We start from the raw sequence: 114,395 nt of genomic DNA on the forward strand, positions 1-114,395 counted from the left end.
GGCGCGCCGGGTGGTCCCATGACTGGCAACCCAGGTGGTCCCATGAACCTGGCAGAAAACCGGTCAGCCCGGTCCCATGCTCATGGCAGGCGACATGCGGGGTCCCGAAAGGGTGTCTGAGGTCCCGGGGGTTGTCGTTGGGGGTCGGCAGCGGGGGGCTGCTGGGGAGGTGGGCGGGTTAGGTCAGGTAGGTATCCCGGGCCAGGTTGTAGGCCAGGTCCTTGGCGACCTGGAAGGCGTCGTCTTCGTCGAGGCGGTGCTGGACGACCAGGTTGGCCAGGTAGCCGGCGTCGATCCGGCGGGCCAGGTCGTGCCGGGCTGGAATGGACAGGAACGCCCGGGTGTCGTCGACGAAGCCGGAGGTGTTGTAGAAGCCGGCGGTCTCGGTGACGAGTTCGCGGAACCGGCGCATCCCGTCCGGGCTGTCCAGGAACCACCACGGCGCCCCGAGCCGCACCGCCGGATACACACCGGCCAGTGGCGCGAGCTCCCGTGAGTACACCGTCTCGTCGACGGTGAACAACACCATCCGGAAGCCGGAAGCGTGACCGAACCGCTCGAGCAACGGCCGCAGCGACCGGGTGAACTCGGTCGGCACCGGGATGTCGTGCCCCTGGTCCGGCCCGTACGTCGCATGGATCGCCGGATCGTGATCCCGCAGCACACCGGGGTGCAGCTGCATGACCAGCCCGTCCTCGGCCGACATCACCGCCGACTGGTAGAGCATGTGGCCGGCGAACGCCGCCGCGTCGTCGGCCTGCACGTCACCCTTCAACGCACCCGCGTAGATCCGTGCCGCCTCGGCATCCGACAGCGGCACGGCGGCCGCACTCAGGTGCCCGTGGTCGGTCGCCCGCGCGCCCGCCGCGACGAACGCCTGCCGCCGCTGCCGGATCGCCCGCAGATACCCGTCGTACGTCGAGGTGTCGACGTCGGCCAACGCGCCCAGCTGCTGGGCCAGGTCGGGCCAGCCGGCCCGGTCGAGGTGGACGACGGCGTCCGGACGGAAGGTCGGGACCACCCGGCCGGGCAGATCCGCCGCGACCTTCGCGTGCTGGGCGAGGTCGTCGGTCGCCGCGTCCGTGGTGGAGATCAGCTCGATCCCGAACCGGTCGAGCAGCGCCCGCGGCCGGAACTCCGGCTCGGCGATCCGCGCGGAGATCTGGTCGTACAGCTCGTCCGCGGTCTCGGCCGACGGGTGCTCGGTCAGGCCGAGGATCTCGGCGAACTCGTGCTCCATCCAGTACCGGCTCGGCGTACCGAGGAAGAGGTGCCAGTTCGAGCAGAACTCCCGCCAGATCTCCCGCGGGTCGGCGTTCGTCGTGCCGTCGCGGCGCGGGAGTCCGAGGCGGTCGGGGGAGATGCCCTGGGAGATCAGCATCCGGGTGACGTAGTGGTCCGGGACGACCAGCAACTCGGCCGGGTCACCGAACGGCGCGTCGGTCGCGAACAGCCCGATGTCGACGTGACCGTGCAGGCACAGCAGCGGCAGGTCCTTGGTCGAGGCGTGGATCCGGCGGGCGACGTCGCGGGCCTCGCCGGCCGGCAGGGCGCGGTCCGGATGAGGCTGCAGGGCCTTCGGCATGGGTCCTCCGGGGAGAGTATCGACTGCAACGAACTCTGCAAAGGATTGCAGTGGTGTTCTGACCGCACAAGTGCTTGTCCACAAGGAGGATATGGCGCGCTGTTCCGTGAGCTTGACACTAGACTGCAACCGATTGCAGACTCAGGGCCCGAGGAGGTGACCATGCCTGCGACGATTCGTGATGTGGCGCGGCTTGCGGGCGTGTCGCCGTCCACCGTGTCCCGGGCGCTCTCGCTGCCGGAGATGGTCAACGCCGCCACCCGCGCCCGGGTGGCCGCCGCGGTCGAGCAGCTCGGCTACCAGCCGAACCGCGCCGCTCGCGGCCTGATCACCGGCCGGACCGGCACCATCGGCCTGGTCGTGCCCGACCTGGCCAACCCGTTCTTCGCCAGCGTCACCAAAGGCGTGCAGGCCCGCGCCCGCCGGTCCGACGTCGCCGTCTTCGTCGCCGACACCGACGAGGACGCGGTGGCCGAGGTCGGGCTGGTCCGCGCGCTGTCCAAGCAGGTCGACGGAATCATCCTGTGTTCACCCCGCGCCAGTGACGCCGACCTGACCGCGATCGCCCAGGACACGAACGTCGTCCTGGTCAACCGCGCGGCAGAGAACATCCCCGGCGTCACCTTCGACAACGAGGAGGGCATGCGGCGCGCCGTCGCCCACCTCGTCGCGCTCGGCCATCGCCGGATCGCCTGGGTCGGCGGACCGGTCACCTCCTGGTCGACCCAGCACCGCGGCCTCGGCCTGCGCAACGCTGTCGAGAAACACGGCGCCACCTTGCGTCCGGTCGGCAACTTCGCGCCGACCTACGAAGGTGGCATGGCGGCGGCGGACCAGGTCGTCGCGACCGGTGCGACCGCCGTGGTCACCTACAACGACCTGGTCGCGATCGGGCTGCTGGCCCGGTTGCACGCCCGTGGCATCTCGGTGCCCGGTGACCTCAGCGTGGTCGGTGTCGACGACATCGCCATGTCCCGGATGGCCCGGCCGGCCCTGACCACTGTCCGGCTGCCGAAACAGGAGGCCGGCCGGATCGCGGTCGAGCTCCTGCTGGCCCTGCTCGACGATCCCGACAGCTCGGTCGACACCCATGGCACCCTGCACGGCGAGCTGATCGTCCGCGACTCCACCGGCCCCGCACCCGACCTTCGCCCAGCACGAACCCGGTGATACAGCACGAACCTGGTGACACAGGACGAAGCACGAACCAGGTGACCCAGACGAACCAAGTGACCCAGAACGAACCAAGTGAAAGGTGTCCGAGCTTGAGCAGGCTGAGTCTCACCAACCTCCCCGTCGCCCCCGAGGTCGACCCGCGCGCGTTGTCGGTCGGCATCGTCCACCTCGGGCTCGGTGCGTTCCACCGTGCCCACCAGGCCGTGGTCACCGAGCGGGCCGCGGTCGTCAGCGGCGAGACACGGTGGGGGATCACCGGCGTGAGCCAGCGCTCCGCAACGGTCCGGGACCAGCTCGCACCCCAGGACGGTCTGTACTCCGTTCTGGAGCGCGGACTGGGAGATCCGTCGGTCCAGGTGATCGGGAGCATCCGTGAGGTCCTGACCGCACCGGAGGACCCGGAAGTGGTGGTCGCCCGGATCGCGGACCCGGCGGTGTCCGTGGTCACGCTGACGGTGACGGAGAAGGGCTACCGTGCGACCGGGACCGGGCTCGATCTGAACGATCCCGAGATCCAGGCGGATCTGACCGGTCGGCCGCCGCGGACCGTTGTCGGTCAGCTGGCCGCCGGCCTGGCCCGGCGGGTGGAGCCGCTGACGATCGTGTCCTGCGACAACCTGGTTGCCAATGGCCCCTTCTTGCGCAAGCTGGTGACCGACTACTTCGAGGCCCTGGGCAAGGTCCCCGAGGTGTTCGAGGCGACCCGGTTCCCGGCCAGCATGGTGGACCGGATCGTGCCGGCGACGACCGAAGCCGACCGCGAGGAGGCTTCTCGGCTGCTCGGCGTACGCGACGAGGCCGTGGTGGTCGCGGAGCCGTTCCTGCAATGGGTCATCGAGGACGACTTCGCCGGTGACCGTCCGGCGTGGGAGAGCGCGGGTGCGGTGCTCACCGCGGACGTGGCGCCGTGGGAGCAGGCCAAGCTGCGGATGCTCAATGCCACGCACTCGATGCTCGCGTACCTCGGTGCGCTGCGTGGCTACGAGACCATCGCCGAGGCGGTCCGCGACGAGGAGTTGTCGGCCCTGGCCCGCGAACTGATGACCCAGGACGTCGTACCGACTCTGACGCCGCCGGACGGCCTCGACCTGGCCGCGTACGGCGCGACCGTGCTGGAGCGGTTCGCCAACCCGGCGTTGAAGCATCGGACCACGCAGGTCGCGATGGACGGCTCGGTCAAGCTGCCGGTCCGAATGCTCGGAACCGTCCGCGACCGCCTCGCGGCCGGCGCCGAGCCGCGGGTCATCTCGCTCGCCGTCGCCGCGTGGATGGTCTACGTGCTCGAGACCCCGACCGTGGACGATCCCCAGGCGGACCGGCTCAAGGCCGCCCTCGCGGGGGCGACAGAGCCGGCCGCCGTGGTCGACGCGCTGCTGGCCGTGGATTCCGTCTTCACGCCGGAGCTGCGCGACTCAGCGGTCTTCCGCGACCTGCTGATCGAGCACGTCAGCGCACTGTCGTCAGCACGCCGGTAGCGTCGTCCAGGATCGCCTTCCCGATCGTGAACGCGCTCGAGGTGTCCTGACCCGCCTGGCGCCACTGCTGGGCGGTGTACCACTGGCCGGTCTTCTGGAACCGCTCGGCGGCCAGGCTGTCCAGGATGTAGGTGTTGCTGTTCAGCGTGACCTCACCGGCGGGGATGACGGCGCCGGCGTTCTGCACCATGCCGGTCGCGGTGGTGCCGCCGCGCATCGTCACCTTGTTGCCGGAGACAACGATGTCGCGGAGTACGTTCGTCCCCCACGGGCCGGACCCGCGGGTGCGGGACTGGATCGAGATGCCGTTCACGTTGTTCGCGACCACGTTGTCACGGACCTGCACGTTCGACGACGTGTTGACGTTGATCCCGCCGCCGTCCCACAGCGACGTCCCCGAGCCGCGGCCGGTGCCGAAGCCGTTGTCGCTGATCACGTTGTCCTCGATCACGCCGTTGCGGCCGATCTCGAAGCGGATCCCGTCCGCCGCGTTGTCGAGGATCTGGTTGCTGTTGAACGTGCGGCCGTCGTCGTACGCATCGCTCCACAGCCCGACACCGCGGTTGTACTGGATCAGGTTGCCGGTCACCCAGCCACCGCTCGACCACGTGGTCTTGATCCCGCCCGACTCCCAGTCCGCGATCCAGAAGCCGTCGGTGTTGTTGTAGCTGACCTCGTTGGCGGAGATGGTCCCCTTGAGCGTGCTGTACTGCCCGACTCCGAGTTGGCCATTGGAGTGGATGTGATTCCTCTCGAGGACGGCGCCGTCCGCGTTCACGAGCATCGCGCCGACCGCGTGGTTCCAGCGGATGTCGTTGGCAATCACCTTCCAGCCCAGGCCGAGCACCACCGCACCGCCTTGCGGCGGGGTGGCGAAGTGCTCGATCGTGAGCCCGCGCACGGTCACGCCGGTGGCGCTGGACTCGATCGCGGTCGGCGTCTTCGACATCTCCACCCCGTGCCCGGCCGGGTTGCTGCCCAGGTAGATCGCGTTCGCCGCGTAGTCGGCGTAGAAGGTGCCGGGGGCAACCTTGTCGCGCGTTGCCACCCGGGTCAGGTGCTTGCTGTCCAGGAAGAGCTGCTCGGCCAGGTAGCAGATGTTCGCCGTGTTGTCCTCGCACTGCCCGGTCTTCGCGTACGCCGGGGGCAGGGCTCCCGTGGTCACCCAGTCACCGTTGTTCGCCGACCACTTGGTCAGCCTGACCGATCCCGTGAGTACGGCGCCCTTGTCGCTGGCGAGCACCTGGTTCGCCTTCGGGCGGATGGTCTCGCTGATCCGGTGCCAGCCGCCGGTGAAGCAGAACGTCGTCCCGGCCGGCGCGTCCTCGACGACGTGGGCGGCGTCCTGGGCGGTCGTGATGGTGACGCCCGAGCAGGCCGGCGCCTGCGACGGACCGGACCGGAAGGTGCCGTCGGCCGGGGGAGGAGTGGTGGCGGCGGGTGGCGTCGTCGCCGGATCGTCGGCCAGGATGCCGGGGATCACGTCGTCGGCGGAGATCGGCGAGCCGTTCGCGGGTAAGGAGCTGACGGCAACGGTCAAGGTGCCGGTCGCAACGATCGCCAGAAACGCAGTAGCTGTCTTCATAGAGCGGAGCCTCCGGTGGCACAGGTGAGCCCTGAGCGCACCCCCCATGGCGCGGCTTTGCTCCGCAGACTACTACTACCTCACGTAGTCAAGGCAATACCTTCCGCACAATTATGTTGCGTTCGGCAAGCGATCAGTTCGCGAGGAAACTGCCGATCGTGTCGAGCCCGGCCTCGCGCCAGCCGGCCGCGGTCAGCTTCGTGCCGGCCTTGGCGAAGCGCTGCGCGCCGAGCGCGTCGAGCACGTACTTGTTGCCGCTGAACACGACTTCACCGGCCGGGATCGGGGAGCCCGAGTTCTGCACCATGCCGGTCGCCTGGGTACCGCCGGTCATCTCGATCGTGTTCCCGGTGACGCTGATGTCGCGCAGCAGGTAGGTACCCCACGGGCCGGTGCCGCGGGTGCGGGACTGGATCGTGACGCCGTTGACGTTGCCGGACACCTTGTTCCCGCGGACGGTGACCGCGGACGAGGTGTTGATATTGATCCCGCCGCCGTCCCACAGCGACGTACCGGAGCCGCGGCCGGTGCCGAAGCCGTTGCCGCTGATCGTGTTGTTCTCGATCGTGCCGTTGCGGCTGATCTCGTAGCGGATCCCGTCCGCGGCGTTGTCGACGATCTGGTTGGAGCTGATCACCCGGGCGTCGTCGGCGACGTCGGCCCACATCCCGATGCCCTTGTTGGCCTTGATCACGTTGCCGCTGACCGTGCCCGACGACCGGGTCGACTTGATGCCGCCGGACTCCCAGTCGGCGATCCAGAAGCCGTCGGTGTTGTTGGAGCTGATCACGTTGCGGGTCACGGCCGCCGCGGCCGAGCTGTACTGGCCGAGGCCGAGCTGGCCGTTGTGGTGGATCAGGTTCTTGTCCACCTTGGTGTTGTTCGCCTGGACCAGCATCACGCCGACGGCGTGGTTCCAGCGGACGTCGTTCGCGGTCACCTTCCAGCCGGGACCGGACACGAGGGCGCCGGCCTGCGGTGCACTGGCGAAGTGCTCGATGGTGAGGCCGCGCACGACCACGCCGGTCGCGCCGGACTCGATCGCGGTCGCCGTCTTCGACATCTCCACCGCGTGCCCGGCCGGGTTGCTGCCCAGGTAGATCGCGTTCGCCGCGTAGTCGGCGTAGAAGGTGCCGGTCTTGACCGCGGAGGCGCTCCCGACCCGAGTCAGGTGCGCGCCGTCGAGGAAGACCTGCTCGCGCAGGTAGCAGATGTTCGCCTTGTTGTCCTCGCACTGCCCGCTCATCCCGTACGCCGCCGGCAGCGCGCCGCGCGTCACCCAGGACGCACCGGATGCGGTCCAATCGGTCAGCGGAACCGATCCGGTCAGGACGGCGCGGTCCGCGCTGGCCAGGACCTGGTTCGCCTTCGGGCGGATGGTCTGGCCGATCCGGTGCACTCCGGTGGCGAAGCAGAACGTCGTACCCGCGGGCTTGGCGTTGACGATCGACTGGGCGTTGTCACCGGGCTTGATCACCACGCCGCTGCACGGACCAGCGACGGCCGGACCGGCCTCGTCGGAGTCGACGGTGGGGATGGTCGGTCCGGTCGTCGTGGGGGTGGTGGTCGGCGTCGGCTTCGGGGTGCTCGGCCGCGTCGTGGTGGGTTGCTTCGACGGGGCCGTGCGGGTGGCCTTCGGAGCTGTGGTCACCGGCGGGGCGCCGGTCGTCCTGGGGACACGGTGTGAGGGGAGCACACCGGACACGTCCCGATCGCTGACGGCGCGCGACCTGGCCGCGGTGGTCGCGTTGTTCTCATTCGCGATGACCGGGAGTGCGACCGTAACGACAGCGAGCGCAGCGGCGATAAGCGCTGCGAACCACAACTTCCTCAATGCACTGCTCTCCCTGAAACCAGGTGTAGCCGCCGCGAGACTTAAGGTAGTGCCATGCGGGTCGCCATGTTGCACAACCGTTACCGGACCGGTCAACCCAGCGGCGAGAACACCGTCGTCGCGCAAACGGTTGATTTACTGCGTAACTCAGGACATGAGATCGACCTGTACGCGCGAGACAGCGACGATATCGCCGCGATGAGCCGAAAAGATCGCGCACTGTTACCGTTCCGCTCCGTCTGGTCATTTTCGGCGGAACGCGATTTAACACTTCTATTGCAGGAACAGCGGCCCGATGTGGTGCACATCCACAACACGTTCCCGCTGTTCAGCGCCTCGGTGCTGCGGGCGGCGCACCGGCTGGACCTGCCGGTGGTGGCGACGCTGCACAACTTCCGGCTGCTCTGTGCCAACGCTGTCCTGCAACGTGACGGCGGGCCGTGCGAGTCCTGTGTCGGCAAGCTTCCGTGGGCCGCGGTCCGGCACGGCTGCTACCGCGAGTCCCGCGCGCAGACGTTGCCGCTGGCCACCAGCATCGGCGTCCACAACACCCTGCACACCTGGCAGCGGTACGTCACCACGCTGGTCGTGCCGTCCGAGTTCGTCAAAGAGCGGTACGTCGCGGCCGGCTACGACCCGGAGTTGTTCGTGGTGAAGCCGCACGCGGTGCCGCACTCCGGCGCGGTGCGGACTGGCGCGGGGGAGGCTGTGGTCTTCCTCGGGCGACTGGAGGAGGACAAGGGGTTCGCCGATCTGTTGCAGGCTTGGGATTCGTCGCTCGGGAAGCTGGTCGTCGTCGGCGACGGCCCGCTGCGGGCGGAGGCCGAGGAACGAGCCAGGAACGACTCGTCGATTCAGGTGCTTGGTCAACTACCGTGGGCCGCCGGTATGGACGTGGTGCGGTCCGCGCGCGCCGTCGTCGTACCCGCGCGTTCTTATGAGACCTTCGGTCTCGTGGTGGTGGAGGCGTTCGCGCACGGCGTCCCGGTGATCGCGTCCCGGCTCGGTGCGCTCGCGGAACTGGTGGACGACGGGGAAACCGGTGCCCTGACCCAGCCTGGCGATCCGGAAGGATTGCGGAAGGCAATCGGGTTGGTGGCTGATCCCCAGACTTCGATAACCTTCGGCGAGCGAGCCCGACAGGTCTATCTCGACCGCTTCACCCCGGAGCGTGACCTCGCGGCCACGGAGAGGATTTACACCGATGCGATCGCCCGGCACGCGGACAGCGGCCGGACTCGGCGGGGACGGTGGGTGGGTCGTGCGCGAACGGTATAAAGTCGCCGCTGACGTGGGGGGCCGCGTCACCTCGGGCACATCGACACAGAGCTCTCCAAGAGGGCCGCAGGGGGCTGAGTTGTTTCTGGGGGATGGAAGCTTGTCGCGGATCGGATGTCTGGCCGGGGTCTTCGACCTGTTCCACGTCGGCCACGTCGACGTGCTGGAGCGGGCCCGCCGGGTCTGCGACCGGCTGGTGGTGGGTGTGCTGACCGACGAGTGGGCGATCGACGCCTGGGGTCAGCGGCCGTTCGTGCCACTTGTCGAGCGGGTCCAGATCATCGAGCACCTGCGGTGTGTCGACGAGGTGGTCATGGTGGACGGCGTGCGACCGGAGTGGCTGACCGGCGTACTCGGGGCTCGGACGATGTTCGCTGCGAGTCGCCTGGACGGCGTGCTGGGTTTGGAGGAGCTCGACGGGATTCCGGCCGAGCTGATCACCGTCCTGCCGCTCGGCCGCGACTCCCGCAGCCCGATCCTGCGCGCCGCCATTGACCAGCGCCAGTCCCGTAGCTCCGTCGCATGAGTAGGTTGGGGGAGACGGTCGGGCAGCTGTCCCGGGCCCAGAAGCCGTCGGCGGGAACGCCGGCGTACTCGCGGTTCATCAACCGGCGGATCGGCCGGGTGTTCGCCGCGGCCGCGTTCCTCGGGCACCGGACGCCGAACCAGGTCAGCGTGGCTTCCGGCCTCTGTTCGTTGGCCGCTATCGTCCTGGTCGCTCTGGTCCGTCCGTCGCTGACGCTCGCGCTGGCGGTGACGGCGCTGCTGGTGCTCGGGTACGGCCTCGACTCCGCGGACGGGCAGCTGGCCCGGTTGCGCGGCGGTGGGTCACCGCTCGGCGAGTGGCTGGACCACATGATCGACTCGATCAAGATCGTCCTGCTGCACAGCGCGGTACTGATCTCGTTCTTCCGCTTCGATGCCTTCAGCAACGAGGCGCTGCTGCTGGTCCCGCTCGCCTACGTCTGCCTGTCGTCGGTGCTGTTCTTCGGGCTGATCCTGATCGACCAGCTGCGCCGGCGGCACGGCGGTACCCAGAAGCCCAACGAGCGCGGGGATTCCGTCGCCAAGTCGTTGCTCATCGCACCGACCGACTACGGTGTGCTGTGCCTGGTCTTCCTGACCTTCGGTACGCCGTCGCTGTTCGTCGTCCTGTACGGCGCTCTGCTCGTCGCCAACCTGCTGTTCCTGGCCGCGGCGATCGCGAAGTGGTACCGGGAGATGTCGGCTCTGGGGGTGGCGGCCTGATGGGGACCGTCGGTTACGCGCCCGGGGTCTACGACATGTTCCACATCGGTCATCTGAACATCCTGCGCCGGGCCCGGGAGCACTGCGACCACCTGATCGCCGGCGTCGTCGAGGACGACGTGGTGGCCCGGATCAAGGGCCGGCCGCCGGTGGTCCCGCACGACGAGCGGATGGACGTCGTCCGCGCGCTCGGCCTGGTCGACGAGGTGGTCAGCGACTGGTCCAGCGACAAATTCGAGATGTGGAAACAGCTCCGCTACGACATTCTCTTCAAAGGTGATGACTGGAAGGGCACCGAGAAGGGGATGAGACTGGAGAGGCTGCTCGGTGAGGTCGGTGCGCAGGTGCACTACTTCCCGTACACCGCCTCGACGTCCAGCACCGATCTGCGCAGGCTCCTGGAGGGAATGAGCTGATGTCGGCCCGGCCGAAGGTCTTGCTCAGCGCGTACGCCTGCCGGCCGCAGGGTGGCTCCGAGCCGGGGGCCGGCTGGGCCTGGGCGAAAGCTGCCGCGCGGGACCACGACGTGTGGCTGCTGACCCGCGGCAAGTTCGCGCACGAGATCGCCGAGGAGCTGGCGATCCGGCCGGTTCCGGCGCTGACGGTCGTACCGCTCGAGCTGCCGCGGTGGATTCTGCGCTTGCGTCGGCGGCCGTCGGACGTCTATTGGTACTACCCGCTCTGGCAGGGGCTGGCGCGTCGTACCGCCCGGCAGCTCCATGCGCAGCATTCGTTCGACGTCATCCACCACCTGACGTTCGCGGTCGACTGGATGGCGGCCGGCGTGGTCGAGGAGTCGTCGGCGAAGGTGATCTGGGGACCGGTCGGCGGGTCGACCACGGCGCCGTTGTCGATGGCGCACTGGCTCGGGCCGCGCGGGGTGGTGGCCGAGCTGGTACGGCGTACGTACACCGGGCTCCGGCGTCGCGTCACGGGCCGGAAGCTGGCTCGCGGCGCCGATCTGATGGTTGCTCAGAACAACGATGTGGCCGAGGCGTTCCGCCCGTACGCGCGCGAGATCGTGGTGCAGCCGAACGTGGCGATCCGGCGGTTCACGGCGTCCGGGCCGTACGAGCCGTTCGGTGCCCCGGGCATCAAGACGGCGTTGTTCGTCGGCCGGCTGATCCCGTGGAAGGGCGTGCTGCTCGGGATCAGCGCGCTCGCCCGCCCGGAAGCCTCGCACTGGGAGCTCCGCATCATCGGCGACGGCCCCGACTGGCGCCGCGCGGAGCGGCTGGCCGAGGAGCTCGGTGTCCGCGACCGCGTCGAGTTCATGGGCCAGCTACCTCGCGAGGACGTCCTCGCAGCCATGTTCCGCGCCGACGCCCTCCTGGCACCCGCCCTCCGCGAAGCCGCCGGCTGGGCTGTCACCGAAGCGTTGGCCTCCGGCTGCCCCGTGGTCTGCGTAGACCGCGGCGGCCCCGCCGTCATCGTCGGCCCCGGCGAAGGCGTCACCGTCCCCTGGCGAGGCGACGTAGTCGGCGAACTGGCCAAGGGCCTGGCCTCCCTCCAAGGCCGCATCACCCCCGTAGACCGCTGGGGCCCCGACCGCCTCCCCGACATCCTGGCGGCCTGGTACGCCCCAGCCCGCGTCTCCCAGTAGCCCCTAGTCGCGGGCGGTTTTGCCGGGAAGGGCGAGCATGCGGTCCAGGGCTAGTTTGGCGTACTTCTCGGTGTCGGGGTCGACCTTGATGGGGTTGACGACGTGGCCGGCGACCAGGTTTTCGAGGGCCCAGACGAAGTGCGGGAGGTCGATGCGGTTCATGGTGGCGCAGTAGCAGACGGCCTTGTCGAGGAACACGATGTTCTTGTCGGGATGCTGCTTGGCGAGGCGCTGGACCAGGTTGAGTTCGGTGCCGACGGCCCACGACGTGCCGGGTTCGGCCGTCTCGAGGGTCTGGATGATGTACTCGGTCGAGCCGACCAGGTCCGCCTTCGTGACGACGTCGTGCCGGCACTCGGGGTGCACGATCACGTTGACGCCGGGGATGCGCGCGCGTACGTCGTCCACCGAGGCGGCCGTGAAGCGGCCGTGCACCGAGCAGTGCCCGCGCCACAGGATCATCTTCGCCGCGGCCAACTGCTCACGGGTCAGACCGCCACCCGGCTTGTGCGGGTCGTACACGACGCATTCGTCGAGCGAGATGCCCATCTTCAGTACGGCGGTGTTGCGCCCGAGGTGCTGGTCCGGCAGGAAGAGCACCTTCTCGCCCTGCTCGAAGGCCCATTCCAACGCGGTGTCCGCGTTGCTCGACGTACACACCGCGCCGCCGTTGCGCCCGCAGAACGCCTTGATGTCGGCGCTGGAGTTCATGTACGTGACGGGCACGGTGACGTCCGCGACACCGGCGTCGGCGAGCGCGTCCCAGGCCGCCTCGACCTGCTGGATCCGCGCCATGTCCGCCATCGAGCACCCGGCCGCGAGGTCCGGCAGGATCACGGTCTGCTGGTCGTTGGTGAGGATGTCGGCGGACTCGGCCATGAAGTGCACACCGCAGAACACGATGTACGGCGCGTCCGGCCGGGCGGCCGCGTCCCGGGCGAGCTTGAACGAGTCACCGGTGACGTCCGCGAACTGGATCACCTCGTCGCGCTGGTAGTGGTGCCCGAGCACGAACACCTGGTCACCCAGCGCCGCCTTCGCCTTCAGCGCCCGCTCGACCAGATCGGGGTCGGAGGCCGGCGGGAGCGCTCCCGGGCACTCGACACCGCGCTCGGAGTGCGGGTCGGTATTCTGCCCCAGGAACAGCAGCGGGAGGGACTTCGCGCCATCTGCGATCGTCGTCACGTCAGATATCGTGCCACGCCGAGCGTCCGCGACCGCGTGGTACACGTCACTGCCCAGACTGTGAAATCGGTACCCTCCGAGAGTGAAGATCGCAGGACTGGTGCTCGCCGCCGGGGCCGGCCGCCGGATGGGCGGCCCGAAAGCGCTCGTCCGCGACCCGGCCGGCGTCGCGTGGGTCGTCCGTGTCGTCCGCCTGCTCGCCGCCGCCGAATGCTCGCCGATCCTGGTCGTCGTTGGAGCCGCCGCCGACCAGGTCCGAGCCGAGCTCGCCGACGAGCCGGTCGAGGTTGTCGACGCAACCAACTGGGCGGAAGGCATGGGAGCCTCGCTCCGCGCCGGGCTGACGACCCTGCGGTCCGCCGCCGGGCCGGAGGCAGCGGGTGTGGCCGGCGCCGACGCCGTACTGGTCGTCCCTGTCGATGTTCCTGGGCTGACAATCAAGGCCGTACGCCGGGTCGCGGCGGACGACTCCGGGTTGGCGCGAGCGGTGTACGACGGGCTCCCGGGACATCCGGTGCTGTTGGCAAAACAGCACTGGGACGGGGTGATCGCGACGGCTGAGGGGGATGCGGGGGCACGCGTGTACCTGCGGGAGCATCCAGTCGTGGAGATCGAGTGTGGGGATCTCGCGGAGGGGGCTGATGTGGATACGGTCGACCAGTTGCCGGACGGGCATCGCGCGGGCTGACCTTGGCAACGTCGGGCGCGCGGGTGATTCTGGTCAGATGAACGCCGTCGGTTCCGCGGGTGAGCTTGCCGCGCGTCTTCGTGGGACCGGGTATCTGGCCGACGAAGGCTTGGCCACGGTCGGCTATCTGGCGCTCGCCCTGCACCGGCCGCTGCTGCTGGAAGGCGAGCCCGGCACCGGCAAGACCTCGCTGGCCGGCGCGCTCGCGGAGGCGCTCGGCGTACAGCTGATCCGGCTGCAGTGTTACGAGGGCATCGACGCGTCCCAAGCCCTCTACGACTGGGACTTCCCGCGCCAGATCCTGCACCTGCGCACCGTGGAGGCGACCAGTTCCGACGCGGTCGTCGAAGAGGTGGAGAAGAGCCTGTTCGACGAGCGGTTCCTGCTCGCCCGCCCGGTCCTGCGGGCCCTTCGCGAGAGTCCCGCCGTACTGCTCGTGGACGAGATCGACCGCGCCGATGACGAGTTCGAGGCGTTCCTGCTCGAGGTGCTCTCGACCAACGAGGTGACGATCCCGGAACTCGGCACGATCACCGCCGACGTGCCGCCGATCGTCGTCCTCACGTCCAACCGCACCCGGGAGATCCATGACGCGCTGAAACGGCGCTGCCTCTATCACTGGATCGACCACCCCGGTCTGGCCCGCGAGGTCGAGATCGTCCGGACCCGGCTGCCGGACGTGTCGCACCGGCTCGCCGAACAGGTCGCCCGGTCGGTGCAGCGGATGCGCGAGCTCGATCTGCTCAAGCCGCCCGGTGTTGCCGAGACCCTCGACTGGGCCCGCGCGCTCGACGCGCTCGGGACGGACATCCTCGACGTGGAGACCGCGGCCGCCACGCTCGGCGCGGTGCTCAAGTACCGCGAGGACACGGACCGGGTCCGCGAGTCGCTCGACCGGCTGCTGGGGAGCTGACGCAACGATGACCGCACCGGACCTCGCGTTGGCCGGCTTCGCGTCGGCCCTCCGGCACGCGGGTCTGCACGTGACCGCCGACCGCGTCCACCTCTTCCTCCAAGCGGTCGCCACCCTCGACGCAGCGGTCACCGCGGACGTCTACTGGGCCGGCCGGGCCGCGCTGTGCGGTGGACCCGACGACCAGGCCCGGTACGACGAGGTGTTCGCGGCCTGGTTCTCCGGCGAGCGGACCGGCGGGACAGTCCGCCGTACGCCGCAAGCCTCTGTGCAGGCCGCGCTCGACGCCGACGACACCGCCGCGGGGGAGGATGGCGACCAGTCGATCAACGTGTTCGCGAGTACGACGGAAGTCCTCCGGCACCGCGACGTGGCTGAGTTGTCGCCGAGCGATCGGGCCGAGTTGGCGCGACTGTTCGGCACACTCCGGCCCCGGGTCCCGGTACGACGGGCTGTCCGCCGGCGTCCGTCCCATCGCGGCGACATCGATCCCCGGCGGACGCTCCGCGCCCAGCTGCGACAGGTCGGCGAGCCGGCCCGCGTCCACTACCGCCGGCGCGGCTCGCGCCCGCGGCGGGTTGTCCTGCTGATCGACGTCTCCGGCTCGATGCGCCCGTACGCCGACAGCCTGCTGCGGCTCGCGCACACGATGGTCCAGCAAGCCCCGCGATCGGTGGAGGTCTTCACCATCGGCACCCGGCTGACGCGGGTGACCCCGGCGCTGCGTCGCCGCGATGCGGAGGTCGCGCTGCGGTCCGCGGGGGATGTCGTACCTGATTGGTCGGGTGGCACTCGGCTTGGCGAGGTGCTGAAGGTGTTCCTGGATCGGTGGGGGCAGCGGGGGATGGCGCGACGTGCTGTCGTGGTGGTGTGCAGTGACGGATGGGAGCGCGGTGACGCCGCGTTGCTCGGTGCGCAGTTGGGGCGGCTGTCCAGCCTGGCGCATCGGGTGGTCTGGCTGAATCCGCATCGGGGCAAGCCCGGGTACCTGCCGGTGCAGGCCGGGATCGTTGCCGTCCTGCCGCATGTCGACGAACTCGTCGCCGGGCACAGCCTGGCCAGCTTCGCGGACCTTCTGGAGGTGGTCGCCGATGCGTGAGGTGCTCGAGCGGTTGATGACGTGGTGGACCGCGGGGGAGTCGGTTGCCGTAGGCACCGTCGTGGCGACCTTCGAGTCCGCGCCGCGACCGCCGGGAGCGGTGATGCTGGTCGGTCCCGGCCTCGAGGCGGTCGGCAGTGTGTCGGGCGGCTGCGTCGAGGGCGCGGTGTACCAACTCGGCGAGGAGATCCTCGAGTCCGGCGAGCCGGTCCTGCAGCGGTACGGCGTGAGCGACGAGTCGGCGTTCGCGGTCGGACTGACCTGTGGCGGCATCATCGACGTGTTCGTGGAGCGCGTCGACAGGACGTCGTACCCAGAGCTCGCCGAGGTGGCGGCGGACATCGACGCGGGACGTCCGGTTGCGGTGGCGACCGTGGTCGCGCATCCGGATCCGGAGCGGGTCGGGCGACGGCTCGTGGTCAGACCGGAGGGCCGGCCGGCCGCCGGGAGTCTTGGCTCGGAGCGGGCCGACGACGCGGTGGTCGACGATGCTCGCGGGTTGCTGGCGAACGGGCGGACGGAGACGTTGGAGTACGGGCCGGACGGGCAGCGGCGGGGCGAGGGGATGCGGGTCTTCGTGTCGTCGTACGCGCCGGTGCCGCGGATGCTGGTGTTCGGCGCGATCGACTTCGCGGCGGCGGTGGCGCGGCTCGGATCCTTCCTGGGATATCGCGTGACGGTCTGCGACGCGCGCGCCGTCTTCGCGACCGCTTCGCGCTTCCCGTCGGCCGACGAGGTGATCGTCGACTGGCCGCATCGCTACCTGGGCGCCGAGGCCGCGGCGGGCCGGCTCGACGAGCGGACCGTCATCTGTGTGCTCACCCATGACCCGAAGTTCGACGTACCGCTGCTGGAGGTCGCACTCCGGTTGCCGGCCGTCGCGTACATCGGCGCGATGGGCTCGCGGCGTACGCACGACGACCGCTTGAAGCGCCTCCGCGAGGCCGGTCTCACCGATGCGGAACTGACCCGTCTCTCCAGCCCGATCGGCCTCGACCTCGGCGCCCGTACGCCGGAGGAGACCGCCGTCAGCATCGCCGCCGAGATCATCGCTCACCATTGGTCCGGCTCCGGCCACCCGCTGTCGGCGAACTCCGGACCGATCCACCACTGACCCGCGCCGGCGTTGACGGAAGCAACAGCCATCTCTTGTGGTCGACATCACACCGGAGCACGATCGGGGTACGGCGGTTGCTGACCATCTGGAGGCGGGGCATGACCCGGATCACGGTGAAGGTCGATGGAAGCAGCTTCACGGACGACGTGGAGCCGCGCACGCTGCTCGTGCATTACCTGCGCGAGCAACTGGGAAAGACGGGAACCGTGGTCGGCTGCGATACCGGCAACTGCGGCGCCTGCACGGTCCACCTGGACGGGCGGAGCGTGAAGTCCTGTTCACTGTTCGCGGTCCAGGCCGACGGCCATGAGGTGACCACGATCGAGGGTCTCGCGACGAACGGGCAGCTGCACCCGATGCAGCAGGCCTTCCACGAGAACCACGCTCTGCAGTGCGGATACTGCACACCGGGCATGATCATGCAATCCCTCGACCTGCTGGCCGACAATCCGAATCCGAGTGAGGACGAGGTCCGGCTCGGGCTCGAAGGCAACCTCTGCCGCTGCACCGGCTACCAGAACATCGTCAAGGCCGTCCGTGCCGCGGCGGCTGCTGGAGGTGCCTCATGACCACCACCGAGGACCGCCCGGCCACCGAGGTCGGCGCGCCGCGCCGGCGCAAGGAGGACGCCCGGCTGATCACCGGCCGGACCCGCTGGACCGACAACATCGTCCTGCCCGGCATGTTGCACGTCGCGATGGTCCGCAGCCCGTTCGCGCACGCCCGGATCACCGCCATCGACACCGAGGCAGCCCGCGCTGCTACCGGAGTGGTCGCCGTAGTGACCGGCGCGGACATCGCCGACGAGCAGGGCGCGCTGCCGAACGCATGGGCCGTCGTCCCCGATCAGAAGGCCCCGGTGCACCCGTCGATGGCGGTCGACCATGTCGCGTTCGCCGGTGAGATCGTTGCCATGGTGGTCGCCCGGAACGCGGCCGAGGCGAACGACGCCGCCGACCTGGTCGACGTGGACTACGAGGAGCTCACACCCGCGCTCGACCTGCGGTCCGCGGCCGCGGACGAGGTGATCGCCCACCCGGACCTCGGGACGAACGTGTCGGCGGTCTGGTCCTACGACTCGGCCGAGGCCGGTACCGGTAGCGACGTGGACGCGGCGATCGCGGCGGCCCGCGACGGCGGGATCGTGATCGAGAAGGAGATCCGCCAGCAGCGGCTCATCCCGGCGTTCATGGAACCGCGCTCGATCGTCGTCGATCCGACCACCGAACAGATGACGGTCTGGTCGTCGACCCAGGTGCCGCACTTCGTGAAGATCTTCATCGCGCTGGTGCTGGGCATCCCGGAGAACAAGATCCGGGTGATCGCGCCGGACGTCGGCGGTGGTTTCGGCGGCAAGCTCCAGTTCACGCCGGAGGAAGTACTCACGGTCATCGCGGCCCGCCGGACCGGAAAGCCCTGTAAATACACCGAAACCAGATCCGAGTCGCTGATGGCCGCGCACCACGGCCGGGACCAGTGGCAGAAGCTCACGCTGGCTGCGAACGCCGACGGCACGGTGACCGGGCTCAAGGTCGACCTGATCGCGAACATGGGCGCCTACCTCGGTCTCGTCACGTCGGCGATCCCGTTGCTCGGGGCGTTCATGTACAACGGCATCTACAAGTTCCCGTCGTACCGTCTCGGCATCACCAACGTCTTCACCAACAAGACCTGGACCGACGCCTACCGCGGCGCCGGCCGGCCGGAGGCGACGTACGCGATCGAGCGGCTGATGGACGAGCTCGCGGTCCGGGTCGGCGTGGACCCGCTGGAGATCCGCGAGCGGAACTGGATCAAGCACGAGGAGTTCCCGTTCGCGACGGTGTCCGGGCTGCGCTACGACTCCGGCAACTACGAGGCCGCGACCGCGAAGGCCAAGGAACTGTTCGGGTACGACGCTCTGCGCGCCGAGCAACTGAAGCGGCGCGAGTCCAGCGACCCGGTCCAGCTCGGAATCGGGATCTCGACGTACACCGAGATGTGCGGGCTGGCGCCGTCGCGCTGGCTCGGCTCGATGGGGTACGTCGGCGGCGGCTGGGAGCACGCGGCGGTCCGGATGCTGCCGACCGGCAAGGTCGAGGTGATCACCGGAACGAGCCCGCACGGCCAGGGGCACGAGACGGCGTGGAGCCAGTTGGTCGCCGACCGGCTGGGCGTCGCCTTCGAGGACGTCGAGGTTCTGCACGGTGACACGCAGATCGCCGCCCGCGGCCTGGACACCTACGGCTCCCGATCGCTGTCGGTCGGTGGCATGGCGGTGCTCGCCGCGGCCGATAAAGTGATCGAGCGGGCGAAGCCGATCGCGGCCCAGCTGCTCGAGGCGAATGTCGATGACCTGGAGTTCTCGGGCGGCCGGTACGGCGTTCGCGGCACGGAGTCGGGGATGACGATGGCCGAGCTCGCTTTCGCGGTGTTCCAGGGGCACAAGCTGGACGGTTCCGCGGAAGGCTGCCTGGACGCCGACGCGACGCTCGACCCGGACGACTTCTCGTTCCCGCACGGGACGCATCTGTGTGCGACCGAGGTCGACACCGAGACCGGTGCGGTGACGATCCGGTCCTATGTGAGCGTCGACGATGTCGGAGTGGTCGTCAATCCGCTGATCGTCGAGGGGCAGGTGCACGGCGGTCTGGCGCAGGGCATCGCGCAGGCGCTGTTCGAGGAGGCAGTCCACGACGATTCCGGGACCCTGGTCACCGGATCGTTCGACCAGTACCTGCTGCCGGGCGCGCCTGATCTGCCAAGCTTCGAGACGGCAAGGACCGAGACTCCGGCGACGACGAACCAGCTGGGGGTGAAGGGCGTCGGCGAGGCCGGCACGATCGCGTCCACGCCGGCGGTCGTCAACGCGATCATCGACGCGGTCCGGCACCTCGGTGTGACGGACGTGCCGATGCCCTGTACGCCGTACCGCGTGTGGAAGGCGTTGCAGGAAGGAGCGCAGTCATGATTCCCGCGGCGTTCGAGTACTTCAGCCCGTCATCGGTGGACGAGGCGGTCGGGTTGCTGCGCGAGCACTCCGACGCGAAGGTGCTGGCGGGTGGCCAGAGCCTGATGCCGGTGCTGCGGTTGCGGCTGGCTGCGCCCGAGACGATCGTCGACCTCGGGAAGATCGGCGAACTGCAAGGCGTCCGTGACGACGGGGACGCGATCGTCATCGGCGCGATGACGTCCCACAGCGCGGTGCAGTCCGATCCGCTGGTCGGCGAGCATGCCCGGCTGATTTCGTTGGCAACGGCAACGGTCGGGGATCCGCAGATCCGGCACCGCGGCACGTTCGGCGGCTCGCTGGCGCACGCCGATCCAGCCGGTGATCTCCCCGCGGTGGCGGTCGCGCTCGACGCGTCGTTCGTGATCGCCGGGCCCGGCGGTCGTCGTACCGTCGCCGCGCCGGACTTCTTCCAGGGGGTGTTCAGTACGGCGCTCGCCGACGACGAGCTGCTGGTCGAGGTCCGGGTGCCGAAGTACACCGGCTGGGGAGCGCACTACGAGAAGTTCAACCGGGTCGCCCAGGCGTGGTCGATCGTCTCCGTCGCGGCGGCCGTCCGGCTGGACGGTGACTCGATCGCGGAGGCACGCGTCGGGCTCGGCAACATGGGGTCGACGCCGATCCGGGCGACCGCGGTCGAGGAGGCGCTGATCGGCCGGCCGGCGACCGCCGAGGCGGTGCGGGAGGCCGCGGCCCGGGCGGCGGACGGGACGTCTCCGGTGACCGACCTCAACGGTGATGCGGACTACCGCCGGCACCTGGCGACGGTGCTCACCCGGCGGGCGGTCCTGGCCGCGGCAGGTACCGGATGAGGCTGGAGCACAAGTTCGTCGTACCGGCTCCGATCGAGCAGACGTGGGCCGCGTTCAACGACCTCGAACGGGTGGTGCCGTGTTTTCCCGGCGCCACCCTGACGACGTACGACGGTGACGAGTTCACCGGCTCGTGCACGGTGAAGCTCGGGCCGGTGGCGTTGCAGTACACCGGGAACGGCAGCTTCGTCGAACGCGACCAGGACAAGCACCATGCGGTGATCGAGGCCAAGGGCAAGGACCGCCGCGGCAACGGCACCGCGACCGCGCGGGTCACCGCCCAGCTGACCGCATCCGGGACGGACGCCACCGAGGTCACTGTTGACACCGACCTCGTCATCACCGGTCGGCCCGCCCAGTTCGGCCGCGGTCTGATCCAGGATGTCTCCAACCAACTCCTGGACAAGTTCACCGCCTGCCTCGCCACCAAACTGGAAGAACCAGCCTCGGTCAGTGAGCCGGCCACCGCATCCACCACACCTCCGGAGCCGTCTACTGAAGCAGCATCTTCCAGTGCTGGGGCGCTCAACCTCGCGGCGACAATGCTGCCCGTCCTGGCTCGACGCGCCCGCCCGTACCTGATCGGTGCGGTCGTCGCCCTCGTCCTCCGTCGACTACTCCGCCGCTGACCGCACCGCCCGAGAATCCGGTGGTCACTTCGTCGACGGGGGTCGAGAATCGGCGGAATGAGCCAGAGTCCGCTGCTGCCCCGCTCCACACCAGCCGGCGAAGGCGTCGATTCGGCCGGACTGATGGCGTTGCTGGACCGGTGGGACGAGCAGGCGCTCGAATGTCATTCGGTGGTCGTGCTCCGGCACGGGCAGGTGATCGCCGAAGGCTGGTGGACGCCGTACTCGGCCGACCGACCACACCTGCTCTACTCGTTGACCAAGTCGTTCACGGCGATCGCGGTGGGACTCGTTGTCGACGACGGCCTGCTGGCGCTCGACGATCGTGTGGTCGACGTTCTGCCCGAGCACGTACCCGAGCCGGTGCCGCCACGGTCCGCAGAGCTCACCGTTCACCACCTGCTGAGCATGTCGACCGGTCACACGCACGATCTCCTCGAGGATGCCTGGGACCTCGAACCGACCGATCTGGTCCGCGGCTTCCTCCGGATCGAGCCGAACGACCCGGTCGGCTCGCTGCACCAGTACAACAACGCGACCACCTTCCTCCTGGCCCGGATGGTCGAACGGGTCGCCGGCCGTACCCTGCCCGACCTTGTACACGAGCGGCTGTTCGCACCGATGGGAGTGACCGTCGCGGAGTGGGAGCGCGTCGCCGGCGGTGCCACCTTCGGCTTCCACGGGCTGCACCTCACCACCGAGGCAGTGGCTGCGTTCGGCGAACTGCTGCTGCGCGGCGGACGATGGCGCGATCGGCAACTGGTGTCGCGGCGGTGGATCGACCTGGCCACCCGCAAACACGTCGAGACCGTGCTGTCCGACGACGACTCCCGTACGGCGGACTGGCTGCAGGGCTACGGGTATCAGTTCTGGATGTCGCGCCACGGCTTCCGCGGCGACGGCGCGATGGGGCAGTTGTGCCTCGTCGTACCGAGCGCGGACCTGGTCGTCGCGATCACGGCTGCCGTGACGGACGCGCAGGCCGTACTCGATGGCGTCTGGGACTGTCTGCTCCCGGCCATCGACCAGCCGGTGGACCACGGGCTGGACTCGAAGCTCGGCGATCGAATGCGCGGCCTCGCGCTGCCTCTGGTCATCGGTGATCATCGGCCGCAGCACAGCGCCATCGCGGTCGTCGACGGACCGACAGAGGATGCTGCGCTACCCCTTGGATCGCGACTGTCGCTCGAAGCCGTGCCGGACGGTTGGTCGGTGCGGCTGGAAGCGGACGGCACGACGTTCGCGGTGGAAGTCGGGCACGGTGAATGGCGGGAGAGCCGCCCGTTCGGCCGACCGGTCGTCGCGTCCGGCGGCTGGCAGGGTGAGGTCTTCGTTGCCGACCTCTACGTCATCACCACTCCCAGCCGGGTGCGGATCACCGTCGCCGACGGTCGCGCGACCGCAACGTGGAACCTCGTGCCGCTGGTCGGCGCCAGCTTGCTCTGGCAGCTGTCGCCCGACCTGATCACCCGCCCGAACAGGTCGTGATGTCTAGGGCGTCGGCGCTCCGCCAGGAGGCCATTCGACCAGTTCGAACCGGTAGCCGTCGGGGTCGGTGAGCCACGAGGTCTTCGGGCCGTCGGGTCCTCCGGGGAGTTCGGGCGGCGCGGGCTCGAGGCCGGCCGCGGCCAGGCGCTCGATGGTGGCGCTGAGCGAGGCGACCTCGATGGCGAAGTGTTCGAAGCCGCGGACCTCGACCGGTCCGTCGGCCGGCCGATGCACCAGTTCGAGCGAGACCGCGGGTTCGTCGTCGAGCTTCAGCCACACCAGGCTGGAGCCGTCCTCGAGCGGCACGGTGCCGAGTTCGGTGTAGCCCACCGCCCGGTAGAACACGAGCGAACGGTCGAGGTCGCTGACCCGGAGCGCGAACAGGATCGTCTTCATCTGCCGATCCAACTGGTGGCACCGGCGTACGTCAACGCAGGCCGTGCGGGAGGATGTCGGCATGCGAATCCTGATTGCGCCGGACAAGTTCGCGGGGACGCTGACCGCCGTCGAGGCGGCCGCGGCGATCGAGGAAGGGTGGCGGCGGCGCGATCCGCAGGCCGAGGTGCTGGTGGCGCCGATGGCCGATGGGGGTCCCGGTTTCATCGACGTACTGTCCGCGGTCGTCGACGGGACGCTGCTGTCGGTGACCGTCCGCGGGCCACTCGGCGGCGACACCCCGGCGACCGTGCTGCTCGCGGGCGAGACGGCGTACGTCGAGACCGCGCAGGCGTGTGGGTTGCACCTGGTGGAACCGAAGGACCGCCGGCCCGAGGACGCGACGACGTACGGCGTGGGTCAGCTGATCGCGGCCGCGGTGGACGCCGGGGCGAAGCGGATCATCCTCGGCCTCGGCGGATCCGGTACGAACGACGCCGGCGCAGGCCTGCTCGCCGCCCTCGGCGCGACCGCGACTGGTGGACAGGCGGTGGATGGTGGCCAGGCGGGCGGTGCGAGCGGCGGCCGGTTGGACGGCGGTGCTGCGGGGCTCGCCGGGCTGGCCTCGGTGGATCTCGAGCCGGCTCGGACGCGGATGGCGGGGATCGAGTTCGTCGCGGCGAGTGACGTGGAGAACCCGATGCTCGGGCTGCGCGGCGCGACCAACGTGTTCGGCACCCAGAAGGGGATCACCGACGACCGCAAACCCGCGGTCGACGGCTGGCTGACGCACTTTGCCGAACTGGCGGACCGCAAGACCGCGGACAAGAAGGGCGCCGGTGCTGCGGGCGGCCTCGGCTACGCTCTGTTGCTGCTCGGCGCCGAACGGGTGTCCGGCATCGACCTGGTCGCGGAGCTGACCGGGCTGAAGGAGAAGGCCTCCCGCGTCGATCTGGTGCTCAGCGGCGAGGGCGCGTTCGACTTCCAGTCCCGCGACGGCAAGGTGATCGCGGGTGTGGCGAAGGTCGCGAACGACGCGATGCGGCCGTGCGTCGTACTGGCCGGGAAGGTCCAGATCGGCTCCCGCGAGATGCGGACGATGGGCGTCGAGTCGGCGTACTCGCTGGTCGACGCGGTGGGGGAGGAGCGGGCCTTCGCGGATCCGCACGGCTCGCTGGCGGCGGTTGCGGAGCGTGTCGCCCGGACCTGGGCCCGCTGACCAGCCTGCGACCGGGGTAGTTGATCCTGGAAATTGGTGTGCGACCATGGGAATGATCACGAGTTCGGAGCTGTTGGCTCGTGATGTCAGCGGATTTTCCGTGCCCGCCTGCGGTGCGAGTAGGCACTTGAGAGATGACTGGAGTCAGGAATGACTGAAGCGCAGACCGAGCAGACCGTCGCCACGGGTGTGATCCTCACCGACGGAGCCGCCGCGAAGGTGAAGGCGCTGCTCGACCAGGAAGGTCGCGACGACCTCGCGCTGCGGGTCGCCGTGCAGCCGGGTGGTTGCTCCGGACTGCGGTACCAGCTGTTCTTCGACGAGCGTCAGCTCGACGGCGACGTGGTGGCCGACTTCGACGGCGTGAACGTCGTGACGGACCGGATGAGCGCGCCGTACCTGAAGGGCGCCTCGATCGACTTCGTCGACACGATCGAGAAGCAGGGCTTCACGATCGACAACCCGAACGCCACCGGCTCCTGCGCCTGCGGCGACTCGTTCAACTGAGCTGTCCCGAAGCCCCCGGCACCGCATGGTGCCGGGGGCTTCGTCATGCCCGGATCAGTGCGCCTGGACGCCTTCGCGGGCCCGCTTCGGCAGCAGCCAGGTGACGGCGAGGCTGACCACGAACATCGCGATCGCGACCAGGACAGTCGTCTTGGTGGCGCCGAGGAAGGCGTGCATCGGCAGCAGCTGGAAGAAGATCGTGCCGATCACCGCGACCCCGATCGCTCCGCCGAACTGCTGCATCGCGGTCAGTACGCCGGACGCCGAGCCCGCGGCCTGGTCGTCGATCGACGCGAGGATGATGTCGAACAGTGGCGCGAACACCAGGCCGGCACCGATCCCCGTGGCCAGGGTCGCCGGGACCAGGTTCCAGATCGTCGTCGCGTCGCCGTAAGTGTGCAGGGTGAACCAGACACCGCCCATCGCCAGCGTCATCACCGCGATGCCGAGCTGCAGTGCCTTCCGCCCGAGCTTCGGAGCGAGCAGTCCGCCGGACAGTGGCGCGCCGATCGCGATCCCGAGTGAGAACGGCACCATCGCGAGGCCGGCCTTCAGCGGGCTGTAGTGCAGACCCAGCTGGGTGAACAGGTTGAAGACCAGCATGAAGCCTGACATCGCCAGGAAGAAGGTGGTGATCACCGCGAGGCCGGCGACGTACCCGCGGCTACGGAACAGGGACGGGTCGATCACCGGGTTGCCGGAGCGGCGCTCACGCCGGCCGAACAGTACGAACGTCGGCACCGACGCGATCATCATCACGATCGTCCAGGCCGGCCAGCCGAGCTCGCGGCCCTGGACGAGCGGGTAGATCAGCAGACCGGACGCGAGGCTGACCAGGATCACACCGGCGGCGTCCAGCCTCGAGGCGCCGGGGGTCTTCAGTTCGGGCATGAACCGGAGTGCACCAATCAGGGCCGCGATGCCGATCGGCACGTTGATGAAGAAGATCATCCGCCAGCCGGCGTCGAACCAGTTCGCGTCGATCAGTACGCCGGCCAGGATCGGGCCGGCCACGGCCGACAGGCCCATCACCGGGCCGAACAGCGCGAATGCCTTGCCGATCTCGTCCGCCGGGAAGACCGCCTTCAGGATCGCGAAGCCCTGCGGGATCATCACCGCGCCGAGCAGACCCTGCGCGACCCGGCTGCCGATCAGCAGCTCCGGGCTTGTCGACAATCCGCAGATCGCCGAGGCGACGGTGAACCCGATCGCACCGATCAGGAACATCCGCCGGCGTCCGACGAGGTCGCCGAGGCGGCCGAAGCTGATCAGGCCGATCGCGAACGCGAGCGTGTAGCCGGCCAGCATCCACTGCATCGCCGACTCCGATCCGCCGAGCTCGGCCCGGATCGAGGGTGCCGCGATGTTGACGATCGTCGCGTCGACAAGGTCCATGATCTCGGCGATCAGCACGGTCGCCAGCACGATCCAGCGCCACCGGTACGGCGTACTGGTGTCGGTGCGCGGCCCGGCGTGTGGGGTGGTCTGGGGTTCCGGTGGAGTGGTGGTGGAGGTGCTCATCGGTGGCTCCTGAAGCGACGAGGGCGAACGGTGTTCGTTAACGAACACTGTTCTACGCGCGAACACTGTTCCTGTCAAGTACGGTGTTCGCTACAGTGGTGCCATGACCCAGTCGCCCTGGCAGCCGATCAGCCCCGCGAAACCCGCGCGTACGCCGAAGGAGCCGCTCACCCGCGAGCGGATCGTCGACGCGGCGATGCGGCTGATCGTCAAGGACGGGTACGAGGCGGTCTCGATGCGCAAGGTCGCCCAGGAGCTCGGCACCGGGCCGGCCTCCCTCTACGCGCACGTCGCGAACAAGCGGGAGCTCGACCAGTTGCTGGTCGAGCGGGCCGCCGAGCAGATGAAGCTCCCGGAGCAGGCCGACCCGGATCGCTGGCAGGAGCAGCTCAAGGACGCCATGCGCGAGATGCTCCGGGTGATGCGGGCGAATCCGGGCGTCGCGCGCGCCGCGATCGGTCAGGTGCCGCTGGGGGAGCGGGCTCTGCTCAGTACCGAGCGGATGCTCGGGATCCTCAAGGCCGGCAATCTTCCCGACCAGGCGGCTGCCTGGGCGGTCGACCTGATCCCGCTGTACGTCACCGCGATCGCCTTCGAGGAAAGCGTTCAAGGTGCGTGGGCCTGGACCGAGGAGGACGTCGAGGGTTTCGTCTCCGAACTGCGTGCCTTCTTCGGATCACTCCCCGCCGACCGCTTCCCGATCACGGCCGCTCTGGCCCCTGCCCTGACCTCGGGCGCCAGCGGTGACGAGCGCTTCGAGTTCGGCATCGCCGTCATCACCGCCGGCCTCGCCTCACTCGCAGTCAAGCCCTGATCGCCGCCCGGCACCGATAGCCGCCGCAGTCAAGCCCTGATCGCCGGCCTCGGCGTCGCTCGCAGTGAACGCCTGATGAGGGTCCCCGAAACCGGCCGCTGCCCGCTCAACGGCACCGAGATCCCCGGCACCGAGGAGGCGCCGCCTCCGGTTGCCTTGGAGCCGGAACCGGTCAGGGCCTGACTACTCGATCGGCTCCTGCAGTTCGGTCACCCAGTCGGCTGGGTCGTCCGGGCAGTCGAGGTAGAGCTCACGCGCCGGCTCGCTGGATCGATAACCGTTGTCGTCGATCCAGCGGGCTAGTGCTTGCCACGCGGGCAGCACTTGATCGATCGGCCCGCGATACACCAACGTCGCCGCCCGTACCGCCGGCAAATCGATCACCTCAAGCCCGTTGAGGTTGCCTACAGCCCCATTCACGTTGCCGTCGGCCTTAGCCAGGTTGCCGTCGGACTCATTGGGGTTGTCGCCGGCGTTAGCCAGGTTGCCGTCAGCCCCACCCGCGTTGCCGTCAGCCCCACGCGTGTTGCCGTCCGCGTCATCCGGATTGCCGCCGGTATGACTCGGGTTGCCTTCGGCATCGACAGCTGCCGGGACGGTCGCGCGTACGACGACTTCGTCCTCATCCGCGCTCGCCTGTGGGGCGCGCTCGTACAGACAGGTCAGGTGGCCGGACGGGCGGACCGCTGCGTGGGGGAGCCGGCGGCCGAGCTCGGCGCACAGCGGACGAACGACCGGGGTGATGTCCTCCGGCGTGAAACTCGCGGCCGTGGTGGTCAGCCCGACCAGCCGAACGGCGGGCAGTTCCTTGATCACCACGTCGGCGGCGGGGAAGTCGTCCTCGATACCGCGCAGCCGTGACTCGACCTGAGCGAGCCGGGCATAGCTCTCCGCAACGGTCGATTCCAATTCCGCACGTCGGATTGTCAACAATGCACGCAGCTCGGCCGGACTGATGTCGTCCATGATCATCGTCCGCACCTGCTCGAGCGAGAACCCGAGATCCTTCAGCGCGACGATCCGGTTGAGGTCGGCCAGTTGCCCCGCGGTGTAGCTGCGATAACCGGTCGCCGGATCGACGTACGCCGGGCGCAGCAGCCCGATCGCGTCGTAGTGCCGCAACATCCGCACCGACACTCGCCCATGCCTCGCGAATTCCCCGATTGCGAACAATCCGCACTCCCTTCCGAGATGAAGTCAACCAGCCAGGAGCTCCGCGAACGTGATGGCGGTGTCGTCTTCTTGCCACGGACCGATCACCTGACCGCCGACGGGCAGCCCGCTCGGCGTCTGTCCGATCGGCATACTGAGCGCTGGGTGGCCGGTCAGTGATGCGTGGGCGATCCAGAACACCTGAGCGTCGTACCGCTGCTCGCCGTACGACGTCGTGATCGTCCGCTCCTCGAAGGGCCGGTCATCGTGGGGGAACGCGGTGGTGAAGCTGGTCGGGCACAGGAAGACGTCGACATCCTCGAAGTACTGCTGCCACTGCATCCGCGCAGCCATCCGCCGACGCTCCTGCTCGATCACCTCGACGAGACTCGCGGACGCCGGCGCGTCGCCGTGCAGCGTGAAGAACAGCCCGACCTGGAATCCGAACGCCTCGGCCTGTTCTGCCGGATCGACTCCCTCCGGCCAGCCTTCGACGATCTTCGCGCCGCTCCGCCCGATCCGATCGATCGTGTCGGACAGCACGTCGCCCACCTCGCTCGACACCGGTGCGGCCGCATCGTCGGTGACGACGCCTACCCGGAAGTCGGCGAGCCGTTCGCGCCGCGCCGGCCGAAGATTCCAGGAGTACGGCGCCTCCGGCCCGCCGGTGAGCCGCAACGCCGTACGCAGGTCGGCGGCCGATCGCGCGAGTGGTCCGATTGTCGACAGGTTCGGGAAGTCGTTCGGCACCGCAGGTGGTCCCGGCACCTGGAATCCGTCCAGCGGGACCAGTCCCGTGGTCGGTTTCAGTCCGTAGACACCGCAGTACGCCGCCGGCAGCCGGATGGACCCGACGAGATCCGAGCCGTACTCGAGGTAGCTCAACCCCGCGGCCAGCGCGGCCGCCCCACCTCCGCTCGATCCCCCCGGCGTGCGGGTCAGGTCCGCGGGATTGTTCGTCCGGCCGTAGATCTCGTTCGCGGTCTGCCCGAAATCCGCCAGCATCGTGTGGACATTACTTTTGCCGACAATGATCGCGCCCGCCTGGCCGAGCCGGTCGACCACAGTCGCGTCCCGCTCCGCGACGTACTCCGCAAACGCCGGAACACCCCACGTCGTACGCATCCCCGCGACGTTGAAACACTCCTTGACCGTCATCGGCACCCCATGCAGCGGCCCAACCTCCCGCCCCTCCGCAACCGCAGCATCAGCTGCATCAGCAGCCCGCAACGCAAACTCCCCCCGCGTCTCCACCACCGCGTTCACGCGGGCGCCGGACTCTGCCCGGGCGTCGACGCTGATCCGGTCGAGCAGCTCCTCCGTCACCTCACGCGACGTCACCGCACCACCCCGAATCCGCCCCGCAACCTCAGTAGCCGTTCTCATCATGCCGCCGGTCTACCCCCTAACACAGTGTCAGAGTCAACCGCGCCCCCCACCCACCCAGCGCCGACCGCGACCCGCCCGCTTGGCGTCAGCTGGCCGGGCGGCTTACTGGGCGGCCGTTGTGGAAGACCTGGCGGATGCGTTGCTCCAGGGATGTGCAGTCCAGGTCGGTGCCGTCGAGGAGTACCAGGTCAGCGCGCTTACCCACGCTGACCTCGCCACGGTCGTCTGCCAGACCGAGCAACCGAGCAGCATCGATCGTTGCCGCGCGCAACGCCCCGGCATCACCCAGCCCAGCCGCGGCCAGATGCCTGAGCTCCCACAGCACCTCGGAATGCGGCCGCACCGGATTGTCGGTACCCATCGCAATCCGCACCCCCGCGTCGTTCGCGAGCCGCACCGACTCCCGATGCGCCTCGGCAGCCCCCGCCGGCACACTCTCCGGATCCGACTGACTAACGGACAGCGTCGGCACGAGCCAGGTCCCGGCCTCAACCATCGCCCCGACCGCGGCTTCGTCGAGATAGGTCCCGTGCTCGATACTCCCCGCCCCGGCCCGCGCCGCGAGCTCAACCGCCCGTGCCCCGTGTGCATGCACCATCAACCGACGACCACCCTGCCGCCGAGCCTCGTCCACCAGCGCTTCCATCTCGTCGATTGTCAACTGCAGATCATGGACACCGGTCCCGATCGCCATCGACCCGGTCGCCGCCACCTTGATCCAATCCGCCCCGGCCCGAACCATCCGCCGTACGACGGCTCGCGCCTCATCCGCACCGTTGAACACCGGATCCGGCAGCGACGGATCCTCGAAGAAGTCGACCGGCCCGGTCCGTGGTGCCCACAGGTCCCCGATGCCTCCCGTCGTACAGACCTGCCGGAGGCTGATCAGCACCTCCGGCCCGTCGATCCAGCCCTTCTCCACCGCCATCCGTACGCCGGCATCCGCGCCCCACGCGTCGCGCACGGTCGTGATCCCAAGACTCAGCAACGTGCGCAACACGGGTACGGCGGACAACGGCCGCACCGACCGCGGCAACCCGAACGGATCGCGCCGCGTCTCCGCCGTACATACATGCGTGTGACAGTCGATCAGCCCCGGCAGCAGCAACCCACCAGAACAGTCGACCGCCTCGTCGCCGTCGAGCCCTGTCCCAATGTCAACAATCCGATCGTCCACGAGTACGACGTCCGCCGTACTCACCTCTCCGGACACGACATCAAGAACAGAACCTGAATGCAGCAGCAGCCGACGAGTCATCCCGGCATCCTCGCAACCCCGGGGTCCTCACCGCGGCCGACGACCGTACTCGTCCCGACCGCTCAGCAGACAGATCTTCGGCCCCGTCGCGCCCATCACCTCCTTCACCACCGAGGAGGAGGTGATCGCGGCCGCCAACAGACCATGCCGTTGTCGATGGGCTCGGCGACGCGGGGGGCGCGGCGGAGGTCGTTGGTGAAGACGTACGCGACCAGGCCGTACTCAGTGCCTGGCCTCAACCAGGGCGTCGTCTCCAACCCCGCCGCCCCCTTCGGGCGGCACCAAACAATCGGGCCTCGGCCGAGAAGGCGGCCACACGGGCATCGAAGAGTTCCTCGAAACCAAATACATCGGCATCGCCCTCAGCTGACCGCAGCAGGTCTACCCTCAGACGACCTCGACGCGCAACTTCACAGGTCATCTCCAAGGACGGACTCGCCCTCGGATGCCCGGCTACCGGGAGGTGAGGCGGGTTATGGCGTCTTCCATGTGGGCTACGAGGAGGTCGTCGGCGAGGAGGTGGTCGCCGGCGGCGATGGCTTCGGCTATGTGTTGGTGTTCGCGTACGCGGGCTTCGGCGCCGGAGTAGGTGGCTTCGAGGGCCTGGATGCACATCCGGGTCTCGGTGATGAGGGTTTTGTGGATGCGGCTGAGGCGGGGGCTGGCGGCGAGCTGGACCAGGAGCTCGTGGAAGGCGATGTCGATCTCGCCGACGGCCGACGGGTCGCCCTCGGCGTCGCTCATCTTGCGGACCAGCGTGAGGAGTTCCTTGCCGGCCGCCTCGTGATCGCCGTCGGCGACGATCTTGCTCGCCGCGGCGCGCTCGATCGCGGCGCGCGCCAGGTACATGTCGCGGATCTCGCCCAGCGTCATGTCGATGACGAACAGCCCGCGGTTGCGGATCGAGACCAGCAGGCCTTCCTGCGTGAGGCGTTGCATGCCCTCCCGGAGCGGCCCGCGGCTCACACCGAGCTGGCGAGCGAGCTCCGCCTCGGCCAGCTGAGCGCCCGGTTTGAGCTCACCGTGTGCGATCGCCCTGCGCAGCTTGTCGGCGATGATGCTCGGCGTCGACTCCTGCGCCAACGGCTCGATGTAACTGGTCACGCGTAGGTCCCCCTTGCTGAAAACAGACTGCCCAAGCTTGGCAGAGAAGGTACCGGGCCGAGCAAATCGAGCCCTTTCCACACGGTCACCTGGTTCGCGGTCAGCACCGGCTTGCCGACTGTCGCCTCGAGATCGTCGACAATCTCCAACGTGTGCATGGCCGTGTCCGGCACCAGGACCGCCTCGGCGTCCGGGTGGTCCGCCGCCTTCACCATCGCGATCAGCTGGTCCGCCGCGAGCGTGCCGACCTCGGCCGCGGTGAAGATCCCGTGGCTGCCCATCGCGACCACCTCGGTCCCGCCGTCGGTGAGAACCCGGACGAAGTGCTGCGCGACCTCGTCCGGGTACGACGCCGCCACCGCGACCCGCCGTACCCCGAGCGCGCGGCACGCGTCCACGAACGCGAGCGACGTCGACGACGCCGGTACGCCGAGCGCCTGAGCGACACCAGATGCCTGATTGTGGGCGCCCTCGGGTCCGAACACGAAACTGCCCGACGTACAGGCCCACATCACCGCATCCGGCTGGGCCGCCGCGAGCTCGGAGGCGCCCTCGGCGAGCCGCTCGGCCCGGCCGAGGTCCAGCAGACCATCTACCCGGTGCGCGCCCTCGCCGAGCGAGGTGATCACAACCGGCAGGCGGATGGAGCCGTCGAGCCGCGCCTCGAGTGCGGGATCGTCGTCCTCCGCGCTGTGTCGGGGGTAGAGCAGCCCTACTGTGACCATGCGACCTCCTGGCTGACCGGCGCGCAAATCGGTAGATTGTTGACAATGCTAACCTCAGACAATCCTGCTGCTGGAAGCGTCGTTGCGGCGCCAGGCCGCGGTCTCGGGTACGACGTCGCGCGGTTGGCGACCCGCCTGCGCCGGGAACTGCGGGGTGTCGTGGCGGACGATCGACGGACCCGAGCGCTCTATGCGGCCGACGGTTCGAACTACCGCGCCGTACCGGAGCTGGTCGTCGTACCGGCCGATGCGGAGGAACTGGCGAACGCGGTCACGTTGATCGCGGCTGCCGGGGCGCCGGTGGTGTTGCGCGGTGGGGGTACGTCGATGGCCGGCAATGCGATCGGTGGGGTGGTGATCGACGCGTCGCGGCACGTCAATCGGATCCTGGAGATCGACCCGGTGGCACGGACGGCGGTCGTTGAGCCGGGGGTGGTGTTGACGGATCTGCTGGCCGCGGCGAGGCCGTACGGGCTGGCGTTCGGGGCGGATCCGTCGTCGGCGAGCCGGGCGACGCTGGGCGGGATGATTGCCAACAATGCGTGCGGGGCGCATTCGGTGGCGTGGGGGACGACTGCCGACAATCTGCAATCGCTCGACGTGGTCCTTGCCGACGGCACCCGAATGACACTCGATGCGGGGAACGACCAGGGCGGTAAGGGAAGCGGGCGTGGCGGTGAGGTCGGCGGGCGGGCCGGTGGGGGAGGTGGGCCTGGCGGTCGGGTCAGCGGGCGGGCCGGTGGGGGAAGCGGGCGTGGCCGTGTGGGAGGCGCGCGTGGCGGTGCGGGCTTCCTTGAGAGTTATCGGGCGGGGCTCGCTGCTCGGGTCGGTCGGGAGGGGGAGTTGCATCGAGCGCTGCAGGGGTTCGTGGATCGCAACGAACTGCTGATCAGGCGGAGGTTCGGCCAGTTCAGTCGGCAGATCTCGGGGTATGCGCTGCATCGGCTGCTGCCGGAGTACGGGTACAACGTGGCCGCGCTGCTGTCCGGGAGCGAAGGCGGTCTGGCGGCGACTCTGCGGGCGACGATGCGGTTGAGCGAGTTGCCCAAGGCAAAGGTCTTGTGTGTGCTCGGGTTCGGCGACTCGATTAGCTCAGCGGACTGTGTGCCAGTCGTGCTGCGGCACCATCCGCTGACGATGGAGTCGATCAACAGCGACCTGGTCGAACGCCTCCCGGCCGAGGTGCGCGACGCCGCCGTACACGCCGGGTTGCCGGAGGGCCAGGCGTGGCTACTCGTGGAGATGGGCGGCGATGACGAAGTGCTGGCTGCCAGGGCCGCACAGTTGATGCTGGACGAACTGCGCGACTCCGGTTCCGCTGCGTCGGCTTCGCTGGTGACGGAGGCGAAGGCTCAGGGCGTGTTGTGGCGGTGTCGGACGGATGCCGCCGGGCTGGCGACTCGCCGGGCGGACGGGGCCGAGGCGTGGGGCGGTTGGGAGGACGCCGCCGTACCGCCCGAGCGTCTGGGGGACTACCTCCGCGGACTCGACGAGCTGCTCGGCCGGCACGGGGTGTCCGGTGCGTCGTACGGGCATTTCGGTGAGGGCTGCATGCACATGCGGATCGACTTCGACCTGTTCAGTACGCGCGGGATCGCGACGTACCGGGAGTTTGTCGAGCAGTCGACGGATCTCGTGGTCGAGTTGGGCGGTTCGGTCTCGGGTGAGCACGGCGACGGGCGGGCGCGGTCGGAGTTGCTCAGCCGGATGTACGGCGCCGACGGGGTGCGGCTGTTTGCGGAACTGAAGGAGATCTGGGACCCGGGGCGGGTGATGAACCCCGGGATGATCGTCGACCCGCCGCCGCTCGATCTGGCGATCCGGCACGACGGACCGGCGAAGGACCGTCGATTGTTGACAATCTTCACGTATCCGGACGACGCGGACGACTTCGCCCAGGCGCAGCGCCGGTGTGTGGGGATCGGGAAGTGCCGGCAGAGTTCGGGCGGCGTGATGTGCCCGAGCTATCAGGTCACGCGCGAGGAACTTCATTCGACCCGCGGACGTGCGCATCTGCTGTGGGAAATGCTGCAGGGCGACGTGATCACGGATGGCTGGCGGTCGACCGAAGTGCGCGATGGGCTGGATCTTTGCCTGTCCTGCAAGGGATGTCTGTCCGATTGCCCGGTCAACGTGGACATGGCGACCTACAAGGCCGAGTTCACCTATCACCATTACGCCCGCCGCCCGTGGGCACGACCGATGTCCCACTGGTCGATGGGGTGGTTGCCTCTGTGGTCCAGGCTGGCGTCGCGGGCGCCCGGCGTTGCGAATCGATTTGCACGCCTGCAGCTGACCAAGCGTTTAGGCGGGATCGCGGCCGAGCGGGAGGTCCCGGCCTTCGCGTCCGAGAGCTTCACCCACTGGTTCAACAACCGCGCCTCCGCCGGCCGACCGGGCGCCGAACCGGTGGGTTCCATCGGCCTCGCCGGTTCCAGGGACCGTGCTGTGGGGTCGGGTGGATTGTCGACGGGTGGTCGGAAGGTTGTGTTGTGGCCGGATACGTTCACCAACTATTTGGCGCCTGAGGTTGGGCGGGCGGCGGTTGCGGTGTTGGAGGCGGCTGGGTTCGAGGTGGTGGTGCCGGACAAGCCGGTCTGTTGTGGTCTGACCTGGATCTCGACCGGGCAGTTGAAGACTGCTCGACGCGTTCTCAACCGGTCGCTTGGGACGCTCGCGCCGCATCTCGCCGCCGGTACGCCGATCGTCGGGCTCGAACCGAGTTGTACGGCAGCCCTCCGGCACGACGCACCTGATCTGATTGCCGACAATCCGATGGTTGACCAGGCCGCGCGGACGACGCGGACCTTCGCCGAGCTCGTCAGCGAGTCGGGGTGGGAACCACCGCACGTCGGGGGAGCGGCGTTGGTCCAGGCCCATTGCCACCAGCACGCCGTACTGGGCTTCGACGCCGACCGCCGGTTGATGTCCGCGGCCGGCATCGACGCAACCGTGCCCGACTCGGGTTGCTGCGGTCTGGCCGGCAACTTCGGCTTCGAACGCGACCACTACGAGGTCTCGAAGGCGATCGGTGAGCGCGTCCTCCTCCCCGCCGTACGATCGTTGCCCGAAGCAACCGCCGTACTGGCCGACGGCTTCAGCTGTCGCACCCAGATCACCCACGGCACCTCACGCCGCCCGCACCATCTCGCCGAACTCCTCGCTGCGGCACTGCCGTCACACGACGGCGGCACCGGGAGGTAGAGCAGCGGGTCGCCGCGCCGGGTCTGGTTGAAGTGCCGCTGGGCGCCCGCGGGAAACTCGTCAGCCGGGGAGGTCGCGGTCGAGGTGGTCGGCGTGGAAGAGCGCCTGGTCGAGGGAGTTTGCGGACGTGATGGTCGGCGGCCGAGTAATAGACGAAGGTGCCTTCGCGGCGGCCGCGGACGAGGCCGGCCAGGCGGAGTTTGGCCAGGTGCTGGCTGACGGCTGCCGGCGCGGCGCCGGTGAGCTCGGCCAGGCAGGCGACCGACGACTCGCCTTGCAGCAGCGCCCAGAGGACGCGGATCCGCGTCGGGTCGGCGAGCAGACGGAACGATTCGGCGGCGAGATGCACCTGCTCCTCGTTCGGCATCTCGAAGTCCTCGATCGACGAGTGCATGGTCGACACTGTACCCAGAACCTGCCTACTTGCGTATATGCATGGTTGCGCAGATAACATGTGTCCATGAACGTACGGCGTGAGCCCGCGGCGGGTCATGGTCATGGTCACCCTGCCGAACACGGGCATGGTCACGAACACGGAGACGGCGCAGGACCCGGAGGCGGTGTCGGACCCGGAGACCGCGCTGGGCAGGGGCACGGCGCTGGACACGGACACGAGGCTGGACACGGACACGAGGCTGGACACGGACACGGACACGGCGCTGGGCAGGGGCGAGAGGCTGAACCCGGAGACGGCGCCGGACACGGGCACGGCGCCGGACACGGGCACGGGCACGGGGAGGGGCGCGGGCACGGGGAGGGGCGCGCGGGCCGGGGTGGATGGCGTGGGCCGGTCGGTTGGGTGGTGCGGGTGTTCCGGCCGCATCGGCACGATGCGGCGGAGTCGGTGGACGCGGCGCTGGAAGGGAGTGCGGAGGGGATCCGTGCGGTCAAGATCAGCCTGGCGGGGCCGGGACTGACGGCGATCGTGCAGGCTCTGCTCGTCGCGCTCACCGGCTCGGTCGCGTTGCTCGCCGATACCGTGCACAACTTCTCCGATGCGCTGACCGCGGTTCCGCTGTGGGCTGCGTTCGTACTGGCGCGCCGGCCGGCGACCCGGCGCTACACCTATGGGTACGGGCGGGCCGAGGACCTCGCCGGGATCTTCATCGTCGGGATGATCGCGTTGTCCGCGGTGGTCGCCGGGTACGAGTCGATCCGGCGGCTGATCGATCCGCAGCCGCCGGGGCACCTGGTCGCCCTGATCACCGCCGGTTTGGCCGGATTCGCCGGCAACGAACTGGTCGCGGCGTACCGGATCCGAGTCGGCCGCCGGATCGGTTCAGCCGCCCTGGTCGCGGACGGACTGCATGCGCGCGCCGACGGGTTCACCTCACTCGCGGTGGTACTCGGCGCGATCGGCGTACTGGCCGGCTTCCCGCTGGCCGATCCGCTGGTCGGGCTGGGGATCACGGTCGCGATCCTCGTCGTACTGAAGAGTGCGTGGACCGATGTCTACCGGCGGCTGATGGACGCGATCGATCCGGAATTACTCGCCGCTGCGGAGACCACCCTGCGTGGTACGCCGGGCGTCACCGCAATCGAAGACCTCCGCCTCCGCTGGACCGGGCACCGCATTCGGGCTGAGACGAGTGTCCTCGTCGACCCGGCTCTGACCCTCGCGGACGCCCATGCGATCGCGCACGACGCCCACCACCGCCTGTCGCACTCGCTGCCCAAACTCCACAGCGTCACGGTCCACGTAAGCCCCGCCAACCACTAGCTCCGATCCAGCCCAGAAGACGGGGGGAGGGCACGTGAGCTGCCAACCACTCGCTGCCTCACATCCGAGTAGCCGGATGGCGGTGAGGGCGCACGTGCCACGGTGCACGTGCGACCGGCCAATAACTAGCTCACGCTCAGCCGAGAAGTCGGAGGGCGGTGAGGGCGCACGTGAGCCTTGCCAAGCACTGACTCCCTTTCAGGCGAGGAGGCGGAGGGCGGTGAGGGCGTACGCGCGGGCCGCGGTGAGGAGCTCGGAGATCGCGACGGATTCGTCGGCGCGGTGGGCCTGGGTGGTGACGGAGCCGGGGCCGAGTACAACGACGGGTACGCCGAGGTCGCGGGCGACGTACCCGCCATCGCAAGCCGCGGTCCAACCACCCAACGGAAGATCGGGGCCACCGGCATCGACCCGGGCTGCCTCGGTGACGCGCACCAGGTCGGCGTCGGCTGAGGTTTCGAAGGCCGGCATCTCCATCGGCATCTCGAGGTCGACGGTCAAGCCGCGGTCCTCCAGCTTGAGATCCGCGACTCGCCGGCGGAGATCGTCGAGTACGGCGGCCGGTGACTCGCCAGGCAGTAGTCGGCGATCGGCGACGATGACGCATTCGGCCGGGACGATCGAGCCGCCCGTACCGCCGTTGATCTGGCCGACGCTCCAGGTCGCCGGGCCGAGCAGGGGATGGGGGTCGGCGGCAAGCATCGCGTGCAGACGTTCGATCTCCGCGACCACCGCGGCGGCGCCGTAGATCGCGTTCGCGCCGTCGGCCGGGTTGCCCGCGTGGCAGGCCCGCCCGTGGATGGCGAGGCGCAGATATGAGTCGCCCCGCGCCGCGATGATTGTCTGCAAGTCGGTCGGCTCCGCGGTGATGCAGCCGACGAAGGGTCGCTCGGTCCCGGCGACGTACGCACGGATGCCTTTGCCCGTCTCCTCCTCATCCACCACCGCGGCCAGCTCGACCGGGCCGCTCAACCTGCTCCCGCGCAACGCGGCGAGAGCGACCAGCGCCGCCGCGAGCCCACCCTTCATGTCGGACGCGCCACGACCGTAGATCCGCCCGTCACGAATCTCTCCACCGAACGGATCCGTCGTCCACCCATCACCAACCGGCACGACATCCGTATGCCCAAGCAGCAACAGCCCGGGCCCGCGACCAACAGAACCGTTGCCCTCGACACCGTCACCCCCGAACCCACTGCCGCCGACGCTGTTGCCTGCGGACCCGTTGTGCTCGACGCCGTTGTCGCTGGCAAGGGTGATGGTGACGTTGTCGCGTCCTGGTTCGACTGGTGTTGTGACCACGGCGAGGCCGAGTGCCCAGGCCGCCGCGGCGAGGACTGCGACGGTTGCGGCTTCGTCGCCGGGTGGGTTTTGGCCGCGGGCCTGCAGTAGCTCTACGGTGACCCGGACCAGTAGGTCTTCGTCGATCCGGTCCAGTACAGCCTGCTCGGTGGGCGTCACGTTCATGCCGCCCTAGCCTAGGCGGACCTCGCCGGCGGGAGACGGCCTACGTCGAGTCGCCGGCAAGGTATGCGCGCCAGCTGCCGTATGACGTGATGTCCTGCGCCGGATCCGCGCCGTCGGCTGTGCACACGAAGCCGAGGACCTGCTGTCCGTCGGACAACTCCACTGGACCGATTGCCAGCGGTGGCGCGACCGTGGTCAGGAACCCGCCGAGTTCGGCTGCCGGCAAGCTCCAGAGCTCCACCTCGATGCCGGGGCCGTCCTGATCGGACACGGTTCGGGTCAGGCCGGGCCGTGGTCCGTCGACCAGATACATGCGGTACGACGGAGCCGTCCGGGCGACCCGGTCGAGCTGGGCGCCCCGTCGGACGAGCTCGCCATTCAGCGGCTGGCCGGTCAGATGTGCTCCGGCGACCGCCAGCAGAATCTCGCCGTCCGCCGACACGTCACCTGCAAGTCCACCTACGACGGCACCCGGAACGCCGTCTGCGACGGCTCCCGGAACGGCACCTGCGACGGGACCGCCGACATCCAGCGGCGTGGATGCCTCGTTGCACCACAGGGCGGCGAGGTCGATTATCGCGTGGTCGTGGCCCGCGGGTGCAAGTAGTTGGACGCCGAACGGCAGGCCGTCGGCCCGGTCTGGGCCCGGGAAGGCGACCGCGCACAGGTCCAGCAGGTTGACCATGTTCGTGAAGCGGCCAAGCCGGCTGTTCACGCCGATCGGGTCCGCCGCCACCTCGGCCAGCGTCGGATGCTCGGGCGTTACCGGTAGGAGGAGCGCGTCCAGTTGCGTCCACAGGTGTTCGCTCGCACGCGCAAGCGTCGCGAGCCGATCGAATCCGGCGAAGGCATCTGCAGCGGTGAGGCTTGCGCCCTGCCGGACGATCGAACGAACGGTCGGGTCGACATCAGGATTGTCGACAAGCTTCTCGCCGAACGCGAGCCAGCGCTCGGCCAGCCACGGCCCGGAGTACAGCAACTCGGCCGCCTCGAGCAGCGGTCGTATGTCGACCTTCACCACCTCACCGAGCCGGTGTGCCTGATCGAGCGTCGCCTGCCACGCCTGTTCATGCAGTGGATCCAGGTCCAGCCCCACATCCGGTACGCCGATCACCGCCGCGGCCCCGGTCACGCGGCCCGGCCGGGACCGTGGGAGCGATGAGGCTCGCCGCGACCAGGCGTCGTCCGGGTCGAACGCAACCATCACGTCGAAGACGCGGCGCGCCGTACCGACCGATCGGGCCATCACCGTCACACAGTCGAGCGACCGGCACGCCGGTACGACGCCACGCGCAGACACGATCCCGCGACTCGGTTTGATGCCGACAATCCGATTGAAGGCAGCCGGCACCCGGCCACTGCCGGCGGTGTCCGTACCGAGCGCGAAGTCGACCTGCCCGCTCGCGACGGCGACCGCGCTGCCCGAACTCGATCCACCCGACACATGCTCCGATGAGTAGACCGAGTGACAGGCGCCGTACGGCGATCGTGTGCCGACCAGCCCGGTCGCGTACTGATCGAGATTCGTCTTCCCCAGTGGTACGGCGCCGGCCGCCAACAACTGGTCGACCACGAAGGCGTTGTGCGTCGCCGGCTCGCTGTTGCGTGGATCGCCGGCGGTCGTCGGCACACCGGCCAGGTCGATGTTGTCCTTCAAAGCCATCGTGAGTCCGTGCAGCGGCCCGGGCTGCGGTTGGATTGGATCCACCCGGCTGATCCACACCGGGTTGTCGTCCACCTGATGGATCTCGGCGGCAGCTTCGTCGTCTGCACGGGTGATGCCTACGGCTGCGTCGCTCATGCTCCCCACCTCGCGCGTTCGGCCTCGAAGGCTGCTCGTCGTTTCGCTCGTACGGTCGCGATGTCCACGGGTGCCTCCTGCTCGATGCGGCGTACGTCGGCGATCGAGAACGTGGCCGGGGAGACCCGCAGGTCCGCCCGTCCGGCCGCGATCTCGGCCCGCTCGTGGGCGAGTTGTTCAGCGCTCACCGGGGTGAATCGGATCAGGTCGAACTGCCGCAACAACCAAGGACGCTCGTCGGTTGCAGACAATCGCCAGACCGGGACGGTCCGTCCGACCAACTGGTAGCCGCCGGGTCCCTCCATCCCGTACACGCACAGGTAGATCCCGCCGATCCCGACCGCGTTCTGCGGCGTCCACGTGCGCGCCGGGTTGTACTTCGTCGTCACCAGCCGATGCCGCGGATCGATCGGTACGGCGACCGGCGCGCCGAGGTACACGTCGCCCAGCCCGACGACCAGGTACGTCGCCTGCTGCATGATCTCGAACACCTCGTCACGCTGCCGCAGATCGTTGACCCGCCGGATGAACTCGACGTTGTCCGGGCACCAGGGCGCGTCCGGACGAACCGAGGTCGCGTACCGGCGCATCGCCTCATGGGCCTCCGGGTGATCGAATGCGATCGGCAATGTCACCTCGCGCGCCGGCAGCACCACGGTCTCGGGATCGTCCAGCCCGGCGGCGAGGAACGCGAGTCGCTGGGCGAGTTCGGTCAGCGTCAGCCGTGACGAGTCGACCGCCACCAGCATCGACCGAACACCCTCGACGATCTCCGTGACGCCGTCGGGCAGATCGGCACGCAACGACTGGGCGAGCAGGTGGATCCACACCCGGACGGTGAGATCGAGCTCGGCCGGTCCCGCTTCGACGAGCAGGTGCCGCTCGCCCGCACATCTGATCGTGTACGGCGGAGCCGTGGTCGTGCGCTCGGCTTGATGCAGAGCCGTCGGACGGTCCGGGGTACTGACCGGGGAGGTGATCTCCGCCGGGTCCTGCCGGAGATCACTCAGCCAGTGACGTCGTACCCGGATCGCCTCGGTTGCGGCCGCCGGCGTCACCGGGACCAACTGAACGCTGTCGCCGGCGCGGAACTGCCCGAGCATCCACCGATCGGCTTCGATCACCACGGCCGGTACGACGAAGCCGCCGAGCGACGGGCCGTCCTTGCCGACGATGACCGGGGTGTCGCCGGACAGCATGATGCCGCCGACCGGGTACGCGGAGTCGTGCACGTTGGACGGGTGCAGGCCGGCCTCTCCGCCGTCGGTCCTGGCCCAGCCCGGGGTCGGACCAACGAGCCTGATCCCGGTGCGGTCGGAGCGATGGTCGACAATCCAACTGTTGGCAAAGAATTCGTCGACACCCTCAGGGGTGAGATGGTCCGGGGCGCCGTGCGGGCCGGCGATCACCCGGACACGCCAGCTGTCGGAAAGCTTCGGAAGGTCGACAGACAGCGGGGTGAGCAGGTTCTCTCGCCGGCCCAAGGGGAGTTGGTCGGCCGCCGTGAGAGCGCGGCCGTCATGACCGCCGAAGCCGCCGAGCACGAAGGTCGATCGGCTGCCGAGGACGCGTGGGACGTCCAGCCCGCCTTCGATCGCGAGATAACCGCGCAAGCCCGGGCCATCGATCGGGCCGAGGTCGAGGACGGAACCCGCCGGCAGGCGGACGACCAGGCCGGGACGGACACGGAGCCCGTCGATCGTCGCATTGTTGACCGCGCCGCCGACGCAGACCAACCGGTCCTCGTCGCTGGTCAGCGTCGGTCCGGTGACCACACATTCCAGTCCGGCCGCGCCATCTGGATTGCCGACCGCAGAGTTGACGAGTGCGAAGGTGAGTTCGTCGGCCGCGCCGGAGGGCGGTACGCCGACATCCCACAGACCCGGCCGGCCGGCGAGGTCCTGGATCGTGGTCTGGGTTCCCGGCGTGATGATCGTGATGGCGGCCATCGTCACCACCAGCCCAGGAGCTGGATCGGCGTCGGATTCCAGCCGTTGCAGGGATTGTTGACCTGCGGACAATTGCTGATCAGCACCAGGACGTCCCGCGTCGCGGTGATTTCGACGTACCGGCCGGGGGCCGACAGACCGTCGTCGAACTGGAGGTCTCCGCCCGAGGTGACGGGGACGTTCATGAAGAAGTTGATGTTGTGGGTGAGGTGACGCTGCCCGATGCCGGCGGGTGCGCCGTACGAGAGGAAGGTCTGGCGGCAGGCGTGCTGGTGCCGGGTGTGCTCGCCGTACCGGATGACGTTGCTCTCCTGGGAACACGCGCCGCCGACGGTGTCGTGGCGGCCGCAGGTGTCGTCGGTGATCACCGCGAGTTCGTCGAGTCTGGTCGACAACAGGCGCGATCCGGTGGTGAGGAAGACGGCACCTTGTTCGCGGATCGTATCGAAGGCCGAGTATCGGTTGTCGATGTCGTGCGCGTCGTAGAGCAAGGTGTCGACCGCCTGATTGCCGTGCAGGTCGACAATCTGCAATCGACCACCCGCCGGCACGGTGAGCAGTGCGCCGTCGCCGGGTTCCACGACGGTGTCCAGGGCGGTGCTCGTGGCGATGACGGTCATGCGATCAGCTCCCGGGTCAGCTCGAGCGCACGGATCGCTTCCTCGCGCAGCTTGAGCCCACGGGTCGCTTCCTCGCGCTCGAGCTCTTCCGTCCCGTCGGCGGTCGCGATCTGTACGGCGACTCCCGCGGCCGGGCCGTCGGAGAGTGGATGCGGCGCGGTGGAGATGAAGACCAGCAGGTCCTGCTCGGCTCGCAGCGTCACCTTGTCGCCCGAGTGAGCGTGGCCGGGAACGAACGCGAGCGAGGCGCGGGCGTCATCCGCGATGCCGACCTTCGAGAAGAAGTTGATGCAGCCGTGCAAGTCCACTGGTCCGAAACCGTGCTTGGCCAGTTCGAGCAGCAGCAGTTGTTCAGGGCGTCCACCGGTGAGGCAGTCGTGCCAGTCGAGGGTGGATGCTACGACGGTCGCCAGGGCCAGACCGCGGTCGGACATGAGGACCATGCCGGTGCGGATTCGCGCGGACATCTGCGACTTCAGCGTGTCCGGGATGTTCAGCCGATCGAGCCGGTCGGCGCCGATGATCAGGACCGATGCGTTCGCACCGTCGGCCAGTGCGGTCAGGGTGATGCTGCGCCCCGCGCGGACCGGTGCTGACCAGGCCGCGGCGGCTGGGATGTCGTGATTCATGCCCCGGCCCCCTCCGCCTCGGCGATGGAAGGTGCGGCGGTCGGCACGACGAGGCCGATCGAGGCGTGGTACGCAGTGCGCTGACTACGGTAGGCGAGCAGTCCGCCGGCGGCCACGATGGTGAGCGTGATCAGCGGCAGATAGTGCAGGTACCAGCCCGCACCGGCCGGGTCGTAAACCTCAGCGCGCGGCCACCCGAGGTTGATCGCCATCGCTAGTCCGTACGAGACAGCGACGATGTTGACAATCAGACCGAACCGTCCGAGCGAGAACAGCGGCCGGCCGTCCTCGTCCGTGCCAGCGGACGGTCCGCGGCCGGTCAAGCGGCGTACCAGCAAAGGTGCGGTCACCATCAGATAGGCGACGTAGAGCAGCATGATGCAGACGCTCGCCAGACCGAGGAACAGTCCGGCGTTGCCGACATTCACCACCAGGCACACGGCGGCGAGGATCCCGGGCACGATGGTCGCCGCGACCGGCGTACCGGTACGGCGGGACACCTGACGCAACTGCCGCGACCCCGGCAGGACGTTGTCGCGCGCCATCGAGAAGATCATCCGCGCGGCCGCGGTCTGGATCGCGAGCGTGCACACGCAGACAGCGAGCGCGACGTCGAGGAGCAGCAGCTTGCCGGGCGTCGTGCCGAGCCGGCTGGTCAGCACGTAGGGGAGACCCTGCGTGGCGAGATCGCCGTCGGTCAGGGACGGCGCGGCCATCAGCGCGGCGATGATGAGGAACGCGCCGCCGATACCGGACGCGACGACGGCCCGGATGATCGTGCGAGGCGTGGTCGCGCGCGGCTTGTGCGTCTCCTCCGAGAGTTCACCCGCGCTGTCGAACCCGACCAGCACGTACGCCGCCATCAACGCCGAGATCAGCAGCGGTACGACGTACCCGGTGGTGCTGTCGAGGTTCGTCGTGTGCAGTACGACGGACGGACCGCGCTCGGCTCGGGTTGTCAACAATACGATGATCAACACGACGCCGATCAGCTCGCAGGTGACACCGACCGAGTTGACGACCGCGGTGATGCGCACACTGGTCGCGTTGAGGAGCGTGGTGGCTGCGAGGAGGATGCAGCCCAGGACGACGGCGTTCGCCGCGCCATCCTTCGACGAGAGCGCCGAGTCGGTCCCGACCAGCTGGAAACCGGACCAGACTGCCGGCAACACGACCTGCAGCGCGATCGCCGCGGTCGCCAGCGTGATGATCTGCGCGATCACCATCGTCCAGCCCGCGAACCAGCCGACGACAGCGCCGCCGAGTCGCCTGGCCCACTGATAGATCGCTCCGGACAGCGGGTAGCGCGCGGCGAGCTCGGCGAAGCACAACGCCACCATCAGCTGCCCGGCCAGGACGGCGGGCCAGGTCCAGAAGAACGCCGTACCGCCGAAGCCGAATCCCAGTCCGAACAGCTGGAAGACAGTGGTGAGGATGGACACGAACGAGAAGCCGGCAGCAAACGACGCGTAGCTGCCGACCCGGCGCGAGAGCTGCTGGGTGTAGCCGAACCGGCCCAGATCTTCAGCGCTTGGCGAGGTCAGTGTTTCAGGGGTGGCTGACATTCCGGCCTCCGTCGGTTCGGCCCGGAATGCACACGGCACCCGGGGCCCTCAAGGCCTCCCGGGCTTTTGTCCCGCCGTGGAACGGCCCCGTCGAAGCGGCGCCGTCTCCCCTCTCGGACCAGTCCTGCCGATACCGGCAGCGGAACCCTAGGGGCGCCCCGCCGTGGCGGCGGGTCTCGACCAGTTCAGGGCGCGCCGGTTTCGTCGGCCGTCCTCACGTGTAACAGGTCGATTAACGAATTCTCTCACCAAGGCTGGAGTCAGTGAGAGAACAGAGAGCCCAGGCCGAGTTGTTGCCTAGGGCACCAGTTTGTCGGTGGCGCGGCGCAGGCGGGCGATGCCTTCGTGGATGCGGTCCGGCGGGGTCGACGCGAAGCAGAGCCGCAGCGCGTCGGTGAAGCGGCCGGTGGGGGAGAAGGCCGGGCCGGGGATGAACGCGACGCCCTCGGCCAGCGCGATCTCGAACAGCTCGCCGGTGTCGACGCCGTTCTCCAGGGTGACCCAGAGGAAGAAGCCGCCCTCAGGATCGGTCCAGCGGGCGATGTCGCCGAAGTTCTCCTGCAGGGCTGTGTGCATCGCGTCCTTGCGGCGCTTGTACTCGAGCCGCTGCGTGACCAAGTGTTCCTCGAGGTGACCGCCGCTCAGGAACCCGGCGAGCAACCGCTGGGCCGGCAGGTTCGTGCAGGTATCCATCGCCTGCTTCGCGTTGATCAACAGCGGCTGCAGTTCGGGATCGGTGTCGACCCAGCCGACCCGCAGTCCCGGCGCGACGATCTTCGAGAACGTCCGTACGGCGAACACCAGCGGATCGCCCGCGCCGAGCTCACGCAACGTCGGCACCGGATCCCCGGCGAACCGCAGCAGCCCGTACGGATCGTCGTCGATCACCATCGATCCCCAGGAGCGCGCGAGTTCGAGCAGCCGGTTCCGTCGTTCCAGCGAGAGCGTCGCTCCGGACGGGTTCTGGAACGTCGGGATCGTGTAGATCGCCTTCGGTCGTCGTCCGTCGAGGAGTCGCGGTAGATCGTCGACAATCATCCCGTCGACATCGACCGGGACCTCCAGGAGTTCGGCGCCGTACGACAGGGCCGTCGCGCTGCCGTTCGTGTACGTCGGTGACTCGACGACGACCAGGTCGCCCGGGTCGACGAAGAGCTTGCAGAACAGGTCGAGTCCCTGCATCCCGCCGGCCGTGATGGTGAGCCGGTCGGCCGTGGTCTCGTCGCTGGTGCCGCGCAGCATCTCGAGCAGGGCGTCGTGCAGCGGCGGGTCTCCCTCGGTGGCTGCGTAGTCGTACGCGTCGGGGCGACTGAGTTGCTCGGCGGCGATCGCGGCGAGGACTGCCGACGGTACGGCTTCCGCTGCGGGTGACCCCATCGCGAACCGGACGATGTCGTGCGTCTGCTTGTGCAGCAACGATGTACTCGAGTCGATCACCGACCCCACCAGTCCGGCCACACGTCCGGCGTACGGGAGAGTTCGCAAGGGACTACCTCCTGATGGTGAGTTCGTGGGGGAGGTCGGTCAGGCGGTCGACGCCGTTGCCGGTGACCACGATCGGCTCGGACAGTTCGTGGCCCCTCGCGGCGAGTGGGGCGTACGGCGTTCGGGTCGTGTGCAGGGTGACGTCGTCGGGGACCCAGCGCCACAGTTCGCGGTCGAGCGCGAAGTCGTACGGCGCGACGATGCCGATGCCGGTCTGCAGAAGCGGTGGAACCGGAACCGGCGAGGGGTAGGTGGGCGGACGCACGGTCATGCGAGTCAGTGTGCGGCTGCGAGAGGATTGTTGACAATCCTACGGACGCCTTCCTAGCCTCGACGCATGCCACGCCCCGCCGAGCGCCCCATCATCGCGGTGCTCTGCGAACGCACCCCCACCTTGCCGGAACCCGACGGTCAGCTGGACGGCCCAGGGCCGGACGCAGGTGAACCGGGAGCTGCGGTGCCTGGCTCGGATGGGCCTGGTCGTGCGGCGGCAGGTGCGGGAGGGTTGTTGGTGCCGCCCGGGCTGGAGGGGTTGGGGGTTGAGTTCCGGTTTTGCGATGCGTCTGGGCTGGCAGAGGCGGTGCGGGGGGCTCGGGCGGTGATGTTGTGGGACTACTTCTCCAGGGCGGTTCGGACTGTTTGGGGTGAGGCGGAGTCGGTGGAGTGGATTCATGTGACGGCGGCGGGGGTGGACACGCTGCTGTTCGATGAGCTTCGGGACTCGGACGTCGTGGTGACGAATGCTCATGGGGTGTTCGATCGGCCGATCGCGGAGTACGTGCTGGGTGCGGTGATCGCGCACGCGAAAGACAGCCGGGGGAGTCTGGAGTCGCAGCGGCGGCACGAGTGGTACCACCGGGAGACTCGCAGCGTGCTCGGGACGAACGCGCTGGTTGTCGGCACGGGTGCGATCGGGCGCGAGACGGCTCGGCTCCTCCGGGCGGCCGGTCTACAGGTTCGTGGAGCCGGGCGCGTCGCGCGGTCGGACGATCCGGACTTCGGTAAGGTCGTTGCTAGTGGCAATCTTTCGGCTGCGGTGGGCTGGGCCGATCACGTCGTACTCGCGGCGCCGTTGACGGACGCGACCCGGGGTTTGGTCGATGCCGAGGTACTCGCGGCGATGCGGCCCGGCGCGCATCTGATCAACATCGCACGTGGTCCGATTGTCGACGGAGCCGCGCTCCTGACGGCCTTGTCCGACGGGCGGATCGCGGCGACCCTCGACGTCTTCGACCGCGAACCGCTGCCGCCTGACCACCCGCTCTGGGATGCGCCGAACGTCACGATCACCGCGCACATGTCCGGTGACGTGATTGGCTGGCGGGCCACGCTCTCGGCGCAGTTCGCCGCCAACGTTCGGCGCTGGCTGGCCGGCGAACCCTTGCTCAACGTGGTGGACAAGAAGCTCGGCTACGTCCCGACTGGAGCCCGATGACTCAACCAACTCCGGCATCCCCGACACCCCGAGAGACTCAGTCCCTGGGACCTCGGGAGAGCGCCGCACCTCGGGAGAGCGCCGCACCTCGGGCGAGCGCCGCACCTCGGGCGAGCGAGGGGTCGGCACCGAGCGCCGCATCTCGGGCGGGTGCGGGACCGGCTCAGACCGCGGGATCCGCGTCGGCACTGGCCGCGGGGCTGGAGTTCATGACGGCTAGTGAGTTGGTTGAGGGGTACCGGGCGGGGACGATCTCGCCGGTGCAGGCGACGCGGGCGGCGTTGGAGGCGATCGAGCGGTACGACGGGCAGGTGAACGCGTTCGTACTGGTGGATGCCGAAGGGGCACTCGCGGCCGCGAAGGAGTCGGAGGCCCGGTGGCAGACAGGGGAGCCACTGGGGCCTGGCGACGGCGTACCGACATCGATCAAGGACGCCTTGTGGACAAAGGGATGGCCGACGCTGCGTGGCAGCACGTTGATCGACGAGGCCGGGCCGTGGGATGAGGATGCACCGGCCGTCGCTCGGCTACGCGAGACCGGCGCAGTGATCCTCGGCAAGACGACCACCCCGGAGTACTCGTGGAAGGGCGTTACGGATTCCTCCAAGTACGGCGTGACCCGCAACCCGTGGGATCCGGCCACGACACCCGGCGGTTCGAGCGGCGGATCGGCCACTGCGGTCGCGCTCGGGATGGGGGCGTGGTCGGTCGGCACCGATGGGGGAGGGTCGGTCCGGATCCCGGCCGCGTTCACGGGGACTGTTGCACTCAAGCCGACGTACGGGCTGATTCCGTTGTATCCGCCGAGTGCGTTCGGCACGTTGTCGCATGCCGGGCCGATGACGCGGACGGTCCGGGATGCGGCCGCGCTGATGGATGTGATCACCGGGTACGACGCTCGCGACTGGTCCGCGATGCCGACGCCGGCAACGTCGTTCCTGAGTGGACTCGATGACGGCATTGTCGGCATGAGGATTGCCTTCTCGTCCGATCTTGGGATTGTTGACAATGATCCCGAGGTCGAGGAGTTGGTCCGCGCGGCGGTCGGAGTACTCGCGGAGGCCGGGGCCGAGGTGACCGAGGTCGGTCCGGGGTTCGCGGATCCGATCGACGCGTTCCACGTGCTGTGGTGGTCGGGTGCCGCGAAGGTGCTGTCGGCGTACGAGGTCGATGATCGCGTCGATCCGGGACTGCGCCGGGTTGCCGCGCTCGGGGCGTCGTACTCGGCGTCCGACATCCTGGATGCGACCAACACGAGGATGGAGCTCGGGCAGCTGATGGGTCGGTTCCATCAGCGGTACGACGTACTCGTGACGCCCACGCTGCCGATCGCGGCGTTCCCGGTCGGGCAGGACGTGCCGGATGGGTCCGCCTCGCCGGACTGGACGAGTTGGACGCCGTACACGTATCCGTTCAACCTCACCCAGCAGCCGGCGCTGAGTGTGCCGTGTGGGTTCACCCGGGCGGGCCTTCCGGTTGGGCTGCAGGTGGTTGCGGCTCGGCATGCCGATGCGCTCACCCTGCGCGTCGGCCAGGCGTATCAAGCGGCGACCGACTGGCACCTCCGCACCCCGACGCTCACGACGAAATGACGACGCCGATCGCGTACGGGTACGGGAACCTCGAAGAGTTCGCCGCGGCGTGCCAGAACCACTGGAGATTGGCCCCGCGGCGAAACTCTCTCGTCCGATCGGCTCTAGAGACCGATCGACTCTAGAGACTGTGAGGCTTTAGAGACCGTGAGGCTTTAGAGACCGTTGCGGAAGCCGTCGCGCCAGGAGGCGTAGCCGGGCTGCCACCCGAACGTCGCCTTGGCCAGGCTGTTGTCCGCGCCGCGGATCTCGGTGAACGCGGCGACCCCGACGTCGCCGGCCGCGAGCCGGCCCAGCCACGCCGGCACGTGTCGCGGCGGCTTGGCCCCGAGAATGCGGGCGAACTCGGGCAACCACACCGCCGCCTGCGCCGGGTCGTCATCGGCGATCTGGAAGACGCCGGTCGCGTCGCTCTCGATCGCCTTCACCGTCGCGTCGGCCGCGTCGTCGTAGTGGACGAACGACCACACCCCGGTCCCGTCGCCGATCACCGGCAGCTTGCGCTTCTGGATCAGCTCGACCATCGAACCGCCCTTGCCGATGTCGCCGGTCGGCCCGTAGAAGCTCGCGTACCGCAGCGCGATGCCCTCGATCCCCTCGGCGTTCGTGACCACCGATTCGAGGTGCTTGATCCCGGCCATCGTCTGCCGGGTCGCCGGCACCGGGTCGGGGTCGAGCGGATCCGCCTCGGTCTTCGTCGCGGATCCGCCGTGTTGCAAGTTCCAGCCGGCGTACGACTGGACGACGAACCGTCGTACGCCGGCAGCCTGGGATGCGACGAGCAGGTTGTCGGTGCCTTCGGTGCGGAGCCGGTTCGTCAGCGCGAAGCTGTCGTCGAAGTGCTTGAAGTCGATCCCGCTCTTGAGTGCCGTCATTTGGTGGACGACGACCTCCGGGCGGACCGACTCCACCGCGGTCGCGACCGCGCCGGCGTCGAGCCCGTCCGCGAGTACGACGTCCGCCCCGAACGCCCGCACCCCGGCCGCGCCGGACTCGGACCGGATCATCCCGGTCACCTCGTGTCCGGCCGCGACCAGTTGCGGTACCAACGACCGGCCGAGTCCGCCGGTCGCACCTGCCACCAAGACCTTCATGTCATTCCTCCGTCGTCTGTTGTTACGACCCGGAGGACACGCGCCGGCCCCAGCCTGTGACAGTGACGCCGATCACATCTCCGAGATGATCGTGAAGGCGGTCGGGCCGAAGGACACGTTCTGGGTGACGTCGATGGTCAGCTGGTCCGTCGGTGCATGGCAGGAGAGCGTCAGCACGAACGGCGTCTCGAGGAAGCGGATCGTCGCCACGTACTTGTCGCCGTCGGCGTACGCGCTGGAGACCACCCGCTGCCGCACCTGGGGATCGGCCTCCTTGAGCACGCCGACAGTGTCGAGCGCGCGCCAGTCACCCGGAGCGCAGACGATGTCGACCGGGTCGGTGGCGCCAGGCTCGAGCCCGGCGAACGTGAACGTGCCGGTCCCGTCCGGATCCAGCCGGACCGCGGTCAGCCCGGTCGCGTTGTCGTTGGCGAATGGGTAGGTCCGACCGTTCCCAGCCGTCGATGCAGGACCGCTCGGCGGCGCAAGCTCCAGCCGCTCGGGCCGCGCGACCGGGGTGACCTCCTTGCCTTCGAGGGCCGGGAGCAGGTGATCCCAGACGGTGTTGAGGATCGCCTGCATGTCCTCGGTCGCGCTGGTGACGATGAGCACCGCGTCGTACGACGGGAAGACCAGGCAGAACTGACCGAACGCACCGTCACCGCGGTAGGTGTTGTGGCGACCGCGCCAGAACTGGAAGCCATAGCCCTGCTTCCAGTCTGGATTCTGCTCGCTGTCGTTCGGCACCTGCTTCGAGGTGGCCGCCTCGTACCACTCGGCCGGGACGAGCTGCTTGCCCTCCCACACACCGCGCTGCAGCACGAGCTGCCCGAAGCAGGCGAGCGACTCGGTGTTGATGCTCAGACCCCAGCCTCCGACCGTGATGCCTTCGGTCGAGACCTGCCAACTCGCCTCGGTCGCGCCGAGCGGCTCGAACAGGCGCGGCCGCAGGTAGTCCAGCAGCTGCTCACCGGTCAGCCGCTGCACGATCGCGGACAACATGTACGTCGCGCCGCTGTTGTAGACGAACACCGTGCCAGGCTCGTGCTCGACGTCGAGCCCGAGGAACACCTTGATCATCCGGCGGTCGCGCGAGAGCGCCTCGACCGTGTCCTGCGAGTGACCGGTCGTCATCGTCAGCAGGTGCCGGATCTTCATCGCGGCCAGGTTGTCGCTGATCGTCTCGGGCAGTTCGTCGGCGTCGAAGAACGAGATCACCTGATCGTCCAGCGACAGCAGTCCGGCGTCGATCGCCAGGCCGACTCCGGTCGAGGTGAAGCTCTTCGACACGGAGAACAGCAGGTGCGGGTCGGTCAGCCGGTACGGCGACCACTCCTCCTCGAGAACGACCTGACCGTGACGCAGCAGCATCACGGTCTGGATCTCCGGCTTGGACGCGTCGAGCGCGGCGACAAACGAGTCGAGCGCTGCGGCGGACAACCCCTGGGCTTCTGGTGTACTCCGTGGAAGTCTGCTCACCCCAGGCACGCTATCTTCCCGAACGGACAAATTCAGGTGAGTTCCGCCAGACGAGCAGCTGTGATTGTCAACCCGATCAAGGTGCCCGACGAGTTTCACAAAACCGTCGAGACCACCTTGACCGAGCGCGGCGTCGACATCGCGCTGTGGCTCGAGACGACCAAGGACGACCCGGGTGTGGCGATGGCCCGGCAGGCGATCGAGGAGGCCGTCGACCTGGTCGTGGTCGCCGGCGGTGACGGCACAGTGCGCGTCGTCTGCGCCGAGCTCGCCGGGACGGACATCCCGGTCGCCGTCCTGCCGGCCGGGACGGGGAACCTGCTGGCCCGCAACCTCGGGATCACACTCGACCTGGACATCGCGCTGGCCGAGCTGCTCGACGGTTCCGAGCAGCGGATCGACAGCGTGCTGATCGAAGGTGACGAGCTGACCACCGACCGGTTCGTCGTGATGGCGGGGCTCGGGCTCGACGCCGCGATCATCGCGGACGCACCGGACGAGCTGAAGAAGCGGGTCGGCTGGGCGGCGTACGTCGTGTCCACGGTCAAGAACCTGAACCACCCGTTCGTGCGGGTCGAGATCGTCGTCGACGACCAGCCGCCGGTACGCCGGCGCGCGCGGACCGTGGTGATCGGCAACGTCGGCACGCTGCAGGCGAACATCCCGTTGCTGCCCGACGCGGTCCCGGACGACGGACTGATCGATGCGGTGGTGCTGTCGCCCCGACGGGTCAGCCAATGGCCGCGGTTGGCGCTGAGCTTGGTAGTGAAGTCGTGGCGCGAGCAGCACGTCGAGCGGTTCACCGGGAAGCGGATCCAGGTCACGGCGGCGAAGACGGTACGACGGCAACTGGACGGGGACACCATCTCGGACGGGCGCTCGCTGAGTGCGTCGGTCGATCCGTCAGCCCTGGTCGTCCGAGTGCCCTGACGGCTGCAAGTGGGTGAGTTTGTCGGGGTTCACCATGCCGTGAATGGTCGTGATGACGCCGTCGGCGATGGCGAAGGACCAGACCGCGACAGTGCGGTTCGCGGCGTCGTGCATGCGCAGCGCCGGCTGCCCGCCGACGTGGACCGGGACGACGCCTAGACCCGCGGAGGCCAGCCGGGACAAGACTCCGATTGCCATCCGGGCGACCTTGTCGCCGCCATGGATCGGCCGCGGGAACGCCTGGCCCTTTCCACCACCGTCGCCGGTGAACGTGACGTCGGATGCGAGCAGCTCGATCAACCCGTCGAGCTCGCCGTCCTCGGCGGCCGCGACGAAGCGCCGTACCAACTCGTCCCGCTCGTGGGGGGACGGGTCGAAGCGCGGTCGATTGTCGGCAATCCGACGACGGGCGCGGACGGCGAGCTGCCGGCAGGCGGCCGGGGTCTTGCCGATCATCCCGGCGACGTCGTCGTAGGGGTACCCGAAGATGTCGCAGAGCAGGAAGACCGCGCGCTGGTCGGGTGAGAGGCGCTCGAGGACGACGAGGAACGCGGTGGACAGGGAGTCCGAGAGGGCGGCCCGGTCGGCGAGGTCGACGTACTCGTCGACGGCTGGTTCCGGCAGCCACGGGCCGAGGTAGGTCTCCCGCTGCCGGCGCGCGGACCGCAGCTGGTCGATCGCCAGCCGGGTCGTCACGGTGGTCAGGAACGCCTTCGGCGCGTCCACCCGATCCTCCCGGTGCAGCCGCAGGTACGCCTCCTGTACGACGTCCTCCGCGTCGCCGAAGCTCCCCAGCATCCGGTACGCGATCGACAGCAGCAGTGGCCTGAATTCCTCCATCACATCCTTCACAGACGATCGAGGCCGGTCCCCAGTGACAGTGTCACAGGATCGGATTGTCGATCGTCTGCAATCGACATGAACACGATCACCTGGATCCTCACCGCCGTACTGGCCGTGGTCTTCACGATCTCCGGTGTCGCGAAGTCGACGATGTCCCGCGACCGCCTGATCGCCAGCGGCCAAACCGGCATCGCGCCGTTCCCGATGCCTGTCGTACGAGCGGTCGCGGTCGCCGAGCTGTGCGCGGTCGTCGCGCTGTTCGTCCCGTGGCTGACCGACACCGCCCGCGTCCTCACACCGCTGGCCGCACTAGGCCTGACCGGCGTGATGATCGGCGCAGCCACCTCGCATGCCTCGCTCCGAGAGCCCAGATCAGTAGCCGCCAACACCACCCTCCTAGCCCTCGCCGCCTTCGTCGCAGCCGCCAGGTTCGCGACCCTCACGTGAAGGCCGAGGAGACCGGCCGGGTAGTGGCCGGTCTCCTCAGGTGATGCGCTAGCGGCGCAGGCCGGACTTGGTCCGGCCGAGGAGGCTCAGCGCCGCGTCCGGTGTGCTGGCGGTGAGCTTGGTGGCGGTGGTGAGTACCGGCTTTGTGGTGGTGAAGAGCCAGGTCTGGAACAGGGTGTCGAGTTGCTGTCCCGAGATCTTCTCGGCCAATGCGATGAACTGGTCGGTGGTGACGTTGCCGCCGCGGTTGGTCTTCGCCCAGGTCCGCAGGATGGAGAAGAAGTCGGCGTCACCGACGGCCAGTCGCAGTTGGTGCAGCGTCATCGCGCCGCGGGCGTAGACGGGGAACTCGAACAGGAAGTCCGGCCCGGGGTCGCCGATCGGCAACGTCCAGAACGGGTGGTCCGCCGGGAACAGGTTGTAGAAGAAGTCGAACGTCTCCTGCGCCGTCCCCGTGCCCTCGCGTTCGCCCCACAACCACTCGGCGTACGTCGCGAAGCCCTCGTTCAGCCAGATGTGCTGCCAGCGGGCCACCGCGAGGCTGTCGCCGAACCACTGGTGGGCGAGTTCGTGCACGATCACGCCCTGGCCGTTGGCCGTGTCGGTGAAGAAGTCCCGCGCGTAGATCGGGCGGGTCTGGTTCTCCAGGGCGAACCCGAGGCCGTCGGCGTCGTCGACGATGCCGCCCGAGGCCGTGAAGGGATACGGCCCGAACGTGTCGGACAGGAAGCCGACGATCTCGGTCTGCCGGGCGAACGACGCGTTGACGACCTCACCGGTGGTCGGTGGTGCGTCCGCGGCCGTGCCCACGATCCAGTCGTTCGGGTTGGGTGTGCTGCCGGCCGGCGGGCCCGGCACCGTCCAGCCGTCGAACGGATCGGCGTCGGCCTCGAAGGACGTCGTACCGGCTCCGGTGGAGACGACGATGTCGTCCACGACGAGGCCCGGAAGCTGGACCGCGTCGTCACTGGCATAGGTGATCGAGAGCTCGACGTTCTTGCCGCTGTAGGCCGCCAGGTCGACCTTCCACTGCTCGTACCCGTCACTGCGGCCGCTCGCCGCCCACCAGGCGCCGCTGGTCCCGGACGGCGTACAGGTGTCGTCGGGCTGCGCGGTCTGGTAGTGCTCGAGGAACGGGTGCAGAGAAAGCCAGAAGGGGCAGACCAGGCCGGTGTCCTGGCCGGTGTGGCCGTTGAGGTCGCGCAGCGTGGTCCAGTCGTCCTGGCCCACGGTGTGGGCCTCGACGAACACGTAGTCCCAGCCCGGCTCGGTGTCCCGGGTGATCCAGAACGACAGGTTCGCGCCGGTGGCCGGCACGCTGATCGTCCGGGCCAGACGCTTGTACGACGCCTCGTCGGTCGCGACCCGCTGCGAGATGGCGTACTGCTGACCGGTCCGCGGCACGGCTTCGTCGAACAGGTCCGGATCGAAGGCGTCCCAGTACCGAATGCCCTGCCGCTGGTAAGCGCGCAGATCGAACTGGCCGATCGTCGCGGTGGTCAGGTAGGACGCCATCGGCTCGCGAGCCTCCCAGGTCCACGTGCTCCAGCCGCCCTTGGTGCGCTTGTCCTTCAGGACGCCATTGGCGATCGCCTCGAGCCCGGCCGGTACGGCGATCTTGAACGTGTACGCCGCCTTGTCCGTCGGATGGTCGTTGACCGGGTACCAGGTGTCGGCGACGTGTGGTTCACCGATCACCACCGTGCCGTCGTCGGTGTGGACGAACCCGCTGCCGTCCTCGAGGGTCTGCGGTACGCCGTCGTACCGGATCACCGTGGTGAAGTCCTTCGACTTGGGCAGCCCGGACCGTGGTTTGACGGTGAGTTCGTCGGCCGCGCGGGACCAGTCGGCCGGTCGGCCGTTGACGGTGATCGAACGAACGGTGAGGCCCTGCAGATCCAGGTTGAACCGCGACAGGTTCTGGGTCGCGCGGGCGCTGATCGTCGCGACCCCGGTGAGCCGGTCGGTCGCCGGCGCGTACTTCACGTCGAGCAGGTAGTGCTTGACGTCGTAGCCACCGTTCCCGTCGGTGCTGAAGTACGGATCGCCGGCTCCCACCGCCCCCGGCGTGAATGGTGGTGTGTGGTCGGACGCTGGTGCGGTCCCCGTCCCCAGGCCGAGGCTCAGCGTTGTGACCAGTGCTCCTGACAACAGCAAACTCGCACGTCGGAACATCGTTCCCCCTCGGATGCGCTGTGCAATTTGTCAGCATTCGACGCTACGGAGCACAGCGCATCCTGGGAAGGGTTCAGTATGTTCAGGTCTGGATCAGTACCGCGACTGTCCGCGCCGGGACCGTCACGGTGCCGGACGACGCGGTCCAGCTGGTCTGCTTGACCACCGAATCCGAGCCGGCGGCCTGGACGGGGGACAGCGCCAGATTGGCGCCGGCCAGGCCCGGGACCTGCTGGGTCACGGTGGAGTTGGTGGAGTTGAAGACGACCAGCACGCCCTTGAGCGCCGGGTCGACATTCGGGCCGACGGTGTCGTCGATCCGCATCGTGATCACCCCGGGCGTCGTGCCGCTCAACGGGAAGGTGAGCTTCGCGTTGATCAGGTCGGCCGAGCCCAAGCGGAACAGCGGCGTCGAGAACCGCAGCTTCAGCACATCGGCTGCCGCGGCGGAGGCCGTGGTCACGTCGGCCGCGGTCGGCTTCAGCGCCGGGTTGCCCAGCAGCGGTTTCATGAACGACCACTTGGCCTCGTTGTCGGCCTTGGGTGGCAGACCGTGGCCGAAGCCGTTGTCGGCCCCGGTCCAGTCGAGGGTGTTGAACCAGTCGCCGGAGTCGTAGGAGTTGCGGTCCAGGGACTTGCTCCGGAGCAGGTCGGCCCCGGCATGCCAGAACGACGGGGTCTGGGCCAGCGCGGTCGTTGCCAACGACACCGTGTTCATCCGGATCCGGTCCGGCATGGTCATGGTGGTCGGCAACTTGTACGTCAGCGTGTCCCACAACGTCTCGTTGTCATGGGCATCGACGTACGTGATGACCTCGTCCGGCTGGTCGGCGTACCCGGCCGGTGAACCGTTGTAGTCGACCTGATCACCACGGACGACCGTGCCGGACGACGCCGACGGGAAGCTGAACGACCGCAGATTGCCCGCCAGCCCGAGCTGGATCAGATCCGTGTCATGGGCGAGTCGCTTCGCGCGCTCGTCCGGCGTGCCGTTGATCGGGTCGCCGTTCGGGTCGCTCGCCTCGCCCGAGCCGAAGCCCTGGATCCGCGGGTTGTCGTCGAACGGACCACCGCCGCGGACCCCGTCGCGGAGCCGGTCGGAGAAGGTGCCGATCCCGGTGCCGCCGAGGTTGCCCTGCCGGGCCTGGACGAAGAGCGCGTCGTCGGCGACCTCGCCGAAGTTCCAGCCCTCGCCGTACACGTAGATGCTCTTCCCGTCCACGCCGTCCTTGGCGAGCGTGAGCTTGTCGAGCGCGGCCCGGACCTTGAGCAGGTTCGCCTTGCTGTGGTGGCCCATCAGGTCGAAGCGGAAGCCGTCGACGTGGTAGTTGCGCGCCCAGCTGACGGTGCTGTCGACCATGATCTTCTCGGCCATCGCGTACTCGGTCGCGATGTTGCTGCAGCAGGTCGACGTCTCGACCTTCCCGGTCGCGTTCAGCCGCTGGTAGTACCCGGGAACGACCTTGTCCAGCACGGAGGTCGGCGCCTGACCGGCGGCCGGCGTGTGGTTGTAGACCTGGTCCAGGACGACCCGCAGGCCGGACTTGTGCAGTCCGCCGACCATCGTGCGGAACTCGGCGACGCGCGCGATCCCGTCCTTCTGGGTCGCGTACGAACCCTCCGGCGCGAGCCAGTGGTACGGGTCGTAACCCCAGTTGAACCCGTCCTTGGCCGCGACCGCCGTCACGCAGGCCTGCTGCTGATCGGAATCCGCCGGGAACGACGCCAGATCACAGGCCGGCGTCTGCTGCCCGGTCTCCGGGATCGACGCGATGTCGAACGTCGGCAGCAGGTGCACGGTGTTGAGGCCCGCCGCAGCCAGCGAACGCAGATGCTTGGTCCCGTTGCCGTCGTCCGCGAACGCCAGATACGTACCGCGGTGCGCGGCCGGCACTGTGCTGTCGTTGATCGAGAAGTCGCGGACATGCAGTTCGTAGATGGTCGAGTCGACGCCCCGCGCGAGCTTCGGTGCCGGCGTCGACCACAGTGCCGGCTTCCCGGCCGCGTCGTTCAGATCGACCGCGACGGAGTACGCCGAGTCGGTCGTGAGCGCCACCGAGTACGGGTCGGTGACCACGTTCGTCTCCACCTTGCCCGTCGAAGGCGCGTAGACCTTCACCTCGTACCGGTAGGCGGCGTTCTTCCACGAGCGCGGTCCGTCCGCGGACCACGAGCCGTCGTTACCGAGCCGCATCGGTACGCGCTTCGAACCGACGAGCAGCGTCACCGCCTGCGCGGTCGGCGCCCACAGAGTGAACGTCGGTGCGCCGCCGTGCCAGGTCACGCCGTACGAGCGTCCGGTGGCGCTGCCGTAGACATCGTCGAGCACACCGGGGATCTGGACACCGGTGGCGTCCAGCAATCGCCCGGCATCGTCGTACTGCGCCAGCCCGAGTTGCCCGGTCAGGATCTTCTTGGCATCACCATGGTCGAGTCTGAGCGCGGTATAGCCCTTCAATGCCGGGAACTTCGCCAGCACCGACGCAGGGATCCCAGCCGGGTCGTACCGCAGTCCGGACGACGTACCGCCGATGTCGTCCGCGTCGACCTTCAACGAGCCGTCAGCCGACCAGTGCAGCCGCCAGCGCGACCGCTCCGGGTGTGCAACCGCCGGTACGGCGAGCAGATCCTTCGTGAGCCAGTAAGCCTTCGCCTGGCTGAGGTCCGGCTGTGCGCCCGGCCTGGAGGTGGTCACCGTCAGCATGTGGGTCGCGATGACATAGGAGAACGTGACGACCAGTCCGTCGCCCGGAACGGTGAACGGGATGTTGGGACCGTTCCGGACCCCGCCGGCGCCGTAGTTCTCGTCGAAGGACAGGTTGTGCGCGACCTTCGCCTCATAGCTGCCCGCTCCCAACTCGCTGGTGGACCAGGTGTAGGTCCCGTCGCCGTTCTGGTCGGTCAGCCAGGGTCGCATGCAGGACGGGTCCCAGTCGCCCGGACAGCCCAGCTCCGACTGGAACGAGCCGGGCACGGTGATGATCGGTCCTTCGGCACTGGATGTGACGAAGTGCCGGCCTTGTTCGTAGTAGAAGGAGACCGGAGTGCCAGGGGCCGTGTAGGAGATGTTGGCGCCGTTCGCGACACCACCGGCACCGTAGTTCACGTCCCAGTTCTTGTTGAGCGCCGCCTTGTAGGCGTGCTCACCGGCCGGGATGGTGTAGGTGCCCTTCCACACCTTGTCCTTCGGGTCCAGCGTCAGTTGCGCCTGGTCGCAGTCCGGTGACCAGTCCGCCGCGCAGCCCATCTCGCTGTTGTGGTCACCGGGCACGCTGACGTTGGCAGGCTGTACGACGGGACCAGTGCCGCCACCACCGCCGCCACCCGGCGCGGGAGCGTCGCCGACCACGCCGTACGATCCGGACACCGAGTAGTTGCCCGACGCGTCCCGCAGCACGGCTCGGTACTCGAGCAGAGTCCCCTTGGGCAGCCCGGACACGTCCTGGAACACTCGGTACGGAGCGTTGTCGTCGGAGCCGAGTCGCTGCCACGCCGTCGTACCCACTGGCCGGTAGCCGACGGTCACAGTCACCGGAGTGTTCTCCGGAACGGCCGCAGCGATCTCAGCACGACCGCCAACCGTTGCACCGAGCTCCGGCGAGCTCATGTAGACCGCCGGCGCCTTGGCCCGCGACGGGACCTTGTTCTGCGCTTGGTAGACAGTGACGGACAGCGGCGCCTGGCTGAGCAGCACCCGGCCCTCACGGTCGGTCTTGATCGCCTTGGAGCCGCCATAGACCGGCTTGAGCGACGTGTTCGGCCCGTACGTCGGGATCGTCGCGGACGCGGCCGTGGTCGAGTTGTTGGCGACCACCAGGTACTCGACGTTGTCGGCGCCGAGCCGGCTGAACGCGTAGAGGCCATTGGTGTTCGATGAGTAGCGGTGTACCTGCCGGCCGTCGGCCAGCGCCGGGTACTTCGCACGCAACTGCGACAGCGCCGCGATGTGCTTGTACATCGGCGCGTTGACGTCGTACCGGTCCTTGCTGCCGATCGTCGTCGTACCGGTGCCGTCGACGACCTCGTCGTCGGTGTAGTCGGCCGTCTTGGTCGCGAACATGTCCTGCCGCGCGTCCTTGTCACCGCCGGGACCGGTGAACCCCTGCTCGTCGCCGTAGTAGATGACCGGCTGACCGCGGGTGAGGAACATCATCGAGTGCGCCAGCTCGTCCCGGGCGAGCAGCTCGGAGCCGTTCGCACCACCCTGCTTGAGGAACGTGCCGACCCGGCCCATGTCATGGTTGCCGAGGAACGTCGGCAGTTGGTATGCGTTCGAGTCCGCGTCGGTGTAGTAGTCGTCGTTCGCGTAGAGGTCCCGCAGCTTGGTGCCCGAGTCACCCTTCGCGTAGGCGACCGCGCTCTGCTGGAAGCCGAAGTCGAGCGTCGCCTGCAACGCGCCCTTGGTCGTGTACGTCGACATGAACGTCGGATTCGCGTCGAACACCTCGCCGAACATGAAGAAGTTCTTCGACCCGGCGCTCATGGCCGCGGCCAGGATCGCGGGGGAGAACTTCTGCCAGAACTCGATGTTCACGTGCTTGACGGTGTCGATCCGGAACCCGTCGATCCCCAACTCGGCCCACGTCTTGTAGACGTCGATCATCCCGTCCCGGACCCGCGGCTGCTCGGTGAACAGGTCGTCCAGCCCGACGAAGTCGCCGTACTCCGCGGATTCGCCGGCGAAGGTGGAGTCGCCCCGGTTGTGGTACAGGGTCGGGTCGTTCAGCCAGGCCGGGACCTTGATGTTCGCGTCGGCGTCGCTGTGGAAGAACGGCTTGTTCGGGAAGGAGGTCTGAGCGTCCATCGGCGGGAACGTGTCGCCGCCGGCGTACTGCTTGTCGTCGAACACGTTGCCGGCCGCATCCTTGTACGGCGACGTGGACTTCGGGATGTACCCGTACTGGCCGGACTCGTAGTCGATCACGTCCGCGGTGTGGTTGGTGATGATGTCGAAGAAGACCTTCATCCCCTTGCGGTGGGCCAGGCTGATCAGCTGCTGCATGTCCGCGTTGGTGCCCAGGTGCGGATCGATCTGGGTGAAGTCGGTGATCCAGTACCCGTGGTACCCGGCGCTCGCGTTGGCGCCCGCACCTTGCACAGGCCGGTTCTTGAACGACGGCGTGAGCCAGATGGACGTCGTGCCGAGCGACTTGATGTAGTCGAGCTTCTGGATCACACCGGCCAGGTCGCCACCGTGGTAGAAGCCCTTGTCGGTCGGGTCCAGGCCGGTCTGCAACCGATCGCCGGTCAGTCCGCCCGCGTCGTTGGCTTTGTTGCCGTTGGCGAAGCGGTCCGCCATCAGGAAGTAGAACCGCTCCTTGGTGAGGTCCTTGCGCAGACTCGGCGACGCCAGTGTCTTGTCGGCCGCGGTCACCGTCGACCCGGCGAGGTCCACCGGCTTCACGGTGACGACGTGGCTGGTGTCGTCGTAGCTGAACGCCAGCTTGGCCGGCCCCTCGATCCGCAGCGGGATGTTCGGGCCGTTCAGCACGCCACCGGCGCCGTAGTTCTCGTCCCAGCTCTTGTTGACCGTGACCTTGTACTCGTACGACCCGGCCGGTACGTCGAAGATCTTCGTGTACGGCGCTGCCGCACCGAGACTGCTCGCGTCACATCCGGGATCCCAGTCACCCGGACACCCGAGCTCGCTCTGCAACGAGCCGGCCAGCGTGATCACCCGCTCGGCAGCCACCTGTGCCGGCGCGGATGACGCCGTACCCAGTCCGAGAACGATCACCGCCGCCGCGGTGAACCCTGCCGTCCAACGCCTGAACCCGCGCATCACGGTCCCCTCCCTGCCGGTGATCCTGGGCGGACGCTAACCCGCGACACTCACCGTGAGGAGGGCTCGAATGTCACGGTAAGGTCACGAGCGCCGGAAGGGTGGTCTCGATCGGCGAGTGGAGGATCGTCGTGGCCTCGTCGTCGTACGGGGTCGGCTGGGCGTTGAGGATGATCAGCGGCTTGCCGGCGGTGAGGGCGATGTCGCAGAGGCCTGCCGCTGGGTAGACCTGGAGCGAGGTGCCGACGGCGAGGAACACGTCGGCGGCTTCGGTGGCCGCGACGGCGCGGTCGAGCACGGTTTGGTCGAGGGACTGGCCGAACGAGACGGTCGCGGACTTCAGTACGCCGCCGCACACTTCGCAGGCCGGATCCTCGTCGCCGGCCTCCAGGCGGGGGAGTACGTCGGCCATCGGGATCCGGCGGCCGCACTCGAGGCAGTCGACGTACCAGACGGTCCCGTGGAGTTCGTGGACGAGTTCCGGCGACGAGCCGGCCTTCTGGTGCAGGCCGTCGACGTTCTGGGTGATCAGTCCGGTCAGCCTGCCTTGGCGCTCGAGCTCGACCAGGGCCAGGTGACCCGGGTTCGGCTCGGCGGTCCAGGCCGGCGCGACCAGGCGCTGTTTCCACGCCTCCACGCGGACCTTGCGACTGGCGACGTACTCGTCGATGTCGAACATCGCCTGCGCCGCCGGGTTCTTCGTCCACAGTCCCTGCGGGCCGCGGAAGTCGGGGATCCCGGACGCCGTCGAGATCCCGGCTCCGGTCAGGACAGCGATGCGTTCGGCCTCGATCACACCTCAGACGGTATCCACTCGGTCGCCAGGACCGACATCGTGATCTCGTCGACCCACTCGCCGTCCCACAGCAGCGCGTCGCGGAAACGTCCCTCGACGACGAAGCCGGCCTTCTCGTACGCGCGCTGGGCCCGCGGGTTGAACGCGTACACACCGAGGCTGATCCGGTGCAGGCCGATCTCCTCGATGCCGTAGCCGACGATCAGCCGGGTCGCCTCGGTGCCGAGGCCACGGCCCTGACCGGCCGGTCCGATCAGGATCCGGAAGTTGCAGCACTGATTGTCTGGATCCCAGTCGTTCAGCACCGCCTCGCCGACGACCTCACCACTGGCCTTGTCGACGATCGCAAGGTCCAGCCGATCGGTCTGGTCCTTCCGGGTGCGCATCCACTGCCTGGCTTGCTCCTCGCCGATCTCGGCATGGCTGCCCGTCAACCGGGCGACGTCCGGATCGTCCATCGCCGCCCGCAGTGCGTCGTAATCGCCCTCGTCCAACGGGCGCAGGACAACAAGCTCACCGGTCAGCGTCGGCTTGTGCGCGAAGTCGGTCACACCGCGGAGTGTGTCAGCTGACCCGCCGAACGACATACGTGTTTTCGCCGGCCGACACCAGCTCCTGGGAGCGCATCCGGCACCAGGCCGGGATGTCGGTGGCGGCGGCCGGGTCGTCGGCGAGGATGGTGACGGTGTCGCCGACAGCAACGGTCGGGAGCGTCTTGGCCAGCTTGATGACCGGGAGTGGGCAGAGCAGGCCGCGGCAGTCCAGGTCGACGTTCACAGCCCTACCTCTGCCCGGATCCGCCGGATCACGCCAGGAACCACCGCACAGAACCGGTCGATGTCCGCATAGGTCGTGCCGCGCGTCAGGGAGATGCGGACGTTGCCATGAGTCAGGACGCCCATGGCGGCCAGGACATGCGAGGGCTTCAGGGTGCTCGACGTACAGGCTGAGCCACTGGAGACCGCGAACCCTTCCGCGTCCAGTGCGGTCACGAGTGCCTCGCCGTCCACGTAGAGAGCGGAGAACGTGAGGATGTGCGGCAAGCGGTCGTCGGGATCGCCGACCACCTCGACATCCGGGATGTCCGCGGCTACTCGGCGTCGTACCTCGTCGATCCAGGCCCGGTGCTGTTTGTTCAGCTCCTCGGCCTCGCTGAGCCGGGCCTGTAACGCAGCCGCGGCCGCCAACGCGTTGGGAATGTCCGGGAAGCCGGGGGAGAGGCCGTCCTCGCGTTCGTCCATCGGCCAGGCCGGGGCGATCCGGGTCCCCTTCCGCACGGCCAGCAATCCGACACCCGCCGGTCCACCCCACTTGTGCGCGCTCGCCGCCAACGCCGACCAGCCCGCCGGTACGGTGTCGTGCCCGATGGACGCGGCCGCGTCGACAAACAGCGGTACGTCGCCACACGCCTCGGCTGCGGCCTCGATCGGCTGGCGTGTGCCGACCTCATGATTGGCCGACTGCAGCGCCGCCACCGCTACACCGGGTTGCCGCACCGCTTCGGTGAACGCGTCCAGGTCGACCCGGCCGGCCATGTCCACGCCCACCTCGACCCCGCTGGATCCAGCTGTGTGCAGTACGGCGGAATGCTCGACGGCACCGTGGACGACGGTGCTGCCCACCCGCTTGCGGGCGGCCCCGATCGCGGTCAGTCCGGTGTGGATGGCCGCCGTACCCGAGGTGGTCAGGTACAACTCGTCCGGGCGCACTCCGACGGCGTCGGCGAGCACCGCCCGGGCGTTGTCCAGCAGCAGCCGCGCGGTCCGTCCCTCGTGGTGCAACCGAACCGGATCCGCCCAGCCGGAATCGACTGCCTGCAGCAACATTTCCCGCGCTGCCGGGTGCAACGACTCGGCCGACGCCGCGTCCAGATACGCACGCTCACTCACACGGGAAACGCTAGAGCATGTCTTCCCCTCCGATGCCGTCGCGAGGAGGTGCTCGGTGGAGTGGCTCGGTGTGCTGGAGTGAAGGTCTCGATGCGGAGCATCGTGGCCTTTGCTCCAGTGCGCCGAGACGCCCGCCGAGTGCCCCGCAGTAGGCATCGGAGGGGAAGACATGCTCTTGGCCCTACCTATGCGCGGGACGCCGGAAGGTGTCCAGTAGTGTTTGGTCGTCAGTCTCACTTGGGAAGGGAAAGGCGCCCCGTGGGTTCGAACGGCACGCCCGGAGTGGACGAGCGCTCGGCAGGTCCTGCCGGCGCCACACGTCCGGCGAAGCGACGCCTTCTGGTCGGTAGTGCAGTGGTGTTCGGCACCCTGCTGCTGACCGGTTGTTCGTCGGAAACCACTGAGCAGTGGAAACGACTCGGTCTCCCCGAGGGCGCATCGGACCGGACCGAGGCCGTCCGAAGCCTGTGGATCGGCGCCTGGATCGCCGCGCTGATCACCGGCGTATTGGTCTGGGCCCTGATCCTGTACGTCGTCGTGCGGTACCGCAAGCGCAACGACGACGCCCCCCGGCAGGTGCGGTACAACCTGCCGCTCGAGGTGCTCTACACGCTGGCGCCGTTCGCGATCATCGGCGTGCTCTTCTATTACACCGTCGAGCACGGCGACAAGATCACCGCGATGTCGAACTCCTCGCAGCACACCGTGAACGTGGTGGGCCAGCAGTGGCAGTGGACCTTCAACTACAAGGACACCGTCGACGGTGAGCAGGGCGTGTGGGAGACCGGCACGATGGACAAGCCGGCCACGCTATGGCTGCCGGTGAACGAGTCGGTCGAATTCACCCTGACCTCGCCGGACGTGATCCACTCCTTCTGGGTGCCGTCGTTCTACTTCAAGCTCGACGTCATCCCGGGCCGGACCAACAAGTTCGAACTGACCCCGACCAGGACCGGGATCTTCGCGGGCAAGTGTGCTGAACTCTGCGGGCTCTACCACAGCCGGATGGTCTTCACCGTCAACGTGGTCACCCGCGATGAGTACGACGCGCACCTGCGCGAACTGGCCGCCAAGGGCCAGACCGGGGCCGCCACCGGCGGCTCGGACGCGACCACCATTCCCGGTCACGGGGAGCAGGAGGGCGGCAAGTGACCGACTTCGCCGAGCGCACCGGCGCTATCGGTGCTACTACCGCGCTGCCCAGGCGGCGTAGCAAGGGCCAGATCGCGGTCAAGTGGCTGACCACCACGGACCACAAGCTGATCGGCCACATGTACCTGATCACCTCGTTCGCGTTCTTCCTGATCGGCGGTGTGATGGCGCTGGTCATCCGCGCCGAGCTGGCCAAGCCGGGCCTGCAGATCGTGAACGAAGAGGTCTACAACCAGCTGTTCACGATGCACGGCACGATCATGCTGCTGCTGTTCGCGACACCACTGTTCGTCGGCTTCGCGAACGAGATCATGCCGATCCAGATCGGCGCCCCCGACGTCGCGTTCCCGCGGCTGAACATGTTCAGCTTCTGGCTGTTCCTGTTCGGCGGCCTGATCACCATCAGCGGGTTCTTCACCCCGGGTGGCGCGGCCGACTTCGGCTGGTTCGCCTACGCCCCGCTGTCCAACGCGGTCCGCTCGCCGGGGATCGGCGGTGACCTGTGGATCATGGGTCTGTGGATGGCCGGTCTGGGCACGATCCTCGGTGCGGTCAACTTCGTCACGACGATCATCACGATGCGCGCACCCGGTATGACGATGTTCCGGATGCCGATCTTCACCTGGAACATCCTGGTGACCTCGATCCTCGTGCTGATCGCCTTCCCGATCCTGGCCGGTGCGCTGCTGATGCTGGAGGCGGATCGAGCTCTAGGGGCTCACGTCTTCGACGCCGGGAACGGCGGGCCATTGTTGTGGCAGCACCTGTTCTGGTTCTTCGGGCATCCCGAGGTGTACATCATCGCCTTGCCCTTCTTCGGCATCATCACCGAGATCCTGCCGGTGTTCAGCCGCAAGCCGGTCTTCGGCTACATCGGCCTGGTCAGCGCGACGCTCGGTATCGCGGTGCTCTCGGTGGCGGTGTGGGCACACCACATGTTCGTCACCGGCGCGGTGAACCTGCCGTTCTTCTCGTTCATGACGTTCTTGATCGCGGTCCCGACCGGGGTGAAGTTCTTCAACTGGATCGGGACGATCTGGGGCGGATCGGTGTCGTTCGACACCCCGATGCTCTGGGCGATCGGCTTCCTGACCACCTTCCTGTTCGGCGGTCTGACCGGCATCATCCTGGCCTCGCCGGCGCTGGACTACCAGCTGTCCGACTCGTACTTCGTGGTCGCGCACTTCCATTACGTGGTGTTCGGGACGGTCGTGTTCGCGATGTTCGCCGGGTTCTACTTCTGGTGGCCGAAGTTCACCGGGCGGATGCTCGACGAGAAGCTCGGGAAGCTGCACTTCTGGTTGCTGTTCATCGGCTTCCACACCACGTTCCTGGTGCAGCACTGGCTGGGTGTCGAGGGGATGCCGCGGCGCTACGCGTCGTACGGCGCCAACGAGGGCTTCACCACGCTGAACGAGGTGTCCAGCGTCGGTGCCTTCATCCTCGGCCTGTCGATGCTGCCGTTCTTCTACAACGTCTACAAGTCGCGCAAGTCGCCACTGGTCGGCGTCGACGACCCGTGGGGCTGGGGCCGGTCGCTGGAGTGGGCGACCAGCTCGCCGCCGCCGCGGCACAACTTCGAGCGGCTGCCGCGGATCCGGTCCGAGAGCCCGGCCTTCGACCTGCACCACGCGGACCTCGCCCTGGCCGAGTACCCGGACAACCGGGCCGGCAAGGACAACCTGCTGGACGCGGGTGAGGACCAGGGCCGGGTCGAGCATCTCGAGGAGATCGCCGGTACCGAGGCCGAGGGGAAGGACAAGGCGTGAAGATCGAAGCCTGGGTCTTCGGGATCCTGAGCGTGTTCGTGCTGGTGGTCACGCCGATCTACTGGCTGATGTCGGAGGACCCGACCGGGACCACCGCGCTGGTGATGACGTTCTTCCTGTCGCTGCTGGTGGCGTTCTACCTGAGCATCACCGCACGCCGGATGGACGCCCGGCCGGAGGACCGCAAGGAAGCCGAGATCGTGGACGGAGCCGGTGAGCTCGGCTTCTTCCCGCCGTACTCGTGGTGGCCGCTGTGGTGCGCGCTGACGCTGTCGGTGGTCGTGCTCGGCATCGTCTTCGGGTGGTGGCTGTTCATCGCCGGCTGCGCCCTGGGCATCATCACGCTCAGCGGCTTCATCTTCGAGTACTACAAGGGTGACCACGCTCACTAGTTGAGCGTCGTACGAAAAACGCCGCCTGGGAACGAACCGGGCGGCGTTTTCGTGCGTCTTTAGAGATGCCACCGGTAACGGACCGTTGTGGTCCGTACCACTCAGGTGGCGGTGCGTTGCCAAAGGTCTGTCCGTACGACGGGTTACCCTGGCGGCGGTTTGACGAAACAGGGGAGAGCTGGGGAATGGTGAGCGGTTCGGTGAGGAAGCACGGCCTTGCCGTGGCGGGGATCTGTGTGCTGCTGCTGGCCGGTACGGCGTGCAGCGACACGGAAGCGGGCGGGAACAACCCCTCGACACCCGGCGCGTCGACGACACAGGGTGGTACTCCGGGCGCTTCGACCACCCCGGGCGAGTCGACCACGCCGTCGCAGGATCCGGCCGCGGCGGCCATCTCGATCGTGCCCGCGAAGGGCGCCAGCTCGGTGCAGCCGGACAAGCCGGTGACCGTGTCCACCTCGACCGGCAAGCTGAGCGACGTCACGCTGAAGGACGACGACGGCGACAAGGTCGACGGCAGCTTCAACACTGACAAGACGAAGTGGACCTCGACGGACCACCTCAAGCCCGGCGCGTCGTACACCGTGAGTGGCTCGGCTGAGGGCATCGACGGTGCGTCCGTGCCGATCAACTCGACCTTCAAGACGCTGAAGGCGGCCAAGAGCCTCAAGGCCTCGGTCGTCCCGCTGAACGGTGAGACCGTCGGCGTGGCGCTGCCGATCCAGATCTACTGGAACAACCCGGTCAAGGACCGCGCTGCCGTGGAGAAGCGGCTGAAGGTGACCACCTCGGTCCCTGTCACCGGCACCTGGCACTGGGTGAACAGCAAGCAGGTCAACTACCGGCCGATGAACTACTGGCCGGCCGGCACCAAGGTGACCGTCAACATCGACACCCAGGGCGTCAACGCCGGCAACAACACCTGGGGCTCGAGCAGCCGCAAGATCGCCTTCACCATCGGCCCGTCGGTCGTCAGCAACGTGAACGTCAAGAAGCACACGATGACCGTGACGATCAACGGCAAGCTGGCCCGGAGCATCCCGATCACCGCCGGCAAGGACGGCTTCACCACCCGCAGCGGCGTGAAGGTGATCATGGAGAAGTTCACCACCAAGCGGATGGACGCGGCGACCGTCGGCATCAAGCCGGGCGACCCGGAGTACTACAACATCAGCAACGTGAAGTGGGCCCAGCGAGTCACCAGCTCCGGTGAGTTCATCCACGGCGCCCCGTGGTCGGCCGGCAGCCAGGGCAGCGCCAACGTCAGCCACGGCTGCGTCGGCATGAGCCTCGCGGACGCCCAGTGGTACTTCAAGCAGACCCTGCGCGGCGACCCCGTGATCGTCACCGGTACGACCCGCCACATGGAGCCCGGCAACGGCTGGACCGACTGGAACACCACCTGGGCCGCCTACAAGGCCGGCTCAGCCCTCTCCTGACCGCCACACACTGACGCGACCCTCTTCCCACATGCCCGTGGAAAGGGGGTCGCCTCAGTCGAACAGGTGTTTGGTCAGGGCGGGGACGACCTCGTCGGCGTGGAGCGCCGGCAGCAAGTGGTGGGCGGCGGAGTCGAGGCGTACGACGGTCGCCGTCGGGTTCAGGGTGGTGACGCGCTGGGCCAGCTTGTCGGGGCTCTGGCTCTTGCTCCGGCCGGCGACGAAGACCAGGGGAGAGGGGCGGAGGTTCCGCAGCTGGTCGTCGGTCGGACGCTTGGTGCGGACGAACGGGGTCGAGGGCTGCTCGGCGGCCAAGCCGGCGAGTTCCAGCCATCCTGGGTCGACGGGCAATCCTTGGGTCTCCCAGCGGAGGAAGGACTTGGTGCGGTTCCGCGACGGGCGCAGCAGGCTCGGCAACGCTCGCAGGACGTAGGGGAGCCGGAGGCCGAGGTAGCTGTCCGTCGGGTCGAGGAGGGCGAGCCGGTCGACGCGGTCCGGGTGCGCGAGGGTGTAGGTGAGCGCGATCCAGGAGCCGTAGGAGTGACCGCAGAGCGCTGTCTGGGCGATCCCCAGGCCGTCGAGGGTGTTCGTGAGCCAGGTGTGTAGGTCGGCCGGTGTCGTCGGCTTTCGCCCGGTGTTGGTACTGCGTCCCGCGTCGACGATCAGGTCCACGGCGTACACGCGGTGGCGGTCGGCGAGGCGTGGTGCGACGGCGAACCACACCGGTGACGTCGCGCCGTACCCGGGGAGCAGTACGACGGGTGGGCCGTCGGCCGGACCACACGCGTTCACGTGCGTGGTGCCGAACTCGTCGGCGAGCTCGAGCTGCTCCACCGGGACTTCCCAGCGGGCGAGGAGGGCGTCGTACGCGTCCTGGAAGGTCATGACGCGAGAATAGCTCACTCAGTGAGGTAAGTTGCGGGGTATGCGTGAAGGAGTGATGCCGGCTGACCCCGAGCGGGCGGCGGCGCTGGACCTGGTGCACCGGTTGCGGGAGGTCGCGCTGCGGCTCGAGCTGGCGGTGGGGGAGTTCGCACAGACCTCCGGTCTGCACGGCACCGACGTACGGGCGCTTGTCCGGCTTCTGGACGCCGAACGGGCCGGTGTGGAGGCGACGCCCAGCTGGTTGGCTCAGCAGCTTGGAATGACCTCTCAAGCGACGACGGCCGTCATCCACCGCCTGGAGGCCGCCGGGCACGTCGAACGCCTCAGAAGCCGCTCAGACGGCCGCAGCTCCCGCCTTCAGGTCTCCGACGCCGCGATCGACCTCGGCTGGCAGTTCTTCGGCCCTCTCCTCGAACGCATGGTCGCCGCCACCGAAGCGCTCGACCCAGCTGAGCAGACTCTCGTGAAGAGCTACCTGACCGCGGTCTCCGAAGCCCTCGGGTAGACGAAAGGCCCCGGCGTGATACCGGGGCCTCTCGCAAGTGCAACGCCGTGCTGGTACGACGTCAGGAGCGGTCGCTGGTGACCTCGCGGTAGGTCTCCGTCTCGCTCGTCAGGTCGTGGATCTCGTCCGCGTCGTGAGCGTGCTCGTGGGCCGCTTCGAGCTCCTCGGCGGTCGGCTTCTGCACCGCGTCGGCGTAGTAGAAGCGGGACAGCCGGGCGCGGAGCTTGTTCAGGGCGCGGCGCGGGGCGCGGACACCGTTGTCGTCGGTCTCCGGTCCGGGGTCGAACGGCAGCAGCCGCTCCCGGGCGGTGAGCTCGTACGCCTCGTTCGTCCCGATCGGCTCGTGCTTCTCGGTGTACTTGCCCTCGGGAGAGCGGACGATCACACCGGTCTCCAGGCCGTGCAGCAGCCGGTCGTTGTCGGCGCGCTGCAACGAGATCGCCACCCGCCGGGTGACCCAGAACGCCAGCACCGGGCCGAGGAAGATCGCGACTCTGAGGAACCAGGTCACGTTGTTCAGCGACACGTTGAAGTGAGTGGCGACCACGTCGTTACCACCACCGATCCACAGCAGGGCGTAGAAGGTGATGAAGGCGGCGCCGATCCCGGTCCGGGTCGGCATGTTGCGCGGCCGGTCCAGCAGGTGGTGCTCGCGTTTGTCCCCGGTGATCCAGCCCTCGATGAACGGATAGAGCGCGACCAGGGTGACGAACGCCGGTGGAATGATCAGGGCCGGGATGAGCAGGTTCCAACTCAACGTGATGCCCCAGAAGTGCGACTCGAATCCGGGGAAGATCCGGACCGCGCCCTCCAGCCAGCCCATGTACCAGTCCGGCTGGGATCCCGCCGTCACCTCCGCGGGGTTGTACGGGCCGTACAACCAGACCGGGTTGATCTGGAGCAGTGCCCCCATCAGCGAGGTGATGCCGAAGACGACGAAGAAGAAGCCGCCGGCCTTGGCCATGTACACCGGCATCAGCGGGTAGCCGACCACGTTCTTCTCGGTCCGGCCCGGGCCTGGGTACTGCGTGTGCTTGTGGTACACGACCAGGAACAGGTGCACCGTGACCAAGGCAAGGATCAACCCCGGTATCAGCAGCACGTGGATGGTGAAGAACCGGGAGACGAACTCGTCGCCGGGGAACTCACCGCCGAAGATGAAGAAGTTCAGGTACGTGCCGATCACCGGCGACGCCTGGATCATGCCGTTGGTGATCCGCAGACCGGTGCCGGACAGCAGGTCGTCGGGCAGGCCGTAACCGATGAAGCCCTCGATGATGCCGAGGAACAGCATCGTGAAGCCGATCACCCAGTTCAGCTCACGCGGCTTGCGGAACGCGCCGGTGAAGAAGATGCGGAGCAGGTGCACCATCATCGCGGCGATGAACAGCACCGCCGCCCAGTGGTGGATCTGCCGCATCAGCAGACCGCCGCGGATGTCGAACGAGATGTCCAGCGTCGAGGCGTAGGCCTCGGACATGTGCAGGCCCTTGAGCAGGCTGTACGAGCCCTGGTACTCGACCTCGGCCATCGACGGCCGGAACCAGAAGGTGAGGAAGATGCCGGTGAGGATCAGGATGATGAAGCTGTAGAGCGCGATCTCGCCGAGCATGAACGACCAGTGGTCCGGGAAGACCTTGCGCAGGTTCTTCCGGCCGATCTTGCCGATCCCGAGGCGGTCGTCCAGATACTTGACCGGAGGCGGAAACTGTTTCGTGTCTGACACTGGTGTCACCCTCGTTCCCAGAAGCTCGGGCCGACCGGCTCGGTGAAGCCGCTTTGTGCGACCAGGTAGCCCTCGCTGTCCACCGCCAAGGGTAGCTGAGGCAGCGGACGGGCCGCGGGGCCGAAGACGACCTTGGCACCATCGGCCAGGTCGAAGGTCGACTGGTGGCACGGGCAGAGCACGTGGTGGGTGGTCTGCTCGTACAGCGAGATCGGGCAGCCGACGTGGGTGCAGATCTTGGAGTAGCACAGGATGCCGTCGACACCCCAGTTCTCCCGTCCGGGCGGGGCCTGGATCTCGCTCGGCTTGATCCGCACCACGATCACCGCGGACTTCGCCTTGGCGTTCTGGTACGCGACCGGGCTCTCCTCCTGCAGCGGCGCCAGGTTGGCGGGCGCGGCGTTGACCAGCTGGCCGATGACCATGTCGGAGGGCTTGATCGGGCGGTTCGTGACGTCGTTGACGACCCGGATGCCCTTGGCCCAGATCGTGTTGTACAGGCTGCGACCGGGCAGCGGACCGAGGTCACGCAGCAGCACGATGGCCGGCAGGCCGAGCAGGCCCATCGCCGCGAACAGCGAACGGCGGATCAGCTTGCGCCGGGTGAACCCGGACTCCGCGACACCCTGCTGGAACGCCTCGGTGATGTCGGCGATCTGCTCGGGCGTCGAGTGCGCGTCGTGCCGGTCCTCGGCGATCTCCTCGTCGACCATCAGCTTCTTGGCCCACTGGATCGCGCCGGCGCCGATCAGGAACAGGGAGAGGCCGAGACAGAGGCCGATCACCATGTTGTTGGCATTGCCGGACAGCGGGCCGAACTCGAGCACGGCGTCCCGCTTGATGGCGAAGTACGCCACGCAGGAACCGAGCGCGAGCAGGCCGGCCAGCGTGAACATCGTCGCGACCTGGCGCTCGACCCGGTCGGCGGCCTTCGGGTCGATGTCGGTGATGCGGTACTCGTGCGGCTCGATACCCGGGTCCGGGATCGGCTCCGCCACCTGTACCTGACTGTGCTCCTCTTCCGCCCTGACAGCGGGAAGCTTGTCGTCGCTCATTCGGCCTTCGCTCCCTTGGCCCTGACGCCCTTGGCGCCGATCCACACCGCTACACACACCAGCAGGCCGATACCGACCAGCCAACCCCATAGTCCCTCAGAGACCGGTCCGAGCCGGCCGAGACCGAAGCCACCCGGGTCCTTCTGCGCCTGCAGCGCCTTCAGGTAGGCGATGATGTCGGCCTTGTCCTGCGGCTGCATCACCTGGTCGGAGAAGACCGGCATCTGCTGCGGGCCGGTCAGCATGGCCTCGTAGATGTGCTTCTCGCTGACGCCCATCAGCGACGGCGCGTACTTGCCGTTCGGCAGTGCGCCGCCACGGCCGGCGAAGTTGTGGCAGGCCGTGCAGTTCGTCCGGAACAGCTCGCCACCACGGGTGACCTGCTCGTCGGTGGCCTTGCTCACGTCGTACGACTCCTGCGCCGGGACGGCCGGGCCGGGGGCGAGCGAGGCGACGTACGCGGCCAGGGCCTCGATCTCCTCCTGCGTGTACGCCGGCGTCTTGCGCGGGATCTGTGCACCCGGCTGCATCGCGGGCATCCGGCCGGTGCCGACCTGGAAGTCGACCGCGGCCGCGCCGACGCCGATCAGCGACGGGCCGGCCATCTTGCCCTCGCCGTTGCCGCCGCCCTCGGCGTTCAGGCCGTGGCAGCTGGAGCAACCGACCGCGAAGAGCTTCTTGCCCTCCTCGATCTGCTGGGACTGGGCCGAGTTGTCCGCGACCGCGTTGTCAGGGGCGAAGGCGGCGTACGCCGAACCCACTGCCAGGAGGCCGAACAAGAGCACGACGAGGCCGGCTGACCGGTGCCGTCGACGTGCGGAGAGGAAGCGCGCCGGTGACAAGGAATGTCTCTTCTCACTCATTTGAGCAGGTAGATGGTCGCGAACAGGGCGATCCAGACCACGTCGACGAAGTGCCAGTAGTAGGACACGACGATCGCCGAGACCGCCTGTTCGTGGGTGAACTTACGAGCCATGTACGTCCTGGCCAGGACGAACACGAAAGCGATGAGACCGCCGGTCACGTGCAGACCGTGGAACCCGGTGGTCAGGAAGAAGACCGATCCGTACGGCGACGACGAGATCGTCATGCCCTCGTGGACCAGCTTCGCGTACTCGGTGACCTGACCGGCGATGAAGACCGCGCCCATCACGTACGTGAGGATGAACCACTCACGCATGCCCCAGGCACGGACGTTCGCCAGCGAGCCGCTCCGGCCCACCTTGCCGTGCTCGGCGGCGAACACACCGGCCTGGCAGGTGAACGACGACGCGACCAGGATGAACGTGTTCACCGAAGCGAACGGCACGTTCAGCATCTCGGTCGACGCCTGCCAGAGGGTCTCGGTCCCGGGAGCGGCGGAAGCGGTCGTCACCGACCGGATCGTGAAGTACGCCGCGAAGAGGGCGGCGAAGAACATCAGTTCGCTCGAAAGCCAGACGATCGTGCCGACACTGACCATGCTGGGACGGTCGTGGTGTCCGTGTTCACGAGACGCTGGGAGCGCAGTTGCAGTGGCCACGCGGTCATTATGTCGGTCCGCCTGTCCAGAGCCACGACCACCCCCGTGCATGTCGCCGAACCGTTGTTTCTACTGTGGAAGCGTGCTTCCCCTCCACGCCACGCCGGGCGACCAGATCGAGCCGTTCACGCCGCTGCGGTTGCTGACGGCCTGGACCTTCGAACCGGTGTTACTCGGTGTGATCGTCGTCCTCGGCGCGCTCTATCTGTACGGCGTCCACAAGCTGCGCAAACGGGGCGACAAATGGTCCCGGGCCCGGACGTTCTCGTTCGTCGGCGTGGGGCTCGGAAGCGCGGTGATCGCGACCCAGTCGGCGCTGGGCACCTATGACACGGTGCTGCTCAGCGTGCACATGGTCCAGCACATGATCCTGTCGATGCTGACGCCGCTGGCGATGGCGCTCGGCGCGCCGATCACGCTGGCGTTGCGCACGCTTCCGCAGCGTCCGCGGAAATGGTTGCTCTCCGTATTGCATTCGCGGGTCGCGAAGGTGCTCTGCTTCCCGCTGGTCGGCTTCACGCTGTTCGTGCTGAGCCCCTGGGCGCTCTACTTCAGCGGCTGGTACGAAGCCACCCTGCACTCGACCGTGTTGCACGACCTGCTGCATCTGCACTTCATCCTGGTCGGCGCGCTGTTCTTCTGGCCGCTGCTCGGGATCGACCCGGTGCCGGGGCGCGTGATCTACCCGTTCCGGCTGCTGCTGATCTTCCTCACACTGCCGTTCCACGCGTTCCTCGGCATCACGATCATGTCCGCGAACAAGCTGATCGCCGAGGACTGGTACACCAGCTTCGGCCGGTCCTGGCCGCCGTCGCCACTCCATGACCAGTACATCGCGGGCGGCCTGCTGTGGGGCTCGGGTGACCTCGTCGGCGTGGTGTTCTTCGCCGTACTGTTCGTCCAATGGGTGCGGGAATCGCAGCGGGAGGCCCGGCGCGAGGACCGCCGGCTGGACCGGTTGGAGGAACAGGCTCGCCGGACCGGACAGGCGCCCCGGTAGCATTCCCCCTGTTGTTCGCATGTCCTTTCGTACAGCCACAGAACTTGGGATGGATCGATGAGTTCAGAGCGTCCGCTGAAGGTGCTGGTCTACAGCGACGACCGTACGACGCGGGAGTCCGTCCGGCTGGCCCTGGGTAAGCGGCCGGCCGCCGATCTGCCCGAGCTCGAGTACGTCGAGTGCGCGACCGAACCGGCCGTGATCAAGACCATGGACAAGGGCGGGGTCGACCTGGCCATCCTGGACGGTGAGGCGGTTCCGGCCGGTGGCATGGGGATCGCTCGGCAGTTGAAGGACGAGATCTTCCAGTGCCCGCCGGTCCTGGTCATCACCGGCCGCCCGCAGGACGCCTGGCTGGCGACCTGGTCGCGGGCCGAGGGCGCGGTCTCGCACCCCATCGACCCGATCCGGATGGCCGAGGTCACCGCGGACCTGCTCCGCCAGCGCCTGGCCAACCTCCCCGCCACCACCGCCTGACCACGCATCATGGCTGTGCTTTTGGCCTCGCCTCCGGCTCGGCGGGTCATGGGGCTTCAACTCCCGGCCTTCCCTCGTCGCTCCAGTCGCTGCGCTCCCTTCACTCCTCAGTCCAGGCCGGGAGGCCCCATGACTGTGCTTTTGGCCTCGCCTCCGGCTCGGCGGGTCATGGGGCTTTACTCCCGGCCTTCCTTCGTCGCTCCGGTCGCTCCGGTCGCTTCGCTCCCTCCGCTCCTCAGTCCAGGCCGGGAGGCCCCGTGACCGACTACACCTGGCCGCAGGTGCTCAATCCGTTGTTGCGGCGCGAGGACCTGGAGTCCGCCGCCACCGCGTGGGCGATGGAGCAGATCCTGTCCGGTGCCGCGTCGCCGGCGCAGCTCGCCGGGTTCGTGATCGCGCTGCGGGCCAAGGGCGAGACGGTGAGCGAGGTCGAAGGCCTGGTCGCGACGATGCGCGACTTCGCCGGGCGAGTCACGGTCTCCGGCCGGACGCTGGACGTGGTCGGGACGGGTGGTGACCAAGCACACACAGTGAACATCAGCACGATGTCGGCGATCGTCGCGGCCGGAGCCGGCGCGAAGGTGGTCAAGCACGGCAACCGTGCGGCCTCGTCGGCGTGTGGTGCGGCCGATGTCCTGGAGGAGCTGGGGATCCCGCTCGATCTCACCGCGGCGCAGGTCGCCGAGGTGGGGGAGCGGGTCGGGATCACGTTCTGCTTCGCCTCCGCGTTCCACCCTGCTCTTCGGCATGCCGCCGTACCTCGGCGTGAGCTCGGCGTACCGACGACCTTCAACCTGCTTGGCCCGCTGGCGAACCCGGGCGACCCGTCGGCGCAGGCCGTCGGCGTCGCGGACGAGCGGATCGCCGGCCTGATCGCCGGAGTACTCGCCCGACGCGGGATCGACGCGCTGGTCTTCCACGGTGATGACGGGCTCGATGAGCTGACCACGCGGACGACGTCGAAGGTGTGGAGTGTCGGCGGGGGATCGGTCGAGGGTCCGTTCACCGTGGATCCGCGGGAGCTCGGGATCGAGCCGGTGTCCGCGGATGCGCTGAAGGGTGCGGACGCCGCGTACAACGCGAAGGTCGTACGGGCGTTGGTCGACGGTGAGCCGGGCGCGGTGCGGGACGTCGTACTGCTGAACGCCGGGGCGGCACTGGCGGCGTACGAGCCGGAGCCGGGGGACGTGACCAGCCGGATCCGGAGTGGGATGGACCGGGCCGCGGAGGCGATCGACTCGGGCGCGGCGAAGGAAACACTGGATCGGTGGATCGCTGCCTGCGCCGAGGTGCGCGGCTGACGCTTTGCTGAGGTGACGGAAAGGGCCGGCGGGGATGTCCCCGCCGGCCCTTTCCGCGTCTACTTGTTGATCTCGATCTGGCTGACCTTGGAGCGCCAGACCTTCTGCCACGCGGGCGTGGACCCGGCGATGTCGGCGATCGACACGGCCGCCGTGCCGTCGCCGCGATCGATCACCGCGACCATCACGGTCGAGAAGGTCTCCTTGACGCCGGGCTGGCTCACCGCGACCTTGGCGACGAGCTCATGGCCGGGGTGCCCGCTGACGGTGATGGCCTTGTGGGTAGTACCGGGCAGGACCTTGACGTCCTTGGTGTACAGCCCGATGATCGCCCGCGACCCCACCTGCACCGTGGCCTCCTTCAGGCCGGCCGCGGTGTTCTTGTACGGGATGTCGGGAGGCAGCTGGCCGAAGCTGGTGACGTTGCCCCACTTCGCGCCCTTGCCGTCGTAGTTGTTGTGCACCGTGAACCAGATCGCGGCGCCGCCCCACAGACCGGTCTCGTCGGAGTAGTTGGTCCAGGCCGAGCTCATGATCGGCATCGAGTCGTTGTTCGCGGCAACCATCTCGGTGCCGAGCACCTTGCCGACCGGTGTCGGCGTCTCGGACGGCTGCACCGACGGGCTGACAGTCTCGATCGGCGCCTGGTTACCGGAGGGGAGCGCGACCGGGGTGACCGCGTCGGCCTTCGTCCAGATCCAGCCGACACTCAGCCCGGTGGTCGCCAAGGCCGCGATCACCAGCGCAAGCGCCCCGATCAGCCGCGCCTTCGTCCCAGAATCCATCGGCGGCTTCCCGCCACCCTTCGCCTCCCCACCAACGGCCAGCCGCTCCCCAAACCCCGCCTGCTGCCCATACGCAGCCTGCCCACCGTCCTGCGCCTGCCCACCGTGCAGCGCCTGCCCACTGTGCTGTGCCGGCCGACCGCCCTGCTGCCCATAAGCCGCCGACTGCCCCGCCCCATACGCTTGCCCCTGCGGACCCTGCCCGTATTGGCCCTGCTGCCACTGGCCTTGCTGCGGCTGCCCCTGCTGGGACTGCCCGTGTTGGGCGTGGGTCGGCTGCTGCGGGTAGGCAGTTGGTTGCTGAGGGCCCCACATCTGCTGACCCTGCTGCTGGCCGCCGTGCTGCGGCCGAGGCTGCTGCGCTCCCCACATCTCTTGTCTCGGTTGCTGCCGACCCTGCTGCTGCGCCGGAGGCTGCTGATGCCCTGGCTGCTGCAGACCCGACTGCTGCGGGCCGGTGTGTTGACCTGGGTGCTGCTGTCCCGCCTGCTGCGGGCTGGTCTGTTGCGGACCTGGGTACTGCTGTCCCGGCTTCTGCTGCCCCGCCTGTTGTGGTCCGGGTTGCTGCCAGCCGGTCTGCTGGTTCGGCCGCGGCTGCTGGGGCACGGCGTGTTGAGGTGCCGAATGCTGTGGCGCCGCCGGGGGCTGCTGGCCGGGCTGCTGCTGGTACGCCTGCGGCTGGCCGGGCTGCTGGGACGGCTGCGCCTGGCCGGGCCGCTGTCCCGGGTTTGGCGTTCCGGCGGGTGGCCGGTGCGACCCGGCGGAGTGGGACGGCGCGGCCGACGGTGGAGGCGGCGGTGCCGGCGCAGGCGACTGCCCGGACAACGCATCCGCCGAACCACCCGCCGGGCTCGCCGGATACGGCTGCGGCTGCCCGCCGTACCCGGGTGCCTGTGCGGGTCCGCCGTACCCGGGTGCCTGTGCGGGGCCGCCGTACCCGCGTGCCGGTAGAGGACCGCCTTCCTCGGGGGTCAGCGGTTGGCCGACGGGGTTGGGTGGCTGTTGGTGGTTGTCGTACTGCGGGGGGTTAGTGCCTCCGGGTGGTGGGGCGCTGTGCCGGGCGGACCGGGGCGGTTGTGGGGTTTGGTCTTCGTTCTCAGCCAACGTTGATTCCCTTGTAGGCCTGACTCTCGGCCGCCCTCAGATCCAGCCGGGTGTTGGGGATGTCGCTGATGTACGCGACTGCAGTGCCGTCACCGAGGTCGAAAACGGCCACCGTCAGGGTAAGCACTCGGGCGGTCACCTTGGCCGAGTTCGCGGTCACCGTCTGCTGAAAGAACCAGCCCGACTTGTCCGACCGCTTCACCGCACCGTTGGCAATGGTCTTGAACGTCACCGGGATGTCGCCGTACAGGTTGGTCCGCAGCTGGATCGACAGCGCCGCCGCGGTCGCCTTCGGGTCGCCGTTGAACCCCGAGCCGGTGCCGAGCGCGCCGACGAAGATGTCGGCGTACCAGTCGTTCTTGCCGTCGAACTTCTCCTGCAGCACGATGTACTGCCCGCTCGAGTTGAGCAGTTGCGGTACCAGCCGCTTCCGGTCCGACCACGGCGCCGTACGGCGGGGGAACGAGATCGCGTCGGACGAGATGCGCGCGCCCTCATGCAGCTTCGGGTTCTTCGACTGGCCGGGCTTGGTGCTGCCCTGCCCCGTTGGCTGGTTCGTCGGCTGACTGCCGGTCGGCTGTGCGGTCGGCGTACCGGTGGGCTGTGGGTCCGCCTTCTTGTCGCCCGGGTTGACGATCAGGAAGATTGCCGCCACCACCAACATCACCAGCGCAACCCCGCCACCGACGATCAACGGCAGCTTCGCCCCGGAAGGCCCGCCTCCGTCCCCAGCTCCCTTCCCCTTCTTCTCCCGCTTCCCCCCACGCCCAGCCCCACCCGAGCCAACCTCCTGCTGCTGCCCACCCCAGGCCTCACCCTGCTCACCCCAAGCCTGCGCAGTCTGCTGCCCCCCACCCCAGTTCGCGCCGCCGTTCTGCTCCCCACCACCGTCCCCTTGCCCAGCCCCCCAACCTTCACCAGCGCCCTGCTGTCCACCACCCCAACCCTCACCGGCGGTCTGCTGCGAAGCACTACCCCAAGCATCAGCAGCCGTCTGCTGCTCCCCACCCTGTCGATCCCCACCAGCCTGCTGACCCCACGCCGCGGACCCCTGCCCACCGCCGTGGTTCTCACCAGCGGCCTGCGGGCCCCACGCCCCAGCGTCTTGTCCGCCGGCCTGGCCCTGACCATCCGCCTGCTGACCCCACGGTGCGGCGTATTGTCCGGTGGCCTGGTTCTCTGCAGTCGTCTGCTGGCCCCAGGGTCCAGGTTGTTGCCCGGCGCCCTGGTTTTCGGCCGCTTGCCGGCCCCACGGTCCGGACTCCGGTGCACCGTCATGCCAGCCACTGCTCGCAGCTTGCTGTTCTCCGGCGCCCCAGCTGTTGTTGTCGCCAGCTGGCTGCCAGGGGTCGGTCCCGGTCTGCTCAGGCCCCCATCCACCAGCCTGGCCGTTCTGCTGAAGAGGCCAGCTCTGCCCGCCCCAGGGCTGAACCTGCCCGGCGTCGTCACCAGTCTGCTGCTGCGCGCCCCAGGGCTGACCTTGCCCGGCCTCGTCACCAGCCTGCTGCTCCGCACCCCAGCCCGGACCCTGTCCGGCGTCGGCACCCCATCCCTGGGATTGATCGGCGTTGCCAGCGGTCGGCTGAACGCCCCAGCCCTGTCCCTGGTCGGCCTGCCCGTCCGTCTGCTGCGCCGCAGACTCCTGAGCCGGCTGCGCGCCCCACCCATTCGCCTGGTCCGCCTCCTGGACACCCCAAGCCGGCTGGCCCTGTCCCTGTTCGGACTGCCCCCACGCCGGCTGAGCCTGTGCCTGGTCCTCCCCGGACTGTGCACCCCACGCTGGCTGGGCCTGCTGCTCGGACTCGCCCCATGCTGGCTGCCCCTGTGCCTGGTCCTGCCCGGACTGCGCACCCCAGGCCGGCTGGGTCTGCTCCTGCGCGGACTGCGTGCCACCGTCCGGCTGGTTGGGCTCGGGTTGTGTGGCCCACGCTGGGTGGGTTTGTGGGTGCTGTTGTGCGGGCCAGGCGGGTTGCACCTGGGTGGGATCGTCGCTTGGGTCGGCGGTCCAGGGCTGGGCGTGGTTGGTCGGTTGGAGGGTTTGCAGGTCCTGGTTGTCTTCGGGCTGGATGGCCCAGGTGGGCTGGATCTGGGTTGGTTCGTCGGCCTGCTGGGTGCTCCAGCGTTGCTGTGCTTCCGTCGACGCTTCAGCGGGCTGCGGGTCTGGTCGTGGCGTCGGCGTTACGGCCGGCGCGTCGGTCCAGCTCACGTCCGACCAGCTCTGTGCCTCCTGTCCAGGACTGCTAGCTGCGGCGGGACCGGGGGTCGGCGTGCCTCCGGCGGTGGTCTTGGTACGAGAGGTTGCTGCCTCACCTGATCCGTCTTCGGTGTCGACGGGGGCTGGGGCGAGCTTCAGGGTCCAGCCGTTACTCGGGGCTGGCTCAGGCTCGTTGGCGGGTTCGGCGAGGGGCTCGTCGAGGGGTACGTCGAGTTCGTCGTCCGAGACCTCGCGTTGCGACCAGTGCTCTGGCGGGGCTTGTGCGATCACCGGGGCGTCCCACGTCGCGCGGGCTCGCTCGAACGCACTCCGCTCATCCGCGTCAGTCGGTTCGTCGGCGTCGTTGGCCGGCGCGACCGCGGACAGCCGCGGGCCGTCGGCAGCCTGGGTCGGCTCGCCGGTCTGCTGGGGCTCGGCGCCACCCCACAGCTGTGGGGTGGCCGACTGCTGCCACCAGCCTGACTGCTCCTCCGACCCACCGGACCCAGACGTGTCGCCAGTCCGCGGCGTCTCGGGCTGCGTGGTCGGTTCCGAGACCGGCCGAGTCTCACCGAACGGCTGGGCCTGCGTGGCCGACCAGGTTTCGGCGAGCGGGCGGGTGTCCGCGTCGCGCTCCGACCGGGCGGCGGCCTGCGAGGCGGCGGCCTGCGAGCTGGCGGCCTGCGAGTTGGCGGGCTCGGAGCCGTTGGCTGGGGCGTCGGGTTGGGTGTCTGCGGGCTGGGTGCGGTTGGTCCATTGCTTCCCGTTCCACCAGCGGATGGTGTTCGGCTGGCCGGTGGGGTCCGGGTACCAGCCTTCGGGAGGGTTGCTCATGCGATTACCGTAACTTCAGCTCGTGTCAGCGCGGCCGTGCTCGCCCAGCCCTCAGACACCGTCCTCCTGACCGAGGCTGAAGGCGGCTTCCAGGTCGTGCGACGAGTACGCGCGGAACGCGATGTGCGTCTCGGTGCTGAGTACGCCGGGCACGCGGTTCACGTGGTCGGGGATGACGGTGGCGAGGTCGTCGTGGCGCGCGACCCGGACCATCGCGATCAGGTCGAGCCCGCCGGTGACGGAGTACACCTCACTGACGCCCTCGATGGCGGCCACCTGCTCGGCGACCTCCGGGATCCGCGCGACGTCGGCCTTGATGAACACGATCGCGGTGACCATGCCGTCCTCTCCTAAGGAAGTCACACCCCAACCCGCTGAAGCATAGTGTGGTCCAGCTCCCGCAGCGCCGTCGCCGTCGCTTCGTCCGCGGGCAGGAACGCCTCCATCCGCAACTCCGAGACCGTGACGTCGATCGCCGTACCGAACCGGGTCAGGGTGGTGATCAGCCGCAGCTCACCCAGCTCCGACCGGAGCCGCAGCGGTACGGCGAAGCCGAGGTGCTCCGGCCCGGTCGGCGGTCGTGGCGGCACCACCGCGGTCAGCTCCTCGATCAACGCGTCCGCCTCGGCGTCCGGATTCAGCGCGGCTTCCCGGGTGAGCGCGTCGATCACATGCCAGGCCCACTGATCGAGATTCACGATCCGGGGAGCCAGCCCGGCGGGGTCGAGCAGCAGTCGAGGGATGTTCACAGGTGATGCGAGCAGGCGCTCCGACACGCCGGTCGTCAGCGCGTGGAAGGTGCCGTTCGCGAGCACCAGATCGCCGCGTCGATCGACGACGACAGCCGGGTACGGGCGATGCCCGTCGAGGATCGCGGTCAGCGCCGTCCGGATCGCGCCCAGACCCGGCCCGTCGTACGGCGTCTCGTCGTACGCAGGCGCATACCCGCCCGCCAGCAGCAGCGCATTGCGATCGCGGAGCGGGACCTGGAGTGACTCGGCGAGGCGGATGACCATCTCGCGGCCGGGGAGCGAGCGGCCGCTCTCGATGAAGCTCACGTGGCGCTGGGTCGTGCCCGCCCGGATGGCGAGCTCCAGCTGGCTCACCCGCCGCCGGGTCCGCCACAGCCGCAGCCCCGCGGACAGATCAGATCGAGAGGTCAGCATGTCTCAGGTCTAGCGCATGGCACCGACAGTCCATACCCAGCAGGGAATTGTCCGGGGTACGGCGCTCTCGGCAAGCTGCTGAGGCAGGGCGGCAACGGGTCGCCCGGACCGAAGGAGAACGTCGTGTCCGACGCGCAGGAATTGGCCGATCGGTACGTCGCGGTGTGGAACCAGCCCGACCCGGACACCCGGCGGAAGGCGATCCAGGAGCTGTGGACCGAGGACGGCGTACATCTGCTCGAACCCCCGGAGGAGATCGTCAAGCGAGCCGAGGAGATCGGCGTCACGGCCACGCTGGAGGCCCGCGGGCACGAAGCGCTGGTACGGCGGGTGACGCGGGCGTACGACGAGTTCGTGGCACCCGGGCAGTTCGAGTTCCGCCCGCACGGCGAGGCCACGACCTTGCACGACATGGTGAAACTCCGCTGGGCGATGGTGCCTGCCGGCGGGGGAGAGGTACTTGCCGTCGGCATCGACCTGCTCCTGCTGGCACCCGACGGGAGGATCGTCTCCGACTACCAGTTCATCGAGTCCTAACCAACCCGCGCCGGCCCGAGCGGGCGCATGTGGCGGCGGCGTTCGGTCGGGTGGTGGTGGACCTCGGAGTGGGCGTTGTCGAGGCGGGTGAGGTGGCGACCGGCACCGCTGACCGGGCAGGTCCAGGTGCCGTCCATCTCGACCAGCCGGATGTCGGGCTGGTCGAGCCAGCGCAGGACCAGCTCGATCTCCTCCGGCGAGGCCGCGGCCACCGGGCCGATCCCCGGCAGCACGGTCTCGGCCGACGCGCGGAGCATCTCCAGGTACTTGCGCGGATCCGTCCCGCGCGGGCTGATCCCGGCAGCCGCGAGCCGGCCGCGACGGATCACGTGCAGCTCCCAACCGCCGTCGTCGGTCCGCCGGGCCGCGCAGATCTCGGCGCACCCGGTGACCGACGCCATCCGTTGCATCCGAGCCGAGCTCCGCACGAAAGCACTCAACCGATCCCGATGGACGGCGGCGTCCTCGAACCGCTCGTCCGCGGACAACACGTCGATCCGCCGGTCCAGCGCGTCGACCACGGGCGTCGGATCCACGGTCAGCGCCGTCCGCAGCGCCGTCACGAATTCGCCGTACGAATCGATTGAGATCCGTCCGTCACACGGCGCCACGCAGCGGCCCATCTCGGCCAGCACGCACGGCGACAACTGAGGGGTCCGCGACATCCGGGCGGTGCACTGCCGGATCGGGAACGCCTCGTGCAGCGCGGCCATCGCCCGCTCGGCCGTCTTTCGCGAGCTGAACGGGCCGAGATACCCGGCGTCGTCGTCGCGCACCTGTTTGACGAGCGACAACCGCGGAAACGGTTCGACAGTGACCTTCAGCCAGTGTTGCCGCTCCGGGAACTTCGAGCGCCGGTTGTACCGCGGCTTGTGCTCCGCGATCAGCCGCAGCTCGCGGACCTCCGCCTCGAGTGACGTCCCGCACTCGATCCCGCGCACGCCGGTCGCGATACCGACCATCTCGCCGATCCGGTTGCGGGTCTCGGAGGCGGTGAAGTACGACCGGACGCGGGTCCGCAGGTCCTTCGACTTTCCGACGTACAGCACCTCGCCGCGGTCGTCGGTGAACAGGTACACACCCGGTGCGTGCGGCAACGATTCGGCCAGGTGCCGCTTCGCGCGCACGGCCGGTGCGACCCGCGACGAGTACGTCTGCAGATCCTCGAGTGTCTGCACGCCCAGCGAACCGACGCGCTCGAACAGTCCGTGCAGCACGTCGACGGTCGCACGGGCATCCGACAACGCGCGGTGGTTCGGTGTGGTGGTGGTCCGGAAGAGCTTGGCCAGCGTGCCGAGCTTGCAGTTCGGCGCCTCGTCCGGCGTGATCACCCGGCGCGCCAGCAGGGCGGTGTCGACGACGGCGAAGTCGGGCCAGTCATATCCGTGCACGAGGCTTTCGTGCTTGAGGAACCCCATGTCGAACGGCGCGTTGTGCGCCACCATCACGCACCCGTGGGCGAACTCCAGGAAGGCCGGCAGCACGGAGTCGATCCGGGGTGACGAGGCAACCATCAGGTTGGTGATGCCGGTCAGTACGGCGATGAACGGCGGGATCGGATCCGCCGGGTTCACCAGCGTCTGGAACTCGCCGATCACCTCCCCGCTGCGCACCTTGACCGCGCCGATCTCGGTGATCCCCGACTCGCCCGGCGCGCCGCCCGTGGTCTCCAGGTCGACGACGCAGAACGTGACGTCGCGCAGCGGCGTACCCAGGTCGTCGAAACTCGGCTGGACGCCGCGGATGGGCAGCGAGTCCGGAGCCGGCGCGGGCACGGGGCTGGTCATGGCAACGACGCTAGGAGGCCCCACCGACAATTCCGCAGGTGACACGCGAGGGAGTCGACTACGCTCTCTGTATGCGTACACAGGCGATCACGGCGAAACCGGCCGGAAGGCCGGGACGTTGTGGTCTGCATCACTGGCCCAGCGCATCTCGCTGCCAGGCCACCGCTCGGGCCGGACTGCGGACCGGTGACTGAGGCAGGCACCGCCGCGAGCTCCGCCGCTACGACTTTGCCCGAACCGGTCCGGCAACGGGTTCTCACCCTCGCCGCGCACGCCCTCGGCCAGCTTCCGGCGTCCGACATCCCGGCCCCGTTGCGCCGTTTCGCCAGTTTCGCGCCCGCGAAGCGTGCCAAGCTCTCGGCGTCCGTGCTCGGCCCGATCCTCGAGACCGACGACCACTTCCGCCGGCTGGCGGCCTTCCAGGTACGCCGTGAGCATCCGGAGCTCGGCGACGCCGTGGCCGAAGGTGTCCCGGTCCCGGCCGCGGACCCGGTCGAGGTCGCGGCGCTGGCCTACCTGTTGCGCCCGGACGACTGGGAGCAACACCTCGCCGCGGCCGCTCAGGTGCCGGTCGAGACGCCCCACGCCGACGAGGAGGCGATCAACCGGCTCGCCGACCAGCTCGATCAGGCCCGGACCGAGACCCGGCAGGTCCGCGAACGGCTCCGCGAACAGGTCAACGAGCTCAAGGCCGAGAACGTCACGCTCCGCCGCAAGCTGAACGAGGCGCGGCAGCGGATCAGTGGTCTGCAGAGCGAGGTCGAGTACCAGACGACCCAAGCTGAGACGGCCGACGAACGGGTCGAGGCCGCGCGCACCGAAGTGGACCGTGAGCTGCGCAAACTCCGGTCCCGCATCACCGAACTCGAAGCGATCGAACACGCGGCACGCCGTACGGCGGGACAGGAACGCGAGCTGGCGTCGACGCGGACCCGGCTCTTGCTGGACACGTTGCTAGAGGCAGCGAGTGGGCTACGGCGCGAGCTGGCACTGCCACCCGGGGGAGAGCTCCGGCCGGCCGACACCGTGGCCGGGACGGAGCCCGACGCCGCACCGATCGGGCGTACGGCGCCTGAGGACGATCCGGCCTTGTTCGACGAGTTGTTGTCGTTGCCGCAGGTGCATCTGATCATCGACGGCTACAACGTCACGAAGACCGCCTGGCCGAACTCGCCGTTGCACTCGCAGCGTCAGCGGTTGGTGACCGCGTTGGGTGCGTTGGTCGCACAACGCCGGATCGAGGTCACGGTCGTCTTCGACGGCGCGGAGCTTTCGGGCCCGGTGCAACTGAACCCACCACGCGGTGTGCGGGTGCGCTTCAGCCCCGCCGGAGTGATCGCCGACGAGGTGATCAGGCAACTTGTCCGCGCGGAGCCTCCGGGCCGCCCGGTCGTGGTCGTCTCCACCGACCGTGAGGTTGCCGAAAGCATCATCAAGCTCGGTGCGCGTTCACTCTCCGCCACGAGCCTGATCTCACGCATCGCCCGCGCCTGACGACAGAAACTGTCGGAGGCCTTCTCTAGCGTCCTTTTCAGCCGGGTGCAAGTCCGGGTGCTTCCCCACTTTGGAGGACGTTGTGCTGATCGACTGCGAAGCATGTGTGATGAAGGGTCCAGGCTGCCAGGACTGCGTGGTCACGGTGGTTCTCGGATTCTCCGCCGAACGCTCCGGCAGTCTGCGGATCGACGACGACGAGAAGGCCGCCCTGGACGCGCTGGCCGAGTCCGGTCTGGTCCCGCCGCTGCGCCTCGTGCACGCTGTCAGCAGTGTCGACCCGAACACTGTTGTCGAAACCCCTGACGGGGAAGGCGAAACGGCCGTTGGGTTGGCATGATCCTTCGTTAATTTTGGATCAAACCCGAGGGGCGAATTGCACTGGTTACGAAACGGTCACTACTGTTACGTCTCGTTGCCTCAGGGTGTCGGTCGATCAGGCCGACCGGGCAACGGTAAAAGCCGAGGGAGTGACCGGTCGGCGACTGTGGATGACATCCGCAGCCGGCGTGGTCGACGGGGACGGCGCGAGCAGAGGAAGGGACCGACCGGGCTGTGTCCATCGGACGCATCAACCGCACCAAGGGAATCGCCCTCGCCGCCATCACCAGCACCGCTGTCGTCGCTGGCGTGATCTTCATCCAGGGAGCGGCGGACGCTGATCCGAAGCCCACCCTGGCTCAGGCGAAGACGCAGGTCGCAGCGCTGCAGCACAAGGCCGAGGTGGCCGGTGAGTCGGCCAACGACCTGCGCGGGCAGATCAGCGCCTCCACCGCCCGGGTGAACGCCCTGAAGGCCGGTATCGCCAAGCAGCAGACCCAGGTGGACACGGTGCGGCGGCAGATCGGTTCCCTCGCGGTCGCCGGGTACCAGACTTCCGGGATGTCGACGACGGCGCAGTTGCTGCTGTCGCCGAACCCCGACCAGTTCCTCAGCCAGGCCTCCACCGCCCAGGCCTTCGCCGGGCAGCAGGACTCGGCGCTCCGCCGCTACCAGCAGGCTCAGGGGAAGCTGACCGACCTGCAGGCCAGTGAGCAGACCGAGCTGGCCGCGCTGCAGGCCGTGCAGGCTCAGCAGAACGCGCTGACCAAGCAGATCCAGACGAACCTCGACGCCGCCCAGAAGGTGCTCGACAAGCTGAGCGACAGCGAGCGCAAGCGGATCGAGCAGGAGAACGCCGACGAGGCCGCGGAAGCCCGCAAGGAGCGCCCGACCCGCGACAGCGACCGGATGGACAACCTGCCGGTGCCGGTCAGCGGCCGCGCCGGGACCGCAGTCCAGACCGCGCTGGCACAGCTCGGAGACTCCTACGTCTGGGGCGCCGACGGCCCCGACTCCTTCGACTGCTCCGGGCTGATGATGTACGCCTGGGGCAAGGCCGGTGTCTCGCTGTCGCACTCCTCGAAGGCGCAGGCCAGTGAGGGCCGCCGGGTGAGCAAGAGCCAGCTGATGCCGGGTGACCTGGTCTTCTACTACTCGCCGATCAGCCACGTCGCGATGTACATCGGCAACGGCCGGATCGTGCACGCCAGCCGCCCCGGCAAGCCGGTGAAGACCGACCCGATCGACCTGATGCCGTACAACACCGCGGTCCGCCCGGGCTGACCTGCGTCCTTGACATACTCATCGGCTCCGGGGATCCATCCCCGGAGCCGAGTCGTTTCACGATCGTCCAGGTGCCGTAGTGTCGGAGGTGGCACGTAGTGTGTCCCGCCTGACTGGGGCAGGTGAGCAGCGAGAGGCCGAGGTGATCGACGAACAGGGCGACACGGTGCCTCTCCCAGCGGTCCCGGCGAACGGTGACCGGCCGCAGCCGGCTGATCACCGCCCGTCGGCCGAGCCGGCCAAGGCCGAGCGGACCAAGCTGACTAGCCGTGGGTTGTCGCCGTCGTTCGCGCCGATCGCCAAGAAGGTCGCCCTCGGCCTGGCCGTCTGCCTGGTCGCCGGAGCCGGGTACGCCGGACTCCAGCAGATCGCCAACGCGCCGGCCGACCCGAACGCGCCCGGCACGCATTCACCGCAGAGCTCCGCGACCCCCGACGAAGCCGCCGAAGGGGTACGGCGTGCCGTCGCCGGAGAGGCCGTCCTGCAGAAGATGGCCGATGCGGTCGAGAACAACAAGCGCACCGAGTTCCTGAACACGATCGACCCGAAAGCCGCCGAGTTCCGGGCCAGCGCGCGAACGATCTTCGCGAACCTGAGCACCCTCCCGATCGGCGCCTTCCAGTTGCGCTACGTGAGCGACGACACCGGCGCGCTCACCCCGGCCCGCCAGGCCGAGCTCGGTGGCAGCCAGGCCTGGCTGGCCCAGGTCGAGGTTTCCTGGCAGCTCGCCGGGTTCGACGCCAAGCCGGCCCGCGAGACCCTCCCGGTCACGTTCGTCACCCGGGACGGGACGACGTACGCCGCCTCGTTCTCAGAGCGGTTCGTGGCCGGTCAGCGGCGGCCGATCTGGGCGCTCGGCCCGATCGACGTGGCCAAGGGCGAGCACAGCCTGGTGATCAGCCTGGACTCGGAGTCGGACGCGAAGAGCTATGTCTCGGTCGCGGATCGCGCGGTCGAGTCGGTCACGAAGGTGTGGGGCAAGGGCTGGCGGCAGAAGGTGATCGTCTACCTGCCGGCCAAACAGGCGCAGATGGAGTACATCCTCGGTGCCGAGCCGAATACGTACACCCAGATCGCCGCCGTCACGATGGCCGAGCTGGACACTCCACTGGCGGGCGCTCCGGTGCGGATCGTGGCGAACCCGAAGCTGTTCGTGGAGCTCGGCAAACAGGGCCGCAAGATCGTGCTGACGCACGAGACGACCCATGTCGCCTCGACCGCGACAGCGTCGCCGGTGCCGTTGTGGCTGGCTGAGGGATTCGCGGACTACGTCGCGTTCACCGCCGTGCCCGTGCAGGACGAGTCGGCGGCGAAGGAGCTGTTCAAGGCGGTCCGGGCCGGTAAGGTGCCGGCCACGCTGCCCGGTCCGGATGCCTTCGCCGCCTCCGCGACCGAGCTGCCGCAGGCCTACGAGTCGGCCTGGCTCGCCTGCCGGCTGATCGCCGAGCGGGAGGGGCAGAGCAAGCTGGTCAAGTTCTATCGAGCCGTGCACGCGTCGAAGAGCAGCACCGGTCTGGCCGACGCGTTCAAGTCGGTGCTGGGGATGACCGAGGCCGAGTTCGTCGCCGAGTGGCAGCAGTACCTGAAGAGGCTCGCCGGTGCCTGATCCGGCCGCGCGCTGGGCACCACGTGCGGCTGCCGCCGTACTCGCGGTGGCGCTGGTCCTGACGATCGTCGTCACCACGCCCTGGCACTTGATCGACCTGCCCACACCGGACGCGACTCTGGACTTCACCCCCGCGGAGATCGCCCGCCAGAACGCGTTCCGCCACGAGTTGTTGCCGTGGTCAACGACCTCCTGGGTGCTGTCGGTCCTGGTCCCGCTCGCGATCGGTTTCAGCCCGCTCGGCCGCCGTCTGTACGACGCTCTCCGCATCCGCCGCTGGTACGTCGCCGTGCCGCTGCTCGTCGCCGGACTCGGACTGCTCACCAGCCTGATCACGGTCCCGACCGATGTGATGAGCGAACGCGTCACCCGCAAGTACGGGCTGTCCGTGCAGGACTGGGGCTTGTGGACCCGCGACCGAGTCGTGAACTGGTTGCTGATGTCGCTCGCCCTCGCCGTACTCGCGCTCGTCCTGATCGGCCTCGCCAAACGCTGGCGTCGAGGGTGGTGGTTGCCGGCTGCAGTCGCTGCGGCGGTGCTGGTACTCGGGGTGTCGTTCGCGTACCCGGTGCTGGTCGAGCCGCGGTTCAATCAGTTCACCTCGATGCCGGCCGGCGCGCTGCGCGACGACTTCATGCGGCTCGCGGCGGAGGACGGCGTACCGGTCAAGGACGTGCTGGTCGCGGACGCGTCGAGGCGCACGACGGCCTTGAATGCTTACGTTTCCGGGTTCGGGTCGACCCGTCGGCTGGTTGTGTACGACACGCTTCTGAAGGATATGCCGCCGGCGCAGGTCCGGCTCGTGGTCGCGCACGAACTCGGTCACGCCGCGGAGGACGACGTACTGCACGGCACGCTGGTCGGCGTCCTGGCCGCGGCGTTCGCGGTGGTGTTGCTGCGGTTGTTGCTCGGGGCAAGGATGGCCGACCCGCGCCGGACCGCGCTGCTGCTGGCGTTGGTCGTCGCCGGTACGACGCTGTCCGCGCCGGTGCAGAATCTGGTCAGCCGGCGGATCGAGGCCCGGGCCGACTACCACTCGCTGCAGCTGACGAACGACCCGAAGGACTTCGTCGCGATGCAGCACGACCTGGCCGTGACGAACATTTCCGGGCTGGACCCGGCGCGCTGGCGGTACTGGATGTTCGCCACACACCCGACCGCGCCCGAGCGGATCGCGATGGGCCGGGCCTGGGCGACCGAGTACGGCACGCCCGTTCCGCCGCTGGTGTCCCGATGACCGTTCTCGTTGTGACCAACGACTTCCCGCCGCGCCAAGGCGGGATCGAGACGTTCGTGCGGTCCTTGTGTGACGAGCTTCCCGAGCTCGTTGTGTACACCTCGCGCGAGCCGGGCGACACGGCGTACGACGATGGTCTGCCGTTCCCTGTGATCCGGGACCGGACCTCGATGTTGTTGCCGACGGCCCGGATCACGAAGACCGCCGTCCGGCTGCTGCGCGAGCACAACGCCGATCGGGTGCTGTTCGGCGCGGCGGCGCCGCTCGGGCTGATGGGGCCGGCGCTGCGACGGGCCGGCGCGAAGCGGATCGTCGCGATGACGCACGGGCACGAGACGTGGTGGGCCGGCGTACCGGGTGCTCGGCAGGCGCTGCGGCGGATCGGTGACGCGGCGGACACGATGACCACGGTGTCTACGTGGTGCGAGGAGCGGATCGCGCCGGCGCTCTCACCGGCCGCGGTACGGCGGATGCGGCGATTAACTCCTGGGGTCGACACGGATCGGTTCTTCCCTGATTGCGGGGGAGAGCAGGTGCGCAAAGGGCTCGGGCTCGACGGTGTTCCGGTCGTGGCGTGCGTGTCGCGGCTGATCCCGCGCAAGGGGCAGGACACCTTGATCCGCGCGTGGCCTCGGGTGCTGGCCGCCGTACCGTCCGCGATCCTGCTGCTGGTCGGCGGTGGGCCTGATCGGGAGCGGCTCGAGGAGTTGGCAGCTTCGCTCGGCGTCTCCCGGTCTGTCGTGTTCACCGGCCCGATCCCGTGGGCGGACATCCCGCCGTACGTCGATACCGCGGACGTGTTCGCGATGCCGTGCCGAACCCGGCGCTTCGGCCTCGAACCGGAAGCCCTCGGCATCGTCACGCTGGAAGCCTCCGCCACCGGGAAGCCGGTCGTCGTCGGCGACTCCGGCGGCGCCCCCGACACCGTCCGCCACGGCGAAACGGGCTACCTCGTCGACCCGTACAACCCCGCCCCCGTCGGCGTCCGCATCGCCGAACTCCTCACCAACCCCGCCCGAGCCACCGCAATGGGCCAAGCAGGCCAAGCCTGGATCCGCCACAACTGGACCTGGCCCCACACCGGCGCAACCCTCCGCGACCTCCTCGACATCTAACACGTGCGCCGGCCGGCGACCGGGTGAGAACAGGCTGGACAGTTGGGGTTGTGGGTCGTGTACTCTGGCGGACATGCATCGGGTGTTTCGACTTGCCGCAGCCGTACGAGCTTTCTGCTCGCCGGCTGCCGCTGCCTGACATCTTCTACCTCCACCGGCGACCGGAAACGGTTCGCCGGTGTTGTTGTTTCTGAGGCCCGGTGGTCTGGTTCCGGTCATGTGACAAGACAAGGACCAGAACAATGACCATCAGCAGGACTTTCGTCGACTTCTTCCTCGACCGCGGCCACGTCCCGACAACGGGGTCCACGCTCATCCCGCGGCTCGGTGATCCGGTGCTCTTCACGACTTCGGGGATGCATCCACTCACGCCGTACCTGGAAGGCGAACCCCATCCGCTGGGAGGTCGCCTCGTGGGTATCCAGCGATGTCTGCGAACGACGGATCTCGACGAGGTGGGGGACCGGACCCACCTGACCGTGTTCGAGATGCTGGGCTCGTGGTCGCTCGGGGACTACGGGAGCAGCCAGACGCTGCGCTGGGGCTACGAGCTCCTCACCGGCGGCTTCGGCATCGACCCCGGCCGGCTGTACGTGACCGTGTTCGGCGGCGACGATCAGGTGCCGCTGGACGAGGAGTCACTGCGGACCTGGCAGGAGCTGGGTGTGCCGATCGAGCGGACCACCGAGGACAACTGGTGGTCGAACGGCCCGACCGGTCCGTGCGGCCCGGACTCGGAGATCTTCGTCTGGACCGGCGAGGGTGGTCCGGAGGGTACGCCGAGCACCGACAAGCGCTGGGTCGAGGTGTGGAACCACGTGATGATGCGCTACCGCCGGTACGACGACGGGTCGCTCGAACCGCTGCGGCAGCAGAACATCGACACCGGGCTCGGGCTCGAGCGGCTGACGATGCTGCTGGAGGGTAAGGAGTCGGTGTACGAGACCTCGCTGTTCGAGCCGTGGATGCGGATCATCCCGAAGCTGTGGCGACTGGACGAGCAGTCCCAGCGGATCGTCATCGACCACCTGCGGTCGAGCATCGTGATCGTCGGCGACGGCGTGCACCCGTCGAACACCGGCCGTGGCTACGTGCTGCGCCGGCTGATCCGCCGGGTGCTGACTCTGCTGTGGCGCGACGACGAGTCCCGCACGCTGTCCGACCTGCCGCTGGAGTTGTTCGAGCACACGCTGAACCACTTCCACCAGGGCGAGACGGTCACGCTGGTCCGGCGGATCCTGATCGACGAGGAGATCCGGTTCAGCAACCTGCTGGACCGTGGCCGGAAGATCCTCAGCCACGAGCGGTTCCACAAGTCCCTGGACGACACCGACTACGAGTACCTGCACGAGACCCACGGCCTCCCGCGGGAATTGGTGGACTCGTTGCGATAGGCGTACCGACGAACGGGTAGTGGTGCCCCGGATGAAGCCGGACCCGGCTGCGCTGAGCGTGCCAGCCGGGGGCTGAAGGGACCACTACCCGTTGGTCGGTACGGATCAGACGCCGACGCGGTCGAGCAGAGGGGTGTCGGAGTCCGGGATCTCCGGGGGAGCGACCTTCCCGACCGACGACTGGGCCACGAAGGCGCCGACCAGGACGATCGCACCGCCGATGATCTGGTTGGTGCGCAAGGTCTCGCCGAGCAGGATCAGGGCGAAGATGCTCGCCGCCACGACCTCGACGTAGGCGACCGCTCCGCCGATGGCGGCGGACAGCCGCTGGACCGCGGCGGCGCCGGCCAGGTAGGCGACGACCGTGCTGACCACGATCAGCCAGCCGGCCAGCACCCAGCCGGGGGCGTGCCGGTGGCCGATCGCAATGGTGCCGACGAGCGTGTGCCACGGGATGCCCCACGGCGCGGAGATGAGCGACAGCAGCACCGCACCTACCACACTGCCGGCCGCCGTCATCACCAGCGGATCCGCCGCACCCGTGAGCTTGTCGATCAGGATGAAGTACGTCGCCTGGCACGCGGCCGCACCGAGTCCCGCGAGCAGGCCGATCGCGTCGAGTTGCAGACCGGACCAGATCTCGACGACCGTCGCCAGGCCGATCAGGGCGATCCCGACACCGATCGCGGCCGAGCGCGGTACGGCGACCTTCTGGCCGAACCTCAGCCACCCGACCACCAGTACCGGCCCGGAGAACTCCAGCATCAGCGCGACGCCCACCGGGAGCCGGCTGGCCGCGATGAAGAACAGGGTCTGGCAGCCGGCGATCCCGGTCAGGCCGTACAGCACGAGGGACTTCCAGGACGCCCGGGCCGCGCGCAGTCCGGCCGAGCCGCGGAAGACCAGCGCGAGGGGGACGAGCAACGCGGCGGCGCCGAGGATGCGCAACCAGGCCGCCTGTTCGGGGGTGAAACCAGCCCCGATCAGGGCCTTGGCGAACGGCCCGGACCCACCGAAGGTGATCGCGGAGAAGACCGCGAACCCCAACCCCACCGACTTCGTGCTGTACATGGGCATAACAGTCTCATGCCCATTACATGGCTGTCGAGAGAGATCTCAGAGGACGTTCACCGCGCGGGCCGCGATCACCGCCACGGTGAGTAACGCGATCGCCGACTGGATCCCCATCAGCGTCTTCACCCGGGCGGTCAGCGGCAACGTGTCGGTCGGACTGAACGCGGTCGCCGCGGTGAACGAGACGAACAGGTAGTCGGTGAACCCCGGCAGCCAGCGTTCCCACCCCGGAAGGTCGACCGTCATCTGCGGGAACAGCAGGTCGGCCCGCTCGGCCTCGCGCTCGTGCTCCGGCGCCCGGGCGAACGGTCCGCCGCGGTCGACCTCCCAGTACCAGACCGCGAACGCGACCACGTTGGTCACCCAGATCAGGACTGCGCCCTTCACCAGCACCCTGCCGTTGTTGGCGTCACCTGAGTTCAGGTAGTAGATGAGCCCGGCCAGATAGAGCGCGTTGGCGAGAATGAGGACGGCCAGCAGGATGAGCTCGACCCAGCGCAGCCAGGGCTCGTCCCGGCTCAGATGGAACGGGTTCATCCACACCAGCGGCAGCAGGAGCAGAGCGCCGAGCGCGGGCATGATCCAGCGTGGCAAGGCGCTGATCTGGGTCGGCACGAGCAGCTGCAGGACGAGTACCGCGATCACCGCCAGCGACGCGGGCCACCGCCGGATGTGCCGCATGCTGGGAGCCGCAGCTTTCGGAACCGTGTTCACCCCAGCATTCTGACCCCCGAGCCCGGCTAACCGACGGAGGCGTCGACGACGGCCTGTCCGACCTCGGTACGGCGGTAGTGCACCTGATGTCCCGTACGACGACGTGTCGCGAGACCCGCATCCGACAGGGCGGAGAGGTGTTCGGCGACTGTGGCCAGGGCCAGCCCGTACTGAGCGGAGAGCGCACTGGTGGTTGCCGGCGGGTCGAGGGCGACGAGCAGGGTTGCGCGCGTACGGCCGAGGAGGCGGGCCAGTGGATCCGGGGGAGCGGGGGCGTCGGACCACAGGCGGGCGGCGCCGCGGGCTGGATACACCAGGGTGGGGTGGTAGGTCGGGTCGACGACTATGACGAGGTAGGGCCACGCGAACACACCGGGGATCAAGAGGAGGCCCTGGCCGGTCAGGTCGCGGTCCTCCGAGCGGTACCGGGTGGCGATCAGGCGGTCGTCCTCCCAGGCGAGCGTCGGGTGCAAGTCGTCGAAGAGTGCGGCCAGGCCACCGTCGGTGAGCTGCTGTCCGCGGTACGCGATGTCGTCCTCGAGGACGCGGCTGATGAGCGGCCAGTCCGGCTGGATCAAGGTGGTCCAGGCGTTCTCGATCTCGTCCGCGAGCCGTTCCCGGGTGCCGGCCAGGTCCTGCAGCATCCGGTTGATCTCGGGCGCGGCCGGGTTGTTCAGCTCGTCGCGGGACCGGATCAGCTCGGTCCGGACCCGGTCGAGCGGCGTACTCCGTACCCGGGCGATCTCGGTCGCGAACTTCGCCCGGGATGCCTTCGGGGGTGGGGTGAGGAAGTCCGGCGTGAACCCGACCCGGGGCTGCAATGCCTTCAATCCGCGCAGATCCAGCGTCGCGGCCGTCTGGCGCTTGGCTTCCACCCAGTCCGCGTACAGCGGCCGGTGCCGGGCGCCGTTCAGCACTCGCACCGCCGACATCGTCTCCCACAACGGCGAGGCCCCGAACCGGCACCGCAGTGCGTCGCCCTGCGTGAACCGCAGTACCGTCACAACCCACAACTTTCGGCCACAACCAAAACTCTACGCCGCGGCTCCGATCAGTGGACACCATCTGCTCGTGAGGTCCTACCGAGCCGTCCTGAGCGTCGCCGGCATGCGCAACGTGTTCGCCGCCCACACCGTCTCCATGCTCGGAACGGTGGCGGCTCAGGTCGCGCTGTCGATCTTGGTGTTCGAACGAACCGGCTCGCCGCTGCTTTCGGCGTTGGTGCTGGCCTGCTCGTTCCTGCCGTACGCGCTGGGTGGGATTCTGCTGTCGTCCGTTGCCGACCGGTTTCCGGCCCGTCGGGTGCTGGTGGTGTGTGATCTACTCAGTGGGTTGTGCATCGGGCTGATGCTGATCCCGGGCATGCCGGTCGGTGGATTGCTCGGGCTGTTGCTGCTGACAGGCATCATCGCCCCGATCTTCGCGGGCGCTCGCGCCGCCAGCCTCGCGCAGTTGCTGCCGGCCGACCTCTTCCCGATCGGGAGGTCGTTGCTGCGGGCAATTAGTCAGGTGACGGTGCTGACCGGGTTCGCACTGGGTTCGGTGGCGGTCGCGGCGATCGGGCCGACCTGGCTGCTGGCGCTCGATGTGGTGACGTTCGTGGCGTCCGCGGTGCTGATCGGCGTGGGAACGCCGTACACACCGCCTGGCCAGCGGCAGCGTAACGCGATCAGCGACTCGTGGACCGGGCTCCGCTACCTACTCGCGAACAGGGGTCTTCGCAATCTGATCCTGCTGACCTGGGTGGCGCCGGCGTTCTCCTCGGTTCCCGACGGGCTGGCCGTGGCTTACACCGCGCAAGCCGGTACGGTCGCCGCGGCTGCCGGCGCGCTCTTCACCGGTTACGCGACCGGCTCGGTACTCGGCGAGCTCGTCGCCGCGCGGTTCACCCCTTCCGCGCGGCGACGGCTCGTCGTCCCACTCCTGCTGACCAGTCAGCTCCCGGCGATCGCGTTCCTCGCCACGCCGTCCATCCCGGTCGCGGCTGTCCTGCTCGCGATCTCCGGCGCCGGCTACGCGTTCAACCAGGGCATCGACCCGTTGATCCTGCAGGCGGTCGACCCGGCGTACCGCGGCCGCCTGTTCACCGTCCAGACCAGCGGCCTGATGGCGATCCAGGGCGTCAGCATCGCCCTCGCCGGCGTCGTCGGCACCTTCGTCGCCCCGAACCTCACCATCGCGGCGGCCGGAATCCTCGGTACGACGATCACCCTCCTGATCGCCCGTCAGGCACTCACCACGGCGCCACGTCGTCCAGCGACCCGGGCCCTCTGAACACACCGGTCGGCCCGTCCGCAGGGAGCGTGGCCAGCAGTACCGGCACGACCGCGCCGTCCGCTGTGGTCCGGTCTCCCCGCGGCACCGAGGCCTGCGTGTTCAGATCGGTCGGCACGAGACCCGGTGTGGCGGCGTTGACCTTGATACCGTCCGCGCGCAACGCCTCGGCGTACACGAGCGTCAGCGCGTTGAGCGCTGCCTTCGACGAGCTGTATGCCAGCAGCCCTTGCTTGACCAGGTAGAGCTCGGGGTTGGACAGCAGATTGACCGAGCCCAATCCGCTGGACATGTTGACGATCCGCGCGTTGGGCGACCGCCGCAGCAGCGGTACGAACGCGTGCGTCGCCGTCACCACGCCGAAGACGTTCACCTCGAACGCCTCCCGGACCTGCGCCGCGGTGATGTCCGGTACGTCGGTGCCCCACTCGGAGACGATCCCGGCGTTGTTCACCAGCACATCCAGCCGGCCCGAGTCCGCCTCGACCTGCTTGGCCGCCGCCTCGACCGATTCCACATCGGTGACGTCGAGCTGCACGAACCGTACGTCGATCCCTTCACCGGCGAGCTCGTCCGTGGCCGCCGTACCCAGCGCGGCGTTCCGCGCCGCCAGATAAACCGTGAATCCGCGGGTCCCGAGCTGCCGGACGATCTCGCGGCCGATTCCCTTGTTCCCGCCCGTGACCAGGGCGACTTCGTTGCTGTTCATGTCCCCAGTCGAGCCCGCCACGGGTACCGCGGGCAAAGACCGATCGGGTTGCTCGCCATACCCTGGAGGTATGCCGGAACCCGAGATCCGCGAACTGCGGTACTTCCGCGCGGTCGCCGAGGACCTGAACGTCACCCGCGCCGCCGACCGTCTCGGCATCGCCCAGCCGCCGCTGTCGCGGGCGATGCGTCAGCTCGAGAGCAGGCTGGGCGTGGACCTGTTCGATCGGTCCGGTCCGCGGCTGGCGCTGACCGATGCGGGCGAGACGCTGCTGAAGGAGTCCGGGCCGGTCCTCGACGCGCTGGATTCCGCCGTACGACGGACGCAGCGCGCCGGCCAGTCAGCGCAAGGTCTGGTGGTGACCGCGAAGCCTGGTGTGGCCACCGAGTTGCTGCACCACCTCGTGGCCGAACTCCGGGACACCGGCGAGTTGCCGGGGATCCAGATCGTTGTCAGCGGGTTCGGCGAGCAGGCGGATATGGTCCGTGACGGTCGCGCGGACGTGGCGCTGGTCAGCCGGCCGTTCGACGAGAGCGGACTGGAGACCGAGCTGCTGTACACCGAGCCCCGGGTCGCCGCGCTTCCGGCCGGTCACGAGCTGGCCGCACGCGAGGTGCTCGAGTCCGTCGACCTGGCCGGAATCCCGGCGCCGCGCTGGAGCCGGGCGAATGTTGCCGACTACAACTACTGGTCCGCCCGTCCCGACGATCCGGTCGACGGACCGATCGTGCAGGACGCGTCGCAGTTGCTGGAGGTCGTCGCGTTCGGCCAGGCGGTCGCGCTGGTGCCGAGGTCGATGGCCGAGCGCAACATCCGGCCCGATGTCGTGTACCGCCCGGTGACCGACGTCGAGCCGTACCGGATGCTGGTGGTGTGGCCGGCGGGTAGCCGATCCGGCGAGATCGCGAGGTTCGTCGAGGCGGCCGTCAGGCGCTCGACCGAACGACCAGGGGAGCGGTGACGAGTCGGCCGGGCTGATCGGGATCGCCGCTGATCTCCTGTAGTGCGCGGTCGAAGAGGCACGAGGCGATGTCGCGCAGCGGGATCCGTGCTGTCGTCAGTGGCGTGTCCAGCATGCTGGCGAACGGGAAGTCGTTGAATCCGGTGACCGCGACGTCCTCGCCAACCGCGATCCCCCGCCGCTGCAAGGCCCGCATCGCGACCACGGCGTACGCGTCGTTGTCGGCGACGAAGACATCCGGCGGATCGTTGTCCTCGACGTACGACGCCACCGCTTCCACGGAACCGAACGACCGCACGACCGCCGACGGGAACTCCTGCAGGAACCCGGCCTGCCGCTGGTGCACCCACGGCAGCGCGCTGTCCGTCGCGAGATAGACCGCCCGTGAGCGTCCGGTCGACCGCAGGTGCCGTGCGATACCGGCCATCGAGGTCTCATTGTCCACGTCGACCCAGCACTGCCGGTACTGCGGCCCGGTCCGCCCGAACGCGACGAACGGAAACTTCCGCTGGCTGAGGAACTCGATCCGCTCGTCCCGCGGCATCGTCTCCAGGACGACGATCGCGTCGACCTGCCGGGCCGCGATCAGCTTCTCGTACAGCGCGATCTCGGTCGCACCCTCGGTCGGCGTGGTGACGTGGACGCCGTACCCGGAGACCGCGGCGGCCTTGACCAGACCGCCGAGCAGACCGTGCAGAAACCCACCCAGGCCAGGGTTCTGGTCGCTGAACGACTCGTCCTCGAGGTACAGCGGCAACCCGATCACCTGGCTGCGGCCCGACGACAATGCCCGGGCAGCGTGGTTCGGGATGTACCCGAGCTCGTCAATCGCGGCACGCACGGTCCGGACCGTCGGCTCGGCCACCCGGTGCGGGGCGTTGAGCACGTTCGACACGGTCATCGCCGACACCCCGGCCCGCCGGGCCACATCCGCGACCGTCGTTCGTCGTAGCTTCTCCTGCGCCAACTCCGCGCCCCCTGTCAGTTCCGCACGATCTGAGCCACCCCGGCGACCGGTACGTCGATCGCCCACAGCTCCGGCGGTGTCGTCGTCCGCCGATACACCTCGTTGCCCGAGCAATCAGACACTACGAGGTCGACCGGCCCGGGCCCGGCATTTTCGACCAGCACCCGGCCGGACGCTCCACCGTTCACCAGCAGTATCGACCGATCGGTGTCACTCAAACCCACGACAGGGTTGGTGAAAACGGCCACCACGGCCTCGGAACCCCGGTCCGCCCGCACCTGCGTGTAGCGCGCATCCGGCCGCGACGGCGTCAGTACGCCGTCCAGCAACACATCGGCGTGATCCCGCAGGAACCCGAGCCAGAACCGGACCACGCGATCGTGCTCCGGTGAGAGCGCATCGAGCTCCATCGATACCTGCGGCGTACTGAACATCGCGCCGATGAACTGCTGCGCCACGTTCTCCGCGGACGCCGACGGATGCCACATCAGCATGTCCGAGTGCACCGCGCGATCGCCCGCGAGGAGCCGGCAGTCGATGGTGCGAACCCGGTTCTCCACCGGGTCCAGTGCGCAGTCTCCGGCGCGCAGGAACGTGCCGAACTGCCACAACCGCGGGTGCACGTAGTCCTGCCGGAACTCGATCAGCACCTCCGGCCGCAACCTTCGCAGCTCGCTCGTGATCGCGTGCAAGAGCAGCTCGACGCCTTCGTCGACGGACGTGCAGTCGCCATCCGGCGCCGCGGGAGGGTTGTCCCATGCCCAGGAGTCGATGAAGTCGATCTTCAGCCCGTCCACACCCCAGTCCCGCACCGGTCGGATGCAGCTCTCGAGCAGGTGCTCGCGCACCTCGGGGTAGCGCGGATCCAGCACGGCCGTGACCTCACCGTCGGCGAACCCGAGGGTCCGATCCTTGAACTGCTCCCAGGCCTTCGAGTGCACGCCGATCAGCGGTGGCGCAGTCCACAGCACGTACCGCTGTCCGAGCTCATGCACCCGCCGCACATGCGCGGCCATATCCGGGAACGTCTGCCAGGTCGGCTCCCAGTCGCCGCAGTACGCGTACCCGCGAGCGGTGTCGTCGGTCTGCCAGCCGTCGTCGACGATCACCGCTGCACAGCCGTACGCCGCTCCCGTACGAGCGTGCCGCTCGACCGACTCGGCGGAGACGTGCTGGTGGTCGCTGTACCAGGTGGAGTGCATCGCCTGCCGCGCAACGTCGGGAACCGACGCGATCCGGTCGCCGAGCTCGGCGGTCCAGTCCGCAGTCACACCGCGCAGTGCCTCGGCGAAGTGCAGCTCGCGCAGGTCGATCCGCAGCGTGAAGCGGTGGGCTTCGGTGTCGTGCACGGCGAGCTCGATCAGCTGCTCGGCTGTCTCCTCGTTCACCCCAACCGCGAAGTCGCAGCCGCGGACACTTGCCGACAAAGAGATTGTCGACAAGCTGCGATCCTGCGCATCGACCAGAGCCGCGACCGGCGCCGAGCGGACCGACCGGACGTCGCGATGCGAGCCCCAGTCGGTCGGCAGCTCACGCCGCGACCCCTGCGTGGCGCGCCAGAGCGTCACCGCGGTCTCCGCCGGCCACGTCCACCGCAGCGTCACCGGGCCGTCGGCGACCACGTCGTACCGCAGCACACCCGGCTCGGCCGGCGGAGTCGCGGTGACCGTGGCGGGGCCGGCGATCGTGCCGGTGCGTTGCGTGCGGCCGTCGGGCGAGCGGATCTCGAAAGTCGTCACGCCGTGGACTATAGCGGTAAAACTCGATCCCAAGAAGGTATTGACCGAATTGGCCGACGTCTCTAGTTTTAGCGCTAATATCCGATTCTCCGAGGAGACCCCGTGCTGGCTGTGAGCTCCGACAACCCACTGGTCGAGGAGGCTTTCGCGTGGGCCCGGAAGCGGGCGCTGGACTGGGTCCAGACGGACGCCGCGCCCGGACATCTGCCGTCGTACTGGGCCGGCTATCCGTCCCGGCCGATGTTCTACTCGCGCGACGTCTGCCACCAGGCCGCCGGTGCGCACCTGCTCGGGCTGGACGCCGAGAACTTCGCGATGTTCCGGCACTTCGCCCGCTCGGCGACGCCGGCCCGGAAGTGGTTCCCGATCTGGGCGTTCCACTTCGACGGGCGGATCGCCGCCCTCGACTACCACCACGACGAGCACTTCGTCCGGGAGATCCCCGCGGTGTTCGACCTGACCTACCGGGCGCTGGAGCAGTACGACTGGACCGGCGACCGCCGATGGCTCGACGACCCCGACCTGGCGGCCTATTACCGCCACAGCGTCGGCGAATTCGTCGAAGCCCATGACGCCGACGGCGACGGCATCCCCGAAGCCGGCGGGACCGCGGACATCTTCCTCGGTACGGCGACCTACAACGAGCGCGAGGCACCGCTGCTGATCGCGGGCGACGGGATGGCCGCCCAGTACGCCGCTCTTCGCAAGCTCGGTCGGCACGCAGCGGCCGACCGGATCCAGGCCATCTACTGCAACGACTGGTGGAACGGGGACCACTTCGCGCGCGGTGTCACCAAGGACGGGCTGGACTTCGGTTGGGGACTGGAGTCGCACACGCTCGTTCCACTGTTCGGACTGAGCGGGACCGGCGAGCGTAACGAGCGCTTCCTCGACTACATCGAGGACCGGATGGAGGCCGACCCGCCGAAGAACATCGAGTCGTTCAGCTACTGGCCCGAGCTGCTCTTCAAGCACGGTCGCGACGAGTCCGCCTGGCGCTGGACCAAGCACCTGATCGACAGCCGGGACGACTACCCGGAGATCTCGTTCACCGTCGTCGAGCACCTGGTCGCCGGCCTGCTCGGGCTGCGGCCGGACGCGGCGTCGGCGGCCCTGACCATCGAATCCCACCTTCCGGCCGAGGTCGGCCGGCTGACCGCCGACCACGTCCGGGTCGGCGATTGGGACCTGCGCATCAGCCAAGAAGGACGGCACACGACCGAAGTCACCGTGCACAGCGGACCGGGGCCGCTCACGGTGACAGTCGGCCAAGGCGACCTCAGCACCGCCGAAATCCTCCAACCCGGTCGGACCGCCCGGGTCAGTACAGCCACGACCTAGCCGAAGGACCCCTCATGAAGCTCTCCCACCGCCTACTGCCCGCCACGGCCGCGCTCCTGCTGACCGGCTTGGCAGCGGGCTGCGCCACCGGCAGCCAGCCCGCGTCCAACAAGTCCGGCGACTCCGCCACCATCACCTTCTCCTTCTGGGGAACGAACTCCGAAGCCGCGTCGCTGAAGGCGATCGCCGCCGCCTTCGAGCAGGCCAACCCGGGCTCGAAGGTGACCACGAACTGGATCCAGTCCGACTACGAGCAGAAGCTGCAGACCTCGATCGCGGCCGGTACCCAGTCGACCGTGATGGAGATCAGCAACACCAGCCTGGCCGGGTTCGCGCCCAGCTTCGCCGAGCAGACCGTCGACCCCGGCAAGTACGTGCAGCCGAACATCTCCTCGGCGATGCAGTTCCAGGGCAAGTACTACGCGATGCCGTTCGCGGCCAAGCCCAAGGTGATGGCGATCAACACCGACGCCTTCAAGGCCGCCGGCGTACCGTTGCCGAGCACAACCACTCCGCTGAGCCTCGACGAGTTCAAGACGATCGCGGCGAAGCTCTCGCACGGCGACGGCAAGGCCCGCGTCTTCGGCTCCAGCAACCTCTGGTACCGGGGCTGGCTGACGGCCGCCGGCGGTGGTTACTACAACGCCGACGCGACCGAGTGCACCTTCGGTGACCAGACCGGCGTCAGCACCGCGCAGTACGTCGTCGGTATGCAGAAGGATCGCTCGGCGCCGACGTCGCTGGACATCGAGGGACAGGACCAGGCGCAGTGGTTCGCGGCCGGCCGGCTGGCGACGTTCAGCGACTTCGGACCGTGGACGGTCGCGGACTTCGCCAAGATCAGCAAGCCGAACTGGTCGCTGGTTCCGGTGCCCGGCAAGGGATTCCCGATGGAGGTCGACGGGCTCGGGATCGCGAAGAACGCGACCGGCAAGCAGCTCGAGACCGCGAAGAAGTTCGTCGAGTTCGCCAGTACGCAGCAGGTCGCTCAGGACCAGCTGATCCAGGGGAACACGGCCCTCGGCGTACCGATCATCGAGGCGTCGACGCCGACGCTGGAGAAGGTGCTGCCGGCCGACCGCAACCTGGCCGCCTTCACCACGGCGCTGAAGTCCGGCATCGTCGGCGTCTCGGTCGCGAAGGAGGCGCAGCTCTCCGGTGACGCGGACAAGGGGATGACCAGCTACACCCCGCTGGGCAGCGGCAAGGACGACGTGGCCAAGATCCTGCCGGAGTTGGCCGCCAAGTGCACGCAGGCCCTCACACAGTGAATCCGACCATCGGCTGGATCCGCGGGCTCGCGGAGTCCTGGGGCGTTCCCACCGCACTCGTGCCGCTGGTCCCCTTCCTGGTCCTGCTGATCGTCCTGTACGCCGTCATCGGACTGGCGGCGTACGGGGCGCGGCGGAAGTGGCCGCGGGCCGACAAGACGATCGCGTTCTGGCTGTTCGTCTCGCCGTGGCTGATCGGCTTCGGCCTGTTCACGGTCGGGCCGATGGTGTCCTCGATCTACGTCAGCCTGACCTCGTGGGACCTGATCACGCCGCCGAAATTCGTTGGCCTGTCCAACTACACCGAGGCGTTCCAGGATCCGCGGGTCGGGCAGGCGCTGAAGGTGACGCTGCTGTACGCCGTGATCAGCGTGCCACTGCAGACCGCACTGGCCTTCCTGGTCGCGCTGCTGCTGAACACCGAGCTGCCCGGGATGCGGTTCTTCCGCACCGTCTGGTACCTGCCGAGCCTGGTGTCCGGCGTGGCCCAGATGGTCTTGTTCCTCTGGGTGTTCAACCCCCAGTACGGCCTCGCGAACGACGTACTCGGAAAGGTCGGGATCGACGGACCCGGGTGGTTCAACGACGCGTCGTGGGCGCTTCCGACGGTGATCCTGATGAGCCTGTGGACGGTCGGCGGGGCGATGGTCATCTACCTGGCCGGGCTCAAGGACGTGCCGCCGAACCTGTACGAGGCGGCGGCCATCGACGGAGCCGGGCCGGTGCGGCTGTTCTGGCACGTGACGCTGCCGCAGATGTCGCCGATCATCCTGTTCAACGCCCTGACCGGGATCATCGGCTCGTTGCAGATCTTCACCCAGGGATTCATCGCGAAGGGCGGCCCGAAGGACTCGCTGCTGTTCTTCGTCTACTACCTGTACGACAACGCGTTCCAGAACTTCCGGATGGGCTACGCGTCCGCGCTGGCCTGGATCCTGTTCGTCGTCATCCTGGCGCTGACCGCGGTGACGCTGCGCGGAAGCGCGTTCGCCGTGTACTACGAGACCGAGCTCTCCGGCCGCCGGAAGCGGAGGAACCGATGACTGTCCTGGCCCAATCCCGCCCCGCGCTGCGGGTGAGCGTCGACCGTCCCTTCTGGCGCCGGAACCTCTCGCTCACCGTCGTCTTGTACGTCGTCCTGGCGCTCGGGTCACTCGTCTTCGTCTACCCGTTCCTATGGATGATCGCGACCTCGTTGCGATCGCTCGCCGGTGTCGGGAGCTCGGGTGCCAGCGTGTGGCCGCGGGAGTTCCTGTGGGACAACTACACGCGGGCGATCACGTCGTTCCCGTTCTGGCGGTACGCGCTCAACTCCGTGCTGACCACACTGATCCCGATCATCGGCACGGTCTTCTCGTGCTCGCTCGCGGGGTTCGCGTTCGCACGGTTGCGGGTGCGCTTCTCCGGTGTCGTGTTCGCCGTCGTCCTGGCGACGATGCTGCTGCCGGGGGAGGTGACGATGGTGCCGCAGTTCATGCTGTTCAACAACCTCGGCATGGTCGACACGTTGTACCCGCTGATCCTGCCGGCGTTCTTCGGTTCGCCGTTCTACATCTTCTTGTTCCGCCAGTTCTTCGCCCGGATGCCTGCCGAGCTGGCCGATGCGGCGGTCGTTGACGGGTGCGGGTGGTTCAAGACGTTCTGGCTGGTCTACCTGCCGCTGGCCCGGCCTGCCGTGGTCGCGGTATCGATCCTGTTGTTCATGGGTTACTGGAACAACTTCCTCGGCCCGGCCATCTACATCAACTCCGACCAGTGGAAGACGCTGCCCCTGGCCTTGGCCGGTTTCCAGTCCGTCAACGGAACCGACACGCCATTGCTGATGGCAACCTCCGTGATGATCACCGTCCCGTGCCTGGTGATCTTCTTCGTCGCCCAGAAGCAAATCACGAACGGCATCACGTTCTCCGGCGGGAAGTGATCAGTCCCGCCCCAGGATGCCCTGTTCGTAGCCCTTGGCCACCGCGGCGGCTCGGTCGGTGACGCCGAGCTTGGTGAAGAGGTGGCTGAGGTGGGTCTTCACCGTGGCCTCGCTGATGAAGAGTTCGCGGGCGATCTCGCGGTTGGAGGTGCCCTTGGCAACCAGTGCGAGAATCTCGCGTTCACGGGCGGCCAGCGGGCTCTGCGCCGGCGTACGGACGGCGGAGACCAATCGGGAGGCGACGGCGGGGGAGAGGACCGTCCGTCCGGCTGCCGCTTCACGGACCCCGGTGAACAGCTCGTCCTGCGGCGCGTCCTTCAGCAGATAGCCGGTCGCGCCCGCCTCGATCGCCGGCAGGGTGTCGGTGTCGGTGTCCCACGTGGTGAGGACCAGGATTTTCGCCCGGGTACCGCGGCGGGTCAGCTCGGTGATGGCCTCGAGCCCACCGCCGCCGGGCATCCGCAGGTCCATCAGGATCACGTCGGGATCGTGGTCGGCGGCCAGCGCCACCGCCTCCACGCCGTTGGACGCCTCGGCGAGCACGGTGAAGCCGGGCGCGGCCTCGAACATGCCGCGCAGGCCGTTGCGGACCACCGGGTGGTCGTCGACGAGCAGGAGCGAGATCTAAGCCATGGAGCACCAACGGTACGCGAGCCGACACCGCCGTACCCGAGTCCGGCTCGGACTCGACGGTGAGCGATCCGGCGATGCGCTCGGCGCGGGCGCGCATACCGTCCAGGCCGAAGCCGCCGGTGCCCGAGCGCTGGGGCAATGTCATCGGGTCGAAGCCCTTTCCGTCGTCGCGGATGTCCAAGGTGACCTCGTCGTCCAGGAAGCTGAGCGTCACCCCGACACGTGCGGCGGAGGCGTGTTTCGCCACGTTCGCCAGGGCTTCCTGGGTGATGCGCAGGATGGTTGCCGAGACCTCCCCATGCAGGTGTTGCGATGTCCCCGTGAGAGTGAACTCGGCGCGTATGCCGGTCCGCTCCGCCCACTGGTCGACCGTCTTCCGCAGGGCCTCGGGAAGTCCGTCGTACGACAGACCCACCGGAGCGAGGTTCTGCACCGAGCGGCGGGCTTCGCCCAGGCTGTGCCGGGCCAGATCGGTGGCGCGGCTGACGTGCTCCTCGGCTGTCGCCGGGTCCGACGTACTCGCGACGACCTGGAGCTGGGCGATGATCCCGGTCAGTCCCTGGGCGATCGTGTCGTGGATCTCCGCGGCCAGCCGCCGGCGTTCGTCGGCGATGCCCGCTTCCCTTGCCTGGACGAGGAGCTGGGCCTGCAAGGCGGCGTTCTCGTCGTGGGCCTGCTGGAGCTCGAGGATGGTCGCCGCCCGGTCCCGGGATCGCTGTTCCTCCTGCTCGTTGAGATGGGTGACGAGCGTCAGCAGCACGTTGTTGGCCACCAGCAGGACCGCGAACACGATCCATCGCGTCCAGCCGTCGACCGGTATCCCGCTGGTCTGCGCTCCCGCCACCGGGATGGAACAGGCGAACAAGGCGACGCGCCGGCGGCGCCGGCCGGGGATCAGCTCCTCGGCATCGAAGTAGCCCGCTACGGCGTAGAAGGCGAAGAACGGGTTCACCAGGGTGAGCGCGAAGCCGATCGCGTAACGGATGACGTAGTACGCGACCGAGAGCCGGCTCGGGCCGCCCTCGGTGCGATCGCCCCACCACAGCTGGAGGACGAGAGCTGCGACCACCAGCGCTGCGGCTGTGACCTGTTTGGCCGTGGTCGGCATGATCAGCTCGACCGTCGCGGCCGACAGGAGGGTGCCGATGACGAGGAGGCCGTAGGGCTGCCACCGACGGAAGGCCTGTTGCCGCCGATCGATGTCCTCGTCCGCCGTCGTCACCCGCCCAGTCTGCACGGTGCTACTCCCAGCGGAACCAGCGACCGGCGGCGGCCGACAGCACGATCGCCCAGGCGGCGAGGACGCCGAGGTGGGACCACGACGGCCAATCACCGGCGAACGCCTGGTCGAGTGCGCTCGCGGCGGCTCCGAACGGTGTGAGTACGACGATGTGCGCCATCACGTCAGGCATCGCCTTGACCGGCAGCCACAAGCCCGCGCAGAACATGCTCGGGAAGAAGATCCCCGTACCGAGCGCCTGCGCCATCTTCGCTGTCCGGGCCAGCGCGGAGACCAGAGCGCCCAGGGAGAGCGAGGCAGCGGCGGTGAGCAACAGCGTCAGCGCGTAGCCGAAGGCCTGGCGCGGCAACGCCACGCCGAACGCGAGCCGGCCGACCGTCAGGCAGATCAGCACCGAGGCCAGGGCCGCGGCGCCGTTCAGTCCGATCTGCGCCGACAGCAGCGCGGACGGGCGGCCGGGGGTTGCCGACATCCGGCGCAGGATGCCGCGCTCGCGGTAGCCGGTGATGACCGGCGGCATCGTCTGCAGGCCGATCATGACCAGGGCGATCAGCACGAGGATCGGCACGTACAGATCGATCAGCCGGACCCCGCCGAGCCCGGCGTCGGCCTTCTTGAACGACGGGATGCTGCCCAGGATCACCAGGAGCAGCGGCGGGAAGGCCAGCACCCAGAAGAGACTGCCGGGCTCACGCCGGAACAGTCGCGCCTCGGCGCGCAGAACGGCGAAGTAGGGGCTGGTGGACCGCGCGGGCGCGGTCTGTACGGCGGTGCTCATCGGGTGGCTCCCGTCAGGTCCAGGAAGGCGTCGTCCAGCGTGGCGTCGGTGACCCGCAGTTGGTGGGCCGTGATGCGGTGCCGGGCGAGGAGTGAGAGGACGGCGTTGACGGTGTCGTCGGTGCCGCTGAGGGTGATCCGGCCGTCCTTGTGCTCGACCGACGCGAGACCCGGCAGAGCGGCCAGCTCCTCGTCGTCGAGGGGGGCCGACGGGGTGAAGGAGATGACGGTGGATCCCGCCGCGCGGCTGATCAGCCCGCGGGGTGTGTCGAGCGCGGTGATCCGGCCTTGGTCGATCACGGCGATCCGGTCGCACAGCTGCGCTTCCTCCATGAAGTGCGTGACCAGCAGGACGGTGACGCCGCGGGCGCGGACGTCCTCGACGACCTCCCAGGTGTCGCGGCGGGCGCGCGGGTCGAGCCCGGTCGTCAGCTCGTCGAGGACGACGACCCGGGGGTTGCCGATCAGAGCGAGCGCGATGAACAGGCGCTGCTTCTGGCCGCCGCTCAGCACCCCGAACCGGGTGTTCAGCTGAGCGACGAGGCCGAGGCGTTCGGCCAACGGCTTCCAGTCGGCCGGGTTCGGGTACAGCGCGGCGTACAGCTCGAGGGCCTCGCGGACCGTGAGCTTTGCCTGCAGCTCGCTCTCCTGGAGCTGGGCACCGAGCACCTGGGTGACCGCCGCGTGATCGGCGATCGGGTCGAGCCCGGCGACCCGGATCCGGCCGCCGTCGGGGACGCGCAGGCCCTCGACACACTCGACGGTGGTGGTCTTCCCGGCGCCGTTCGGGCCGAGGATGCCGAAGATCTCGCCCTCCTCGACGGTGAACGACACACCGTCGACGACGGTCCGGTCGCCGTAGGACTTGCGCAGATTACCGACTTCGACGACAGCCCCGCGGGCCGCCGGTGTCGTGCTCGTCGTGGTCATGCATCGAGCTTCGCGGAGGACCCAGCCGGCTCACATCGCCCATCAAGCTCGACCCGCCATCAACCATTCGGCTGTGCCGGCAGTACGACGTTCGCGCGCATCAGACCGGCGGAGGGGTGAAGGCGGGCCGGTAGGCGGGCAGCGCATCCGCCAGCGTGGGGTAGTGGTCGAGCGGGCGTGCGGATCCGGTAGTCCGGACCAGGTCGGCCAGCCACTGCCCGGCTCCGGAGGCACGCAGCCAGCCGCCGTGCTCGACGGCCAGGTCATGGGCGTCGGCGAGCACGAGCAGGCCGGCCGCCTCCATCGTCGTGACCCGCCGCAGATCGACCACGAGCTTCGACAGCTTCGTGGTGATCACATGCTGGAGCTCGGTGGCGAACGTGGGTACGGCGACGAGGTCGACCGCACCGGCCACGCGGACGACCGCACAGTCACCGACCGCGCTCCAGCTACAGACAAAGGGTCCGCTCACGTCCGACGGCGGGCGGGCGGATCCGACAACGCGCGGTGCCGGCACCCGGGTGTGCGCGGCACGTCTCACTGATTTCATGCCCGTCCGGTACCCCTCGGCTAACCCCGGCTACTTCGCGTACAGGGCCTCGACGTCGGACCCGTGGTTCTTCATCACGATGTGACGGCGCAGCGAGAGCTTCAGGGACAACTCGCCGGACTCCTGCGTCCAGTCGATCGGGAGGATCGAGAACTTCTTGATCTCCTCGGCCTTGGAGACCGAACCGTTGGCCTCGGTGACGGCCTTCTGGATCTCGGCGATCAGGTCCGCGTCGGCGGTCAGCGAGGCCACGTCGGTGGGCTTCCCGCGCTCGGTGGCCCACGGAACGATGTTCTCCGGGTCGATCGTGATCAGCGCGGCGATGAACGGCTTGGCGTCACCGACCACCATGCACTGGCTGACCAATGGGTGCAGGCGGATCTGGTCCTCGAGCACGGCCGGCGCGACATTCTTGCCGCCGGCGGTGACCAGGATCTCCTTCTTCCGGCCGGTGATCTTGATGAACCCGTCGACGTCGAACTCACCCAGGTCGCCGGTGTGGAACCAGCCGTCCGCGTCGATCGCGGCCGCGGTGGCCTCGTCGTTCTTCCAGTAGCCCTGCATGACCTGGCCGCCCTTGAAGCACAGCTCGCCGTCCGCGGCGACGCCGACCGACACACCAGGAAGCGGCCGGCCGACGGTGCCGATGCGGATGTCGTCAGGCAGGTTGACCGCCACCGCGGCGGTGGTCTCGGTCAGGCCGTACCCCTCGAGCACCGGTGCACCGATGCCGCGGAAGAAGTGCCCGAGCCGGTCGCCGAGCGGTGCGCCGCCGGAGACGGCGTACTGGACCTTGCCGCCGAGCACCGCGCGGAGCTTGGAGTAGACGAGTCGGTCGAACAGCGCGTGCTTGGCCTTCAGCCCGAACGACGCGCCGCCCTTGTCCTGGGCCCGCGAGTACGCGATCGCGGTGTCCGCGGCCGCGTCGAAGATCTTGCCCTTGCCATCTGCGTGCGCCTTCTGGCTGGCCGAGTTGAACACCTTCTCGAACACCCGCGGCACGCTCAGGATGAACGTCGGCTTGAACTCGCCGAGGTCGTTCACCAGGTTCTTCACGTCGGCGCTGTGGCCGACCTTGACCATCTTCATCACGCAACCGACCTGGATGATCCGCGCGAAGACGTGCGCCAGCGGCAGGAACAGCAGCGTGCTCGCGCCGTCGGTCGCGAAGAGCTCGTCGAGGATCTTCACGGCCGGGTCGAGCTCGGCCAGGAAGTTCGAGTGGCTGATCTTGCAGCCCTTCGGGCGTCCCGTCGTACCGGAGGTGTAGATCAGCGTGGCCAGGTCGCCCGACTGCACCGCCGTACGGCGCTTGTCGAACTCGGCATCGGTGATCTCCTGGCCGAGCACGGTGAGCTGCTCGACCGCGCCGGCCTCGATCTGCCAGATCTCCTGCAGCGAGGGCGCCTCCGGCCGGGCGGACTCGACCACCGCGCCGTGGGCGGCGTTCTCGGCGATCGCGACGACCGCATCGGAGTCGGTCAGGATCCACTGGATCTGCGACGCGGAGGACGTTTCGTAGATCGGAACGGTGACCGAACCG

At 68.6% G+C, this 114,395-nt stretch carries 98 protein-coding genes, 3 pseudogenes and 1 riboswitch (1 of these 102 running past the window's edge); of the genes and pseudogenes, 49 read left to right on the plus strand and 52 right to left on the minus strand.

Annotation, left to right across the window (positions count from 1 at the left end; translation table 11 throughout):
- Window positions 1–178: 178 nt before the first annotated feature.
- The gene (gene uxaC / locus ACZ3HV_RS00005; RefSeq protein ID WP_465679443.1) at window positions 179–1,585 is read right to left on the minus strand and encodes a glucuronate isomerase; all 1,407 of its coding nucleotides are present in this window, start codon (window positions 1,583–1,585) and stop codon (window positions 179–181) included.
- Between the two features lie 162 nt (window positions 1,586–1,747).
- On the opposite strand from uxaC, the gene ACZ3HV_RS00010 reads away from it, so the two are divergent.
- Both ACZ3HV_RS00010 and ACZ3HV_RS00015 read left to right on the plus strand, forming a co-directional pair.
- Complete coding sequence (locus ACZ3HV_RS00010; RefSeq protein WP_465679444.1) at window positions 1,748–2,755, plus strand: LacI family DNA-binding transcriptional regulator; 1,008 nt, start codon at window positions 1,748–1,750, stop codon at window positions 2,753–2,755.
- Between the two features lie 95 nt (window positions 2,756–2,850).
- Window positions 2,851–4,236, plus strand: coding sequence for a mannitol dehydrogenase family protein (locus tag ACZ3HV_RS00015; protein ID WP_465679445.1), 1,386 nt, complete (start codon window positions 2,851–2,853; stop codon window positions 4,234–4,236).
- Here ACZ3HV_RS00015 and ACZ3HV_RS00020 read toward each other — a convergent pair.
- Both ACZ3HV_RS00020 and ACZ3HV_RS00025 read right to left on the minus strand, forming a co-directional pair.
- Window positions 4,208–5,821, minus strand: coding sequence for a right-handed parallel beta-helix repeat-containing protein (locus ACZ3HV_RS00020; RefSeq protein ID WP_465679446.1), 1,614 nt, complete (start codon window positions 5,819–5,821; stop codon window positions 4,208–4,210). The two genes, ACZ3HV_RS00015 and ACZ3HV_RS00020, sit on opposite strands and share 29 nt — an antisense overlap.
- A gap of 133 nt (window positions 5,822–5,954) precedes the next feature.
- Window positions 5,955–7,472 (minus strand): right-handed parallel beta-helix repeat-containing protein, encoded by a 1,518-nt coding sequence (locus ACZ3HV_RS00025; protein WP_465679448.1) that lies wholly within the window; start codon window positions 7,470–7,472, stop codon window positions 5,955–5,957.
- Between the two features lie 237 nt (window positions 7,473–7,709).
- Here ACZ3HV_RS00025 and ACZ3HV_RS00030 point away from each other — a divergent pair, with 237 nt between their 5' ends.
- From ACZ3HV_RS00030 to ACZ3HV_RS00050, 5 genes are all read left to right on the plus strand, one after another.
- Window positions 7,710–8,933: a glycosyltransferase family 4 protein gene (locus tag ACZ3HV_RS00030; protein WP_465679449.1), complete on the plus strand. Its 1,224-nt coding sequence runs from the start codon at window positions 7,710–7,712 to the stop codon at window positions 8,931–8,933.
- Window positions 8,934–9,033: 100 nt separating this feature from the next.
- On the plus strand, window positions 9,034–9,459 hold the full coding sequence (locus ACZ3HV_RS00035; protein ID WP_465679450.1) for an adenylyltransferase/cytidyltransferase family protein: 426 nt from the start codon (window positions 9,034–9,036) through the stop codon (window positions 9,457–9,459).
- Complete coding sequence (locus tag ACZ3HV_RS00040) at window positions 9,456–10,181, plus strand: CDP-alcohol phosphatidyltransferase family protein (protein WP_465679451.1); 726 nt, start codon at window positions 9,456–9,458, stop codon at window positions 10,179–10,181. Before ACZ3HV_RS00035 ends, ACZ3HV_RS00040 begins: the two co-directional genes overlap by 4 nt.
- Window positions 10,181–10,597: an FAD synthase family protein gene (locus ACZ3HV_RS00045; RefSeq protein ID WP_465679453.1), complete on the plus strand. Its 417-nt coding sequence runs from the start codon at window positions 10,181–10,183 to the stop codon at window positions 10,595–10,597. The genes ACZ3HV_RS00040 and ACZ3HV_RS00045 overlap by 1 nt, the downstream gene beginning before the upstream one ends.
- Window positions 10,597–11,784: a glycosyltransferase gene (locus tag ACZ3HV_RS00050; RefSeq protein WP_465679454.1), complete on the plus strand. Its 1,188-nt coding sequence runs from the start codon at window positions 10,597–10,599 to the stop codon at window positions 11,782–11,784. The genes ACZ3HV_RS00045 and ACZ3HV_RS00050 overlap by 1 nt, the downstream gene beginning before the upstream one ends.
- Before the next feature lie 3 nt (window positions 11,785–11,787).
- Here the strand turns inward: ACZ3HV_RS00050 and nadA are convergent, their stop codons facing one another.
- Entirely contained in the window at window positions 11,788–12,969 is a 1,182-nt protein-coding gene (gene nadA / locus ACZ3HV_RS00055) for a quinolinate synthase NadA (RefSeq protein WP_465679456.1), read from the minus strand.
- An 82-nt stretch (window positions 12,970–13,051) separates the two neighbouring features.
- On the opposite strand from nadA, the gene ACZ3HV_RS00060 reads away from it, so the two are divergent.
- The 9 genes from ACZ3HV_RS00060 (at window position 13,052) to ACZ3HV_RS00100 (ending at window position 22,704) form a co-directional block, all read left to right on the plus strand.
- A complete protein-coding gene (locus ACZ3HV_RS00060; protein WP_465679457.1) occupies window positions 13,052–13,657 on the plus strand; it encodes a nucleotidyltransferase family protein in 606 nt (201 codons plus the stop codon).
- A gap of 37 nt (window positions 13,658–13,694) precedes the next feature.
- On the plus strand, window positions 13,695–14,570 hold the full coding sequence (locus tag ACZ3HV_RS00065; RefSeq protein ID WP_465679458.1) for an AAA family ATPase: 876 nt from the start codon (window positions 13,695–13,697) through the stop codon (window positions 14,568–14,570).
- Window positions 14,571–14,577: 7 nt separating this feature from the next.
- Window positions 14,578–15,669, plus strand: coding sequence for a vWA domain-containing protein (locus tag ACZ3HV_RS00070; RefSeq protein WP_465679459.1), 1,092 nt, complete (start codon window positions 14,578–14,580; stop codon window positions 15,667–15,669).
- Window positions 15,662–16,783 (plus strand): XdhC family protein, encoded by a 1,122-nt coding sequence (locus ACZ3HV_RS00075; protein WP_465679460.1) that lies wholly within the window; start codon window positions 15,662–15,664, stop codon window positions 16,781–16,783. The genes ACZ3HV_RS00070 and ACZ3HV_RS00075 overlap by 8 nt, the downstream gene beginning before the upstream one ends.
- Window positions 16,784–16,884: 101 nt before the next feature.
- On the plus strand, window positions 16,885–17,355 hold the full coding sequence (locus ACZ3HV_RS00080; protein ID WP_465679461.1) for a (2Fe-2S)-binding protein: 471 nt from the start codon (window positions 16,885–16,887) through the stop codon (window positions 17,353–17,355).
- Window positions 17,352–19,736, plus strand: a complete 2,385-nt coding sequence (locus ACZ3HV_RS00085; RefSeq protein ID WP_465679462.1) for a xanthine dehydrogenase family protein molybdopterin-binding subunit — start codon at window positions 17,352–17,354, stop codon at window positions 19,734–19,736. Before ACZ3HV_RS00080 ends, ACZ3HV_RS00085 begins: the two co-directional genes overlap by 4 nt.
- The gene (locus tag ACZ3HV_RS00090; RefSeq protein ID WP_465679464.1) at window positions 19,733–20,587 is read left to right on the plus strand and encodes an FAD binding domain-containing protein; all 855 of its coding nucleotides are present in this window, start codon (window positions 19,733–19,735) and stop codon (window positions 20,585–20,587) included. Before ACZ3HV_RS00085 ends, ACZ3HV_RS00090 begins: the two co-directional genes overlap by 4 nt.
- A complete protein-coding gene (locus ACZ3HV_RS00095) occupies window positions 20,584–21,216 on the plus strand; it encodes an SRPBCC family protein (RefSeq protein WP_465679465.1) in 633 nt (210 codons plus the stop codon). Before ACZ3HV_RS00090 ends, ACZ3HV_RS00095 begins: the two co-directional genes overlap by 4 nt.
- Window positions 21,217–21,273: 57 nt before the next feature.
- Window positions 21,274–22,704, plus strand: a complete 1,431-nt coding sequence (locus ACZ3HV_RS00100) for a serine hydrolase domain-containing protein (protein ID WP_465679466.1) — start codon at window positions 21,274–21,276, stop codon at window positions 22,702–22,704.
- 3 nt (window positions 22,705–22,707) lie between these two features.
- On the opposite strand, the gene ACZ3HV_RS00105 is transcribed toward ACZ3HV_RS00100, so the two are convergent.
- Window positions 22,708–23,100, minus strand: coding sequence for a VOC family protein (locus ACZ3HV_RS00105; RefSeq protein WP_465679468.1), 393 nt, complete (start codon window positions 23,098–23,100; stop codon window positions 22,708–22,710).
- A gap of 61 nt (window positions 23,101–23,161) precedes the next feature.
- Here ACZ3HV_RS00105 and ACZ3HV_RS00110 point away from each other — a divergent pair, with 61 nt between their 5' ends.
- Window positions 23,162–24,298 carry a glycerate kinase family protein gene (locus tag ACZ3HV_RS00110; RefSeq protein ID WP_465679469.1) on the plus strand — a complete coding sequence of 379 codons (1,137 nt, stop codon included), beginning with the start codon at window positions 23,162–23,164 and terminating at the stop codon, window positions 24,296–24,298.
- A gap of 150 nt (window positions 24,299–24,448) precedes the next feature.
- Window positions 24,449–24,805: an iron-sulfur cluster insertion protein ErpA gene (gene erpA, locus ACZ3HV_RS00115; RefSeq protein WP_360361870.1), complete on the plus strand. Its 357-nt coding sequence runs from the start codon at window positions 24,449–24,451 to the stop codon at window positions 24,803–24,805.
- A 54-nt stretch (window positions 24,806–24,859) separates the two neighbouring features.
- Here the strand turns inward: erpA and ACZ3HV_RS00120 are convergent, their stop codons facing one another.
- Window positions 24,860–26,326, minus strand: a complete 1,467-nt coding sequence (locus tag ACZ3HV_RS00120) for a DHA2 family efflux MFS transporter permease subunit (RefSeq protein WP_465679471.1) — start codon at window positions 26,324–26,326, stop codon at window positions 24,860–24,862.
- Between the two features lie 103 nt (window positions 26,327–26,429).
- On the opposite strand from ACZ3HV_RS00120, the gene ACZ3HV_RS00125 reads away from it, so the two are divergent.
- The gene (locus ACZ3HV_RS00125) at window positions 26,430–27,140 is read left to right on the plus strand and encodes a TetR/AcrR family transcriptional regulator (RefSeq protein WP_465679472.1); all 711 of its coding nucleotides are present in this window, start codon (window positions 26,430–26,432) and stop codon (window positions 27,138–27,140) included.
- Between the two features lie 183 nt (window positions 27,141–27,323).
- Here ACZ3HV_RS00125 and ACZ3HV_RS00130 read toward each other — a convergent pair whose 3' ends face one another.
- From ACZ3HV_RS00130 to ACZ3HV_RS00140, 3 genes are all read right to left on the minus strand, one after another.
- The gene (locus ACZ3HV_RS00130) at window positions 27,324–28,313 is read right to left on the minus strand and encodes a MerR family transcriptional regulator (RefSeq protein WP_465679474.1); all 990 of its coding nucleotides are present in this window, start codon (window positions 28,311–28,313) and stop codon (window positions 27,324–27,326) included.
- Between the two features lie 24 nt (window positions 28,314–28,337).
- Window positions 28,338–29,633, minus strand: a complete 1,296-nt coding sequence (locus tag ACZ3HV_RS00135; RefSeq protein WP_465679475.1) for an amidase family protein — start codon at window positions 29,631–29,633, stop codon at window positions 28,338–28,340.
- Between the two features lie 133 nt (window positions 29,634–29,766).
- The gene (locus ACZ3HV_RS00140; protein ID WP_465679477.1) at window positions 29,767–30,939 is read right to left on the minus strand and encodes an amidohydrolase family protein; all 1,173 of its coding nucleotides are present in this window, start codon (window positions 30,937–30,939) and stop codon (window positions 29,767–29,769) included.
- Between the two features lie 231 nt (window positions 30,940–31,170).
- On the opposite strand from ACZ3HV_RS00140, the pseudogene ACZ3HV_RS00145 reads away from it, so the two are divergent.
- Window positions 31,171–31,309 (plus strand): annotated as a pseudogene (locus ACZ3HV_RS00145) (aldehyde dehydrogenase family protein); the annotation flags it as partial.
- Window positions 31,310–31,392: 83 nt separating this feature from the next.
- On the opposite strand, the gene ACZ3HV_RS00150 reads toward ACZ3HV_RS00145, so the two are convergent.
- Window positions 31,393–32,043, minus strand: coding sequence for a GntR family transcriptional regulator (locus ACZ3HV_RS00150; RefSeq protein WP_465679478.1), 651 nt, complete (start codon window positions 32,041–32,043; stop codon window positions 31,393–31,395).
- Window positions 32,040–32,768 (minus strand): maleate cis-trans isomerase family protein, encoded by a 729-nt coding sequence (locus ACZ3HV_RS00155; RefSeq protein WP_465679479.1) that lies wholly within the window; start codon window positions 32,766–32,768, stop codon window positions 32,040–32,042. The genes ACZ3HV_RS00150 and ACZ3HV_RS00155 overlap by 4 nt, the downstream gene beginning before the upstream one ends.
- 45 nt (window positions 32,769–32,813) lie before the next feature.
- On the opposite strand from ACZ3HV_RS00155, the gene ACZ3HV_RS00160 reads away from it, so the two are divergent.
- A complete protein-coding gene (locus ACZ3HV_RS00160) occupies window positions 32,814–35,972 on the plus strand; it encodes an FAD-binding and (Fe-S)-binding domain-containing protein (protein ID WP_465679480.1) in 3,159 nt (1,052 codons plus the stop codon).
- On the opposite strand, the gene ACZ3HV_RS00165 is transcribed toward ACZ3HV_RS00160, so the two are convergent.
- Window positions 35,884–36,366 (minus strand): ArsR/SmtB family transcription factor, encoded by a 483-nt coding sequence (locus ACZ3HV_RS00165; RefSeq protein ID WP_465679482.1) that lies wholly within the window; start codon window positions 36,364–36,366, stop codon window positions 35,884–35,886. The genes ACZ3HV_RS00160 and ACZ3HV_RS00165 overlap by 89 nt on opposite strands.
- Before the next feature lie 414 nt (window positions 36,367–36,780).
- Here ACZ3HV_RS00165 and ACZ3HV_RS00170 point away from each other — a divergent pair, with 414 nt between their 5' ends.
- Window positions 36,781–37,692: a cation diffusion facilitator family transporter gene (locus ACZ3HV_RS00170; RefSeq protein ID WP_465679483.1), complete on the plus strand. Its 912-nt coding sequence runs from the start codon at window positions 36,781–36,783 to the stop codon at window positions 37,690–37,692.
- A gap of 198 nt (window positions 37,693–37,890) precedes the next feature.
- Here ACZ3HV_RS00170 and ACZ3HV_RS00175 read toward each other — a convergent pair whose 3' ends face one another.
- From ACZ3HV_RS00175 to ACZ3HV_RS00210, 8 genes are all read right to left on the minus strand, one after another.
- The gene (locus ACZ3HV_RS00175) at window positions 37,891–39,159 is read right to left on the minus strand and encodes a M20 family metallopeptidase (RefSeq protein ID WP_465679484.1); all 1,269 of its coding nucleotides are present in this window, start codon (window positions 39,157–39,159) and stop codon (window positions 37,891–37,893) included.
- A 40-nt stretch (window positions 39,160–39,199) separates the two neighbouring features.
- Window positions 39,200–40,960 (minus strand): allophanate hydrolase, encoded by a 1,761-nt coding sequence (atzF, locus tag ACZ3HV_RS00180; protein ID WP_465679485.1) that lies wholly within the window; start codon window positions 40,958–40,960, stop codon window positions 39,200–39,202.
- Window positions 40,957–42,909 (minus strand): 5-oxoprolinase/urea amidolyase family protein, encoded by a 1,953-nt coding sequence (locus tag ACZ3HV_RS00185; protein ID WP_465679487.1) that lies wholly within the window; start codon window positions 42,907–42,909, stop codon window positions 40,957–40,959. The genes atzF and ACZ3HV_RS00185 overlap by 4 nt, the downstream gene beginning before the upstream one ends.
- Window positions 42,910–42,911: 2 nt before the next feature.
- Window positions 42,912–43,529: an urea amidolyase associated protein UAAP2 gene (locus ACZ3HV_RS00190; RefSeq protein ID WP_465679488.1), complete on the minus strand. Its 618-nt coding sequence runs from the start codon at window positions 43,527–43,529 to the stop codon at window positions 42,912–42,914.
- Window positions 43,526–44,158: a DUF1989 domain-containing protein gene (locus ACZ3HV_RS00195; RefSeq protein ID WP_465679489.1), complete on the minus strand. Its 633-nt coding sequence runs from the start codon at window positions 44,156–44,158 to the stop codon at window positions 43,526–43,528. Before ACZ3HV_RS00195 ends, ACZ3HV_RS00190 begins: the two co-directional genes overlap by 4 nt.
- Window positions 44,155–45,723, minus strand: coding sequence for an amino acid permease (locus tag ACZ3HV_RS00200; protein ID WP_465679490.1), 1,569 nt, complete (start codon window positions 45,721–45,723; stop codon window positions 44,155–44,157). Before ACZ3HV_RS00200 ends, ACZ3HV_RS00195 begins: the two co-directional genes overlap by 4 nt.
- A gap of 53 nt (window positions 45,724–45,776) precedes the next feature.
- Window positions 45,777–45,885, minus strand: a riboswitch (guanidine-I (ykkC/yxkD leader).
- A 135-nt stretch (window positions 45,886–46,020) separates the two neighbouring features.
- Window positions 46,021–47,208, minus strand: a complete 1,188-nt coding sequence (locus tag ACZ3HV_RS00205) for an aminotransferase-like domain-containing protein (protein WP_465679491.1) — start codon at window positions 47,206–47,208, stop codon at window positions 46,021–46,023.
- Between the two features lie 4 nt (window positions 47,209–47,212).
- Window positions 47,213–47,479 (minus strand): hypothetical protein, encoded by a 267-nt coding sequence (locus ACZ3HV_RS00210; RefSeq protein ID WP_465679492.1) that lies wholly within the window; start codon window positions 47,477–47,479, stop codon window positions 47,213–47,215.
- Window positions 47,480–47,719: 240 nt separating this feature from the next.
- On the opposite strand from ACZ3HV_RS00210, the gene ACZ3HV_RS00215 reads away from it, so the two are divergent.
- Together ACZ3HV_RS00215 and ACZ3HV_RS00220 are read left to right on the plus strand one after the other, a co-directional pair.
- Window positions 47,720–48,643 (plus strand): D-2-hydroxyacid dehydrogenase, encoded by a 924-nt coding sequence (locus ACZ3HV_RS00215; protein ID WP_465680415.1) that lies wholly within the window; start codon window positions 47,720–47,722, stop codon window positions 48,641–48,643.
- Between the two features lie 209 nt (window positions 48,644–48,852).
- A complete protein-coding gene (locus ACZ3HV_RS00220) occupies window positions 48,853–50,235 on the plus strand; it encodes an amidase (protein WP_465679493.1) in 1,383 nt (460 codons plus the stop codon).
- A 155-nt stretch (window positions 50,236–50,390) separates the two neighbouring features.
- On the opposite strand, the gene ACZ3HV_RS00225 is transcribed toward ACZ3HV_RS00220, so the two are convergent.
- Window positions 50,391–51,329 (minus strand): NAD-dependent epimerase/dehydratase family protein, encoded by a 939-nt coding sequence (locus tag ACZ3HV_RS00225; protein WP_465679494.1) that lies wholly within the window; start codon window positions 51,327–51,329, stop codon window positions 50,391–50,393.
- Between the two features lie 72 nt (window positions 51,330–51,401).
- Entirely contained in the window at window positions 51,402–52,808 is a 1,407-nt protein-coding gene (locus tag ACZ3HV_RS00230; RefSeq protein WP_465679495.1) for a serine hydrolase domain-containing protein, read from the minus strand.
- Window positions 52,809–52,868: 60 nt separating this feature from the next.
- On the opposite strand from ACZ3HV_RS00230, the gene ACZ3HV_RS00235 reads away from it, so the two are divergent.
- Window positions 52,869–53,738 carry a diacylglycerol/lipid kinase family protein gene (locus tag ACZ3HV_RS00235; RefSeq protein WP_465679496.1) on the plus strand — a complete coding sequence of 290 codons (870 nt, stop codon included), beginning with the start codon at window positions 52,869–52,871 and terminating at the stop codon, window positions 53,736–53,738.
- On the opposite strand, the gene sigJ is transcribed toward ACZ3HV_RS00235, so the two are convergent.
- Window positions 53,712–54,578, minus strand: coding sequence for an RNA polymerase sigma factor SigJ (gene sigJ, locus ACZ3HV_RS00240; RefSeq protein ID WP_465679498.1), 867 nt, complete (start codon window positions 54,576–54,578; stop codon window positions 53,712–53,714). The two genes, ACZ3HV_RS00235 and sigJ, sit on opposite strands and share 27 nt — an antisense overlap.
- A gap of 78 nt (window positions 54,579–54,656) precedes the next feature.
- Between sigJ and ACZ3HV_RS00245 the strand changes: the two genes are divergently transcribed.
- Entirely contained in the window at window positions 54,657–55,028 is a 372-nt protein-coding gene (locus tag ACZ3HV_RS00245) for a DoxX family protein (RefSeq protein WP_465679499.1), read from the plus strand.
- A 48-nt stretch (window positions 55,029–55,076) separates the two neighbouring features.
- On the opposite strand, the gene ACZ3HV_RS00250 is transcribed toward ACZ3HV_RS00245, so the two are convergent.
- From ACZ3HV_RS00250 to ACZ3HV_RS00275, 6 genes are all read right to left on the minus strand, one after another.
- Entirely contained in the window at window positions 55,077–57,203 is a 2,127-nt protein-coding gene (locus ACZ3HV_RS00250; protein ID WP_465679500.1) for a M1 family metallopeptidase, read from the minus strand.
- Window positions 57,204–57,285: 82 nt separating this feature from the next.
- Window positions 57,286–62,985 carry a pullulanase-type alpha-1,6-glucosidase gene (gene pulA / locus ACZ3HV_RS00255; RefSeq protein ID WP_465679502.1) on the minus strand — a complete coding sequence of 1,900 codons (5,700 nt, stop codon included), beginning with the start codon at window positions 62,983–62,985 and terminating at the stop codon, window positions 57,286–57,288.
- A gap of 73 nt (window positions 62,986–63,058) precedes the next feature.
- Window positions 63,059–63,781 (minus strand): SIR2 family NAD-dependent protein deacylase, encoded by a 723-nt coding sequence (locus ACZ3HV_RS00260; protein ID WP_465679503.1) that lies wholly within the window; start codon window positions 63,779–63,781, stop codon window positions 63,059–63,061.
- Window positions 63,778–64,332 (minus strand): GNAT family N-acetyltransferase, encoded by a 555-nt coding sequence (locus tag ACZ3HV_RS00265; RefSeq protein WP_465679504.1) that lies wholly within the window; start codon window positions 64,330–64,332, stop codon window positions 63,778–63,780. Before ACZ3HV_RS00265 ends, ACZ3HV_RS00260 begins: the two co-directional genes overlap by 4 nt.
- Before the next feature lie 13 nt (window positions 64,333–64,345).
- On the minus strand, window positions 64,346–64,558 hold the full coding sequence (locus tag ACZ3HV_RS00270; RefSeq protein WP_465679505.1) for a sulfurtransferase TusA family protein: 213 nt from the start codon (window positions 64,556–64,558) through the stop codon (window positions 64,346–64,348).
- Entirely contained in the window at window positions 64,555–65,670 is a 1,116-nt protein-coding gene (locus tag ACZ3HV_RS00275) for a cysteine desulfurase family protein (protein ID WP_465679507.1), read from the minus strand. The genes ACZ3HV_RS00270 and ACZ3HV_RS00275 overlap by 4 nt, the downstream gene beginning before the upstream one ends.
- A 258-nt stretch (window positions 65,671–65,928) precedes the next feature.
- On the opposite strand from ACZ3HV_RS00275, the gene ctaC reads away from it, so the two are divergent.
- The 4 genes from ctaC to ACZ3HV_RS00295 all read left to right on the plus strand — a co-directional run bounded on the left by ctaC (window position 65,929) and on the right by ACZ3HV_RS00295 (window position 70,422).
- A complete protein-coding gene (ctaC, locus tag ACZ3HV_RS00280) occupies window positions 65,929–66,822 on the plus strand; it encodes an aa3-type cytochrome oxidase subunit II (protein ID WP_465679508.1) in 894 nt (297 codons plus the stop codon).
- A complete protein-coding gene (gene ctaD, locus ACZ3HV_RS00285) occupies window positions 66,819–68,591 on the plus strand; it encodes an aa3-type cytochrome oxidase subunit I (protein ID WP_465679509.1) in 1,773 nt (590 codons plus the stop codon). Before ctaC ends, ctaD begins: the two co-directional genes overlap by 4 nt.
- Window positions 68,588–68,983: a cytochrome c oxidase subunit 4 gene (locus tag ACZ3HV_RS00290; RefSeq protein ID WP_465679510.1), complete on the plus strand. Its 396-nt coding sequence runs from the start codon at window positions 68,588–68,590 to the stop codon at window positions 68,981–68,983. The genes ctaD and ACZ3HV_RS00290 overlap by 4 nt, the downstream gene beginning before the upstream one ends.
- Window positions 68,984–69,183: 200 nt before the next feature.
- The gene (locus ACZ3HV_RS00295) at window positions 69,184–70,422 is read left to right on the plus strand and encodes a L,D-transpeptidase (protein WP_465679512.1); all 1,239 of its coding nucleotides are present in this window, start codon (window positions 69,184–69,186) and stop codon (window positions 70,420–70,422) included.
- A gap of 54 nt (window positions 70,423–70,476) precedes the next feature.
- On the opposite strand, the gene ACZ3HV_RS00300 is transcribed toward ACZ3HV_RS00295, so the two are convergent.
- On the minus strand, window positions 70,477–71,307 hold the full coding sequence (locus ACZ3HV_RS00300) for an alpha/beta fold hydrolase (RefSeq protein ID WP_465679513.1): 831 nt from the start codon (window positions 71,305–71,307) through the stop codon (window positions 70,477–70,479).
- A 40-nt stretch (window positions 71,308–71,347) separates the two neighbouring features.
- Between ACZ3HV_RS00300 and ACZ3HV_RS00305 the strand changes: the two genes are divergently transcribed.
- Window positions 71,348–71,812 (plus strand): MarR family winged helix-turn-helix transcriptional regulator, encoded by a 465-nt coding sequence (locus tag ACZ3HV_RS00305; RefSeq protein ID WP_465679514.1) that lies wholly within the window; start codon window positions 71,348–71,350, stop codon window positions 71,810–71,812.
- 61 nt (window positions 71,813–71,873) lie between these two features.
- Here the strand turns inward: ACZ3HV_RS00305 and qcrB are convergent, their stop codons facing one another.
- From qcrB to ctaE, 4 genes are read right to left on the minus strand one after another with little or no spacing between them, the layout of a single operon-like run.
- A complete protein-coding gene (gene qcrB, locus ACZ3HV_RS00310; RefSeq protein WP_465679515.1) occupies window positions 71,874–73,538 on the minus strand; it encodes a cytochrome bc1 complex cytochrome b subunit in 1,665 nt (554 codons plus the stop codon).
- Window positions 73,539–73,543: 5 nt separating this feature from the next.
- Window positions 73,544–74,593 (minus strand): cytochrome bc1 complex Rieske iron-sulfur subunit, encoded by a 1,050-nt coding sequence (gene qcrA, locus ACZ3HV_RS00315; RefSeq protein WP_465679517.1) that lies wholly within the window; start codon window positions 74,591–74,593, stop codon window positions 73,544–73,546.
- Window positions 74,590–75,456: a cytochrome bc1 complex diheme cytochrome c subunit gene (gene qcrC / locus ACZ3HV_RS00320; protein ID WP_360380613.1), complete on the minus strand. Its 867-nt coding sequence runs from the start codon at window positions 75,454–75,456 to the stop codon at window positions 74,590–74,592. Before qcrC ends, qcrA begins: the two co-directional genes overlap by 4 nt.
- Window positions 75,453–76,166, minus strand: coding sequence for an aa3-type cytochrome oxidase subunit III (gene ctaE / locus ACZ3HV_RS00325; protein ID WP_465679518.1), 714 nt, complete (start codon window positions 76,164–76,166; stop codon window positions 75,453–75,455). The genes qcrC and ctaE overlap by 4 nt, the downstream gene beginning before the upstream one ends.
- 31 nt (window positions 76,167–76,197) lie before the next feature.
- Here ctaE and ACZ3HV_RS00330 point away from each other — a divergent pair, with 31 nt between their 5' ends.
- From ACZ3HV_RS00330 to trpD, 3 genes are all read left to right on the plus strand, one after another.
- Complete coding sequence (locus ACZ3HV_RS00330) at window positions 76,198–77,115, plus strand: cytochrome c oxidase assembly protein (RefSeq protein WP_465679519.1); 918 nt, start codon at window positions 76,198–76,200, stop codon at window positions 77,113–77,115.
- A gap of 57 nt (window positions 77,116–77,172) precedes the next feature.
- Entirely contained in the window at window positions 77,173–77,592 is a 420-nt protein-coding gene (locus tag ACZ3HV_RS00335) for an Rv3143 family two-component system response regulator (protein WP_465679521.1), read from the plus strand.
- A gap of 257 nt (window positions 77,593–77,849) precedes the next feature.
- Window positions 77,850–78,893, plus strand: a complete 1,044-nt coding sequence (trpD, locus tag ACZ3HV_RS00340) for an anthranilate phosphoribosyltransferase (protein ID WP_465679522.1) — start codon at window positions 77,850–77,852, stop codon at window positions 78,891–78,893.
- 59 nt (window positions 78,894–78,952) lie between these two features.
- Here the strand turns inward: trpD and ACZ3HV_RS00345 are convergent, their stop codons facing one another.
- Entirely contained in the window at window positions 78,953–79,678 is a 726-nt protein-coding gene (locus ACZ3HV_RS00345; RefSeq protein WP_465679523.1) for a hypothetical protein, read from the minus strand.
- A gap of 207 nt (window positions 79,679–79,885) precedes the next feature.
- On the opposite strand from ACZ3HV_RS00345, the gene ACZ3HV_RS00350 reads away from it, so the two are divergent.
- On the plus strand, window positions 79,886–80,629 hold the full coding sequence (locus tag ACZ3HV_RS00350) for a hypothetical protein (protein WP_465679524.1): 744 nt from the start codon (window positions 79,886–79,888) through the stop codon (window positions 80,627–80,629).
- A 145-nt stretch (window positions 80,630–80,774) separates the two neighbouring features.
- Here the strand turns inward: ACZ3HV_RS00350 and ACZ3HV_RS00355 are convergent, their stop codons facing one another.
- Genes ACZ3HV_RS00355 through ACZ3HV_RS00365 form a run of 3 tightly spaced genes read right to left on the minus strand, consistent with a single transcriptional unit; the run spans window position 80,775 to window position 84,976 of the window.
- Window positions 80,775–83,810 (minus strand): hypothetical protein, encoded by a 3,036-nt coding sequence (locus ACZ3HV_RS00355; RefSeq protein ID WP_465679526.1) that lies wholly within the window; start codon window positions 83,808–83,810, stop codon window positions 80,775–80,777.
- A gap of 51 nt (window positions 83,811–83,861) precedes the next feature.
- Window positions 83,862–84,149, minus strand: coding sequence for an Lrp/AsnC family transcriptional regulator (locus tag ACZ3HV_RS00360; RefSeq protein WP_360380353.1), 288 nt, complete (start codon window positions 84,147–84,149; stop codon window positions 83,862–83,864).
- Window positions 84,150–84,169: 20 nt separating this feature from the next.
- Window positions 84,170–84,976 (minus strand): helix-turn-helix domain-containing protein, encoded by an 807-nt coding sequence (locus ACZ3HV_RS00365; protein WP_465679527.1) that lies wholly within the window; start codon window positions 84,974–84,976, stop codon window positions 84,170–84,172.
- Window positions 84,977–85,099: 123 nt separating this feature from the next.
- On the opposite strand from ACZ3HV_RS00365, the gene ACZ3HV_RS00370 reads away from it, so the two are divergent.
- Complete coding sequence (locus ACZ3HV_RS00370) at window positions 85,100–85,513, plus strand: hypothetical protein (protein ID WP_465679528.1); 414 nt, start codon at window positions 85,100–85,102, stop codon at window positions 85,511–85,513.
- Here the strand turns inward: ACZ3HV_RS00370 and ACZ3HV_RS00375 are convergent.
- The gene (locus tag ACZ3HV_RS00375) at window positions 85,510–87,300 is read right to left on the minus strand and encodes a DEDD exonuclease domain-containing protein (protein WP_465679529.1); all 1,791 of its coding nucleotides are present in this window, start codon (window positions 87,298–87,300) and stop codon (window positions 85,510–85,512) included. The two genes, ACZ3HV_RS00370 and ACZ3HV_RS00375, sit on opposite strands and share 4 nt — an antisense overlap.
- A 186-nt stretch (window positions 87,301–87,486) precedes the next feature.
- Here ACZ3HV_RS00375 and ACZ3HV_RS00380 point away from each other — a divergent pair, with 186 nt between their 5' ends.
- The 7 genes from ACZ3HV_RS00380 (at window position 87,487) to ACZ3HV_RS00410 (ending at window position 95,751) form a co-directional block, all read left to right on the plus strand.
- Window positions 87,487–88,794 (plus strand): NYN domain-containing protein, encoded by a 1,308-nt coding sequence (locus ACZ3HV_RS00380; RefSeq protein WP_465679531.1) that lies wholly within the window; start codon window positions 87,487–87,489, stop codon window positions 88,792–88,794.
- Window positions 88,795–88,903: 109 nt separating this feature from the next.
- On the plus strand, window positions 88,904–89,134 hold the full coding sequence (locus tag ACZ3HV_RS00385) for a hypothetical protein (protein WP_465679532.1): 231 nt from the start codon (window positions 88,904–88,906) through the stop codon (window positions 89,132–89,134).
- Window positions 89,135–89,349: 215 nt separating this feature from the next.
- A complete protein-coding gene (locus ACZ3HV_RS00390; RefSeq protein WP_465679533.1) occupies window positions 89,350–90,399 on the plus strand; it encodes a C40 family peptidase in 1,050 nt (349 codons plus the stop codon).
- A 100-nt stretch (window positions 90,400–90,499) separates the two neighbouring features.
- Entirely contained in the window at window positions 90,500–92,005 is a 1,506-nt protein-coding gene (locus ACZ3HV_RS00395; protein WP_465679534.1) for a hypothetical protein, read from the plus strand.
- Window positions 91,998–93,242: a M48 family metalloprotease gene (locus tag ACZ3HV_RS00400; protein WP_465679536.1), complete on the plus strand. Its 1,245-nt coding sequence runs from the start codon at window positions 91,998–92,000 to the stop codon at window positions 93,240–93,242. The genes ACZ3HV_RS00395 and ACZ3HV_RS00400 overlap by 8 nt, the downstream gene beginning before the upstream one ends.
- Window positions 93,239–94,357, plus strand: a complete 1,119-nt coding sequence (locus ACZ3HV_RS00405; protein WP_465679537.1) for a glycosyltransferase family 4 protein — start codon at window positions 93,239–93,241, stop codon at window positions 94,355–94,357. The genes ACZ3HV_RS00400 and ACZ3HV_RS00405 overlap by 4 nt, the downstream gene beginning before the upstream one ends.
- A 242-nt stretch (window positions 94,358–94,599) precedes the next feature.
- A complete protein-coding gene (locus tag ACZ3HV_RS00410) occupies window positions 94,600–95,751 on the plus strand; it encodes an alanine--tRNA ligase-related protein (RefSeq protein ID WP_465679538.1) in 1,152 nt (383 codons plus the stop codon).
- A gap of 105 nt (window positions 95,752–95,856) precedes the next feature.
- On the opposite strand, the gene ACZ3HV_RS00415 is transcribed toward ACZ3HV_RS00410, so the two are convergent.
- The 3 genes from ACZ3HV_RS00415 to ACZ3HV_RS00425 are packed head-to-tail and all read right to left on the minus strand — an operon-like array spanning window position 95,857 to window position 98,543.
- Window positions 95,857–96,822 carry an EamA family transporter gene (locus ACZ3HV_RS00415; protein WP_465679539.1) on the minus strand — a complete coding sequence of 322 codons (966 nt, stop codon included), beginning with the start codon at window positions 96,820–96,822 and terminating at the stop codon, window positions 95,857–95,859.
- 45 nt (window positions 96,823–96,867) lie between these two features.
- Window positions 96,868–97,539 carry a hypothetical protein gene (locus ACZ3HV_RS00420; RefSeq protein ID WP_465679541.1) on the minus strand — a complete coding sequence of 224 codons (672 nt, stop codon included), beginning with the start codon at window positions 97,537–97,539 and terminating at the stop codon, window positions 96,868–96,870.
- Between the two features lie 26 nt (window positions 97,540–97,565).
- The gene (locus ACZ3HV_RS00425; RefSeq protein ID WP_465679542.1) at window positions 97,566–98,543 is read right to left on the minus strand and encodes a DUF5937 family protein; all 978 of its coding nucleotides are present in this window, start codon (window positions 98,541–98,543) and stop codon (window positions 97,566–97,568) included.
- A 67-nt stretch (window positions 98,544–98,610) separates the two neighbouring features.
- On the opposite strand from ACZ3HV_RS00425, the gene ACZ3HV_RS00430 reads away from it, so the two are divergent.
- Entirely contained in the window at window positions 98,611–99,813 is a 1,203-nt protein-coding gene (locus tag ACZ3HV_RS00430) for an MFS transporter (RefSeq protein WP_465679543.1), read from the plus strand.
- On the opposite strand, the gene ACZ3HV_RS00435 is transcribed toward ACZ3HV_RS00430, so the two are convergent.
- Window positions 99,773–100,522 (minus strand): SDR family oxidoreductase, encoded by a 750-nt coding sequence (locus tag ACZ3HV_RS00435; RefSeq protein WP_465679544.1) that lies wholly within the window; start codon window positions 100,520–100,522, stop codon window positions 99,773–99,775. The two genes, ACZ3HV_RS00430 and ACZ3HV_RS00435, sit on opposite strands and share 41 nt — an antisense overlap.
- A 70-nt stretch (window positions 100,523–100,592) precedes the next feature.
- Here ACZ3HV_RS00435 and ACZ3HV_RS00440 point away from each other — a divergent pair, with 70 nt between their 5' ends.
- Entirely contained in the window at window positions 100,593–101,483 is an 891-nt protein-coding gene (locus ACZ3HV_RS00440; RefSeq protein ID WP_465679546.1) for a LysR family transcriptional regulator, read from the plus strand.
- Here the strand turns inward: ACZ3HV_RS00440 and ACZ3HV_RS00445 are convergent.
- Both ACZ3HV_RS00445 and ACZ3HV_RS00450 read right to left on the minus strand, forming a co-directional pair.
- Window positions 101,449–102,450: a LacI family DNA-binding transcriptional regulator gene (locus tag ACZ3HV_RS00445; RefSeq protein WP_465679547.1), complete on the minus strand. Its 1,002-nt coding sequence runs from the start codon at window positions 102,448–102,450 to the stop codon at window positions 101,449–101,451. The two genes, ACZ3HV_RS00440 and ACZ3HV_RS00445, sit on opposite strands and share 35 nt — an antisense overlap.
- A gap of 14 nt (window positions 102,451–102,464) precedes the next feature.
- Window positions 102,465–104,189, minus strand: a complete 1,725-nt coding sequence (locus ACZ3HV_RS00450; RefSeq protein ID WP_465679548.1) for a glycoside hydrolase family 36 protein — start codon at window positions 104,187–104,189, stop codon at window positions 102,465–102,467.
- 102 nt (window positions 104,190–104,291) lie between these two features.
- Between ACZ3HV_RS00450 and ACZ3HV_RS00455 the strand changes: the two genes are divergently transcribed.
- The 4 genes from ACZ3HV_RS00455 to ACZ3HV_RS00470 are packed head-to-tail and all read left to right on the plus strand — an operon-like array spanning window position 104,292 to window position 108,722.
- Window positions 104,292–105,530: a hypothetical protein gene (locus ACZ3HV_RS00455; RefSeq protein WP_465679549.1), complete on the plus strand. Its 1,239-nt coding sequence runs from the start codon at window positions 104,292–104,294 to the stop codon at window positions 105,528–105,530.
- A gap of 14 nt (window positions 105,531–105,544) precedes the next feature.
- Entirely contained in the window at window positions 105,545–106,801 is a 1,257-nt protein-coding gene (locus ACZ3HV_RS00460; RefSeq protein WP_465679551.1) for an extracellular solute-binding protein, read from the plus strand.
- The gene (locus ACZ3HV_RS00465) at window positions 106,798–107,844 is read left to right on the plus strand and encodes a carbohydrate ABC transporter permease (protein WP_465679552.1); all 1,047 of its coding nucleotides are present in this window, start codon (window positions 106,798–106,800) and stop codon (window positions 107,842–107,844) included. Before ACZ3HV_RS00460 ends, ACZ3HV_RS00465 begins: the two co-directional genes overlap by 4 nt.
- Window positions 107,841–108,722 carry a carbohydrate ABC transporter permease gene (locus ACZ3HV_RS00470; protein WP_465679553.1) on the plus strand — a complete coding sequence of 294 codons (882 nt, stop codon included), beginning with the start codon at window positions 107,841–107,843 and terminating at the stop codon, window positions 108,720–108,722. The genes ACZ3HV_RS00465 and ACZ3HV_RS00470 overlap by 4 nt, the downstream gene beginning before the upstream one ends.
- Here the strand turns inward: ACZ3HV_RS00470 and ACZ3HV_RS00475 are convergent, their stop codons facing one another.
- From ACZ3HV_RS00475 to ACZ3HV_RS00505, 7 genes and pseudogenes are all read right to left on the minus strand, one after another.
- Window positions 108,723–108,953: a response regulator transcription factor gene (locus ACZ3HV_RS00475; protein WP_465680417.1), complete on the minus strand. Its 231-nt coding sequence runs from the start codon at window positions 108,951–108,953 to the stop codon at window positions 108,723–108,725.
- A 114-nt stretch (window positions 108,954–109,067) separates the two neighbouring features.
- Window positions 109,068–109,292: pseudogene (locus tag ACZ3HV_RS00480) on the minus strand (response regulator); the annotation flags it as partial.
- A gap of 82 nt (window positions 109,293–109,374) precedes the next feature.
- Window positions 109,375–110,463: pseudogene (locus tag ACZ3HV_RS00485) on the minus strand (sensor histidine kinase); the annotation flags it as partial.
- A 133-nt stretch (window positions 110,464–110,596) separates the two neighbouring features.
- Window positions 110,597–111,373 carry an ABC transporter permease gene (locus tag ACZ3HV_RS00490; protein ID WP_465679554.1) on the minus strand — a complete coding sequence of 259 codons (777 nt, stop codon included), beginning with the start codon at window positions 111,371–111,373 and terminating at the stop codon, window positions 110,597–110,599.
- A complete protein-coding gene (locus tag ACZ3HV_RS00495; RefSeq protein WP_465679555.1) occupies window positions 111,370–112,302 on the minus strand; it encodes an ABC transporter ATP-binding protein in 933 nt (310 codons plus the stop codon). The genes ACZ3HV_RS00490 and ACZ3HV_RS00495 overlap by 4 nt, the downstream gene beginning before the upstream one ends.
- Window positions 112,303–112,402: 100 nt before the next feature.
- A complete protein-coding gene (locus ACZ3HV_RS00500) occupies window positions 112,403–112,852 on the minus strand; it encodes an STAS domain-containing protein (protein WP_465679556.1) in 450 nt (149 codons plus the stop codon).
- A 30-nt stretch (window positions 112,853–112,882) separates the two neighbouring features.
- Window positions 112,883–114,395, minus strand: the 3' portion of a protein-coding gene (locus ACZ3HV_RS00505; protein ID WP_465679558.1) for an AMP-dependent synthetase/ligase. Its footprint extends 287 nt past the window's final position; only the last 1,513 of its 1,800 coding nucleotides appear in the window; the start codon falls outside the window, past its right edge; its stop codon occupies window positions 112,883–112,885.

The organism is Kribbella sp. NPDC020701, from assembly GCF_055562215.1.

Coding starts and splice junctions, on each gene's coding strand:
- uxaC (WP_465679443.1), bottom strand. CDS start 1,585: ATGCCGAAGGCCCTGCAGCCTCATCCGGACCGCGCCCTGCCGGCCGGC.
- ACZ3HV_RS00010 (WP_465679444.1), top strand. CDS start 1,748: ATGCCTGCGACGATTCGTGATGTGGCGCGGCTTGCGGGCGTGTCGCCG.
- ACZ3HV_RS00020 (WP_465679446.1), bottom strand. CDS start 5,821: ATGAAGACAGCTACTGCGTTTCTGGCGATCGTTGCGACCGGCACCTTG.
- ACZ3HV_RS00030 (WP_465679449.1), top strand. CDS start 7,710: ATGCGGGTCGCCATGTTGCACAACCGTTACCGGACCGGTCAACCCAGC.
- ACZ3HV_RS00040 (WP_465679451.1), top strand. CDS start 9,456: ATGAGTAGGTTGGGGGAGACGGTCGGGCAGCTGTCCCGGGCCCAGAAG.
- ACZ3HV_RS00045 (WP_465679453.1), top strand. CDS start 10,181: ATGGGGACCGTCGGTTACGCGCCCGGGGTCTACGACATGTTCCACATC.
- ACZ3HV_RS00050 (WP_465679454.1), top strand. CDS start 10,597: ATGTCGGCCCGGCCGAAGGTCTTGCTCAGCGCGTACGCCTGCCGGCCG.
- ACZ3HV_RS00065 (WP_465679458.1), top strand. CDS start 13,695: ATGAACGCCGTCGGTTCCGCGGGTGAGCTTGCCGCGCGTCTTCGTGGG.
- ACZ3HV_RS00070 (WP_465679459.1), top strand. CDS start 14,578: ATGACCGCACCGGACCTCGCGTTGGCCGGCTTCGCGTCGGCCCTCCGG.
- ACZ3HV_RS00075 (WP_465679460.1), top strand. CDS start 15,662: ATGCGTGAGGTGCTCGAGCGGTTGATGACGTGGTGGACCGCGGGGGAG.
- ACZ3HV_RS00080 (WP_465679461.1), top strand. CDS start 16,885: ATGACCCGGATCACGGTGAAGGTCGATGGAAGCAGCTTCACGGACGAC.
- ACZ3HV_RS00085 (WP_465679462.1), top strand. CDS start 17,352: ATGACCACCACCGAGGACCGCCCGGCCACCGAGGTCGGCGCGCCGCGC.
- ACZ3HV_RS00090 (WP_465679464.1), top strand. CDS start 19,733: ATGATTCCCGCGGCGTTCGAGTACTTCAGCCCGTCATCGGTGGACGAG.
- ACZ3HV_RS00095 (WP_465679465.1), top strand. CDS start 20,584: ATGAGGCTGGAGCACAAGTTCGTCGTACCGGCTCCGATCGAGCAGACG.
- ACZ3HV_RS00100 (WP_465679466.1), top strand. CDS start 21,274: ATGAGCCAGAGTCCGCTGCTGCCCCGCTCCACACCAGCCGGCGAAGGC.
- ACZ3HV_RS00105 (WP_465679468.1), bottom strand. CDS start 23,100: ATGAAGACGATCCTGTTCGCGCTCCGGGTCAGCGACCTCGACCGTTCG.
- ACZ3HV_RS00110 (WP_465679469.1), top strand. CDS start 23,162: ATGCGAATCCTGATTGCGCCGGACAAGTTCGCGGGGACGCTGACCGCC.
- erpA (WP_360361870.1), top strand. CDS start 24,449: ATGACTGAAGCGCAGACCGAGCAGACCGTCGCCACGGGTGTGATCCTC.
- ACZ3HV_RS00120 (WP_465679471.1), bottom strand. CDS start 26,326: ATGAGCACCTCCACCACCACTCCACCGGAACCCCAGACCACCCCACAC.
- ACZ3HV_RS00125 (WP_465679472.1), top strand. CDS start 26,430: ATGACCCAGTCGCCCTGGCAGCCGATCAGCCCCGCGAAACCCGCGCGT.
- ACZ3HV_RS00140 (WP_465679477.1), bottom strand. CDS start 30,939: ATGACTCGTCGGCTGCTGCTGCATTCAGGTTCTGTTCTTGATGTCGTG.
- ACZ3HV_RS00155 (WP_465679479.1), bottom strand. CDS start 32,768: ATGGTCACAGTAGGGCTGCTCTACCCCCGACACAGCGCGGAGGACGAC.
- ACZ3HV_RS00160 (WP_465679480.1), top strand. CDS start 32,814: ATGCTAACCTCAGACAATCCTGCTGCTGGAAGCGTCGTTGCGGCGCCA.
- ACZ3HV_RS00165 (WP_465679482.1), bottom strand. CDS start 36,366: ATGCACTCGTCGATCGAGGACTTCGAGATGCCGAACGAGGAGCAGGTG.
- ACZ3HV_RS00175 (WP_465679484.1), bottom strand. CDS start 39,159: ATGAACGTGACGCCCACCGAGCAGGCTGTACTGGACCGGATCGACGAA.
- atzF (WP_465679485.1), bottom strand. CDS start 40,960: ATGAGCGACGCAGCCGTAGGCATCACCCGTGCAGACGACGAAGCTGCC.
- ACZ3HV_RS00185 (WP_465679487.1), bottom strand. CDS start 42,909: ATGGCCGCCATCACGATCATCACGCCGGGAACCCAGACCACGATCCAG.
- ACZ3HV_RS00190 (WP_465679488.1), bottom strand. CDS start 43,529: ATGACCGTCATCGCCACGAGCACCGCCCTGGACACCGTCGTGGAACCC.
- ACZ3HV_RS00195 (WP_465679489.1), bottom strand. CDS start 44,158: ATGAATCACGACATCCCAGCCGCCGCGGCCTGGTCAGCACCGGTCCGC.
- ACZ3HV_RS00200 (WP_465679490.1), bottom strand. CDS start 45,723: ATGTCAGCCACCCCTGAAACACTGACCTCGCCAAGCGCTGAAGATCTG.
- ACZ3HV_RS00210 (WP_465679492.1), bottom strand. CDS start 47,479: ATGACCGTGCGTCCGCCCACCTACCCCTCGCCGGTTCCGGTTCCACCG.
- ACZ3HV_RS00220 (WP_465679493.1), top strand. CDS start 48,853: ATGACGGCTAGTGAGTTGGTTGAGGGGTACCGGGCGGGGACGATCTCG.
- ACZ3HV_RS00225 (WP_465679494.1), bottom strand. CDS start 51,329: ATGAAGGTCTTGGTGGCAGGTGCGACCGGCGGACTCGGCCGGTCGTTG.
- sigJ (WP_465679498.1), bottom strand. CDS start 54,578: ATGGAGGAATTCAGGCCACTGCTGCTGTCGATCGCGTACCGGATGCTG.
- ACZ3HV_RS00245 (WP_465679499.1), top strand. CDS start 54,657: ATGAACACGATCACCTGGATCCTCACCGCCGTACTGGCCGTGGTCTTC.
- ACZ3HV_RS00250 (WP_465679500.1), bottom strand. CDS start 57,203: ATGTTCCGACGTGCGAGTTTGCTGTTGTCAGGAGCACTGGTCACAACG.
- pulA (WP_465679502.1), bottom strand. CDS start 62,985: ATGCGCGGGTTCAGGCGTTGGACGGCAGGGTTCACCGCGGCGGCGGTG.
- ACZ3HV_RS00300 (WP_465679513.1), bottom strand. CDS start 71,307: ATGACCTTCCAGGACGCGTACGACGCCCTCCTCGCCCGCTGGGAAGTC.
- ACZ3HV_RS00305 (WP_465679514.1), top strand. CDS start 71,348: ATGCGTGAAGGAGTGATGCCGGCTGACCCCGAGCGGGCGGCGGCGCTG.
- qcrA (WP_465679517.1), bottom strand. CDS start 74,593: ATGAGCGACGACAAGCTTCCCGCTGTCAGGGCGGAAGAGGAGCACAGT.
- qcrC (WP_360380613.1), bottom strand. CDS start 75,456: ATGAGTGAGAAGAGACATTCCTTGTCACCGGCGCGCTTCCTCTCCGCA.
- ctaE (WP_465679518.1), bottom strand. CDS start 76,166: ATGCACGGGGGTGGTCGTGGCTCTGGACAGGCGGACCGACATAATGAC.
- ACZ3HV_RS00335 (WP_465679521.1), top strand. CDS start 77,173: ATGAGTTCAGAGCGTCCGCTGAAGGTGCTGGTCTACAGCGACGACCGT.
- ACZ3HV_RS00345 (WP_465679523.1), bottom strand. CDS start 79,678: ATGGATTCTGGGACGAAGGCGCGGCTGATCGGGGCGCTTGCGCTGGTG.
- ACZ3HV_RS00355 (WP_465679526.1), bottom strand. CDS start 83,810: ATGAGCAACCCTCCCGAAGGCTGGTACCCGGACCCCACCGGCCAGCCG.
- ACZ3HV_RS00360 (WP_360380353.1), bottom strand. CDS start 84,149: ATGGTCACCGCGATCGTGTTCATCAAGGCCGACGTCGCGCGGATCCCG.
- ACZ3HV_RS00365 (WP_465679527.1), bottom strand. CDS start 84,976: ATGCTGACCTCTCGATCTGATCTGTCCGCGGGGCTGCGGCTGTGGCGG.
- ACZ3HV_RS00375 (WP_465679529.1), bottom strand. CDS start 87,300: ATGACCAGCCCCGTGCCCGCGCCGGCTCCGGACTCGCTGCCCATCCGC.
- ACZ3HV_RS00385 (WP_465679532.1), top strand. CDS start 88,904: ATGAAGGGTCCAGGCTGCCAGGACTGCGTGGTCACGGTGGTTCTCGGA.
- ACZ3HV_RS00405 (WP_465679537.1), top strand. CDS start 93,239: ATGACCGTTCTCGTTGTGACCAACGACTTCCCGCCGCGCCAAGGCGGG.
- ACZ3HV_RS00410 (WP_465679538.1), top strand. CDS start 94,600: ATGACCATCAGCAGGACTTTCGTCGACTTCTTCCTCGACCGCGGCCAC.
- ACZ3HV_RS00415 (WP_465679539.1), bottom strand. CDS start 96,822: ATGTACAGCACGAAGTCGGTGGGGTTGGGGTTCGCGGTCTTCTCCGCG.
- ACZ3HV_RS00435 (WP_465679544.1), bottom strand. CDS start 100,522: ATGAACAGCAACGAAGTCGCCCTGGTCACGGGCGGGAACAAGGGAATC.
- ACZ3HV_RS00440 (WP_465679546.1), top strand. CDS start 100,593: ATGCCGGAACCCGAGATCCGCGAACTGCGGTACTTCCGCGCGGTCGCC.
- ACZ3HV_RS00460 (WP_465679551.1), top strand. CDS start 105,545: ATGAAGCTCTCCCACCGCCTACTGCCCGCCACGGCCGCGCTCCTGCTG.
- ACZ3HV_RS00470 (WP_465679553.1), top strand. CDS start 107,841: ATGACTGTCCTGGCCCAATCCCGCCCCGCGCTGCGGGTGAGCGTCGAC.
- ACZ3HV_RS00490 (WP_465679554.1), bottom strand. CDS start 111,373: ATGAGCACCGCCGTACAGACCGCGCCCGCGCGGTCCACCAGCCCCTAC.
- ACZ3HV_RS00495 (WP_465679555.1), bottom strand. CDS start 112,302: ATGACCACGACGAGCACGACACCGGCGGCCCGCGGGGCTGTCGTCGAA.
- ACZ3HV_RS00500 (WP_465679556.1), bottom strand. CDS start 112,852: ATGAAATCAGTGAGACGTGCCGCGCACACCCGGGTGCCGGCACCGCGC.